The organism is Stenotrophomonas sp. YJH_SMC_27, from assembly GCF_059369815.1.
The window spans coordinates 1-112,000 of record NZ_JCAFTA010000002.1 but is presented as its reverse complement, the minus strand read 5'-3'; the positions used below and the strand labels follow the sequence as shown (position 1 = coordinate 112,000).

At 66.2% G+C, this 112,000-nt stretch carries 103 protein-coding genes and 3 pseudogenes (1 of these 106 cut by a window edge); 61 read left to right on the top strand and 45 right to left on the bottom strand.

Features of this window, described 5'->3' with window-relative positions:
* The 7 genes and pseudogenes from AC5P7R_RS04055 to AC5P7R_RS04025 form a co-directional block, all read right to left on the bottom strand.
* Positions 1-516: pseudogene (locus AC5P7R_RS04055) on the bottom strand (NAD(P)-dependent oxidoreductase); its annotated part reaches 375 nt to the left of the window's first position; the annotation flags it as partial.
* Between the two features lie 45 nt (positions 517-561).
* The gene (locus AC5P7R_RS04050; RefSeq protein ID WP_111101922.1) at positions 562-1,854 is read right to left on the bottom strand and encodes a transporter; all 1,293 of its coding nucleotides are present in this window, start codon (positions 1,852-1,854) and stop codon (positions 562-564) included.
* Between the two features lie 46 nt (positions 1,855-1,900).
* Complete coding sequence (locus AC5P7R_RS04045) at positions 1,901-2,650, bottom strand: hypothetical protein (protein WP_197574998.1); 750 nt, start codon at positions 2,648-2,650, stop codon at positions 1,901-1,903.
* A 12-nt stretch (positions 2,651-2,662) separates the two neighbouring features.
* Positions 2,663-3,367 (bottom strand): C39 family peptidase, encoded by a 705-nt coding sequence (locus AC5P7R_RS04040; RefSeq protein ID WP_134729190.1) that lies wholly within the window; start codon positions 3,365-3,367, stop codon positions 2,663-2,665.
* Between the two features lie 100 nt (positions 3,368-3,467).
* Complete coding sequence (locus AC5P7R_RS04035; RefSeq protein ID WP_057504019.1) at positions 3,468-4,784, bottom strand: FapB/FapC family functional amyloid domain-containing protein; 1,317 nt, start codon at positions 4,782-4,784, stop codon at positions 3,468-3,470.
* Positions 4,785-4,827: 43 nt separating this feature from the next.
* Entirely contained in the window at positions 4,828-5,445 is a 618-nt protein-coding gene (locus AC5P7R_RS04030) for a FapB/FapC family functional amyloid domain-containing protein (RefSeq protein WP_111098489.1), read from the bottom strand.
* Positions 5,442-5,972 carry a FapA family amyloid fibril periplasmic chaperone gene (locus tag AC5P7R_RS04025; RefSeq protein WP_134729192.1) on the bottom strand — a complete coding sequence of 177 codons (531 nt, stop codon included), beginning with the start codon at positions 5,970-5,972 and terminating at the stop codon, positions 5,442-5,444. The genes AC5P7R_RS04030 and AC5P7R_RS04025 overlap by 4 nt, the downstream gene beginning before the upstream one ends.
* 396 nt (positions 5,973-6,368) lie before the next feature.
* Between AC5P7R_RS04025 and AC5P7R_RS04020 the strand changes: the two genes are divergently transcribed.
* Positions 6,369-7,724, top strand: coding sequence for a sigma-54 dependent transcriptional regulator (locus AC5P7R_RS04020; RefSeq protein WP_021202356.1), 1,356 nt, complete (start codon positions 6,369-6,371; stop codon positions 7,722-7,724).
* On the opposite strand, the gene AC5P7R_RS04015 is transcribed toward AC5P7R_RS04020, so the two are convergent.
* The 4 genes from AC5P7R_RS04015 to AC5P7R_RS04000 form a co-directional block, all read right to left on the bottom strand.
* The gene (locus AC5P7R_RS04015) at positions 7,725-8,033 is read right to left on the bottom strand and encodes a DUF6958 family protein (RefSeq protein ID WP_134729194.1); all 309 of its coding nucleotides are present in this window, start codon (positions 8,031-8,033) and stop codon (positions 7,725-7,727) included.
* Entirely contained in the window at positions 8,026-8,562 is a 537-nt protein-coding gene (locus AC5P7R_RS04010) for a GFA family protein (protein ID WP_134734809.1), read from the bottom strand. Before AC5P7R_RS04010 ends, AC5P7R_RS04015 begins: the two co-directional genes overlap by 8 nt.
* A gap of 68 nt (positions 8,563-8,630) precedes the next feature.
* Positions 8,631-9,512, bottom strand: a complete 882-nt coding sequence (locus AC5P7R_RS04005; protein ID WP_134734810.1) for a TolB family protein — start codon at positions 9,510-9,512, stop codon at positions 8,631-8,633.
* Positions 9,509-10,549: a twin-arginine translocation signal domain-containing protein gene (locus AC5P7R_RS04000; RefSeq protein ID WP_134734811.1), complete on the bottom strand. Its 1,041-nt coding sequence runs from the start codon at positions 10,547-10,549 to the stop codon at positions 9,509-9,511. The genes AC5P7R_RS04005 and AC5P7R_RS04000 overlap by 4 nt, the downstream gene beginning before the upstream one ends.
* A 91-nt stretch (positions 10,550-10,640) precedes the next feature.
* On the opposite strand from AC5P7R_RS04000, the gene AC5P7R_RS03995 reads away from it, so the two are divergent.
* From AC5P7R_RS03995 to AC5P7R_RS03980, 4 genes are read left to right on the top strand one after another with little or no spacing between them, the layout of a single operon-like run.
* Positions 10,641-11,567, top strand: a complete 927-nt coding sequence (locus AC5P7R_RS03995; protein ID WP_134734812.1) for a LysR substrate-binding domain-containing protein — start codon at positions 10,641-10,643, stop codon at positions 11,565-11,567.
* The gene (locus AC5P7R_RS03990; protein ID WP_021202362.1) at positions 11,564-12,025 is read left to right on the top strand and encodes a helix-turn-helix domain-containing protein; all 462 of its coding nucleotides are present in this window, start codon (positions 11,564-11,566) and stop codon (positions 12,023-12,025) included. Before AC5P7R_RS03995 ends, AC5P7R_RS03990 begins: the two co-directional genes overlap by 4 nt.
* 10 nt (positions 12,026-12,035) lie before the next feature.
* The gene (locus tag AC5P7R_RS03985; RefSeq protein WP_005409768.1) at positions 12,036-12,461 is read left to right on the top strand and encodes a VOC family protein; all 426 of its coding nucleotides are present in this window, start codon (positions 12,036-12,038) and stop codon (positions 12,459-12,461) included.
* Positions 12,458-12,688 carry a hypothetical protein gene (locus tag AC5P7R_RS03980; RefSeq protein ID WP_021202364.1) on the top strand — a complete coding sequence of 77 codons (231 nt, stop codon included), beginning with the start codon at positions 12,458-12,460 and terminating at the stop codon, positions 12,686-12,688. The genes AC5P7R_RS03985 and AC5P7R_RS03980 overlap by 4 nt, the downstream gene beginning before the upstream one ends.
* Before the next feature lie 7 nt (positions 12,689-12,695).
* Here AC5P7R_RS03980 and AC5P7R_RS03975 read toward each other — a convergent pair whose 3' ends face one another.
* The gene (locus tag AC5P7R_RS03975; protein WP_227854189.1) at positions 12,696-13,391 is read right to left on the bottom strand and encodes an HAD family hydrolase; all 696 of its coding nucleotides are present in this window, start codon (positions 13,389-13,391) and stop codon (positions 12,696-12,698) included.
* A gap of 104 nt (positions 13,392-13,495) precedes the next feature.
* Complete coding sequence (locus tag AC5P7R_RS03970) at positions 13,496-14,236, bottom strand: DNA/RNA non-specific endonuclease (protein WP_134729207.1); 741 nt, start codon at positions 14,234-14,236, stop codon at positions 13,496-13,498.
* Positions 14,237-15,035: 799 nt separating this feature from the next.
* On the opposite strand from AC5P7R_RS03970, the gene AC5P7R_RS03965 reads away from it, so the two are divergent.
* Positions 15,036-16,610, top strand: a complete 1,575-nt coding sequence (locus AC5P7R_RS03965; RefSeq protein WP_495213769.1) for a S15 peptidase family protein — start codon at positions 15,036-15,038, stop codon at positions 16,608-16,610.
* 4 nt (positions 16,611-16,614) lie between these two features.
* Here AC5P7R_RS03965 and AC5P7R_RS03960 read toward each other — a convergent pair whose 3' ends face one another.
* The 7 genes from AC5P7R_RS03960 to AC5P7R_RS03930 form a co-directional block, all read right to left on the bottom strand.
* The gene (locus AC5P7R_RS03960) at positions 16,615-17,415 is read right to left on the bottom strand and encodes a DUF6708 domain-containing protein (protein ID WP_258391439.1); all 801 of its coding nucleotides are present in this window, start codon (positions 17,413-17,415) and stop codon (positions 16,615-16,617) included.
* 190 nt (positions 17,416-17,605) lie between these two features.
* The gene (locus AC5P7R_RS03955) at positions 17,606-18,625 is read right to left on the bottom strand and encodes a sugar kinase (RefSeq protein WP_021202370.1); all 1,020 of its coding nucleotides are present in this window, start codon (positions 18,623-18,625) and stop codon (positions 17,606-17,608) included.
* A 10-nt stretch (positions 18,626-18,635) separates the two neighbouring features.
* Positions 18,636-19,823 (bottom strand): GDSL-type esterase/lipase family protein, encoded by a 1,188-nt coding sequence (locus tag AC5P7R_RS03950; RefSeq protein ID WP_111098477.1) that lies wholly within the window; start codon positions 19,821-19,823, stop codon positions 18,636-18,638.
* 21 nt (positions 19,824-19,844) lie between these two features.
* Positions 19,845-20,597 (bottom strand): SDR family NAD(P)-dependent oxidoreductase, encoded by a 753-nt coding sequence (locus AC5P7R_RS03945; protein WP_134734815.1) that lies wholly within the window; start codon positions 20,595-20,597, stop codon positions 19,845-19,847.
* A gap of 46 nt (positions 20,598-20,643) precedes the next feature.
* The gene (locus AC5P7R_RS03940) at positions 20,644-21,948 is read right to left on the bottom strand and encodes an MFS transporter (protein WP_021202373.1); all 1,305 of its coding nucleotides are present in this window, start codon (positions 21,946-21,948) and stop codon (positions 20,644-20,646) included.
* Complete coding sequence (locus AC5P7R_RS03935; protein WP_227854187.1) at positions 21,945-24,173, bottom strand: oligoalginate lyase; 2,229 nt, start codon at positions 24,171-24,173, stop codon at positions 21,945-21,947. Before AC5P7R_RS03935 ends, AC5P7R_RS03940 begins: the two co-directional genes overlap by 4 nt.
* Positions 24,170-25,609: a polysaccharide lyase 6 family protein gene (locus AC5P7R_RS03930; protein WP_134729217.1), complete on the bottom strand. Its 1,440-nt coding sequence runs from the start codon at positions 25,607-25,609 to the stop codon at positions 24,170-24,172. Before AC5P7R_RS03930 ends, AC5P7R_RS03935 begins: the two co-directional genes overlap by 4 nt.
* 241 nt (positions 25,610-25,850) lie before the next feature.
* Here AC5P7R_RS03930 and AC5P7R_RS03925 point away from each other — a divergent pair, with 241 nt between their 5' ends.
* Positions 25,851-28,742 (top strand): TonB-dependent receptor, encoded by a 2,892-nt coding sequence (locus AC5P7R_RS03925; RefSeq protein WP_227852920.1) that lies wholly within the window; start codon positions 25,851-25,853, stop codon positions 28,740-28,742.
* A gap of 107 nt (positions 28,743-28,849) precedes the next feature.
* Positions 28,850-29,593 (top strand): FadR/GntR family transcriptional regulator, encoded by a 744-nt coding sequence (locus AC5P7R_RS03920; RefSeq protein ID WP_021202377.1) that lies wholly within the window; start codon positions 28,850-28,852, stop codon positions 29,591-29,593.
* Between the two features lie 740 nt (positions 29,594-30,333).
* Here AC5P7R_RS03920 and AC5P7R_RS03915 read toward each other — a convergent pair.
* Genes AC5P7R_RS03915 through msuE form a run of 3 tightly spaced genes read right to left on the bottom strand, consistent with a single transcriptional unit; the run spans position 30,334 to position 33,026 of the window.
* On the bottom strand, positions 30,334-31,362 hold the full coding sequence (locus AC5P7R_RS03915; protein ID WP_495213768.1) for a methionine synthase: 1,029 nt from the start codon (positions 31,360-31,362) through the stop codon (positions 30,334-30,336).
* Positions 31,363-31,404: 42 nt separating this feature from the next.
* On the bottom strand, positions 31,405-32,382 hold the full coding sequence (locus AC5P7R_RS03910; RefSeq protein ID WP_021202380.1) for a DUF1852 domain-containing protein: 978 nt from the start codon (positions 32,380-32,382) through the stop codon (positions 31,405-31,407).
* A 56-nt stretch (positions 32,383-32,438) separates the two neighbouring features.
* Positions 32,439-33,026, bottom strand: coding sequence for an FMN reductase (gene msuE, locus AC5P7R_RS03905; protein ID WP_021202381.1), 588 nt, complete (start codon positions 33,024-33,026; stop codon positions 32,439-32,441).
* A 75-nt stretch (positions 33,027-33,101) separates the two neighbouring features.
* On the opposite strand from msuE, the gene AC5P7R_RS03900 reads away from it, so the two are divergent.
* Both AC5P7R_RS03900 and AC5P7R_RS03895 read left to right on the top strand, forming a co-directional pair.
* The gene (locus AC5P7R_RS03900) at positions 33,102-34,016 is read left to right on the top strand and encodes a LysR family transcriptional regulator (RefSeq protein ID WP_021202382.1); all 915 of its coding nucleotides are present in this window, start codon (positions 33,102-33,104) and stop codon (positions 34,014-34,016) included.
* The gene (locus tag AC5P7R_RS03895) at positions 34,016-34,888 is read left to right on the top strand and encodes a methylenetetrahydrofolate reductase (protein ID WP_021202383.1); all 873 of its coding nucleotides are present in this window, start codon (positions 34,016-34,018) and stop codon (positions 34,886-34,888) included. Before AC5P7R_RS03900 ends, AC5P7R_RS03895 begins: the two co-directional genes overlap by 1 nt.
* Positions 34,889-34,894: 6 nt before the next feature.
* Here AC5P7R_RS03895 and AC5P7R_RS03890 read toward each other — a convergent pair whose 3' ends face one another.
* A complete protein-coding gene (locus AC5P7R_RS03890; protein WP_021202384.1) occupies positions 34,895-36,046 on the bottom strand; it encodes a serine hydrolase domain-containing protein in 1,152 nt (383 codons plus the stop codon).
* Between the two features lie 234 nt (positions 36,047-36,280).
* On the opposite strand from AC5P7R_RS03890, the gene AC5P7R_RS03885 reads away from it, so the two are divergent.
* Positions 36,281-36,808, top strand: coding sequence for a DUF6622 family protein (locus AC5P7R_RS03885; protein ID WP_021202385.1), 528 nt, complete (start codon positions 36,281-36,283; stop codon positions 36,806-36,808).
* 108 nt (positions 36,809-36,916) lie between these two features.
* Positions 36,917-37,297, top strand: a complete 381-nt coding sequence (locus AC5P7R_RS03880) for a hypothetical protein (RefSeq protein WP_019337724.1) — start codon at positions 36,917-36,919, stop codon at positions 37,295-37,297.
* A 61-nt stretch (positions 37,298-37,358) separates the two neighbouring features.
* Here AC5P7R_RS03880 and AC5P7R_RS03875 read toward each other — a convergent pair whose 3' ends face one another.
* The gene (locus tag AC5P7R_RS03875) at positions 37,359-38,261 is read right to left on the bottom strand and encodes a LysR family transcriptional regulator (protein ID WP_010485668.1); all 903 of its coding nucleotides are present in this window, start codon (positions 38,259-38,261) and stop codon (positions 37,359-37,361) included.
* Positions 38,262-38,370: 109 nt separating this feature from the next.
* On the opposite strand from AC5P7R_RS03875, the gene AC5P7R_RS03870 reads away from it, so the two are divergent.
* The 5 genes from AC5P7R_RS03870 (at position 38,371) to AC5P7R_RS03850 (ending at position 43,801) form a co-directional block, all read left to right on the top strand.
* Entirely contained in the window at positions 38,371-39,492 is a 1,122-nt protein-coding gene (locus tag AC5P7R_RS03870) for a 4-oxalomesaconate tautomerase (RefSeq protein ID WP_021202386.1), read from the top strand.
* Between the two features lie 75 nt (positions 39,493-39,567).
* Positions 39,568-40,626, top strand: coding sequence for an ABC transporter substrate-binding protein (locus AC5P7R_RS03865; protein WP_031269486.1), 1,059 nt, complete (start codon positions 39,568-39,570; stop codon positions 40,624-40,626).
* 13 nt (positions 40,627-40,639) lie between these two features.
* Positions 40,640-41,473 carry an ABC transporter ATP-binding protein gene (locus tag AC5P7R_RS03860; RefSeq protein ID WP_014647218.1) on the top strand — a complete coding sequence of 278 codons (834 nt, stop codon included), beginning with the start codon at positions 40,640-40,642 and terminating at the stop codon, positions 41,471-41,473.
* The gene (locus AC5P7R_RS03855) at positions 41,457-42,233 is read left to right on the top strand and encodes an ABC transporter permease (RefSeq protein WP_005409726.1); all 777 of its coding nucleotides are present in this window, start codon (positions 41,457-41,459) and stop codon (positions 42,231-42,233) included. The genes AC5P7R_RS03860 and AC5P7R_RS03855 overlap by 17 nt, the downstream gene beginning before the upstream one ends.
* A gap of 134 nt (positions 42,234-42,367) precedes the next feature.
* The gene (locus AC5P7R_RS03850) at positions 42,368-43,801 is read left to right on the top strand and encodes an OprO/OprP family phosphate-selective porin (protein ID WP_021202388.1); all 1,434 of its coding nucleotides are present in this window, start codon (positions 42,368-42,370) and stop codon (positions 43,799-43,801) included.
* A 25-nt stretch (positions 43,802-43,826) separates the two neighbouring features.
* Here AC5P7R_RS03850 and AC5P7R_RS03845 read toward each other — a convergent pair whose 3' ends face one another.
* The gene (locus AC5P7R_RS03845; RefSeq protein WP_021202389.1) at positions 43,827-45,074 is read right to left on the bottom strand and encodes an arsenic transporter; all 1,248 of its coding nucleotides are present in this window, start codon (positions 45,072-45,074) and stop codon (positions 43,827-43,829) included.
* Positions 45,075-45,371: 297 nt separating this feature from the next.
* Between AC5P7R_RS03845 and AC5P7R_RS03840 the strand changes: the two genes are divergently transcribed.
* Complete coding sequence (locus tag AC5P7R_RS03840) at positions 45,372-46,553, top strand: serine hydrolase domain-containing protein (RefSeq protein WP_021202390.1); 1,182 nt, start codon at positions 45,372-45,374, stop codon at positions 46,551-46,553.
* A 106-nt stretch (positions 46,554-46,659) separates the two neighbouring features.
* Positions 46,660-46,872 carry a hypothetical protein gene (locus tag AC5P7R_RS03835; RefSeq protein WP_021202391.1) on the top strand — a complete coding sequence of 71 codons (213 nt, stop codon included), beginning with the start codon at positions 46,660-46,662 and terminating at the stop codon, positions 46,870-46,872.
* A 99-nt stretch (positions 46,873-46,971) separates the two neighbouring features.
* Here the strand turns inward: AC5P7R_RS03835 and AC5P7R_RS03830 are convergent, their stop codons facing one another.
* Complete coding sequence (locus AC5P7R_RS03830) at positions 46,972-47,529, bottom strand: fasciclin domain-containing protein (RefSeq protein WP_021202392.1); 558 nt, start codon at positions 47,527-47,529, stop codon at positions 46,972-46,974.
* Between the two features lie 421 nt (positions 47,530-47,950).
* Between AC5P7R_RS03830 and AC5P7R_RS03825 the strand changes: the two genes are divergently transcribed.
* The 8 genes from AC5P7R_RS03825 to AC5P7R_RS03790 all read left to right on the top strand — a co-directional run bounded on the left by AC5P7R_RS03825 (position 47,951) and on the right by AC5P7R_RS03790 (position 61,583).
* On the top strand, positions 47,951-51,079 hold the full coding sequence (locus AC5P7R_RS03825; RefSeq protein WP_031269491.1) for a TonB-dependent receptor: 3,129 nt from the start codon (positions 47,951-47,953) through the stop codon (positions 51,077-51,079).
* 129 nt (positions 51,080-51,208) lie between these two features.
* Entirely contained in the window at positions 51,209-51,967 is a 759-nt protein-coding gene (locus tag AC5P7R_RS03820) for a SapC family protein (protein WP_227854266.1), read from the top strand.
* Between the two features lie 3 nt (positions 51,968-51,970).
* On the top strand, positions 51,971-52,993 hold the full coding sequence (locus AC5P7R_RS03815) for a cupin-like domain-containing protein (RefSeq protein ID WP_197575030.1): 1,023 nt from the start codon (positions 51,971-51,973) through the stop codon (positions 52,991-52,993).
* Positions 52,994-53,007: 14 nt separating this feature from the next.
* On the top strand, positions 53,008-54,537 hold the full coding sequence (locus AC5P7R_RS03810; RefSeq protein ID WP_478436568.1) for a tryptophan halogenase family protein: 1,530 nt from the start codon (positions 53,008-53,010) through the stop codon (positions 54,535-54,537).
* Positions 54,538-54,702: 165 nt separating this feature from the next.
* Complete coding sequence (gene xylB, locus AC5P7R_RS03805) at positions 54,703-56,196, top strand: xylulokinase (RefSeq protein WP_227854264.1); 1,494 nt, start codon at positions 54,703-54,705, stop codon at positions 56,194-56,196.
* 43 nt (positions 56,197-56,239) lie between these two features.
* Positions 56,240-57,574, top strand: coding sequence for a xylose isomerase (xylA, locus tag AC5P7R_RS03800; RefSeq protein WP_227854263.1), 1,335 nt, complete (start codon positions 56,240-56,242; stop codon positions 57,572-57,574).
* Positions 57,575-57,618: 44 nt separating this feature from the next.
* Complete coding sequence (locus AC5P7R_RS03795) at positions 57,619-59,028, top strand: sugar porter family MFS transporter (RefSeq protein WP_227852909.1); 1,410 nt, start codon at positions 57,619-57,621, stop codon at positions 59,026-59,028.
* Positions 59,025-61,583, top strand: a complete 2,559-nt coding sequence (locus AC5P7R_RS03790) for a glycoside hydrolase family 3 protein (protein WP_478435837.1) — start codon at positions 59,025-59,027, stop codon at positions 61,581-61,583. Before AC5P7R_RS03795 ends, AC5P7R_RS03790 begins: the two co-directional genes overlap by 4 nt.
* Positions 61,584-61,591: 8 nt before the next feature.
* Here the strand turns inward: AC5P7R_RS03790 and AC5P7R_RS03785 are convergent, their stop codons facing one another.
* Positions 61,592-62,650, bottom strand: a complete 1,059-nt coding sequence (locus AC5P7R_RS03785) for a LacI family DNA-binding transcriptional regulator (RefSeq protein ID WP_021202401.1) — start codon at positions 62,648-62,650, stop codon at positions 61,592-61,594.
* 92 nt (positions 62,651-62,742) lie between these two features.
* Between AC5P7R_RS03785 and AC5P7R_RS03780 the strand changes: the two genes are divergently transcribed.
* From AC5P7R_RS03780 to AC5P7R_RS03740, 9 genes are all read left to right on the top strand, one after another.
* Positions 62,743-64,917, top strand: a complete 2,175-nt coding sequence (locus AC5P7R_RS03780; protein ID WP_495213767.1) for an alpha-glucuronidase family glycosyl hydrolase — start codon at positions 62,743-62,745, stop codon at positions 64,915-64,917.
* Between the two features lie 32 nt (positions 64,918-64,949).
* On the top strand, positions 64,950-66,902 hold the full coding sequence (locus AC5P7R_RS03775; protein WP_459390239.1) for a sialate O-acetylesterase: 1,953 nt from the start codon (positions 64,950-64,952) through the stop codon (positions 66,900-66,902).
* Positions 66,903-66,955: 53 nt separating this feature from the next.
* Complete coding sequence (locus AC5P7R_RS03770) at positions 66,956-68,650, top strand: glycoside hydrolase family 43 protein (RefSeq protein WP_478436566.1); 1,695 nt, start codon at positions 66,956-66,958, stop codon at positions 68,648-68,650.
* Positions 68,647-71,340 carry a glycoside hydrolase family 3 protein gene (locus AC5P7R_RS03765; RefSeq protein ID WP_459390187.1) on the top strand — a complete coding sequence of 898 codons (2,694 nt, stop codon included), beginning with the start codon at positions 68,647-68,649 and terminating at the stop codon, positions 71,338-71,340. Before AC5P7R_RS03770 ends, AC5P7R_RS03765 begins: the two co-directional genes overlap by 4 nt.
* Positions 71,341-71,399: 59 nt before the next feature.
* Complete coding sequence (locus AC5P7R_RS03760; RefSeq protein WP_111101953.1) at positions 71,400-72,884, top strand: MFS transporter; 1,485 nt, start codon at positions 71,400-71,402, stop codon at positions 72,882-72,884.
* A gap of 16 nt (positions 72,885-72,900) precedes the next feature.
* Positions 72,901-73,938: a glycoside hydrolase family 43 protein gene (locus AC5P7R_RS03755; protein WP_188249896.1), complete on the top strand. Its 1,038-nt coding sequence runs from the start codon at positions 72,901-72,903 to the stop codon at positions 73,936-73,938.
* Positions 73,928-74,773 carry an aldose epimerase family protein gene (locus AC5P7R_RS03750; RefSeq protein ID WP_459390189.1) on the top strand — a complete coding sequence of 282 codons (846 nt, stop codon included), beginning with the start codon at positions 73,928-73,930 and terminating at the stop codon, positions 74,771-74,773. Before AC5P7R_RS03755 ends, AC5P7R_RS03750 begins: the two co-directional genes overlap by 11 nt.
* A gap of 210 nt (positions 74,774-74,983) precedes the next feature.
* The gene (locus tag AC5P7R_RS03745) at positions 74,984-75,433 is read left to right on the top strand and encodes a BLUF domain-containing protein (RefSeq protein ID WP_459390190.1); all 450 of its coding nucleotides are present in this window, start codon (positions 74,984-74,986) and stop codon (positions 75,431-75,433) included.
* A gap of 260 nt (positions 75,434-75,693) precedes the next feature.
* Complete coding sequence (locus tag AC5P7R_RS03740) at positions 75,694-75,927, top strand: metallothionein (protein WP_057504077.1); 234 nt, start codon at positions 75,694-75,696, stop codon at positions 75,925-75,927.
* A gap of 25 nt (positions 75,928-75,952) precedes the next feature.
* On the opposite strand, the gene AC5P7R_RS03735 is transcribed toward AC5P7R_RS03740, so the two are convergent.
* The 3 genes from AC5P7R_RS03735 to AC5P7R_RS03725 all read right to left on the bottom strand — a co-directional run bounded on the left by AC5P7R_RS03735 (position 75,953) and on the right by AC5P7R_RS03725 (position 77,433).
* Positions 75,953-76,504 carry a cysteine hydrolase family protein gene (locus AC5P7R_RS03735; protein ID WP_021202410.1) on the bottom strand — a complete coding sequence of 184 codons (552 nt, stop codon included), beginning with the start codon at positions 76,502-76,504 and terminating at the stop codon, positions 75,953-75,955.
* A gap of 3 nt (positions 76,505-76,507) precedes the next feature.
* On the bottom strand, positions 76,508-77,146 hold the full coding sequence (locus AC5P7R_RS03730) for a DUF6766 family protein (protein ID WP_478435835.1): 639 nt from the start codon (positions 77,144-77,146) through the stop codon (positions 76,508-76,510).
* 98 nt (positions 77,147-77,244) lie between these two features.
* Entirely contained in the window at positions 77,245-77,433 is a 189-nt protein-coding gene (locus tag AC5P7R_RS03725) for a hypothetical protein (RefSeq protein WP_019337695.1), read from the bottom strand.
* Between the two features lie 149 nt (positions 77,434-77,582).
* On the opposite strand from AC5P7R_RS03725, the gene AC5P7R_RS03720 reads away from it, so the two are divergent.
* The 3 genes from AC5P7R_RS03720 (at position 77,583) to AC5P7R_RS03710 (ending at position 79,937) form a co-directional block, all read left to right on the top strand.
* Positions 77,583-78,746 (top strand): zinc-dependent alcohol dehydrogenase, encoded by a 1,164-nt coding sequence (locus AC5P7R_RS03720; protein ID WP_188249900.1) that lies wholly within the window; start codon positions 77,583-77,585, stop codon positions 78,744-78,746.
* 10 nt (positions 78,747-78,756) lie between these two features.
* Complete coding sequence (locus AC5P7R_RS03715; RefSeq protein WP_478435834.1) at positions 78,757-79,254, top strand: hypothetical protein; 498 nt, start codon at positions 78,757-78,759, stop codon at positions 79,252-79,254.
* A 284-nt stretch (positions 79,255-79,538) separates the two neighbouring features.
* Positions 79,539-79,937, top strand: coding sequence for a BLUF domain-containing protein (locus AC5P7R_RS03710; RefSeq protein ID WP_329858951.1), 399 nt, complete (start codon positions 79,539-79,541; stop codon positions 79,935-79,937).
* Positions 79,938-79,950: 13 nt separating this feature from the next.
* Here the strand turns inward: AC5P7R_RS03710 and AC5P7R_RS03705 are convergent, their stop codons facing one another.
* Entirely contained in the window at positions 79,951-80,343 is a 393-nt protein-coding gene (locus tag AC5P7R_RS03705) for a response regulator (RefSeq protein WP_495213788.1), read from the bottom strand.
* A gap of 132 nt (positions 80,344-80,475) precedes the next feature.
* Here AC5P7R_RS03705 and AC5P7R_RS03700 point away from each other — a divergent pair, with 132 nt between their 5' ends.
* From AC5P7R_RS03700 to AC5P7R_RS03690, 3 genes are all read left to right on the top strand, one after another.
* Positions 80,476-80,892, top strand: a complete 417-nt coding sequence (locus AC5P7R_RS03700) for a hypothetical protein (RefSeq protein WP_478435832.1) — start codon at positions 80,476-80,478, stop codon at positions 80,890-80,892.
* 173 nt (positions 80,893-81,065) lie between these two features.
* A complete protein-coding gene (locus tag AC5P7R_RS03695; protein WP_188249902.1) occupies positions 81,066-81,587 on the top strand; it encodes a ferritin-like domain-containing protein in 522 nt (173 codons plus the stop codon).
* 39 nt (positions 81,588-81,626) lie between these two features.
* Positions 81,627-82,535, top strand: coding sequence for a manganese catalase family protein (locus AC5P7R_RS03690; RefSeq protein WP_019659716.1), 909 nt, complete (start codon positions 81,627-81,629; stop codon positions 82,533-82,535).
* Positions 82,536-82,656: 121 nt separating this feature from the next.
* On the opposite strand, the gene AC5P7R_RS03685 is transcribed toward AC5P7R_RS03690, so the two are convergent.
* Positions 82,657-82,980 carry a KGG domain-containing protein gene (locus AC5P7R_RS03685; RefSeq protein WP_058982980.1) on the bottom strand — a complete coding sequence of 108 codons (324 nt, stop codon included), beginning with the start codon at positions 82,978-82,980 and terminating at the stop codon, positions 82,657-82,659.
* A 303-nt stretch (positions 82,981-83,283) separates the two neighbouring features.
* On the opposite strand from AC5P7R_RS03685, the gene AC5P7R_RS03680 reads away from it, so the two are divergent.
* From AC5P7R_RS03680 to AC5P7R_RS03670, 3 genes are read left to right on the top strand one after another with little or no spacing between them, the layout of a single operon-like run.
* Positions 83,284-83,751 carry a BLUF domain-containing protein gene (locus AC5P7R_RS03680; protein WP_197575971.1) on the top strand — a complete coding sequence of 156 codons (468 nt, stop codon included), beginning with the start codon at positions 83,284-83,286 and terminating at the stop codon, positions 83,749-83,751.
* On the top strand, positions 83,748-84,500 hold the full coding sequence (locus AC5P7R_RS03675) for a DUF72 domain-containing protein (RefSeq protein ID WP_329858950.1): 753 nt from the start codon (positions 83,748-83,750) through the stop codon (positions 84,498-84,500). The genes AC5P7R_RS03680 and AC5P7R_RS03675 overlap by 4 nt, the downstream gene beginning before the upstream one ends.
* 7 nt (positions 84,501-84,507) lie before the next feature.
* Positions 84,508-85,242, top strand: a complete 735-nt coding sequence (locus AC5P7R_RS03670; RefSeq protein ID WP_495213766.1) for a DNA-formamidopyrimidine glycosylase family protein — start codon at positions 84,508-84,510, stop codon at positions 85,240-85,242.
* A gap of 39 nt (positions 85,243-85,281) precedes the next feature.
* On the opposite strand, the gene AC5P7R_RS03665 is transcribed toward AC5P7R_RS03670, so the two are convergent.
* Positions 85,282-85,779 carry a YciE/YciF ferroxidase family protein gene (locus AC5P7R_RS03665; RefSeq protein WP_021202421.1) on the bottom strand — a complete coding sequence of 166 codons (498 nt, stop codon included), beginning with the start codon at positions 85,777-85,779 and terminating at the stop codon, positions 85,282-85,284.
* Between the two features lie 248 nt (positions 85,780-86,027).
* Between AC5P7R_RS03665 and AC5P7R_RS03660 the strand changes: the two genes are divergently transcribed.
* A complete protein-coding gene (locus AC5P7R_RS03660; protein WP_019659710.1) occupies positions 86,028-86,204 on the top strand; it encodes a DUF3606 domain-containing protein in 177 nt (58 codons plus the stop codon).
* A 13-nt stretch (positions 86,205-86,217) separates the two neighbouring features.
* Complete coding sequence (gene ligD, locus AC5P7R_RS03655) at positions 86,218-88,767, top strand: DNA ligase D (RefSeq protein WP_227854251.1); 2,550 nt, start codon at positions 86,218-86,220, stop codon at positions 88,765-88,767.
* Here ligD and AC5P7R_RS03650 read toward each other — a convergent pair.
* Positions 88,756-89,004, bottom strand: a complete 249-nt coding sequence (locus tag AC5P7R_RS03650) for a hypothetical protein (RefSeq protein WP_227854250.1) — start codon at positions 89,002-89,004, stop codon at positions 88,756-88,758. The two genes, ligD and AC5P7R_RS03650, sit on opposite strands and share 12 nt — an antisense overlap.
* Positions 89,005-89,228: 224 nt before the next feature.
* On the opposite strand from AC5P7R_RS03650, the gene AC5P7R_RS03645 reads away from it, so the two are divergent.
* Positions 89,229-90,719: an FAD-dependent oxidoreductase gene (locus AC5P7R_RS03645; protein ID WP_227854270.1), complete on the top strand. Its 1,491-nt coding sequence runs from the start codon at positions 89,229-89,231 to the stop codon at positions 90,717-90,719.
* A gap of 30 nt (positions 90,720-90,749) precedes the next feature.
* Here the strand turns inward: AC5P7R_RS03645 and AC5P7R_RS03640 are convergent, their stop codons facing one another.
* From AC5P7R_RS03640 to AC5P7R_RS03630, 3 genes are all read right to left on the bottom strand, one after another.
* Positions 90,750-91,172, bottom strand: a complete 423-nt coding sequence (locus AC5P7R_RS03640) for a low affinity iron permease family protein (protein ID WP_021202425.1) — start codon at positions 91,170-91,172, stop codon at positions 90,750-90,752.
* Entirely contained in the window at positions 91,169-91,423 is a 255-nt protein-coding gene (locus tag AC5P7R_RS03635; RefSeq protein WP_111101965.1) for a hypothetical protein, read from the bottom strand. The genes AC5P7R_RS03640 and AC5P7R_RS03635 overlap by 4 nt, the downstream gene beginning before the upstream one ends.
* A 123-nt stretch (positions 91,424-91,546) precedes the next feature.
* Entirely contained in the window at positions 91,547-91,825 is a 279-nt protein-coding gene (locus tag AC5P7R_RS03630) for a hypothetical protein (protein ID WP_021202427.1), read from the bottom strand.
* Between the two features lie 177 nt (positions 91,826-92,002).
* Here AC5P7R_RS03630 and AC5P7R_RS03625 point away from each other — a divergent pair, with 177 nt between their 5' ends.
* Complete coding sequence (locus tag AC5P7R_RS03625) at positions 92,003-94,651, top strand: excinuclease ABC subunit UvrA (protein WP_227854249.1); 2,649 nt, start codon at positions 92,003-92,005, stop codon at positions 94,649-94,651.
* A 107-nt stretch (positions 94,652-94,758) separates the two neighbouring features.
* Here AC5P7R_RS03625 and AC5P7R_RS03620 read toward each other — a convergent pair whose 3' ends face one another.
* Positions 94,759-95,712, bottom strand: a complete 954-nt coding sequence (locus AC5P7R_RS03620; protein ID WP_207049101.1) for an alpha/beta fold hydrolase — start codon at positions 95,710-95,712, stop codon at positions 94,759-94,761.
* Between the two features lie 168 nt (positions 95,713-95,880).
* Here AC5P7R_RS03620 and AC5P7R_RS03615 point away from each other — a divergent pair, with 168 nt between their 5' ends.
* The 8 genes from AC5P7R_RS03615 to AC5P7R_RS03580 all read left to right on the top strand — a co-directional run bounded on the left by AC5P7R_RS03615 (position 95,881) and on the right by AC5P7R_RS03580 (position 103,541).
* On the top strand, positions 95,881-96,450 hold the full coding sequence (locus AC5P7R_RS03615; RefSeq protein ID WP_021202430.1) for a TetR/AcrR family transcriptional regulator: 570 nt from the start codon (positions 95,881-95,883) through the stop codon (positions 96,448-96,450).
* 62 nt (positions 96,451-96,512) lie between these two features.
* Positions 96,513-96,989 carry a nuclear transport factor 2 family protein gene (locus AC5P7R_RS03610; protein WP_021202431.1) on the top strand — a complete coding sequence of 159 codons (477 nt, stop codon included), beginning with the start codon at positions 96,513-96,515 and terminating at the stop codon, positions 96,987-96,989.
* An 81-nt stretch (positions 96,990-97,070) separates the two neighbouring features.
* Complete coding sequence (locus AC5P7R_RS03605) at positions 97,071-97,802, top strand: hypothetical protein (RefSeq protein WP_227854248.1); 732 nt, start codon at positions 97,071-97,073, stop codon at positions 97,800-97,802.
* A 268-nt stretch (positions 97,803-98,070) separates the two neighbouring features.
* Positions 98,071-98,718: an aldehyde dehydrogenase iron-sulfur subunit PaoA gene (gene paoA / locus AC5P7R_RS03600; protein ID WP_021202433.1), complete on the top strand. Its 648-nt coding sequence runs from the start codon at positions 98,071-98,073 to the stop codon at positions 98,716-98,718.
* Complete coding sequence (locus tag AC5P7R_RS03595) at positions 98,715-99,665, top strand: FAD binding domain-containing protein (protein ID WP_227854247.1); 951 nt, start codon at positions 98,715-98,717, stop codon at positions 99,663-99,665. The genes paoA and AC5P7R_RS03595 overlap by 4 nt, the downstream gene beginning before the upstream one ends.
* Positions 99,665-101,869, top strand: a complete 2,205-nt coding sequence (gene paoC, locus AC5P7R_RS03590) for an aldehyde oxidoreductase molybdenum-binding subunit PaoC (protein ID WP_227854246.1) — start codon at positions 99,665-99,667, stop codon at positions 101,867-101,869. The genes AC5P7R_RS03595 and paoC overlap by 1 nt, the downstream gene beginning before the upstream one ends.
* A gap of 8 nt (positions 101,870-101,877) precedes the next feature.
* A complete protein-coding gene (locus AC5P7R_RS03585) occupies positions 101,878-102,939 on the top strand; it encodes an XdhC family protein (RefSeq protein ID WP_227854245.1) in 1,062 nt (353 codons plus the stop codon).
* On the top strand, positions 102,915-103,541 hold the full coding sequence (locus AC5P7R_RS03580) for a nucleotidyltransferase family protein (protein WP_227854244.1): 627 nt from the start codon (positions 102,915-102,917) through the stop codon (positions 103,539-103,541). Before AC5P7R_RS03585 ends, AC5P7R_RS03580 begins: the two co-directional genes overlap by 25 nt.
* Positions 103,542-103,645: 104 nt before the next feature.
* On the opposite strand, the gene AC5P7R_RS03575 is transcribed toward AC5P7R_RS03580, so the two are convergent.
* The 3 genes and pseudogenes from AC5P7R_RS03575 to AC5P7R_RS03565 all read right to left on the bottom strand — a co-directional run.
* Positions 103,646-104,116: a hypothetical protein gene (locus AC5P7R_RS03575; RefSeq protein WP_227854243.1), complete on the bottom strand. Its 471-nt coding sequence runs from the start codon at positions 104,114-104,116 to the stop codon at positions 103,646-103,648.
* Positions 104,117-104,473: a hypothetical protein gene (locus tag AC5P7R_RS03570; RefSeq protein WP_227854242.1), complete on the bottom strand. Its 357-nt coding sequence runs from the start codon at positions 104,471-104,473 to the stop codon at positions 104,117-104,119.
* 457 nt (positions 104,474-104,930) lie between these two features.
* Positions 104,931-105,575, bottom strand: a pseudogene (locus tag AC5P7R_RS03565) (tetratricopeptide repeat protein); the annotation flags it as partial.
* Positions 105,576-105,664: 89 nt separating this feature from the next.
* Here AC5P7R_RS03565 and AC5P7R_RS03560 point away from each other — a divergent pair.
* Positions 105,665-106,399, top strand: coding sequence for a hypothetical protein (locus tag AC5P7R_RS03560; protein ID WP_111102673.1), 735 nt, complete (start codon positions 105,665-105,667; stop codon positions 106,397-106,399).
* A gap of 73 nt (positions 106,400-106,472) precedes the next feature.
* Positions 106,473-106,814 (top strand): hypothetical protein, encoded by a 342-nt coding sequence (locus AC5P7R_RS03555; RefSeq protein ID WP_146268422.1) that lies wholly within the window; start codon positions 106,473-106,475, stop codon positions 106,812-106,814.
* 114 nt (positions 106,815-106,928) lie between these two features.
* Here the strand turns inward: AC5P7R_RS03555 and AC5P7R_RS03550 are convergent, their stop codons facing one another.
* Both AC5P7R_RS03550 and AC5P7R_RS03545 read right to left on the bottom strand, forming a co-directional pair.
* The gene (locus AC5P7R_RS03550) at positions 106,929-108,164 is read right to left on the bottom strand and encodes an energy transducer TonB (RefSeq protein WP_227854269.1); all 1,236 of its coding nucleotides are present in this window, start codon (positions 108,162-108,164) and stop codon (positions 106,929-106,931) included.
* A gap of 291 nt (positions 108,165-108,455) precedes the next feature.
* Positions 108,456-108,803 carry a hypothetical protein gene (locus AC5P7R_RS03545; RefSeq protein ID WP_146268423.1) on the bottom strand — a complete coding sequence of 116 codons (348 nt, stop codon included), beginning with the start codon at positions 108,801-108,803 and terminating at the stop codon, positions 108,456-108,458.
* 156 nt (positions 108,804-108,959) lie between these two features.
* On the opposite strand from AC5P7R_RS03545, the pseudogene AC5P7R_RS03540 reads away from it, so the two are divergent.
* Together AC5P7R_RS03540 and AC5P7R_RS03535 are read left to right on the top strand one after the other, a co-directional pair.
* Positions 108,960-109,460: pseudogene (locus tag AC5P7R_RS03540) on the top strand (zonular occludens toxin domain-containing protein); the annotation flags it as partial.
* Between the two features lie 90 nt (positions 109,461-109,550).
* Positions 109,551-110,192 carry a hypothetical protein gene (locus AC5P7R_RS03535; protein ID WP_227854274.1) on the top strand — a complete coding sequence of 214 codons (642 nt, stop codon included), beginning with the start codon at positions 109,551-109,553 and terminating at the stop codon, positions 110,190-110,192.
* A gap of 1,188 nt (positions 110,193-111,380) precedes the next feature.
* On the opposite strand, the gene AC5P7R_RS03530 is transcribed toward AC5P7R_RS03535, so the two are convergent.
* The gene (locus AC5P7R_RS03530; protein ID WP_321186246.1) at positions 111,381-111,740 is read right to left on the bottom strand and encodes a DUF3653 domain-containing protein; all 360 of its coding nucleotides are present in this window, start codon (positions 111,738-111,740) and stop codon (positions 111,381-111,383) included.
* Between the last annotated feature and the right edge of the window lie 260 nt (positions 111,741-112,000).

Below are 112,000 nucleotides of genomic sequence, written 5' to 3'. Positions count from 1 at the left end.
TTTCATGCGCAGTGCGGACGGCACTGCACCACAGCACACCGTTTGCCTGCCCATCGGTGCAACCAGTGGGGCGGCTGCCGCGAGGTCGACATCGGCACCGGCCAGCAGGATCACCAGCTGCGCCGCTTCGGCCTGCACGCGTGAGCCAGACACCGGCGCTTCCACGTAGCGGCCGCCCGCGGCACGGATCTGTTCGGCCAGCGCCTGTGAGTACGCTGCCGAGCTGGTACCCATGTTGATCAGCAGGCGGCCCTCGACCCGCTCGCCAAACGCCGCGCCATGCCGATCGAGCACGCTGTCGATGGCATCGTCATTGGCCAGCATCAGGATGAGGGTGTCGCAGGCCGCGAATACCTCGTCCACCGCCTCGCAGACGTTGATGCCGGCGGTGCGCGCGGCCGCATGGTTGCGGTCGGAGCGCGACCAGCCGCATACCTCGTAACCTGCGCGAGCCAGATGGGCCGCCATGGGCGTTCCCATCACTCCAAGTCCCAGGAATCCGATGCGCATGATGGACGTCCGCTGGCCGCAGAGCGCCCATCATGCCATGGGCAGTGGCCGCTAGAGCATGTAAGGAATCTTGAACGCCAGCGTGAAGTCCGGTGCGTCCGGGGTCAGTCCGATGCCCAGCAACGTCACCAGCGTGGTGTGCTGGTTCAACGCATAGGTCACGCCCAGGTTCAGTGATGCCGCATTGGCGTCACTGCCGATCACCTTCATCCACTTGCCACCCTGGAAGCGGGTGGAGGCGCGGGCGCTGATGCGGTCGCTGAAGGACAGGCTCAGGCTGGTCCGCTCGTTGAATGCGAAGGCCACCCCAGCACCGAAGTACACCGAGCCGCCCAGCTTCACGTCGCCTGGGTTGACCGTATCCGGATTGCTGTCGATGTCGCTGAAGCCGCGAGGGATGGAGTGCACGTACCCGATGTTGGCGAACAGGATGGCCGGGTCAGCGGTCTTCACCATCGACAGGCCGAGGTTGGCCTGCCATACGCCGTTGCCGGTGGGTTGCTCGCGCGGCACGGCGAAGCGGATGTAGTCGTCGTCATCGCGTTCGATCACCTTCCAGTCCAGGCCGTAGGGCGCGCGCCCGGTGGGGGCGGTGACACCGGCCGTGAGCACGGTCTCAGGGCGCCAGCCGCGTTCGCCGAACAGCCGGTAGTTCGCGCTCAGGCCAATGTCGCCCAGGCCGTTGCCGTTGGTCTGCTCCTGCGCGATGGCGGCCGCTGCACCGCCGGCGCCGCCTTTCTGGTACACGGTGCGCCGCGCCAGGTAGGGCACATCCAGGTTGAGGGTCAGGTTCGGGCTGACGCCCCAGCGGGCCGCCACGTTATAGGTCAGCGAGTCGGACTCCACGTTCTCGATGGCGATATTGCCGAGGAAGATGGCGTCCAACGCGAGGAAGCCGTTGAGGGTGAGCTGCTTGCGGTCATAGCGGGCGTAGGTGAGGCTGTTCTCGATGGTGAAGCGACGCGAGAACAGGGCCGATTGCTGCTGCTTCACGTCGTCCACGCTGCGCCGCGACTCCTGCCTGGCCTGCTGGGCCTCGGCAGCGGTACTGGCGTAGCCCTCGCTGCTCGGTGGAACCGCGGCGGCCGCCGCCTGCGCCAATGGCGCGGCAGGTGGGGTCGAGGCTGGGCCAACCCGCCCGCCCAAGCGTGCCTGCATGGCCTGCACCTGCATGTCCAGTTCGCGCAGCCGCCGCACTTCCTGTGCGTAGTTGGCTTTCAGCTGTTCCAGCTGGTTGGCCAGGGCCTGCACGTCTGCGCCATCGTCAGGCGTCGGCGGCACGGCAAGGGCGGTGCCCGCCAGCGCCGCCAGCGCCAACGGGGTGATCCTCATCAGGGTGTGCATGTTCGTGTCCTGCGTTGTGGAGCGTTTCCCCCAATGCCAGGCCCTGCTACTGGCCCGGCCCCATGCCGCGGTTCAACGCAATCGCCTGGGCCACGTTCTGGCTCAACGGCAGGTTGCCGCCCACGGCGTTGCGCACCAGCTCCAGCCGCAGCTGGTTGCTGGCGATCTGGCCGTCACCGGTAAGGGCGATGCCCTGGCCGACGCTGCCATTGCGGATCCACTGCTGCACCAGCCCCTGGCCATCCACCTGCAGCAGCAGGTGTGCCTGGTTGCCTTCCAGCACGGCCGTCGCGCTGGCGCCGGCCGGCTGCGCGGTGACGTTGCCTGCGCCATCAGAGAGAACAGCCGGCACGCCACCCTCGCGGACGGTCAGCGTGGTGACGTTGCGCGCGACATTGCCATCGCCGGCCACCTGCACGCTCTGCACCAGGCCGCTGGCATTGGCCAGGCCGCTGCTGTCGATGCTGCGTCCGTGGGTATCGGGCAGCGGCGCATCGGCTGCCGTGACATTCACGCTGGGCTGGAAGCTGAGCTTCGGCGCGCCAGCACCACGGAAGTCCATGCCCAGGGTCAGGCTGCCCTGCAGGGTCGTGCCGTTGCTGGCCTGCCACTGCGACACCATGGTGACCCCGAACCAGGCAACGTTGTTGCCACCCACGGTGTAGCGCCCCCGCATCAGGCTCAGCTCCGGGTCGGGGATTTCCGTGAGTCCACGCCCCGTCCTGCCGTCGGCGGCCTGCAGGGGCAGGGCAGGGGCCATCAGCAGCAGAGCCATCCATACGTGTTGACGGAACATGGTCGTACCTCCTCAGAACAGGTCGGCGTGGCTGAAGCCGAAGTCGACCAGTTCGGCATCGGTGATCGGCCCTTGCCGCGCGTAGAGCGCGCGGGCGCTTGGCCGTTCGCTGGGTTGCAGAAGAACGGTGTTGCGATCGAAGTCGCTGCCGATCACCACGAAGACCGCGCGCGATGGCCAGGCGGCCAGGAACTCCGGCAGCGCCAGGCTGCGGTTGCCGAGGATCGGGTCAGCCACTTCCACGATGCCGTTGCGCACCTGCTTGAGCACCACGAAATGGCGGAAGCCGCGCACGTCCATCAGCACCAGTCCTGGCACGCGAAGGGTGCGCAGTCGTGTTTCATCGATGCGGTAGCCCCGGCCACGCATGCCCAGCGATTCCACGTAGCGCTTGATGTCGAGCAGGGAGAAGCCGCGTTCGGCCACCAGCGCTGGATCGGAAACCCCCATCATTCCTTCGATCACCGTCGCTTCGTCGGTCTGCAGGTGATAGGCATGGCGCAGGATGGTCGCCAATGCGGCTGCCCCGCAGCTGTAATCGGTGTGCTGGCGCACCACGTTGCGGTAGCGCCGCTCCTGCATGCTTTCGACCTTCTGCTGCAGCAGCGCGCCGTTGGGCAGCACGCCGGCGAAGTGGACCTCGCCGGCCCACGCCCATGCGGTGCCCAGCAGCCACAGGCAGGCCAGCAGGCGCATCGATGGAGGGCAACGGATCATCTACGTTCTCCGGCAGCAGGGGGGAGCCCCCGTTCCAAGGGGGAGGAGGAACAGGGGCTCCCGGGGACCCGGCCATTGGCGGACGGCCGGGGTGTTGCGCTTACTCGCCGCTGCCACCACCGCCGCCGGTGCTGGGCTGGGCGACTGCCAGGGCCAGGCTGTTGGCCTGCAGGTTGCCGGTGCCCGCAGCAACGTTCACGCCGATGTTGCCGGAGGCGCCCGAGAAGGCACTGCCGGACAAGGCCGAGGTGTTGGTCGCATTGACGTTCACCCACCGCGTGGTGCTGACCGTGCCGCTGAGGCTGGCATACAGGTCAGCCACGCCCAGTTCGACGAACTGGCTGGTGCCACTCTCACGCGTATCGAAGCCCAGGCCGCCCACCCCTGGCCGGTTGGGGTTCATCGTGGCGTTCTGGATCTGGTTGTCCAGATCGATATGGCCGGTGCTGTTGCCACCCGGGTGCGGCAGCTCGCCACTCCACGTATCCAGGTAGTAGTTGGCCATCTGGTAGGCGTTGCCGGTGCCGCGGTAGGTGCCCGCGCCATAGGCCAGTGTCAGGCCGCTGACGCCGCCACGCATGCCGACCTGCACGGTATCGGTGTAGGACTGCACGAAGCCGGCGTTGCTGACCGTGTTGCCGGTGGAGACCTGGTTGGAGCTGATGCTCGACTGGGCCACCGCCGTGGTCGCTACCGACGCCGCGAGCGCGTTCTTCTGCTCATTGTTGTTGCCCGAGGCGATGTTTACACCGATGTTGCCGGACGCGCCGCCAAAGGCGTTGCCGCTGAGACCTGCGGCGTTGGTGACACCGGAGTTCATGGTGGCGTTGCCGAAGCCGGCCTGGTTGACGAACACCTCGGCGTCGGCCATGCCGAAGCTGAAGGACGCATCGGCCGCAGATAGTGAGGCCGCGTTGTCCTGCGCATTGTTGTCGCCGGAGACGACATTGAAGCCCAGATTGCCCGAGGCACCGGCACCGACGCTGTCACCGATCGACGCGCTGTTGGTGACCAGGCTGTTGCTGGTGGCGTTGTTGCTGATCGACTGCCGGTTGTCGATCACGGCAATGGCCGCCGAGTCGAGGTCGATGTCGCCGGTGATGTTCGGGTCGCCGGAGAAATTGATGTCGGTGCTCAGGCGCAGGTCCTTCTCCAGGTTCACGTCGACGCCGTGGTTGTTCTTTTCCTTGCGTTCGTCGGCCTGGATGTTGCTGTGCTTCTGCACGTTGACGTTGACAGTGCGGTTGCGCACGTCGTTGTCGGTGTGGTTGTGCGTGTCGTTGCGGGTCTCGCTGACGGTGTGGTTGTGGTTGATGTTCGCGTTGGCGTTCTGGTTGTCCCAGCCATTGGCCGCAGCGGCGGTCGAGGCAGTGGCAATCGCCATGGCGAGCATGGTCTGTTTGACGGTCGCTTTCATGGTGCCCTCTCTCTCATCAGGTGGTGCATCGGTTGGGTGGTTGTCACGGGCGGTCCTGCACGACCAGGCCCAGTACGTTGGCCGTGTCGTTGCCGTTGCCCGCGATCTGATTGAGTTGCAGGACCCCGTCGAATCCCCGCAGTGCGGTGCTGGCTACACCGGCGCTGCGGGTGCCCGTCGCGACGCCGTAACCGGTGTCGTCCCGCCCCCCTGCCAACGCGGAACCCTCGGCGGCCAAGGCCGTATCGTCGGTTTCGCGTATGCCCTGTCGGGCCAGCGTCGCGCTGACGACGTTGAGCGTCGTGTTGGCGATGCCGCTGGCCTGGTTGATGGATGCGATGCCACTGGCACCGGCCAGTGCGTCACCGCCAATGAACGCGGTGGCCTGCAGCGGCCCGGACAGCACGCGGTTGCCCTGCTGCAGTTGCCGGGCATTGATCGCCACGTCGGCGCGATCACCCTTGGCGATACCCCGCAGGTTGGCCTGCACGTTGAGGTCGCCGGCGGCCTGGTTGACGGCGATGGCCCCATTCGCCCCGGCCAGTGCGTGGCCGTCGATGCGGGCCACGTCGAGATAGGCGAGCATGCCGCCGTAGTCATCGGCCCGGGTCGCCCAGGGCGCGGCAGCGAGCAGCAGAAGCACGCCGTGCAGGGCCTTCATTTTCCACCTGCCGGGGCCGTGCCCTGCAGGGGGAACTGGGCCAGTGCGCCGCGCACGGTATCGGCGATACCGCGGGTGCTGCTGCCGACCGCACCGAGCGGACCGCTCATGGCGCCCCCGAGGTTGCTGCCGACCATGCCATCACCACCGCGGCCAAGCGTGCCGCCCAAGGCCTGCTGGGTGACCCGTTCAACGGTGGTTCCACCCGGCGCCGCGATGGACGCGGCCTGGCCGGCGCCCATGCGGGCATAGTCCTCATCGCTCAACTCGTCCATGCCGGTCGTCGTGCCACCGGCGCCCAATGCGGTGGCGATCTCGCGCTGTGGCTTCGGGTCGGCAATCAGGGCCATGCCCGGTGGTGCCATGCGATAGGCCGGCCGCGCGGAGACGTCCCGCAACAGGACGATTTCGCCCGGCTGTGCCTTCACGCCCTGGCGGGCGCCGGACGCGGATGCGCCCGTGCCAACCAACAGCAGGGCGATTGCCAGTGCTGCGGCCAGGCCGCGAACCAGGGTGGTGCCGTCCATGCCGATCTCCCGCGATGGGTGCGGCGGAACCACGCATCAACCGTGCCAACCTGGAAGTGCCCACCCGCCAATGTCGGGACCGTGCAGCACCTGACCGTGCTGCTGCCACGGTGTTACAGGCACGTCGGGGAATCGTTGGGATTTCGAAGCCCCAGGCACCGCAGGGCAAGGGTGGCGGGCAACTGTTGCATGGGTGTTACAGGTGGCGCCGCCGTCTGCAACGGTGCCGGTTCAGCCACGAATTTCTTGACGCATTGCTCATTGCGCCGCCGTTTAGGGAAGCGCTAGGATCCGCCCAACAAAGGCCGCCCCGGTGGCCGTAGAGGTCCCGGCGGGGGGCGGCACGCCGGCGATTGCCTGACAGTCCGCCGACGGTGTCCGGATGCTGGGGGAAGCATGGCAGCGGTCCCGGAGGCTTCTACGTCACGTTGCGTGCTCTGGTTTGGCGAGCCGTTGGCGAACGAGCGCAGTGCGCTGGCGGCAGCAGGCTGGCATGTGCGCAGCATCCATCCCGATCCCGCCATGGCGATAGGCCTGCGTGGGCGCGATCGATTGCTCGCCGTACTCGATCTGCGCCATCTCGATGCGGCGTCGCTGCAGCTGCTGGAACCGTGGATCGAGCAGCACCAGCATCTGCCCTGGCTGGCGGTACTGCCACCGGGCGCCGGACCCACATCGCCGGCCTGGCTGCCGTTGCTGCAGCGATGTGGCGCGCGCTTCACGCTGCCGTTCGGCCTTCAGGACCTGGTCTGCGCAATGCGCCAGCAGTTCGATGCGGATGATCCGCCTGTCGATGCAACCTGCAGTGGGTATGGACCGCATGCACTGATTGGCGAAAGCGCTGCGCTGCATGCGGTGCGCACGGTGCTGCACAAGTTCGCGCCGGTGGAACTGCCGGTGCTGGTCACCGGCGAAACCGGTACAGGCAAGGAACTGGCTGCACATGCGCTGCATGCGCTGTCGGGGCGCGCCGGCAGGCCTTTCATTGCGGTTAACTGTGGTGCGATTCCGGCCAGCCTGGTGCAGTCGGAGCTGTTCGGCCACGAACGTGGCTCGTTCACCGGTGCCGACAAGCGGCAGATCGGTGTGTTCGAATCCGCCCATGGCGGTACGGTGTTTCTTGATGAGGTAGGCGATCTGCCGGCAGAAGCGCAGACCAGCCTGCTGCGCGTGCTGCAGGAGGGGACCTTCGAGCGCGTGGGCAGCAGCCAGCCGCTGCGCGCGGACGTGCGAGTACTTGCCGCGACCCACGTCGAACTGGAACACGCGGTGGCGCAGGGGCGGTTCCGCAGCGATCTCTACTACCGCCTGAACGTGCTGCGCCTGCTGATGCCACCGCTGCGCGAGCGCGGTGCCGACGTGCAGCTACTGGCCGAGCACTTCCTGCGCTGCTTCCGGTTGCGCCACAGCGTGCGTGCACGCGGCTTCGCACCGGCCGCACTGCAGGCGATGCGGCGCTTCGACTGGCCCGGCAACGTACGCGAACTACTGAACCGTGTGCAGCGTGCAGCGATCATGGCCGAAGGCGAGCTGATCAGTGAGCGTGACCTGGAGCTGGGCGCATCGGTAGCGGCCCTGCCCGCGGCGATGCTGCACGATGCGCGCGGCCAGGCCGAGCGCGATGTACTGCTGCAGACCCTGCGCCAGACCGGCTACAACGTCTCCGAGTGCGCGCGGCAGATGCAGATATCGCGGGTCACGGTGTATCGCCTCTGCCGCAAGCACCGGTTGGAACTGCCTGCACAGCGCTGATCAGCCGGCCGCCAGGTGCTTGAACAGGCGCAACGGTTTGCCCGCGACGCGCTCGATCACGCCCTTGGCTTCCAGGTCCAGCTGCACGGCCTTCAACCACCAGCCGGCGGTGGCACCTGCCGGGAACAGCGCGGCGGGCAGGTGTGGCAGCAGTGCCTGTTTCGCCTGCGCGACGGTCAGGCCGGGCGGTTGCGCGGGCAGCGCCCGCAGCAAGGCATGGCGCATGGCGAGGTACTTGGCGCGATCCACGCGCTGGATGTGCCCGGGCGTGGTGATGCTTTCGATCTCGATCCGTCTGGGCTCAGGCATGGGTATCTCCCGCGACCTCGATGCGTGGGCTGCGGAAGCCCATGGCGATCCACGCCTTCATCAACCGCGCATAGAAGCGCAGCGACCGGGTCTTCAGGTTCGGCACATCGTCAGGAAGCACAGACGCATCAGGAAGATCACTGACCATGGTCCGTATCTCCACGGCAGGTCTTGTCGATGCCGGCCACAACAGGCCATACAGGCTCAGCCAATGGCCGCCGCTGAACTCCAGGAAGAGCGGCGTATTGCAGCAGCCGGCCAGCACGCGGCGGCTGCCGCCCCTGCTGGACAATCGCAAGGCACGCAGCATGGCATGCCCGGCATCGATGCTGACGCGATCCTTGCGGTGCATTACGAAGAGCGTCTGGCCGTGCGGGCCCAGCACGTCCGGTGCTCGGGGCATCGACTGCAGCATGGCGCCGGCCTTGCGGCAGCTGTCGCAGCAGCATTCGACGGTGGCAATGGATTGGCCCGTGGCGGTCAGGCGTACCTGGCCGCAGGCGCAGGCAAGGGACTGGTGTGAGGCCATCTGCGTTTTCTCCTGGGGGAGTCATCCTCTCGACGAACCGGGGCGCGGAAAATCGACAACATCTGCCTTCAAGGGCGCATCATCCGATAGCGGATGCGGTACAGGTCCAACCCTGCACCGTCCGCGCGCCGCGCCGAATAGGTCAAGGTGTCGGGTTGCGAGCCATCCAGCATCGCGCCGTAGCTGTCGCCGGAGGCCTCGTTCAAGGGGGAGGGCAATGCAAGGCCCGCGTCATAGCGGCCTCCACGCTCGTAGGCGATGAACTGGCGTACCGGTGCACTGCCGAAGTCCAGGGCGCGGGCAAACACCAGCGTCCGGCCGTCGCCCAGGAAGGTGGCATCGAACTCCTGCGCTGCGGTATTGAGGTCTCCCGGCAGCGGCCGTGCCGGCTGCGCCATGTCACGGACCATCGCTGCGACGTAGAGGTCATGGCCACCCGCACCGCCTGCGCGATCGCTGGAGAACAGCAGCGTGGCTGCGTCCGGCGAGAGCATCGGCGCGAATTCATCGGCCGCGCTGTTCACTGCCGGGCCAAGATTGACCGGCTTCCCGAATCGACCGTCGCTCCCCATGCTGACCCGGTACAGATCGTCGCCGCCCAGGCCGCCTGCGCGATCCGAACAGAAATACACCACGCGGCCATCGGCGGAAAAAGCGGGATCGAAGTCGCGCCCCGGCGAGTTGAACGGCACCGGCATCGCCGGCCGCCAGCGCTGCCCATCGTTGCGGGAGACCCAGATGTCATACCCACCCGGCCCGCCGGGCCGGTTGCGGCTGAACCACAGTGCGGTTTTTCCGTCCGGGCTCAAGGTCAGTCGAATCTCGTCGTATTGCGTGGATGCAACGCCCGGGGCAAAGCGCTCGGCGGGGCCGACGATCCGCAGCTCCCGTGATGGAGACGCGGGATGCGACGCAGCAACCAGCAGCATCACGGCCAGCAGCGCCTTCATGCCTGTCGCTCGAAGTCGCTGACCCAGTTTGTTTCCCAGCTGCGCCCGCCATCGGTCGATGCCGCCTGTTCCCAGCGCGCCGAGCGCGGGGTAATGCGTGACCAGATCACCCGCGTCTGGATTGATTGACCGTCGTGCTGGTCTTCGCCGAAGAAGCGGCCGACACCGGCATGGAAACCACCACGCAGTGGCGCGCCGATCCGGGTTGGCTCCCGGCCATCCAGCCACCAGCTCAGCCAGTGCCGCTCCGCCGCATTCCAGGCGCGGATGCCCATGCCTCGCAGCGGCGCTCCAGGCATGTCCATCAGGTTGTCACCCACGTTGCCGAATCCTCCCAGGACCGGCCAGTTGTGCAGGGTGCCGTTGAACGCGTCCCATGCATCGCTGCCTGCCAGCCGAGCGCGCAGGCGACGATGGCGCACGTTCCAATGGCCAACCAGGAAATCAAAATCGCCCGGTGCATCCGGCAGCTTCGGAAGCGGAGAGGGGACCGCAGCAGTGCGGCGGAACCAGTTGCGCCAGTTCACTTCCCAGTGCGCACCGGCATCGTCGGAGAACGCCTGTTCCCACCACGGCTCCTCGCCGTGGATGTCATGCCAACGGAACCAGACCTCGACGGGGCGCCCGTCGATCCGGTCGGTGCCGCGGAAGCTGCCGGCATCGCCCTTGAAAGCGCCGCGCACAGGGGCTTCGATATGGGCAGGGTTGCGGCCATCGATCCACCAGATCGACCACGTGGAAGACACCGGATCGAATGCACGCACGCCCAGGCCCCTGTAGGGGCCCGAAGGCAGCGCCATGACGTTGTCATCGATGGTGCCGAGTCTGCCCAGGGTGAGCCAGACCGCGCTGGAACCGGTGAAGAACTCCCATCGGGTATCGCCGACCAGGCGCTCCTTCAGGCGTCGGTGCCGGACCTGCCAGTTGCCCTGCAACCATTTCCAGTCTTCGCTGTGGCTGGGCAGCGCCCACCCGGAGGGCAGCGCCGTAGATGCCGCCGCGGCGGCCAGGGTGGCCAGGAACTGCCGTCGATCCATGTGCGTGATCCCCTGTCGAAGGTGCCTCCATCGTTGCGCGTACCAGGGGGATTGACCACGCAGATATCGGGGCTCAGGCTAAGTCACACTTATGGTTACCCAACGCCAGCTGCCATCGCTTGCCGCCATCCGTGCCTTCGAGGCGGCGGCGCGGCTGGGCAGCTTCGCGCGTGCCGCCGAAGAGCTCGACACCAGTGCGGCATCGGTGAGCTACCACGTGCGGCGGCTGGAGGCCCAGACCGGTACCTGCCTGTTCCTGCGCCATGCACAGCACGTAGAACTGACAGCGACGGGTGCCAGCGTCGCCCAGGAGGCCACCCGGGCATTCGATGCACTGCGCGCCAGCTTCATGCACGCCGCAGACATGGATGCGGCGCGACTGCGCCTGTCCGTGCTGCCCACGCTGGGCACCAGTTGGCTGACGCCGCGACTGGGCACGTTCCGTGCCCGCCACCGGCAGCTCGTGCTGGAACTGGACCTGTCGGCAGCGCCGCAGGATCTGGCCGCCGGTCACTTCGATGCCGCCATCCGCAATGGCCAGGGCGAATGGCCGGGTCTTCAGGCAACTCCCTTGTTTCCCAGCGTGTTCACACCGTTGTGTGCGCCGGCGCTGCTGCACGAGGCGCGTGGGCTGGGCAGCAGCGCGCTGGAGATTCCCCTGCTCGGGCGGCCGGACTGGTGGGCCCTGTGGTTTGCCGCGCACGGGCACATTCCACCGCCGGCACCGGAGAGTTTCGTCGCGCCCTTTGCCGTCGAGCATCTGGATGTCGGCGCCGCGATCGCCGGGCAAGGCATCGCCATTGGTTCGCCGATCCTGTTCCAGGCCGAGCTGGACAGCGGGCGGCTGGTGCAGGCGCATCCGGGTGTCGCCAGCGACGGTCGCAGCTTCTGGTTCGTGGCACCCACGGCGCGAAATGGCAGTGCCAAGGTGATTGCATTGCGTGACTGGCTGGTCGAGCAGGCCGCTGAGGCGCGGCACGCGGCACGCCACTACCTGGCCCAGGCGGTGGTGCCATGAACCAGAGCCCCGAACTGCTGCGGCGCCTGCTGCGTGCCAAGGACCGGATGGACCGCGCCAGCCATGAGGAATGGCCGGTCGCGCGCCTGGCCGAGGTCAGTGCAGTGTCGCCGGCGCACTTCGCCCGCTCGTTCAAGCAGGCCTTCGGGCTGCCACCGCACCGCTATCTCCTCAGCCGGCGCATCGAACGGGCCGTGGCGATGTTGCGTGACACCGAGTTGCCGGTCACCGAAATCGCCGCGCAGACCGGGTGGAGCAGCCTGGGTACCTTCGGCCGCATCTTCCGTGACATCACCGGTGACAGCCCGGGCAATGTGCGTGAGCGTGAGCGTGCAACCCGGGCGGCGTCGGCCAGCGTGCCGGAATGCCATGCACGCGCCGCGCAGCGCCCGGACCTGAAGATCGCAGTTTTGGAGAAGCGCCGCCGCGAGGCGGTTGCTAACGTGGACCCCACCTGAGGGAGGTCCCATGACGAACACTGTGAACACGGTCGGCCTGTATGTGCGCGACCAGGATGAGGCGCTGGCGTTCTACGTCGGCAAGCTCGGCTTCGAAGTGCATACCGACGTACGCAATGGCAGCTACCGATGGCTGACGGTCCGCAGCCCGGGCCAGGACGGTTTCCAGCTGGGCCTGTTCGTGCCAGGCCCGCCCACCCACGACGCCGCTACCGCACTTGCGCTGCAGCAGCTGGTGGCCAAGGGCGCAATGCCGCCGCTGGTGCTGGCCGTGGATGACTGCCAGGCGCGCTACACGCAATGGCTGGCACAGGGCGTGGAATTCACCCAGGAGCCGATCGAGCGCTATGGCGCCGTCGACGCCGGATTCCGTGACCCGTCAGGCAATGGCTGGAAGATGATCGAAGCCCGTTCCGAAGCGAGGCGCCGGCAATGAGCCGCGGTGGCTGGGCACGGCCCGTGCATCGTTGGACCTCGATCGTGTTCACCCTGGCGGTGATCGCCAACTTCGCCGTTCGCGGGCTGGGGCAGGGCGAACCTGCAGCGTGGATCACCTATGCGCCGCTGCCGCCGCTGTTCCTGCAACTGTTCACCGGGTTGTACCTGTTTGCGCTGCACTACAGCGGCAGGTGCCGCAGCGCCGGGCAGGGCGCTGCGGGTTGACGCCGGGTCAGGCGGCAGCGTCGGCGGCGTAGGCCGCCAGCAGTGCGGGAAGATCTTCCATGCGCTGGAAGATCACCTGGGCACCGGCCGCGCGCAGAGCTTCGGGTGTGCTGTGGTGCGGGCCGCCCTCGGTGAAGCCGAACACGGTGGCACCTGCCGCCACGCCGGCGGTCGCGCCGGTCACGGTGTCTTCAATGACCGCGCAGCGCTTCGGATCCACACCCAGCGCGGCAGCGGCCGCCAGATAGACGTCCGGGTGCGGCTTGGTGTTCGGCATGTCCTGGCCGCTGTAGACGTGGTCGCCGAATGCATCGAGGATGCCGACCTTGCCCAGCTGCAGTTTCACCTTGATCAGGTCGGCACCGGACGCGCAGGCAATGCGGCCACCGGTCGCTGCGGCGATCGCACGCACGGCCTCGGGCGCCCCCCGGATCGGCTCCAGATCCCGTTCCAGCGCCCGGTTGCGCTGCTGGCGGAACTCCTCCAGCCATTCCTCGGTGAACGGCTTGCCGGTGCGCTCTGCGATCAGCCCTGCCAGATGGGCCACGGACTGCCCGAGGAAGACTTCACCCGCCTGCGCCGGGGTCAGCGGCCAGCCGCGTGCGGTCAGCATTTCCGAGAGAACGCGGGCGACCAGCGGCTCGGAATCGACGAGTACGCCGTCGCAGTCGAACAGCACGGCATCGAAGGGGAAACAGGACATCTACAGCTCCAGGGGGCAATGCGGTGGTGCAATTGCCCGCCATTTTCCCACAGCCATCCTTGCGTGGCACCCGGACCGGGTGCCACCCATTCCCGGCAGACCGGTCAGCCCAGATCACACCCCGCCGGCTGCGACCAGGTGCTGGCCGGCAGCATGTTCTTCAGCGAGGCCGGTGCGTTGATCGCAACGTAGCTCGCACCCAACAGCTCCTCCAGATCGGCGATGGTCACCAGGTAGCTGTCGAGGCTGCCCAGATTGGCTTCGTTGGGAATGATCCAGCTGATCGCCTTGGCCGTGCCAGTGTTCGGATCACGGGTGATGATCGTCTTCCAGAAGAACTCCGGCGTCGGGATGCCGTGGCTGGCCAGGAAGTAATCGTTGGCGGCGTCGCCGTAGACCACACCACCGTAGACGTCCACCGGTGCGATGTCGCGGTAGCACTCGGCCACGTTTTCGGCCTTCACCCAGATGCCCTGGTTGAAGCTGGAGACCTGCGGGACGATGTTGGTCATGTAGTTGGCGCGGCGGATGTAGGTCGCGTCGTAATCCATGTGGTTGGACGTGACCAGATGGCCACGGTCATAGCCGGATCTGATGCTGGCGTAGGACGCGGTGCTGGACTGGCCCAGGCAACCGGCCGGCAGGTCCGGGTCCTTGTAGAAGCTGGACGGCCGTGCGGCCGAACCGGTATCGGCGGTAAGCGTGTACTCGTAGCGGGTGGCGCTGTGGATGCTGCAGTCGTAGGTGAGCACGAAGCCGCCCTTGTTGAGGGTGACGACCTGGGCTTGGGCAGCGCTGGCGAAGGCACTGAGGACGAACGCGAAGAAGAAGCTTGCAAGGCGCATTGCGGTTCTCCAGCAGAAGTTCAGGGCGCAGCCGTCCGCCACGACCTGGCAGGGCGAGGTCACGGGGAGACGGTGCGGAGTCGGGTGCAGCGGATTGCGGTGGGACGTGACCGCGTTGTTGGGCTGTGGAGGCCCTGCGGTGTCGTAAGCGTCACAAGCTGTCGTCTTTCGGTCAACGACGAAAAGACGAAGCTGTGACCGCCCGCAAGCACTGGAGAGGTGTCAGATCACACGGCGCGTGGGTGACATGCGCGCGTGCTAGGGCGTCGTAGCGCAGGGGGTGTACGACTCGATATCCTGCGCAGCAGGACCGGAAACCGCAGGATCGAGCAAGGCGAATGATCAACAGTGAACTGCTTGCAGGGGGCGCTGCTGCTGCGCTGATCGGGGTTGCAATCGTGGCTGCGCTGCGTCGGCAGAGACGCCCGCCACATCGCAGTTTCAAGTGTGGGCGCTGCGGCAACGCCGCCCTCCATGACGAACGTACCCGTGGCGCTTGGCGCGCCGGGAAGCAGCGCTTCTACTGCAGGGCCTGTCATGCCGCTTGGCTGCGATCGCATCCACAGGCTTCCGCGCCGCACCGCGGGGCGTCCGGATGCCTGGGCGTCGTTGGCACACTTGCATTGATGCCACTTGCAGGCCTGGTGGCGTGGGTGATCCACCGCGCCTGAATGTGGTCCTGCATCGATCCAGCCGGGCGCCTGGTTCGAAAGCGCCATGCTGCGTCGCAAGGTGCCGCCCACCATTCGCACTGGTACGGTCCGATCCGTTGCACCACCACCGACGGGGAGAGACAACGATGCGCAAGGTTCTGCTGCTGTTGATCCTGCTGACCGGGCTGGCGCCCACGGTCCTGGCGGCCACGGTCAAGACCACCCATCGCACCATCCCCAGCTGGGATGGCACGCCCCTCGGGGCCTTCGTCATCGAACCCCAGGATGCCGGCAGTGGCCGCTATCCGCTGCTGGTGATGCCCAGCAGCTGGGCAGTGCCCAGCGTGGAGTACGTGGGCGTGGCACAGTCGCTGGCGCAGCGCGGCTATGTGGTCATCAGCTACAGCTCGCGCGGCTTCTGGGAGTCCGGCGGCAGCATCGACATCGCCGGGCCCGCAACGGTCGAAGACGTCAGTGCGCTGATCGACTGGGCGCTGGCCAACACCCGGGCCGATCCGGCCAGGATCGGTGTCTCGGGCATCTCCTACGGGGCCGGCACCAGCCTGCTGGCGGCGGCACGCGACCCCCGCATCAAGGCCGTTGCCGCGCTGAGCGGCTGGGCCGACCTGCAGGCGTCGCTCTACAGCCATGACACGCCCAGCGCACAGGGCATCGCCCTGCTGGAGGCAGCCGGCCTGGCCACTGGCCGCCCCGGGGCGGAGCTGGCCACCATCAACGGCAATGTGCTGGTCGGCAACTACCAGGGGGCGGTGGACTCGCTGCTGCCGGTAGCGGCACAGCGCAGCCCGGCCAGCAGCCTTGATGAGATCAATGCCAACCAACCCGCGGTATTCCTCGCCAACGCCTTCAACGACAGCCTGTTCCCGCCGGGCCAGCTGGTGGACTTCTTCAACCGTTTGAAGGGCCCCAAGCAGCTGCAGCTGCGCCATGGCGACCACGCCCTCAACGAGGCCTTCGGTGCGCTCGGCATTCCCAATGAAGTCTATGCCGCGGTGGGCGACTGGTTCGACCACTACCTCAAGGGCGTGGCCAATGGCATCGACCGCCAGCCGGCGGTGCAGCTGAAGTCGCAGAAGGGCAGCTGGAGCCGTTATCCGGACTGGCAGGCCACCTCTACCGGCGCCGTAAGCTACGGGCTGACCGCGCCGAGCGGGTTGTTACAACCCACCGGTGGACTGGTGGCGAACGGTGGCGGCACCGGCTGGAGCTACCGCATCGGCAGCGGCCTGCTGACGGCCGCCAACTCCGGCGTGGTGATGGCGTCCGGCGCGCTGCAGATGATCAACCTGCCACCGGGCGCGTATGTGCCGTTCGTCGGACGCAACGCCGCAGGAGTCTGGCAAGGGCCGATCTACTGGAGTGCGCGCCGTCTGGATGGCGCGCCGGAAGTGCGGATGACGGTCACGCCAAGCCGCGCCGACACCACGTTGTATGCCTATCTCTATGCCGAGGACGTGCTGGGCAATGGCCAGCTGATCAGTCACAAGCCCTATACGCTGCGGGGTGCCACGCCGGGGCAGGCGAAGACCATCGACCTGCGGCTGGAGGCCAGCAGCTGGGAGGTGCCGGCCGGCAGTCGCCTGACCCTGGTGGTGGACACGGTGGACCTGCGTTATGCGGGCATCAGCCAGTTGGGTGGCACGGTAACCTTCAGTTCACCGGCGAACGCGCCGTCGGTACTGAAGCTGCCTTTGCACTGATTGGTCATCGCAGGTCCGGTGGATTCATCGAAGCGTCGCGGACACAGGGATCACCGGCGTCCGGTGTCAGGCGCGCCTCGATGTCCGGTGGAAACCGCGGAATCCTGCTGGTCTGCATCACCACCCAGCGCATGATCGTGTGCAGGTAGTTGAGTGGCAGCATCGTGAGCCACATGAAACCCGGGAGGCGCGCGTCTTCGGCGAAGATGCGCTCCTTGCCGGACGCGAAGCTCTCGCGCTTGCCGTCCAGCGGCATGCAGCAGTGCACCGCGTCCACGACGGCTGCCGGTCCTTCTTCCATGTAGCGCCGCAGGAACTCCCAGTGGGCATGCGCGTTCTCGATGCGGGAGGTCGCGATGCAGAACGCGAACGTCTCCCGTACTGTCACGCCATCCGCGTCCAGGATCAGTCCGCGGACATCCCAGTTGTACCATCCGAAGGTTCCGGTTCCGCGGCCCAGCGTGAAATGGACCCGGTCCCAGGGCACGCTGAGGGTGGTGCCATCCAGCCGGAACACGTGTATCTGCCGGTGCTTGCGATCGAGCGCGATCGGATAGTAGGTCCAGCGGAACAGCTCGAGGCAAGCCACCCAGATGCTCGCTGCAGTGAAGGCGGCCAGCATCGCCATGCCGATGAATATCGCCTCCCACAGGCCGTTTTCGTTGGGTAGCCTGTTCACGACCAGCGACCAGAGCAGCATCAGCATGCCGCCCAGCCCAAAGGCAATGCCGATCGCGCCCAGCAGGGCTGCAAAGCCACGCGCGGCGAACCAGCGATCCACCGAAACCAGGCCGTTCGAATTCATCTTCACCACGCACAGCTGCGCCAACGGCACGACATCCAGCCGCTTCTTCTGCAGCAGGCGGTGCTCGCGTTCAAACGCATTCAGCGGGCGGTTGTTGGGAAACTTGCGCGTGTATCCGGTGTAATCCATGGGCGATCCCTGCGCGATTCCAGCGCCCGTTGGATTCTAGCGGGATTCTCCCGGGGGGAGATCAGCGACGGACGTCGAACGGGTGGCTCTCCATCAGTGCCCGGACTTCAGCTTCGCGGGCAGGGCTGAAGTCGCCGGGAATGGCGTGCTTCAACGCGCCTGCGGCCAGTCCGAAGCGCACGGTGCTTTCTGCGTCCAGCCCGGACAGCAATCCGTGCAGGATGCCGGCGGCAAAGGCATCGCCACCGCCGATGCGATCAACGGTGCCGGGCAGCGGCCTCGGAGGAGCCTGCGCGCGGGTTCCATCGCGCCCCAGTAGCAGCGCGCCGAGCACGTGATGGTCGGCGCTGATCACCTCGCGCTGGGTGCAGGCCAGCCACCGCAGGTGCGGGAACGCGGCAAAGGCAGCGGCCGCAGCGGCCTCGGTTCGGGCGACCGCATCGTCCTGCGCGAAGTGCAGCCCCAGCACCAGTTCGATGTCCCGATGATCGGCAAAGACAATGTCGGCCTCGGCGAAGACCTCGCGCAGGATCGCCGCTGCGTCGCCATCCCAGCGTCGCCACAGTGACGGACGATAATTGCCGTCGAAGGACACCTGCACACCGGCCGCGCGAGCCGCACGCACCGCACCCAGCACCGACTCGGCCACGTTGGCGCCCAGCGCCGGACTCACGCCCGAGACATGCAACAGGTGCGCGCCGGACAGCAGGGCGGGCCACGCATGGTCACTGGCATTGCTGTTTGCGAATGCAGAACCGGCGCGGTCATACACCACTTCACTGGCGCGCTGCACCGCACCGGTCGCCAGGAAGTACAGGCCCATGCGGTCACCCGCCACTTCACGCACGGCGGCCACGCCCACGCCATGCCGCCGCAGCTCGGCCACGGCATGCCGGCCCAGCGCGTTGCCGGGCACAGTGCTGGCCATCTGCACATCGTGGCCCAGGCTGGCCAGCGAGACCGCCACATTGGCCTCGGCACCTCCCACATGAACCTGCAGCTGCGGCGTCTGCAGCAGCAGTTCACGACCGGGCGCGCCCAGGCGCAGCAGCAACTCACCGAAACAAACGACGTGGCTCATCGGTTCTCTCTCACTCGGGGGTAGTGCAGCCCAGCATGCGCAGATCGATGGCATCGGCCATGCGCCGGTAGCCCTCGTCGTTGGGGTGCAGATGGTCGCGGGTGATCTCGTTGGGCAGCGATTCGGCTGCCTTCGGGTCACGCAGCGCGGCGTCGAAATCGATGATGCCATCGAAGCCGCTGTTGCCGCCGCGTGCCCACTGGTTGATCGTGGTGCGGGTGGCGGCGGACACGGGCTCGTAGCGCTCGGAACCGCCGAACGGGGTCAACGTACCCAGCCAAGCGCGGATGCCGTGCGCATGCAGCCGCGCCGCAACCTGTTGATAGCCCAGCAGCATGTCCGCCGCACTGCGTCCAGGCAGCGGCTGCGCGCCACCGCCGTGGCGGATGTCATTGATGCCTTCGAACAGGATCACCTGATCGGCGTCGGCCACGGCGATCACATCGCGATCCAATCGTGACAGGGCGCTGTGGCTGCGGCCATGGTCAAGCAGTTTGTTGCCGCTGATGCCCTGGTTGAGTACCACGAACCGGTTCGGGCAGGCCTGCTGCAGGCGCTGCGCCAATCGCTCCGGCCACTGGTTGAAGGTGCCGCGGCGTGCGGTGGCGCCTTCCGTGATGGAATCGCCCAGCGCCACGATTACCTGGGGACGATCTTCACGCTGCACCATCACTGCCGAGAACACGTTCTGCTGGTAGCTCAGCCGCACGCTGTCGGCGACGGCTGTCTGCCTGCCATCTGCGACCCGCAGCTCGGTGCGGCGCACGGCGGGGCGGGTGGGCTGCGGGAAATAGGCACTCACGCTGATCTCCTGCAGCGCCGCCACCGGCATCCGCACCGGGTCGCTCAGCAGCGCGGCTCCGACCGGCACCTCGATGACCGCGCGGCCATCCACCGTTACCGGCAGCGGTGCGGCCTTGCCGTTCTTCACTCCCACGCGCAGGTCCTCGACCCGCAAGGGCGCCGTGCCGAGCTCGTTGCTGATGCGCAGCCGCAGCGCATCGCCACGGCTGCCGATACGCATGTCCTGGCGCACGGTCTGTGCGGCGAACTGTACCGGCGCATCGGACGTTCCGTCCTTGCGGTCGGGCGCGGGCGCGGCCGTCCAGGCAGTGACCCACACGGGTGCGGCCCACGCAGCGGGCGCCGTCATGGCGGAGCAGAGCGTCAATGAAAACAGAAGTGTCCAGCGCTGCATGGGCAGGAGTCCGGTCAGGTGTCAGGAGAAGTAGGTGCCGCCGTTGACGTCCAGATTCGTGCCGGTGATGAACGCCGCCGCATCCGAGGCCAGGAACACCGCAGCGTCGGCGGCTTCGTCCGGCGCACCCTGGCGGCGCAACGGGGTGGCGCCGGCAACGGCCGTGCGTACTTCCGGCTTGGTGAATTCATCGTGGAAGCGGGTGGCGATCATGCCGCAGCACAGTGCGTTCACCCGGATACCCTTCGGCCCCAGCTCCTTGGCCATGGCGCGGGTGAAGGTCATCACCGCCGCCTTGGCGGTGGCGTAGATCGATGCGCCCGGGCCGCCACCATCACGGCCTGCCTGTGAGGCGAAGTTGACGATGGCCGCGCCTTCGCGCATGTGCGGCACCACCGCGTGCGTGGTCAGGTAGGTCGAGGTGAGGTTCAGGTCCATCACGGTGTGGAAGAACGCCGGGTCGATGTCGGCCAGCGGCCGGCGCTGCACCATGCCACCGGCCACGTTCACCAGCAGGTCGATGCGCTCGCCGAACGCGGCCTGTGCCGCAGCGACCAGGCCGGCGACGGCCGTGGCGTCGGTGACGTCGGCACGGTGCACGATGGCCTGGCCACCGGCCGCACGGATCTGTGCCAGCGTTTCCTGGGCACTGGCTTCATCATTGGCGTAGTTGATGCAGACGCGTGCACCGGCGGCAGCCAGCTTGATCGAAACGGCGCGACCGATATCGCGGCCACCGCCGGTGACAATGGCCACCTTGTCCTGGAACGACATGCGGAAAACTCCTTGGTTTGCGGGGGAATTGAAGAGAGATGCAGGCTCAGCCGGCGCGGCGGTCGAGCTTGTGGATCGGGCCGGTCCACCACCACAGCGCGGCCAGCGACAGCGGCACCAGGGCGGCGACGAGGATGAAGATCGGCGCATAGGAGTGGCGGGTCAGCACCGGCACCAGCCAGGTGGTGATCAAGGTGCCGGCCACGGCGGCCAGGCCACCCAGGCCTGCCAGCGTGCCCACCGAGCGGCCGTCGAACAGGTCGCCCGGCAGGGTCTGGATGTTGCCGATGGCCACCTGGAAGCCGAACAGCACCGCAGCGATTGCCAGCACCGCCAGTAGCGGCTGGTTGGCCAGCACGGCAGCCAGCAGGGCAGGGGCCATGATCACGCAGCCCAGCGTGATGGCCAGCTTGCGGGCGCGGTCCACGCTGTGCCCGGCGCGGATCATCCGCCCGGACAGCCAACCGCCGCTGAGGCTGCCCAGCATCGCGCCAACGAACGGCACCCAGGCGAACAGGCCGATCTGCTTGATGTCGAAGCCGAAGGTTTCGGCCAGGTAGATCGGCAGCCAGGACACGAACAACCACCAGATCGGGTCCAGGAGGAAGCGGCAGGCGAGCATGCCCCAGCTCTGCCGGTGGGCCAGCAGCTCACGAACGCTGGCCTTCGGTGCCACCTCTGCCTGCTGCCCGGCTTGGTCTTCCTGGATCAACCGGCGCTCGGCATCGCTCACCCACGGATGCTTGTCCGGCCCGGCGCGGTAGACAAACAGCCATGGCAGCAGCCACAGGAAGCCGATCGCACCGACCAGCACGAAGGTGCCGCGCCAGCCCAGCCACAGGTAGAGGCCGGCGATGGCCGGCGCGGAAACGATCGCGCCGATCGACGCGCCGGCGTTGAACACGCCTTGCGCCAATGCGCGCTCGCGCGCCGGGAACCACTCGGCATTGGCCTTGACCGCGCCCGGCCACGCCCCGGCTTCGCTGATGCCGAGCATCGCCCGCACCAGGCTGAAGGAGAGCATCGAATGGGTGATCGCGTGCAGGGCGATGGAGATCGACCACACGCTGATCGACAGGGCGAAACCCAGGCGCGTGCCGATCATGTCGAACAGGCGCCCGAACAGGAACTGGCCAGCGGCGTAGAACAGCATGAACACCGTCACCAGCAGGGCGTAGTCATCCTTGGTGGCGCCCACTTCCCTGGCGATTTCCGGCCACATTACCGCCAGTGCGTTGCGGTCGATGTAGTTGATCACCGTGGCCACGGCGATCAGGCCCACGATCAGCCAGCGCACGGCCGACCGTAGCGGCACCTTGCGCAGGTTGGCCACCACCGCAGGGCCGTTCATTTGCCGTCAACCTTGCTGCGGTCCATGCGTGCATGGCTGCCGCTCCAGCGGTAGGCATGGCCGTCCACGCTCACGCTGTGCTCGCCCTTGGCGCTGCTGTCGTCGGCCACGCCGAGGGCGATGCGTGCACCGCTGGCCAGGCGCAGCTCGATCACCTCGGCATCGTTGCCCCGGCTGCGCACGATGTCCTTGATGCGGCTGTCCGCGCCGTGCACGTATTCGGCGGTGCCGTTGTACTCGCCGTGCGGCTCCAGCACGCTGAAGAAGGTCACGTCCTTCTGTCCGTCCACGCGCTGCAGCAGGGCCGGTTCGCGGCGCAGGTTGAATTCCGGATCGTTCGCGCCGCTTTCCACCAGCAGCGCCTGTGCCGGCGCACTGCTGCCGAAGCGGTAGGTGTAGAAGCGCCCGTCCAGCAGCCATGTCAGCGACCGCGGCTCGCTGCCGGGTTTGCTGCGTGCATCCAGCCACAGGTGCTGGTAGCCGTTGTCCTTGCCCAGCACCGGGCGCTGGGCGGGGAAGTGTTCGGCTTCGAAGCCGGTGGTGACGATGTGGCCGTTGAAGTGCAGCGGCAGGTCGTAGCGCGCGGCCTTGCCGCCGTGCACCTGCAGCAGGTCCAGCGCGACCGGCAGGCCCAGGTCGGGATGGCGCAGCAGCGCCTGGGTGCGGGTGAACACCACGCCGGGGTAGGCGTCGCGCATCGTTGCCGAGGCAATCTGGGTATCGGCATCGGCCTGGAAGAAGCGCACCTGCGGCGCGTGTTCCTCGCCGCGTTTCCAGTCGCCCTTGAAGTGGCTCTGCTCGTCCACCACCAGGGTGTTGTGCGCCACGGTCTGCTTGGCCCAGCTGCGGTTCTCGGCCAGGTAGATGCCGCCGCGCTTGGCTTCCACGTTGAGGAAGCGGGCCGCGCCGTAGTCGGTCACCACTGGATTGCCGTTGTCGTAGAACAGCCAGTTGAGCTTGTCGAAGTGGCCATGGCCCATGCCCTGCATCGTGTCCTTCTGCACCAGCGCCTGGCCGCGTTCGCCGTTCATGCGCAGGATCGCCAGGCCGCCGCGATCGCCGTCGGGGCCATCGCGCAGCAGCATCGGCCGATAGTCGAAGGGCCTGGTCTTGTTCGCCGCCAGCGCCTGCGCCACCTGCAGGCCCTCGGGCGACAAGAGCAGGCGCTTCTGCTGCTGGGCCACGGACAGCAGGCGGTCGTCACCGGTACGCGCATAGGCGATGCCGATGCCGGCCACCAGCTCTTCGGTGTCGATGCCCTTGTCCAGGATGGCGTCGTTGATCGGGAAGAACAAGCCGTTGTAGCTGGACTGCACCAGCACATCCACGGCCTTCAACAGCACGCCGTCGCGGCGCGCGAAGATCTTCCGCTGCGGTTCGTTGCGTTCGATGGCATTGGCGAACAGCAGGAACGGCGCCAGTGCATAGCGCTGGTAGTAGGGGCCTTCCTCGTAGTAACCATCGGGCGAGAACAGCAGGTCGATCTGCCGAAGAAAGCCGAATTGATCGTCCTTCCGGCTGCCGCGCAGGGATTTCTCCACCAGCTCAGGGTCGCGCAGCACGTAGCCGGTCATGCCGGTGGCGGCCACCGCCCAGGTGGCGTGGTTGTGGATCTGGTCGTAGTTCTTCGGCTCGCTGACGAGGAACTCGGCCATTGGCCGGAACACCTTCGATTCGATGGTGTTGCGGTCGTTGGCGGACAGCGCGTCGCGGATCGCGTCGTAGCCCTGGATGGCGTTGACCAGCCATACCGAATCGTTGAGCACCTGCCAGAACACGCGCCCGGGGATCTGCCCACGGCCTTCCGGGTGCGGGCCCAGCGTCGGGTAGAGCTGGGCATACTGCAGCAGCATGTCGCGCGCATAGTCCACGTAGGCCCTGTCGCCGGTCAGCCGGTACAGCGTGCCTGCCGCCAGCAGCGCCTGGTAGTTGCGCTTGTGCTGTTCGTGGGTGCGGCCGCCGCCCTTGTCCTTCGGTACCGGCACGTCGATGCCGGCCTTCATCATCTTCTTCAGCGTTGCTTCGGTGCGTGCCTGCTCTTTGGCAAACCACGGGTAGCGGCGGCCTTCGCTGGCCATCTGCTGCCATTGTGCGGCGGTGACCAGCACCGGCGCGGCTTCGGCCTGTCGCACGGCAGCAGTGGGGGATGCGAACAGCGATGCGCTCGGCAGCAGGGCGAAGGGGGCGGCCAAAGCCAAGGAAACGAACAGCGGCTGCAACCTCATCGATCAACTCCAGTGCGGGTGCGTGAGAGGGTGGCTTCGCCCACCTTGGGATACCAGTCGACGCCGGTCGCCTCGCGTGCGGTCATCGTCAAGGCAGGATCGGCGCCCACGGCGGGCAGGGCAGGCGTGGCAACCCACAATCCGCTATCAGCCTGCTGCAGGCTGACACCACGGCTCTCTACGCCTCCCGGGAACACGGTGCTGGCTGCCGGCGACTGCACGTTGCCGCTGAAGTCGATGCCGGCCAGCGAACTGGCGGCAGTGGGCGGATTCCGGTTGTCGCGGTTGACGATCAGGTTGCCGGTGAAGCGGCTGTTGCTGGCGGCCACCACGATGCCCTTCGCCTCATCATGGCCGACACCGAAACTGATCTTCGCCACGTCCACGAAGGTGTTGCGGCTGATCGTGGCATTCACCACCGGCGCATAGCCGGACAGCGGCGGATTGGCCTGCGCATCCATCACCGCCAGTGCCGAACGGTTGCTGGACCCGGCCAGCCGCTCGAAGTAATTGTTGCTGACGGTCTGGTCGGCGTTGATGATGCGTACGCCGCCGGTGCCGGCCTTGTCATCGCCGAGGAAGACATTGTCGATCACCCGGTTGCCATTGCCGTGGCGCAGGGTGAGTGCTCCGGCGGAACGATAGAACACGTTGCCGCGGTAGGTGTTGCCGCCGGACTTGTTGCTGATGATCTCGGTCTCGCCGTCGCAGCCTTCGAACCAGTTGTTCTCCACCGTGCTGTTGGAATCGCTCAGTGAGCTATCGCTGGTGCCGACGCGGAGGGTTTCGCCGCCATTGACGCCCAGCGCCGGGCGCGGCCCGAACCAGTTGTGGTCGATGCGGTGCTGGTTGTCCAGGCCCTGGGTTGCATCGCGCACCACCACGACTGTGGGTCCCGCATTGGTCTTGCCGCGCAGCTGGCTGTGGTCCAACCGATTGTGGCTGCCATACAGCGACACCCAGTAGTCCTGGTCGCTGGCATCGGGGTTGGTGTAGTCGTCGATCACCAAGCCGGTGACGCGGCTGTTGCTGGCGACGGCCTTGCTCGACTCGCGGAATGCCACCACCGCATCACCCGGCGCATAGCCGCTGCGGAACACCAGGTTGGACACCTGCAGGTAGCTCCCCGCCAGGCGCAGGTCCGAGCGCCCGCTGAAGATGACCTTGCCGGCGGTCTGCGCGCGCAGCACGATCGGGGCATCCGCCGTGCCTTGGCCCTTCAGCAGCAGCCGGGCGTCGGTCCAGGTGCCGTCAGCCAGCACGATCTCATCGCCGGGCTGCAGCGCCGAGGCGGCGGTAGCGAACTCCGCGACATCGTGGACGAGCCAGCTGGCTGCACTTGCTGCTGGAGTGGTCAGGCACATTGCCAGACCAGTGGTCAGGCAAAATAGCCATGAACCATTGGATCGGTGACGCGCCAGCGAGTGAATGCGCATGAAATCCTTCCAGGGACGGCCGGGCCGTCGTTTCAGGGTGGGCCTGCATACCACTTTCAGGTCTGTTGTAAGCCAGCTTTCGCGCAAAGTCATGCTGCATGAGCACATTAAATTGCGATCAACTGGTATGGATCAAAGGCATTTGAACAATCGCATACCAATTGGTTGACATTTTCATGTCGCCGTGCCGAAGCTGCGTCCCACGCCTGGCATGCAGGCGATCCTTTGGGAGGAGGAAACCATGCGGCGACCCGCCGGAGCAGTGCACAGCATCTCGTTGTCCCCTACACCCCTGATCGTGGCGCTGCTTGCCGCATTGGCTGGCCTGCCCGCTGCCCACGCGCAATCCGGCAAGGACGCGGCAGGGCAGGATCCCACCACGCTGGACCAGGTGCAGGTCACCGGCATCCGCGAATCGATGCAGAGTTCGATCAACAAGAAGCGCGACGACACGGTCATCGCAGACGTGCTTTCCGCAGATGACATCGGCGACCTGCCGGCGCCGTCGCTGGCCGACGCGATCGAGACCCTGACCGGTGCCGCCTCGACCCGCGACAAGACCGGTGCGTCGGAGATCTCGATCCGTGGCCTGGGCGCCTTCCTAAGCAGCACCAACTTCAACGGCCGCGAAATCACCAATGGCAGCGGCGACCGCTCGGTGAACTTCAACATGTTCCCGGCCGAGCTGATCAACACGGTGGCCATCTACAAGACCCAGCGTGCCGACATCATCGAAGGCGGCGTGGCTGGCACCATCGGCCTGGAAACAGTGCGCCCACTGGAGTACGGCAAGCGTGCGGCGCAGCTGGACCTGCGCGGCAGCTGGGCCGAGTATGACAAGAAGTACCGCGACGACGACGGCATCGGCTATCGCGGTACCGCCAGCTACATCGACCAGTTCGAGTTCGGCAACGGGCAGAAGCTGGGCATCTCGCTGGGCTTCCAGCGCCTGGATGGCACCGACCCGGAAGAGAGCATCACCAGCGGTTCCACCTGGTATGCCTGCGATGGCACGCAGAACGTGAGCAATGCCAACTGCAATGAAGTGTCCGCGCAGGCCATCGCCAACGGCGCACCTTATTACCTGGTGCCCAGCAGCCGCATCTACCGGCTCAAGCAGGAGCGCAACGACCGGCAGAGCGAGTTCGCCGCATTGCAGTGGCGGCCCAATGACGTGGTTGAAGTGAACCTCGACTTCGAACACACCGAGCGCAACTGGTACGAGAACCGCAGCGACCTGAGCCTGTCCAACGCCCGCCGTGGCATCACCCGGCGCGAGGTGGACGAGGACGGCATCGTGCGCCACCTGCATGGCAGCACCTCGATTGATTCCACCTCAAACCGCTACTGGCGTGGCGAGGAATACACCGGGGGTGGCCTGAACCTGATCCTGCGACCGACCCCGGCCTGGGAACTGTCCACCGATCTTTCGTACTCGCACACCAATCGCCTCGACAGCGAGCGCATGACCCGCCTGCGCGCCAACCAGCGCGACGTCAACAATGCCATCGTGCCGGGCATCAGCAGTGGTGCCACCGGCTACGTGGACTATGACTGGGACTGGCGCGGCGAAGTGCCCAGTGTTGCGCTGGCGCCGAACTTCGACCCCAACAACTGGGACGCCTACACCGGCGCGGCGCGCGTCACGTCCAGCGCAACGGAGAACGACCACAGGATCAGGGCCGGCCGCTTCGATGCCAGCTTCATGCCCGAGTCCGGTTTCTTCACCCGCATCAAGGGCGGCGTGCGTGCCAGCCAGGCCGACTACCGCCTGCGCGACAACACCCTGGTAACCGACTACGACCAGCGCGTGGCGGCCGACAAGGCGAAGATCATCGCCGCCAACCAGGCCTGCCGTGCGCCGTTCCCGCAGGATGACTTCATGGATGCCGCCAGCGGCAACACGATCTCCTCGTGGGCGTACTTCGTTCCGGACTGCCTGTACCAGTCGTTCCGTGGCAGCCTCGACAGTGGGTTGGATCCGGGTTTCCAGGATCCGAACAATGTCGATATCACCGAGAAGACACGCGCGCTCTATCTGATGGGTGAGTTCAGCAGCAGCCTGTTCGGCTTGCCGGTGACCGGCAACCTGGGCCTGCGCTGGGTCAAGACCGACGTTCGCTCCGAAGGCGTGCGTACGGGGCTGCGTATCGAGGACAACGGTGACGGCACGATCCGCCTGCAACCCACCGGTGCGTACAGCACGCAGGTGTTCAAGGCGGGCAACGACAAGCTGCTGCCCAGCCTCAACGCGGCCTTCGAACTGCGCCCGGACGTACTGCTGCGGGTCGGTGCATACCGCGCTATGTCACGGCCGGACATCGCCGCGCTGGGCGCCGGGCGCACCATCAACGTCAGTAGTGATGCCACCTACGGCAATCTGGCCGACGCGCTGGATGACATCAGTGCCAGCGGCAACCCCGCTGCGCAGCCGCTGATGTCCTGGAACGGTGACCTCTCCCTGGAGTGGTACCCGAACCCGGACACGATGCTGGCCGGCGCGGTGTACTGGAAGCAGTTCAACGGCGGCACCGCCACCGCGCTGGTGCCTGAGACCTACACCATCGACGGCCGGAGCGTGACCGTGCCGGTGCGGCAGCAGGTAACCACCGACGAGGACAGTACGCTGACCGGCTTCGAGCTGACCGCCACCCATCGACTGTCTTACCTGCCCAAGCCGTTCGACGGGCTGGGCTTCAAGGTCAGCTACAACTATGCCGATGCCGACTACCAGACCCAGGATTCACGGCTGGGTGAGCAGTTGGCCGGTGATGGCACGATCATTCCGGCGATCGTGCCGCCGGCCGGTCTCAGCGGCTTCTCGCGGCACGTCCTGTCCGGCTCGATCTACTGGGACGTCGGGCGCTTCAACATCCAGGCCATCGGCAAGTTCCGCTCGCACTACTACCAGGACTTCACCGGCAACGCCGCGCAGCAGAACCGCTACTACGATGACAACACCAGCGTGGACCTGCGCCTGCGCTACCGGGTGAACAAGCAGTTGTCGCTGTCGCTGGAGTTGATGAACCTGACCAACGAGCCGCGCGTGGCCTACCAGCCGCTTTATGGGAACTTCCGCGAAGTAGTGACCTACGGGCGGCGTGCGTATTTCGGTGTACGATACAAGTTCTGAACAGGGCGGCGCGGCCAGTGGCCGCGCCGTCGCTCCAACCGGACCCTCGCCGGCCGCGGTGGCAGGGCAGGGACCCGGAAGGAATTGAATTGCCAAGGGTCAGCCGCATGTCCGCCAACCGCCTTTACCAGACCATCGCTGCCAAGCTCCGCAAGCTGATCGAGGACGGCGAATTCCCGCCGGGCTCGCGGCTGCCGGGCGAGCGCGAGCTGGCCGAACGGTTTGGCGTCAGCCGGGTCACCATCCGCGAAGCGGAGATTGCACTGGAGGCACAGGGCTGGATTGCGATCCGTATCGGTTCGGGCGTGCACGTGAAGCCGCGCCCGACGCAGGCGTCCGGCGGGCTGCCGGATGTCAGCGCCTTCGACCTCACCGCTGCCCGCGCGGTATTCGAGGCCGAGGCCGCCGCTCTGGCGGCAAGCAATCTGGATGATGCCGGCATTGCCGAGCTTCAGGCGTTGGCCGAAGCGCTGTGCCGTCGCGACCTGAGCGACGCGGAAGCCGGCGAGTACGACCGCCGCTTCCACCTGACCATCGCGCGCCTCTCCGGCAACCCGGTGGTGGAGTTCTTCGTGCAGCAGATCTGGCGCATGCGCAGCGAGTTGCCGCGGGTAACCGAAGTCTATGCGCGGGTCTGCCATGATGATGGCGCCAGCCGTGCCGACGAGCACATGGCCATCTTCGAAGCATTGCGCGCACGTGATCCGGTGGCCGCGCGCAATGCGATGCGCCATCACTTCCAGCGCCTGTTCGAGGCCATGCTGCAGGCGACCGAAAGCCAGGCGCTGGAGGAGATCCGCCGGCGCACGCAGCAGGATCGTGAACGGTTCCTGGCCACGACGCGGATCTGAACGACGGAGCGGACACCGGCCGAGCGTCTGCGTGCCGCGACCTGGCCAGCGCCGGGGGTAATGGCTGTTGCATCGTTGAGCATGCCGGCGGGTGATCGCCGGTGATGTGTCATGCCAATGATGCATGCCGGTGCCGAGAGGGCAGCGACCATACTGCACCGTTGCGTTTCCATTGAACGATTCACGGCCGCGGCTACGTGCCCATTCGAATCTCATCCCCTGCGACGGCAGCCCGTATCCTTCCTGCATGCATTCCTTCTCCGATCTTCGCGGTCTCCCGGCAGTCCCCGCGTCCTCCGGCTGGGTGCAACGCGGTGAGCGCTGGGATCTATGGTGGAGCGGCCGCATCGTGGCCAGCATCGTCCCGCACGCAGTGCTCGGCTTCCAGGTGTACCTGGATGCACGCAGGATGTCCCCGGCCAAGGTGGTGCACGCGGTGAATGCGCGGCAAGCCCGGCGCTATGCCGAGCGCTGGTGCGCGGCTCGGCTTTGCCCCCGGTTGCGGCTGCGCGACGCGGTCGCCTGTCTTGTGGGCGCCGCGCCTTCGGCAGGCGCGGCGCGGCCGCCGCCGCTCACACGGGAGCAGCGCCAGCAGGCGCGCCGCCTGGCCGAGGCCGGGACAGGGGAGGTGGCACGCATCAAGCAGGCGCTCGCACTGCGGCAGCCTGCCAGGCCCTTGGGGCGGTTAACGTGTCAGGCGTGGTCGGTACCCGGCAGGACGCCCACAGCCCTGGCAAGCGCTACGCCGAAAGCTCCTCACGCACGATCCTGGCCCCTTCGCTGAGCGCGCGCAGCTTGCCCCTGGCCACGGTGCGGGCCAGCGGCGCCATGCCGCAGTTGGTGCTGGGGTAAAGCTTGTCGGCATCCACGAACTGCAGCGCCCTGCGCAGGGTGTCGGCCACTTCTTCCGGTGTTTCCACCGCGCTCGAGGCCACGTCGATCGCGCCTACCATCACCTTCTTGCCACGGACCAGCTCGATCAGGTCGATCGGCACGTGCGAGTTATGGCATTCCAGCGAAATGATGTCGAGGCTGGAGGCCTGCAGTTTCGGGAACGATTCCTCGTACTGGCGCCATTCCGATCCCAGCGTCTGCTTCCAGTCGGTGTTGGCCTTGATCCCGTAACCGTAGCAGATGTGCACGGCTGTCTCGCACGTCAGCCCTTCGATCGCGCGCTCCAGGGCGGCCACGCCCCAGTCGTTCACTTCGTCGAAGAACACATTGAAGGCCGGCTCATCGAACTGGATGATGTCCACGCCGGCCGCTTCCAGCTCCTTCGCTTCCTCGTTGAGGATCTTCGCGAACTCCCAGGCCAGCTTTTCCCGGTTCCTGTAGTGGGCGTCGTACAGCGTGTCGATCATCGTCATCGGGCCGGGCAGCGCCCACTTGATCGGCTGCGCAGTCTGGCGGCGCAGGAACTTCGCATCCTCCACGAACACCGGCTTCGGACGGCTCACGGCGCCGACCATGGTGGGCACGCTGGCATCGTAGCGGTTACGGATGCGCACGGTTTCGCGCTTTTCGAAGTCAACGCCGCCGAGATGCTCGATGAAGGTAGTGACGAAGTGCTGCCGGGTCTGCTCACCGTCGCTGACGATGTCGATGCCCGCGTGTTGCTGTTCCTGCAGCGACAGGCGCAGCGCATCCTGCTTGCCTTCAGCCAGGCCTTCGTCCTGCAGCTTCCAGGGCGACCAGAGCTTTTCGGGTTCTGCCAGCCAGGACGGCTTTGGCAGGCTGCCGGCGGTGGAGGTGGGGAGCAGTTTCTTCATCGGTGTCGGGTTGTCCTGGAATGCGAAGGGGAAATCGATGGATCAGCGCGCAGCCCACTGCTCAAGCACGGCGCGGTACGGCTTGATGAAGTGCTCTTCGGTGAACCGGCCCTGCTTGACCGCCAGCTGGCTGCGCTCTTCGCGGTCGTAGACGATGCGGGTGGACGAGTAATCCTGGTGCTTCAGGCTGGGCTGGTAGACCTTGCCGGCCACGGAATTGGCGTTGTAGATCTCCGGGCGGTAGATCTTCTGGAACGCTTCCATCGTGCTGATGGTGCCGATCAGCTCCAGGTTCGAGTAGTCGCCCAGCAGGTCGCCCTGGAAGTAGAACGCCAGCGGCGCGACGCTGCCCGGCGGCATGAAGTAACGTACCTGCAGGCCCATCTTGTCGAAGTAGTGGTCGGTGGCGGAGAACTCGCCCTGCCGGTACTCCACGCCCAGGATGGGGTGATGATTCTCGGTGCGGTGGTAGGTCCTGCTGCTGGAGACGCTGATGCAGATCACCGGCCCCTTGCGGAAGCTGGCGCGGTAGGCGCCCGATCCCAGGAAGTGCTTGAACAGCTTGCCATGCAGGTCGCCAAAGCCTTCCGGAAGACCGAAGGTGGCCTTGCCCTCGTTGCTGGCCGGCAGCACCACGCTGAAATCATAGTCACGCACGTAGGACGAGAAATTGTTGCCGACGATGCCTTCGGTACGCGCGCCGGTCCGCGTGTCGACGATGGTCGGTTGCAGCACCTCGATCAACGGAAACGGATCGTTGCCGTCGGCGCCGTCGATGTGCATCTCCACCGAGATGATGTCCAGCTCGACGGCATAACGATCGGCGCTCGGGTTGTCCCAGTGCGCCAGGTCGTTGAAGCGGTTGTTGATCATGCTGAGGGTGTTGCGCAGGTTTTCCCGCCGGGAAGCGCCGCGCGCCAGATTGGCGAAATTGGTGGTGATGCGCGTGCCCTCGGCGGGCTGGTAGTCCTCGTTGAAGGGGATGCGCGTGATGCTGAAGGTGAAGGTGTCGTTCGTCATGGGCGGCGTTCCGTGATGCGGGGTGACATCCGGATGCGGGCGAGGGCATCCGGCATTCAGGGTGCTGCGGCAGCCTCGAGGGCGGCGACGGGATGGCGGGCCAGGGCCAGCAGTGGCATGGCTCGGTGGACCGCCAGTCGAGCGCGCTCGATCAGCGGTTCGTTGCGCACGCGGCCGTCGGCGAAATCGCGGTCGGTGGCATAGACGCCCAGCGGCAGGGTGCGGGCCTGGAAGAAGCTGAAGAGCGGCCGCAGCTGGTGATCGATCACCAGCGCATGGCGCTCGCTGCCGCCGGTCGCGGCCAGCAGGATGGGGGTGTCGACCAGCGCATCCTGGTGGATGAAGTCGAAGAAATGCTTGAACAGCCCGGTGTACGAGCCGCGATAGACCGGCGTGCTCACCACGAGGACATCGGCCTGCTCGACGGCAAGCAGCTGGCGCTCGACAGCCTCGGGCAATTGTGAGCGCCACAGGGCGCCGGCCAGCTGCGGGGCGAGCTCGCCGAGCTCGATCAGATGGTGTTCGCAATGGACGTCGTTGCCGATCACGCCCAGCAGATGCTCGGCCAGGAGGGTGGCCCGCGAGGGGCGCTGCAGTCCGCCGGACACGGCGACGATACGGAGAGGGCGGTGGGATGAAGGCATGACCCGATCCTAGTCATGCCTTTCCATGACGTAAAATGGTATTACTTCACCTATCCATGAGTGAGATTCATCGTCATGCTGGAGCGCATCCACCTCAGCATCGTGCAGCAGGTCGAGCAGCAGGGCTCGCTCACCGCCGCCGCCGGCGTGCTCAACCTGACCCAGTCGGCGCTCAGCCACAGCATGAAGAAGCTGGAGCAGCAGCTGGGTACCGAGGTCTGGCTGCGTGAGGGTCGCAGCCTGCGGCTGACCCAGGCCGGACAGTACCTGCTGGCAGTGGCCAACCGGGTGCTGCCGCAGCTGGACCTGGCCGAGGAGCGCCTGCGCCAGTTCGCGCAGGGCGAGCGTGGTGCGCTGCGCATCGGCATGGAGTGCCATCCCTGCTACCAGTGGCTGTTGAAGATCGTCTCACCGTACCTGGCGGCATGGCCGGACGTGGATGTGGACGTCAAGCAGAAGTTCCAGTTCGGCGGTATCGGCGCATTGTTCGGCTACGAGATCGACCTGCTGGTTACCCCCGACCCGCTGCTGAAGCCGGGCCTGAAGTTCATTCCCGTGTTCGACTACGAACAGGTGCTGGTGGTGGCCGGGAACCATGCCCTGGCCAAGGTGGACCACGTAAAGCCGCGCCAGCTCGGCCAGGAAGTGCTGATCAGTTATCCGGTGCCGTTCGAGCGCCTGGACATCTACAACCAGTTCCTGCTGCCGGCCGGCATCACGCCGCGGCGCCACAAGGCCATCGAAACCACCGACATCATGATGCAGATGGTGGCCAGCGGCCGCGGCGTGGCTGCCATGCCGCGCTGGCTGGTGGAGGAGTACGCCACGCGCATGGACGTGGTGCCCGTGCGCCTGGGCGCCAAGGGCATCCCCAAGCAGATCTACCTGGGCGCGCGCGAGGCCGATACCGGTATCGACTACCTGCAGGCCTTCATCGAACTGGCCCGCAACAGCTCGCCGCTTGCCGGCAATGCACGCGAGGCGCGCTGATGCCGGCCGGTACCTCAGCGCACGCGGAAGCCTTCATCAACGCCTTTTCACTGGAAGTCAGCGCGAAGGCCATGCCCGCGCTGCGCGCCGAGGCGGATCGGATCCCGCGCGGTACGGTCATCTCCATTCCCTGGCTGGCCAGCGAGGATGACGACGCCCGCCTGGCCGCCGTGCGCACCGTGCGCGCGCTCGGATTCGAGCCGATGCCGCATCTCTCCGCGCGGCGCATCGGGTCACGCACAGCGCTTGAACGCTTCCTGGAGCGCGCCACCAGCGAAGCCGGGGTGGAGCGCTGCCTGCTGATCGCCGGTGACCTCGCGACGCCTGCCGGGCCGTTTGCCGACAGTGCTTCGATCATCGAGACCGGGCGTCTTGAGCGTTTCGGCATCAAGGTCGTAGGTATCGGCGGGCATCCGGAAGGCCATCCGGCGATGAGCGGCGACGCTCGCTGGCAGGTACTCGAACGCAAGTGCCAGGCCATCGAAGCGCGCCGCATGGCGCCTGTGATCGTCACCCAGTTCGCCTTCGATGCCGATGCCGTGCTGGCCTGGCTGGATGCACTGCGCGCGCGCGGCATCAGCGTTCCGGTGCTGGTCGGCGTGCCGGGCCCGGCCAGCGTCTCTCGCCTGCTGCGCTACGCCGCGATGTGCGGCGTAGGCGCCAGTGCATCGATGCTCGCCAAGTACGGCATCTCGATCGGCCGCCTGCTCGGCACGGCAGGGCCGGAGGTGTTCGTCGATCGCCTGGTGAAGGGGCTGACCCGCGCCCATGGCCAGGTCAGCCCGCATTTCTTCCCGTTCGGCGGTGTTGCGCCGTCGCTGGAGTGGGTGGCGCAGTACCGGCGGCGCATTTCCATCAGCCAGCGCCGATGATCTGCGTCATGGCATGGATCGCGTTGTCCGGGTGCCGGGTTGATCCAGCGAAGGCGCCGGCCTGGAAAGCCTCCCATTGCAGCGACTCATGCCCAGGTCGAGGCGCTCTGCAATGCCCTGCGGGTTGATGTCTCCGGCGCGATTGATCAGTACGACGAGCGTTCTTCGATCGGTGGGACGGTGCCGGAGATACCCGGTAAAGCCTGCGGTCCCGCCGCCATGGCCGACTACCTTTCCGCCATCGGAAACTTCCCAGCCGGCCCCCCAGCCCGCCTTGCTGCCATTGGCGAGGAGTGTGTCGCACCACATCCGCTTCAGGGCCGCCTCGGGCAACAGTCGATGCTGGTCCAGCGCCACAGCAAAGCGCGCCATGTCGTCGATGCTGGCGAGCAGGCCGCCGGCGGCCCATGCCGAGCCCGGAGCAGTGGGCGGTGGTGCGCGCCAGTGGCCATCCTGGAACAGATGCCCCTGGGCAACCCGGCGCCGATCGCCTGCACGACGCGGTCCCGCATCGCGCATGCCCAGCGGCGACAGTATCTCCTCCTGCAGAACCCGCCAGTAGTCCATGCCGGTTGCATGCTCTATGGCCAGGCCGAGCAGGATGTAGTTCGTATTGGAATAGGCGTGCCGCGCACCGGGCGCAAACGCCAGCGGCCGCTCGGCCACCTCTGCGAGCAATTCACGGGGGGCTGGATTCGTCGGCATCAACCGCAGGAAATTTTCTTCATTCAGATAGTTGGGAATGCCTGAGGTATGGCTCAGCAGCTGCAGCAGCGAAGTGGATGCCCATGCGGAAGGCAACCCTTCCATGTACTGGCCGATGGGCGCGGTGACGTCGAGCAGATGCCGCTGCTGGAGCCGGAAAATCAGCAGGGCCGTGAACAGCTTGGTGATCGACCCCAGTTCGAACACGGTATGGCGATCAATCGGTGCAGGCCGGGTGTCATCGAGCCGCCCGGTCGTGCACAGCGCGGCAATGCGCCCGTGATCAACCAGAACGGCCGCCATGCCAGGCTGCCGTTCGGCCTGCAGCAATGCGGTCAGCGAACCGCATCCCGCCAACGTCGCCCGGCTCGCCAGCGCCGATGGTGCTGACAGGCCGAAGCCAGTGGCCAGCAGCGCCGCACACAGGCGACGTCGAACAGGGTCGTGGTACATGCACGTGGCTCGCAGCGGCGTCGTGGTGATGGTAGCGCGGACTGAGGGCCGGCCCGCGCAGGGTGCACCGGGTGAATCCACCCCGACAGCTGCCGGGGACGCGCAGCATGCCGGCGGGTCATCCGCGATGGCTGACAGCTGTCACTGGCTGCAACCCGGGCGGAAGCGAATAGTGAGCGCCAAGGCGAGGGCACCTCGCCACCACTCAGCCACCACTCATCAAGGGGACCGCTCATGAACATGCTCCAGCAACTCGCCTCGCAGACGCCGATCTGGGTCTGGCTGCTCCTGGCCTTCCTGGTCACCCGTGGCATCGCCGCCATGAAGCCTGCAGAAACCTCGCTGCACAAACTGGCGATCGTGCCCGCGCTGTTCGCCGTCTGGGGCGCGTGGTCGATCAGTCATCGCTTCGGCGCGTCGCTGGCCGCCTGGAGCGAGTGGCTTGCCGGCATAGCCACGGGCGCGGCACTTGCCTGGCTGCTGCTGAATCGATTGAAGCTGACGCTGGACCGCAGCACCGGCAAGCTCTGGCGCAGCGCGGACTTCAGCCTGCTGCCGCTGCTGCTGGTCACCTTCCTGGTGAAGTACGGCTTCGAAGTCGCGTTTGCGGTGTCGCCGTCGCTGTCCGCCAGTGCCGGCTTCAGTGCCGCCTACCTGCTGCTGACGGGCGGGTTCACTGGCATCTTCGTCGGCAAGTACTGCCGGTACCTGGCCTCGTTGCGGATGGATGCGGCAGGCAAGGGGCTGGAAACCGCAGGCTGATTGACCTGGTAGTGCCGGCCGCTGGCCGGCTTCCCCATGCAGCGTTGCGCGGGGCTGGCGCAGGCGTCACGATGCCCGCCACTGGCCAACACCGGAAACGCTGACGTCATGAAGACCACATCCTGGTTCTGGATCAACGTGGCCAGTCACTTCGGCATTGTCGCAGCCCTGGCTTGGCTGCCCGCACGGTGGACGGGGCAACTTGTGGAAGCCCTGGCCGGGACTCAGCCGGCTATCGGCGACACCCGCCATTTGGCCTTCATAGGCTCCATGTTCGGCTTCTGCGTGACCGCACTGATCCTGATGGGGGTGTTGACTGTCACCGGCGAACTGCTGGGTTTCTCCAGGCCCTATGCGCGACGGTCGGAGGCCCAGAACGAAGCGCAGGCCGTCCACCGGAAGGTACTGCTGACTGCGTTCGCCACGCTCTCATGGGTGGCCGTGGGATCGCTTGCAGGTATTGCGTCGATCTTCGCGGCCTCGTCATGAAGGGCGGCCCCGTCAGCGCCCCGTGTGCCGGAACGGATGGGTGCGTGAACTGCGGGGCTGCTCACGCCTCCCCACGCCACTGGCTCATCAGCATCTGCAGGAATCGCTCCGCCGTGGGCGAGAGCAGGGCGCCGCGGCGGCGGACGATGCCGATCGTGCGTGACACCACCGGGTTGCCGATCGCGCGCGTCACCAGGGTGGGGTGATCCCCATCTGGCGTAGCCATCTTCGGCAGCACCGACACCCCGATGCCCGCCTCGACCATGCCCAGTGACGTCGACAGGTGGGTCACTTCGTAGTGCCAGCTCAACTTGAGGTTCTCGCGCGCCAGCGCACCATCCAGCAGCGTCCGGTTGCCGCTGGTGCGATGCACGGTGATCAACTGGTGCTCGGCCAAGTCGGCCCATTCCACTTTGCGCTTGCGCGCCAGCGGATGATCGCGCCGGCAGGCGAGGACGAAGGGGTCCTCAGCCAGCACGTCGAAGTCGAGATTCGGATCGTTGGCGCCCATGAAGTTGATGCCGAACTCGACTTCGCCACGTTCCACTGCCTGCAGACCCTCCGTGGCCGGGATATCCAGGATGCGGAAGCGAACGTTCGGGTGCGCTTCGTGGAAACGCGCCATCACGCTGGGCAGGAAGTAGAACGCCGCCGTCGGCAGGCAGGCGATGGTCACTGTCGCGCCGCGGGTGTCTTCGCGGCCGCGCAGCGAGAACAGTGATCCATCGAATTCCTCCAGCATGCGGCGCACCAGTGGCAGCAGGTTCTCGCCGACAGCGGTGGTACTGACGCTGCGCGTGGTGCGCTCCAGCAGCGGCGAGCCCACCGCCTGCTCCAGTTTCTGGATCCGGCGGCTGAGTGCGGGCTGGGAGACGTGAAGGATTTCCGCGGCCCGATGAAAGCTGCGTGTCTCCGACACCAGCAGGAACGCACGCAGATCGAGGATTTCGCAATTGATGCTCATCAGGTATCAATCATCCAAAAAACAGCAATTCACAGATCAATTGGGGTCATGCCAGTATCGAATCACAGAGGGGTCATTCATCCCCTATACGCATCAATCTAGCACACGTATGTCCAACGATCTGCTCAGCATTCCCTGCGTGCTCATGCGCGGCGGCACCTCCAAGGGCCCGTTCTTCCTGGCCAGCGACCTGCCGGCGGACACCGCCGAACGCGATCGCCTGCTGCTGGAAGTGATGGGCTCGGGACATCCGCTGCAGATCGACGGCATCGGCGGTGGCAACGCGCTGACCAGCAAGGTGGCGATCATCGACCGCTCCAGCCACCCGGACGCCGATGTCGACTACCTGTTCGCCCAGGTACGGGTCGAGCAGCAAGTGGTGGATACCTCGCCCAACTGCGGCAACATGCTGGCGGCCGTAGGCCCGTATGCCATCGAGCGTGGGCTGGTGCAGGCGCAGGATCCGCAGACCGAAGTGCGCATCCACAACGTCAACACCGGCAAGTTGATCATCGCCACGGTGGAAACGCCGGGCGGCAATGTGGCCTACCGCGGTGATACGCGCATTGCCGGCGCGCCGGGCTCAGCCGCGCCGGTCAGGCTGTCCTTCCTTGATGCGGCAGGCGCCCGCACCGGCAAGCTGCTGCCCAGCGGGCATGCGCAGGAAACCATCAATGGCGTGCCGGCCAGCCTGGTGGACTGCGCCATGCCGATGATGCTGGTGCGTGCCGAAGACCTGGGCGTGCGCGGTGATGCCTCGCCCGCCGAACTGAACGCGGACGCGGCGTTCATGCGCCGACTGGAAGCGCTGCGCATCGAGGCGGGCGCCCGCATGGGCATCGCCGACGCCGGCAACAAGGTCATTCCCAAGCCGGTGCTGCTGTCGGCGGCGCAGCAGGGCGGCGATCTGCAGGTGCGCTATTTCATGCCGCACCAATGCCACACCGCACTGGCCATTACCGGCGCGGTCGGCCTGGCCACCGCCGCCGTCACGCCGGGCACGCTGGCCCACACTTTGGTCGGATGCCGGTCCGTTCCCGGCAGCATTACCCTCGAACATCCGAGTGGGGCGCTGGAGGTGGGCCTCAGTCGCAGCTCGGGCGATTCGCCGGTGATTGCCAGCGTGGTCCGCACCGCACGCCGCTTGTTCGAGGGGCGCGTGTACGCGACTTCGCCCGCGCCCGCCACGGCCAGTGCCACCCAAGCCCGCCAATGGACGTCAGCGGCATGATCTGAACCCGGACGGGCCTGCGTAGACGCGCATGCCCGCCATTACAACGTAGATGCTTCACTCCTGGGAGGGATGATGTACAAGCAGTTCTTGATGGCCGCGCTGTGCGTGGCCGGGCTGGCCGCGGCCGGATGCAGCAACAGCGGGCGCGTGGAAGGCGCGGCCGCCGGCAGCAGCGACAACGCACCGGTGCGCATCAGCGTCGGCTCCTACAACCTCAACAACCTGCCGTTCTTCATTGCCGACGCCAAGGGCTACTTCAAGGACGTCGGCCTGCAGGTGAAGACCGAGAACTTCGCCCAGGGCGGCTCCAAGGTGCTGCAGGCGCTGGTGGCCAATTCCACCGACGTAGCCGTCGGCTTCTACGACCACACCATCCAGATGCAGGCCAAGGGCAAGGACGTGGTGGGCTTCGTACTGCTCTCGCGCAACTCCGGCCTGGTGATGGCCGGCCGCGAGGATGCCACCTTCGATCCGGCGCGCCCGGAGACCATCAAGGGCCAGAAGGTCGGGATCACCGCACCGGGCTCCTCGTCCGACTTCTTCGTCCGTCACTTCCTCGCCCAGCACGACATTCCGGCCGACAGCATCTCATTGATCGGGGTCGGCTCGGGCGCCGCAGCAGTGGCCGCGCTGGAGCAGGGCAAGATCGACCTGCTGGTCAACTATGATCCCGCCGCCACCCTGATCACCGAGCGCAAGGTCGGCAGGATCCTCCTCGACGCGCGCAGCGACGACGGCGCCCGCCAGGTCTATGGCGGCCTGTACCCGACCTCGGTGATGTACGCCAACCAGAGCTTCCTGGACAAGCGCCCCGAAGCGGCCGAGAAGATCGCCCGCGCCGAGCAGATGGCCTTGAAGTTCATCGCCGACAACAGTGCTGAAGACATCGTCGCTGCGCTGCCGGACAGCTACGTCTCCGGTGACCGCGCCACCTATGCCCGCGCAGTGGAGAACGCGCGCGCGATCTTCACCCGGGACGGTCACTTCACGCCTGCCGATCTGGAAACACCGCTGAAGGTGCTGCGTGAGTTCAACACGGATGTCGCCAAGGCCGATATCGATCTGTCCCGGACCTACACCAATGCCTTCGTCGAGCGTGCCAACGCTGCGGCGCCGGCTGCCCAACCGTAAGCGGAGGTAACCCATGGCCCTCAATGCCACCGTGCGCCAGTTCAATGGCGCGCCGCAGCTGGAGCCTGCACAGACCATGGTCGCCATCAACAAGGTGACCATGTCCTTCGGCGAATTCACCGCCGTACGCGATGTCGACATCCAGGTGGGTGACGGCGAGTTCCTTGCCATCGTCGGGCCGACCGGCTGCGGCAAGAGCACCATCCTCAATTCCGTGGCGGGCCTGCTGAAGCCGTCGTCGGGCCAGGTCAGCATCGATGGCCGTGCCGTCAGCGGCGTGCAGGAGTCGGTCGGCTACCTGTTCCAGCAGGACGCGCTGCTGCCGTGGAAGACCGCGTACCAGAATGTTGAACTCGGCCTGCGCTTCCGTGGTGTGCCCGAGGCCGAACGCAAGGCCAAGGCCAACGCTTGGCTGGCCAAGGTCGGCCTGGCCGGCTTCGAGCATCGCTACCCGCACCAGCTGTCCGGTGGCCAGCGCAAGCGCGTGCAGATGGCCCAGGCGTTGATCGTCGAGCCGAAGGTGATCCTGATGGATGAACCCTTCTCGGCGCTGGACATCCACACCCGCCATCTGATGCAGAACGAGCTGCTGCGGTTGTGGCAGGAGGATCGCCGCTCGGTGATCCTGATCACCCACGACCTGGAAGAAGCCATCGCCCTGGGCGACCGCGTGGTGGTGCTGTCCTCCGGCCCGGCCAGCCGCGTGGTGCGCAGTTTCGATGTGGATCTGGAACGGCCGAGGAACGTGGCCGAGATCAAGCTGGATGACCGTTTCACCGACCTGTACCGCGACATCTGGGCCTGCCTGCGCGGCGAAGTGGAGAAGAGCTATGCACGCCAAGACTGACAAATTCATCCAGCTCGCGCTGGTGGTTGCCGTGTTCGGTGGCTGGGAAGGCGGCATCGCGCTGGGCGTGATCGATCCGTTCTTCTTCCCATCGCCAACCGCCATCGTGCAGCAGGCCTGGACCTGGCTGTCCGATACGTCGTTCTATCAGCATGTCTACATCACGCTGACCGAAACCGCGCTGGGCTACATCATCGGCACCGGCCTGGGTGTGGCCGGCGGCGTCTGGCTCGGCCTGAGCCGCCGCTCGGCACGCATCCTCGATCCCTTCATCAAGGGCTTCAACGCGATTCCGCGCGTGGTGCTGGCGCCGATTTTCGTGCTGTGGCTGGGCCTGGGGCTGTGGTCGAAGGTGGCGCTGGCGGTCACGCTGGTGTTCTTCACCACGTTCTTCAATGCCATGCAGGGCGTGCGCGAGGTGAATCCGGTGGTGCTGGCCAATGCCCGCATCCTGGGGGCGAGCCGCAGCGACCTGCTGCGCCATGTCTACTTCCCCGCAGCGGCGAGCTGGATCCTGTCTTCGCTGCGCACCTCGGTGGGCTTCGCGGTGGTCGGCGCGATCATCGGTGAGTACCTCGGGGCCTCGGCGGGCCTGGGTTACCTGATCGCGCAGGCCGAGGGCAACTTCAATGCCGTGGGTGTGTTCGCCGGCATCATCATCCTGGCCGCCTTCGTGCTGGTCATCGACGCGCTGCTGGACGTGGTCGAGAACAAGCTGATCACCTGGCGTCCCAACGCGCAGGCACAGGCCACCAGCTGACCGGGCCGGGCTGAGCCCGCCTGCCGCGCCGCCGGGCCGATCCGGCGGCGCGCGCTTCCTCCCCCGATCTTCCCCCGCACCACCGCAACAGGCCAGCGCCGGGCCAGGCGGCCGGCTGGCCGGAGAGAGAGCCCATGAATCATTCCACCGTGCTGCCGCTGGCAGTGCTGCCGGTCGCGCTTGGCCTGCTGTTGGCCAGTGGCCATGTTGGCGCCCAGGCTGTTTCGTCCCCTCCCGCACCACTGAGCCAGGCCGAACTCTCACGCCTGGTGCAGCAGCAGGCACTGCAGATCCAGCAACTGGAGGCGCGCCTGCGTGCCGTGGAGGGCGGGCAGGGCAGTGCGGGCGCACCGTCAACGCCGCCCCCGCCTGCGCTGGAAACGCGGGTGGCCGCACTGGAAACCAGCCAGTCCAGACTGCCGAAGGTCTCCTGGGCCAAGGGTGCGCCGGAGTTCAGCAGTGCCGATGGCGCCGTGGCGTTCCGTCCGCGCGGACGCCTGTTCGTCGACGCATCCAGCACCGACGGATCCTCAGTGAGTGACCGCAATATCTCCGGTACCGAGATCCGCTCGGTGCGGCTGGGCGCCGAAGGCCGCTACGGTATCCTCGGCTGGGCAGTGGAAGGTGACTTCGCCGACAACGCGGTGGCGTGGAAGTCGGTCTACGCCACCGTGGAACACCGCCTGTTCGGGCTGCCGGCCGACCTGACCGTGGGCAACCGCCTCAACGACCGGGGTATCGACGGCTCCAGCAGCACGTCCAACACGCCGTTCCAGGACCGCAACGTGGTCGGCACGCTGATGCTGCCGCAGCGCGGCCTGTTCGGTGTCGGGCTCACCGAGCGGGTGTATGGAAAGGGCTGGCATGCCAGCCTGTCGGTAGCCGGCAACGACCTCAACAACGCCGGCACCGACAACGACAGCCAGACCTGGGCCACCCGCGTCCACTGGAATCCGCTGGACACTGCCGACGCCACGGTGCATCTGGGCGCATGGGCCTTCCACGAGAAGATTCCCACCGGGGCCACCGGCGTGGTGCGCAGTTCGGCCATCGCGGGGCATTTCAACGATCTGGTCAGGATCACACCGGGCACGCTGGTGGGCGCCGAGCGCAGCACCGCCTACGGTGCGGAACTGGCCGGCTTCTTCGGCCCGGCGTGGGCAACCGGCGAGTGGGGTACGCGAAGCCTGCGCGGGGCCGATGCCGGCGGGCGCTATGATCGCGACCACGAGGCGTGGGCGATCTCCGCTGGCTGGTTCCTGGCGGGCGCGCTGCCGTCCTACTCGGGCAAGGCCGGCACGTGGGGCAAGGTAAAGGTGGCCGATCCGGTGACGCGCGGCGGCAGTGGTGCGTGGGAGCTGAAGGGCCGCTATGAGGACGTGGACTATGCCGAACTGCCCAGTGGTGGTACCGGCCACGCGTGGACACTGGGCGCGAACTGGTACCTCAACGATTTCAGCCGGGTGATGTTCGAAGCCGTGCGCTGGCAGACCCGCCACCGCAGCGGCAGTGCTGCGGGCAGGGATGAAGGCACCACCTTCAATACCCGTCTGCAGTTGGCCTTCTAGGGCCGGGCCGCCGCCTGCATTCTGGTCACAGCAGCAACAACGCAGCGATGAGTGCAGGCGGCATCACCAGCGCGCCGACGCGCAGGAAGTCGAGCGCGCTGACATGCTCGCCCTCGCGGCGCAGCGCCACCAGCCACAGCATCGTCGCCAGCGAACCGGTGACCGACAGGTTGGGTCCCAGATCCACGCCGACCAGCAATGCGGCACGGGTCTGCGCGGGCAGGTCGGCCATCTGGCCCAGCGAACCGGCGGCCAGGCCGACCGGCAGATTGTTGGCCACGTTGCTCAGCAGCGCGGCCGCGCCCCCGGCCAGCCAGCTGGCCTGGCGGGGAGATGCCTGCGCCACGGCCTGCAGTGCGCTGGCCGCGCTCTGGATGACACCGGTCTGCGCCACCGCTTCCACCAGCACGAACAGTCCCGCCACCAGCGGCAGCACGCCCCAGGACACGTGGCGCAGCAGTGGCAGCGGGCTGCGCCGCTGGCGGATCGCCACCACCGCCACACTCAGCGCGCCCGCGCAGAACGTGGTCAGGCCCAATGGCCCGTTCAAGGCGGACGTGACCAGCAACACGGTGCCGGTGAACAGCACGCCCAGTGCGCTCAGCCGGCCGCCGTCGGTCAACGGGCGATGCGCCGGCGCGGCCACCAGCGGCTGGGCGATCTCGCGCCGGTGCACCCAGCGCAGGACCAGGTAGGTGGCACCGATCGCCGCCGCCGACGGCAGCGCGAACTGCGCCAGCCACTGCAGCAGCGGCGGCATGTGCTGGCCGTACACCACCAGGTTGGCCGGATTGGAAATGGGCAGCACGAAGCTGGCCGCATTGGCGATGAATGCACAGACGAACAGGTAGGGCAGGGGATTGGCGCGCGCCGCCTTGCAGGCGGCGTAGACCGCCGGGGTCAACACCACGGCTGTCGCATCATTGGAAAGAAAGACTGTCACCAGCGTGCCGACCAGGAATACCAGGTCGAACAGGCGTCGCCCGGATCCGCCCGCATGCCGCACCGCGTACAACGCCAGCCAATCGAACAGGCCTTCGCGCCGCGCCAGTTCGGCCAGCACCATCATGCCGACCAGGAACAGGTAGACGTCGCGGCCTTCGGCCACCGCGCCCCATGCGGTGTGCAGCGACACTGCGCCCAGCAACGGCAACAGGGCGGCAGCGCCCAGCGCCCACACATATTCGGGGATGCGGAAAGGACGGAACAGCAGACCGAGGGTGGCAACGGCGACCGCTGCCCAGATCACGAGGGGGGCTTGGGGGGGGAGCATGGAGTGGGGCTTCAGCGGCACCTGCAGCGACCCCGGCGCAGGGGGGGGGCCTGGCGCGCGCGATCAGCGGATGGGCGGCCGCTGCAATCATCGCAGGTTCCGGGTCGCCGCATCATACCGTGCGGCGCGGCATGGCGACCGCTGCCGTCGACCGCGCTGCAGGTGGGCCGGGGCGGCGCCCAGCCCACGTTCAGCACTCAAGCGGGCCATGACTTCAGGCACTGCAGTGTGACTACACATGTAGTCAAGCTACGCACACACTCATTGGACGAGATTGCGATGCCAAGATCCTGCTGGTTGTCCTGCGCCCTGGCCCTGGTGTTCGGCATCGCCGGGCCCAGCCAAGCGGCGACACGTGCCGATGCCCTTGCCGCGATCGAGCGCAATGCACGCGCCGCGCATTCCGATGCGGTCCTGGTGATGCATGAGCGGGAGACGCTGCTTGAGCTGAAGCCCGCCGCCGGGCAGGAATCCGTTCACCTGATGTCGGCCACCAAGTCGGTCGTCGCGCTGGCCATTGCATTGCTGCTGGACGACGGAAAGCTGGCTTCGATCGATACGCCGGTCAGCCAGATCTATCCCGAATGGAAGCAGGGCAGGAAGCGCGCCATTACCGTGCGCATGCTGCTGGACCATACCTCGGGCCTGCAGAACGTGGCGAACGCGGGCGAAGAGCTGGAAGGGGCCCCGGACCTGGTCAGGCTGGCACTGGCCGCCGAGCTGAGCGATGCCCCGGGTGCCGTGTTCTCCTACAACAACAAGGCCACCAACCTGCTGCCCGGTATTGTCGAGCGCCTGGCAGGCGAGCCGCTGGATGCCTATGTGGACGCGCGCCTGTTCAAGCCCCTGGGCATTGCCCACTACACCTGGATGAAGGATGAGGCAGGCACCCCGCTGGGCATGGCCGGGCTGTCCCTGCGCGCGGCCGATCTTGCCGCCATCGGGCAACTGTTGCTGGACGGAGGCGTGGCGCCGGATGGCAAACGTCTCCTGAGTGAGCAGTCGGTCGCGTTGATGACGACCGAAAGCGCCCGTGCGCCAGATGTTGGGCTGCTGTGGTGGCGGATACCGGCCTGGGAACGCTACCAGCTCAAGCCCCGGCTACGGGATCTGCTGGTGAAAAGGGGCGTGGACGACGACGTACAGCGCGCACTGCAGGCCAGCGCAGGGCGAGTATTCGAAAGCCGCAGCACGCTGGTCGCCTTCCTCGCCGATCAACTGGGCGCGGACTGGTCCCAGCGCTACGGCAGCCAGATCTCCGCGCGCGGCCTGAAGCTCGCCGATCTCTACGACATCTCACGGGGGCCGGTCGTCGGCTTTGCCGCCAACGGCTACCTGGGCCAATACCTGATGATCGTTCCGGAACAGCGTGTCGTCGCAGTGCGCCTGATCCACCGGCGCCAGACCCACAACGCTCCTCAGGACGACTATCCCTCCTTCTTCGCCGATGTCCTGCAGTTGGCGCGGGCACTGCAATAGGCCCTGTCGCCATCATGTCCACGCGCGCTGAACATCTTCCTGGAGCGTTCTTCACTGGCATGCCGCCTAAAGTGGGATGACATCTTGGCCGCACACGTACTGAAGCATGTTTGATTATCAGGACTGGACCTTCCACGCCAATGGCCGAACGGTAGTGGCGCGGGTAGCGCTGGACGGTGAAGGTGGCGGCACCATCAACCGCTACCAGCTGGTGCCGGGACCGGCACAGTCGGGGTTGTGCATCAAGGTCGCCTCCCAGGACGAGGCCGCGCAGAAACTGGAGGCCGAAGTGATGAAGCTGCTGGGACCGGTGTGGTAGCCACTACGCCATGCCGGCCGCGCATCCGCATGTTGACGGCGGCATGACCGGCCCGGGCAACGGGCATCGCGCCGGATGCCCGTTGCATGAGGCCGCATACTAGGGCATCAGCACGGTGTCGACCACGTGGATGACGCCGTTGGACTGGCTGACATCTGCAGTGCTGATGCCTGCCTTGCCACCCTTTGCGTCGATGATCCAGAGCTTGCCATCGTGGAGCGCCACGGTGAGAGGCTCACCCTGCACGGTCTTGAGGGTGGCCTTGCCGCCGTGCTTGCGGGCATCGGCCAGAAGCTGCGCCGAACTGTAGCTGCCCGGGACGACGTGGTAGGTCAGGATCCGGGTCAGCTGTGCCTTGTTTTCCGGCTTCACCAGCGTATCGACAGTGCCTGCAGGCAATTTTTCGAAGGCCGCATTGGTGGGCGCGAAAACAGTGAAGGGCCCGGCGCCGTTGAGGGTGTCGACCAGGCCGGCTGCTTTGACCGCTGCAACGAGGGTGGTGTGATCCTTGGAATTGACGGCGTTCTCGACGATGGTCCTGGTGGGGTACATCTCTGCCCCGCCCACGATGACGGCGTTGGCGGCGAAAACTGAGGAGCCGGACGAAACGAGTAGGGCGAAGCCGACTGCGGCGGCGATGCGCTGAAGAGCGTTCACGGTGCGTTCCTTTCTGGATGACCCGCAAGTGCGGGCATCCTTCCTACGTCGGGTGCGCCTGACCGGATGCAGCAGCAGCCGGGTCATGAGCTGTGCCGCGCGCTGCTGGTTTGCTGCGCTGCATGGTGACAAGCGCGAACCGGGGTGATTACTCTCCGCTGCAACGCGATGGTAGCGCTACCAGTCGGACGGGGATCCAAGGTCCAGGGGCTGCCTTCTTTGCCGCGTGTTTGTCCTGGCAGGCTTGAAAAGCAAGTGTAAGTCGCGGCGTGCCCGAGCACCCGTGCTGTTCGGTTTGGAATGCGGGCCACGCCCGTGCGTGCCCCTGGGAGGGGGCGGTACATCCATTCGATCGTATGTCAGAGGGGACTTTCATGAGCACTTGCAGTTTCCGCGGCACCCTGGCCCCGAGGTCCGGTTCATGAGCCGCGCATTGGCGAAGTTCCGGTCCCGGGCCATGTTCACCTTCGTGGGTGGCGCCCTGGTCATCAATCCTGCCTTTGCGCAGGACGCAGCACCGGCGACCGGGCAGCAGCCGCAGAGCCAGTCGCAGCCCACCCAGCTCGATGCAGTGCAGGTCACGGGCATACGCAACAGCCTGAGCCAGGCCATGGACATCAAGCGCGACTCGGCGGGCGTGGTCGACGCGATCAGCGCCGAGGACATCGGCAAGTTCCCCGATACCAATCTTGCCGAATCGTTGCAGCGCATCACCGGCATCTCCATCGAGCGCCGTGACGGCGAGGGTGCGCAGGTGACCGCGCGTGGCTTCGGCCCCCAGTTCAACATGGTCACGCTCAACGGTCGGCAGATGCCGGGTGCCGATGCATTCGGTGCCTCTGGACAGGTCGCCATCGGCGGTGTCGACGGCGGCACCCGCGCCTTCAATTTCGCGCAGCTGGCCGCCGAGGCCATCAATGGCATCGAGGTCTACAAGACCAGCCAGGCACAGGTGCCCAGCGGTGGCATCGGTGCGACGATCAACATCCTGACCTCGCGCCCGCTTGATCACGCCGGCATCGTGGCCAACGCCGGGGCGAAGCTGGTCTCCGACCAGAGTCAGCCGTTCGACAATGACCTGACACCGGAGCTGTCGGGCATCTTCAGCTACAGCAATCCGGAAAAGACCTTTGGCGTCAGCCTCAGCGCGAGCCAGCAGAAGCGCAAGGGTGGCTCGGTGCAGGCCACGGAGAACTACTGGAACGTGCAGCCGTGGACAGGGTCGATGCCGGGCAATCCGACCGTGGTCAATGCCCCGGCCGTCGGCCAGCTTTACGCGCGGCCCAACGACCTGCGCTACGCGTTCTCCGAATTCGAACGCGAACGCGTCAACGGCCAGGCCGTGCTGCAGTTCGCACCGACGGACAGCCTGACCCTGACCGTGGATTACACCTACTCGACCAACGAAATCACCGAGAATCGCGGCGAGCAGGGCATGTGGCTGCAGAACAGCAACTACACCAACGTCGAGTTCGACACCAGTGGCGCCGTCGCGACGCCGGTATACATCCGTGAAATCGCCGGCACCAAGGATTTCGGCCTGGAACAGCAGCGCAGCATGCAGGAGTACAAGCTGGGCTCGCTGGGCTTCAACGCCGTCTGGAATGTCAGCGACCGCTTCAAGCTCAGCTTCGATGCGCACAACTCGAAGAACGAGAGCCGCCCGAATGATCCGCTGACCGGCGGTGGTTCGATCTTCATGAGCATCGCCGGCACCAACAACTGCACCCGTGGCCCGCATTGTGGCGGCTCCTGGGTGCAGGAATTGAACTTCAACAATGGCCTGCCGGTTGGCACCCAGGTCTGGTATCCCAGCACCGCCGATGCGGTCGCCGGGACCAATGGCGTGGTCAACCCGGGCTTCCAGGAAGGCGAGGTTGGCACGCAGGTGCTGCGCGTCAACGCGCAGACCCAGATCAGCGAGATCAAGCAGGCGCGCGTCGATGGCGAATGGAACTTCGACCACGGCCGCTTCCAGTTCGGCGTGGACACCAACAAGTCCACCACCCACCGCATCCAGGCCGCCGAGGCCTACTCCACCCTGGGTGACTGGGGCGTGGCCAACGTGGACCGGGATACCGCCGCGGGCCTGATGGACCTGCTGCAGCCGGTCAGCATCGTCGGCCTGTTCGACGACTACAGTGCCAACAGCTGGCCCGCCTGGCGCGGCAATGCCGGACAGCTCGCGCAATGGGCATCGGGCGAGTACGGCGTCGGCCTGGGTGTGAACCCGCAACGCGCGGCCGACAACTTCGTGGAAGAGAAGACCAAGGCGGCGTACTTCCAGGTGGAACTGGACGGGGAGCTGGGCGGCATGCGCACCAACACCCGCCTGGGCGTGCGCTATGAAACCACCGACGTGGTGTCGACCTCGGTCATTGCCGTTCCCGAATCCATCGAGTGGCAGGCCAACAACGATTTCCGCATCGTGCTGTCCGATGAGCAGCAGCCCTTCACGGAGAAGGCGCGGTACAGCTACATCCTGCCCAACCTTGATTTCAGCATCGACCTCACCGAGGAGCTGAAGGGCCGCGTTTCGTTCGGCAAGAGCATCGCCCGCGCGCCGTACGGCAATCTCTATGCGGGACCCGGGGCCCAGCAGCCGTTCGGCTCGGTGCTGATCGATCCCTCCTCGCGCGCCAGCGGCAATTCCCAGAACCCGAGCCTGAAGCCGCTGGAATCGGACAACCTCGACCTGGGGCTGGAGTGGTACTTCGCCGATGCCAGCTATGTGTCATTGACCTACTGGAACAAGTCGGTCAGCAACTTCATCGGCAACACCGTCGTGCAGGAAAGCCTGTACGGCCTCACCGACCCGACCTCCGGGCCGGATGCGCGGGCGGCGTTGGACTTCCTGACCAGCGGCGCCTGCGTCGCCCAGGTCGGGCCGGCCAATGCCGCTGCCTGCTCGGCCAACGACACCTCGCTGTTCACCGCACTGGCGTTGCTGCGCAACAATCCCGCCGGGCTGGGTGCCTACAACGGCACCGATGCGCAGGTGCTGGCCACCGAAGCGGCCTACGATCTGTATGGGCAGGCCAACGATCCGCTGTACCAGTTCAACGTCAATCGCCCGATTAACCAGAACAAGTCCAAGCTGCACGGCTGGGAGCTGGGCGGGCAGTACTTCTTCGGTGACACCGGGTTCGGCGTACTGGCCAACTACACGGTGGTGAAAGGTGATGTCGGCTACAACAACGGCGGCGATCCGGGTATCGACCAGTTCTCGCTCACCGGCCTGAGCGACACCGCCAACGCCATGCTGATGTACGAGAAGTACGGGTGGTCGGTGCGACTGGCATGGAACTGGCGCGATCAGTACCTGATCCTGGCCAACCAGGGCTCCAGCCGCAATCCGTACTATGTGGAGCCGTACGAGCAGTGGGATCTCAGCGTCAACTACGCGCTCGATGACCACTGGTCCTTCAGCCTGGAGGCGATCAACCTGACCGGTGAGGATGTGCGGTGGCGCTCGCGCACGTCGCAGATGATCGTCAAGCTGGCAGACCAGAGCCCGCGCTACATGCTGGGCGTCCGCTACAAGTTCTGAACCTGGTTGCCGATGCGTCCGGCACGGCACCGCTGCCCGCCAGCGGTGCCGTGCCGGGACGGTGTCGCCGCACCTGTCGCGCCTGCGCTACCCTGCCGGCCAGCAACCCGCATTGGACTGGATACCCTGATGGCCCGCTACGAAATGCTCAACAACATCGCGCATCGGGACCTGAAGGTCGCCACCGGATTCGGGCCGCAGTTCGGCGATGCGGTGGGCATGGTGCCGGCCTATCCCAGCGAGTTCGCTGAACTGCAGCGTGAGTATCCGATCTTCCTGCGCAGGGAAACCGGGTCAGAAGCGTGGCAGTCCGTGGCCCTGCTGGGTTTCGAACAACACGAGAACCTGTTCCTGCAGGACGGGCGCTGGAATGCCTCCTACCTGCCTGGTGCGGCCGCCAAAGGGCCGTTCCTGATCGGGTTCCAGGAGCACTACGTGGATGGCCTGCTCACCCAGGATGCGGTGATGCACGTGGACCTGGACCATCCGCGCGTCACCGCCGGCGCCGGTGAGCCGGTGTTCCTGCCGCAGGGCGGCAACACGCCCTACCTGGACCACATCGCCGGCGTGCTGCGCGGCATCCACGAGGGCAGCGCGTACGCGGCCGCAATGTTCGCGATGCTCGACGACTGCGGCCTCATCCAGCCGGTCACGCTCGACGTGCAGATCGCGCCGCACCACCGGGTGAGCGTGAGCGGATTGCACGGCATTGACCGCGAGCGCCTGGCGGCGCTGGACAGTTCGCGCCTGGCTGCGTTGAACCGCGCCGGTTACCTGGAAGGTGCGTACCTGATGCTTGCCTCGCTGCATAACATGCGCCGCCTGATCGCCGAGAAGCAGCGCCGCCTCCGCGTCCAGGACGGCACCGCGCGGGCGGTCAGGAACTGACCGGTGCACGCCCGCCTGCCGATGCGGATCCTGGAAGGCATCGATCCTGCCGCCTTGCCATTGGCTGACCTGGTGGAGGCCGGTGAGCCGGTTGTACTGCGCGGCATCGCCAGCGGTTGGCCGCTGGTCCAGGCCGGACTGGGCGGGGTGCAGGACGCAATGGCGTACCTGTGCAGCGTCGATGCGGGTGCGCCCATCCAGTACTCGTTCGGCGGCCCCGAGATCGCAGGCCGCCCGTTCTACAGCGCGGACTTCACCCGGCTGAACTTCGAAGTGCGGCGTGGCGGTCTGGCCCAGGTGCTGGAAGAGATCGCCATGACGCTGCATGCACCGCAACCGCCCACTTACTACGTGGCCTCGCTGCCGATTGCGCGGGCACTGCTGCCGGCATTCGCGCAGGCCAACGACGCCGGTCTGGCGAAGCAGGGCATCGACGCCACCGCCAGCATCTGGATCGGCAACCGGGTGACGGCCTCGTGCCATTTCGACACACCCGACAACCTCGCCTGCTGCGCGGTGGGGCGGCGCGAGTTCACCCTGTTCCCGCCCGCCCAGATCGACAACCTCTATCCGGGCCCGCTCGATCCCACGCCGGGCGGACAGGTGGTCAGCGTGGTGGACTTCGAACAGCCAGACTTCGATCGGCATCCACGTTTCCGCGAGGCGCTGGCGAACGCGCGCAGTGCGGTGCTTGGGCCCGGCGATGCGATCTTCATTCCCAGCATGTGGTGGCACCATGTACGCAGCCTGGAACCGTTCAACGTGCTGGTGAACTACTGGTGGCGAAGCTCGCCGGCCTGGCTGGGGTCGCCGCTGGCGGCGCTGCAGCACGCGATGTGGTCCGTGCGCGACCTGCCAGCGCGTGAGAAGCGGGCCTGGGAAGGGCTCTTCCGTTACTACGTATTCGGCCCCGGCGAGCGCGCGGGGCAGCACCTGCCTGACGCCGCGCGCGGGGATCTGGCACCGTTCGACGAGCAGCGCGCCCGCCGCATGCGCGCGATGCTGCTGGGCAGGCTCAACCGTTGAGAGAGGGCACCGCGTTGGATACCGAGAGCACGCCTGCAGGGCGCATCCGCAATGTGGTCATTGCCGGTGGCGGTACAGCGGGATGGCTGGCCGGCTGCGCGCTGGCGCATCAGTTCCGTGACCAGCTGCAGATCACGCTGGTCGAGTCCGAGCAGATCGGCACGGTCGGCGTCGGTGAGTCCACCGTGCCGCCGATCCGCACCTTTCATCGCTTCCTGCAGATTGACGAGCAGGAGTTCCTGCGCGCGGTGGCCGGCACCTTCAAGCTGTCGATCTCGTTCGAGAACTGGCGGCTGCCGGGGGATCGCTTCTTCCATCCGTTCGGCACCATCGGCCATGGCACCTGGGCGGCTCCCTTCCATCACTTCTGGCTGGACAGCCTGCGCCGCGGCATGCCCTCGGACCTGGGCGACTTCTGCCTGGAGAGCATCGCGTCGCGCGGCGACCGCTTCTCGCTGCACACCCAGCCGCAGGCCAGCTATGCGTATCACTTCGATGCCAGCCTGTATGCGCGGTTCCTGCGCGGCAGGGCCGAGGCCAACGGCCTGCGCCGGATCGAAGGCAGGATCGCCCAGGTCAGGCAGCACGCGCACGACGGCTCGGTTCAGGCGCTGGTACTGGACGACGGCCAGGTGATCGAGGGCGATCTGTTCATCGACTGCACGGGGTTCCGTGGCCTGCTGATCGAGCAGGCGCTGGGCACCGGCTACGAGGACTGGCACGAATGGCTTCCGTGCGACCGGGCCGTGGCGGTGCAGACCGAAGCGGTGGCGCCGCCGGTGCCCTATACCCGGGCGATCGCCCACGAGGCGGGGTGGCGCTGGCACATCGCGCTGCAGCACCGCGTTGGCTGTGGGCTGGTGTATGACAGCCGCCATCTGTCTGATGACGAGGCCGCCGCGAAACTGCTGCGCGATGCAGGGGCTCCACCTTTGCGCGACCCATGGAACGTGCCGTTCCGCAGCGGGCGCCGGCTGAAGGCCTGGAACAGCAACGTGGTGTCGCTCGGGCTGGCCAGCGGTTTCATCGAACCGCTGGAGTCGACCAGCATCCATCTGACGATCAGCGCGGTGGTGCGCCTGATCCAGTTGTTCCCGTTCGACGGCATCAGTGCGTCGCTGGTGCAGTTGTACAACGATGTCAGCCGCCAGGAAATGGAGCATGTGCGCGACTTCATCATCCTGCACTATCACGCAACGCAGCGCACCGAACCGATGTGGAAGGCGTGTCGCGAGATGAGCGTGCCCGGATCGCTGCAGCAGCGGTTGCAGGCGTGGCGCGAGCGTGCGCACGCCTGGCAGGACCCCGGCGAGCTGTTCCGCATCGAGTCCTGGACCAGCGTGCTGCTCGGGCAGGGCATTCCGCCAGGCCCGCCGCATCCGCTGGCGCGGGCGGTGAGTGACGCCGATCTGCGCACCCTGTTGAAGGGCATCCAACAGCCCGTGCATCACGCCGCGGCGCGGATGCCGACCCAGGCAGAGTTCATCGCGCAGTACTGCAGGTCCGGCGCAGACGTGTGGCGTCCGACGGCGACGATCGCATAGCAGGGTTTTGCGTTGCAGCACGCTTTTTCCGCTGCAGCTGGTTACAGTGCGGGAACACCGCAGGCGATGACGCATGCGGTGGCAACGAGGGGGCCGGACAGCACGCCCCCTTTTTGAGTCCACGAAATGTTAGCGCTACCTTTTTTTTGATCGGAGGCGGTTTCGATGGGTCTGGTTGCAGGGATCGATGCAGGGACGCAGAGCCTGAAGGTGCTGGTCTACGACCCGCAGGCGCAAGCGGTGGCCGCCGTCACCAGCGCGCCGCTCACGCTGGACAGCGGTGCCGACGGCAGCCGTGAACAGGCGCCTGCCGACTGGGTGTCGGCCCTGCGCGACTGCTTTGCCAGGATCGACCCCTCGCTGCGCGCTCGCATCGTCGCACTGGCGGTATCGGGGCAGCAGCATGGGTTCGTGCCGGTTGATGATGCTGGCGAGGTACTGGCGCCGGCCAAGCTGTGGTGCGACACCAGCACCTCGGCCGAATGCATCCAGATCATGGACGCCGTGGGCGGATTCCAACGGACCATCGCGCTGGCGGGCAACCCGATCCTGGCCGGCTACACAGCGTCCAAGCTGCCCTGGACCCGGATCCACCGTGCCGACGCCTACGCGCGGCTGGCGACCATCCTGCTGCCACACGACTACCTGAATTTCGTGTTGACCGGGCAGCGGTTCTGCGAGCTTGGCGATGCGTCCGGAACCGGCTGGCTGGACGTGCGCACACGCACCTGGTCGCAGGAACTGCTGCGCGCCACCGATCCTGATCGTGATCTTGCCGCCTGCCTGCCGCCGATCGCCGCACCCGACGCCCTGTTTGATATCGCGCCGAAGGCCGCGGCCGCGCTCGGGCTTGCAGCGGCGGTGAAGGTGGCCGTTGGCGGCGGCGACAACATGATGGCCGCGATCGGCACTGGCTGCGTCACCGAAGGCCGCCTGGCGATGAGCCTGGGAACGTCTGGAACGCTGTTTGCCTATTCCAGCGCGCCGGTGATCGACGCGAACGGCGCCTGGGCCGCGTTCTGCTCGTCCACGGGAGGATGGCTGCCGCTGATCTGCACCATGAACTGCACCGTGGCGACCGAACAGGTGGCCCGTGCCTTCGGCTTCAGCACCCGCGACGGCGATGCGCACCTGCGCGCGACGCCACCGGGAGCAGGCGGGCTGGTGATGCTGCCCTTCCTCAATGGCGAGCGTACGCCGGACCTGCCGCTCGGCAAGGGTGTGCTGGCAGGCCTGGACACCGCCAACTTCACTCCGGCGCACCTCTACCGCGCCGCCATGGAGGGCGCGACCTACAGCCTGAGGTACGGCTACGACGCCTTCGTCCGCGCGGGCATGCAGTTTGATCGCATCGTGCTCACCGGCGGTGGCAGCAACAGCGCTGCCTGGCGTCAACTGGTGGCCGATGTGTTCGGCCTGCCCGTGGAGGTCCCGGTGCAGGCCGAAGGCGCGGCGTTTGGAGCGGCGCTACAGGCGCTGTGGTCGCTCGCCAGGGCGCAGGGCAACGCCGCTTCGATCAGCGACATCACCGCACGGCACGTCACCGTCGATCCCACGCTCTCCGCGCGCCCGGATCCGGACCGCAGCGATGCCTATGCACGGGCCTACGCACGCTTCCTCAGTCATCTTGATGCCATCACGCCGCTGCAGCGCGGCTGATGGCTCCTCCACGCCACCCCGTACAACGACAGGAGCACGCACCATGAGCACGCAGCCCTTCATCGGCGCCAAGGAATACTTCCCCGGCATCGGCCGCATTCCGTTCGAGGGCAAGGGCTCGGACAATCCGCTTGCCTTCAAGGTCTACGATGCAAACCGGGTCATCGGTGGCAAGACCATGCAGGAGCATCTGCGCTTTGCCGTGTGCTACTGGCATACCTTCTGCAATGCCGGGCACGATCCGTTCGGCCCGGGTACCCGGCAGTTCCCGTGGGAGGCGGGCTCGCCGCTGGCCACGGCCGAAGCAAAGGTGGACGCGGCGTTCGAGTTCTTCACCAAGCTGGGCGTGCCGTACTGGTGCTTCCACGATATCGACCTGGCGCCGGATGCCGATGATATCGGCCAGTACCTGAAGAACCTCACGCACATGGTGGGCCTGGCCAAGGCGCGCCAGGAGGCCACCGGCGTCAAGCTGCTGTGGGGCACGGCCAACCTGTTCTCGCACCCGCGCTACATGAACGGTGCATCGACCAATCCCGATTTCGCCGTGGTGGCCCGCGCCGCGGTGCAGGTCAAGGCCGCCCTGGAGGCCACGGTCGAACTCGGTGGCGAGCACTACGTGTTCTGGGGCGGGCGCGAGGGCTATGCGTCGCTGGCCAATACGCAGATGAAGCGCGAGATCGAGCACTTCGCACGCTTCCTGACCATGGCCCGCGACTATGGCCGCAGCATCGGCCTGAAGGGCAACTTCCTGATCGAGCCCAAGCCGATGGAGCCGATGAAGCACCAGTACGACTTCGACAGTGCCACGGTGGTGGGTTTCCTGAAGGAGCATGGGCTGGACAAGGACTTCAAGCTCAACATCGAGGCCAACCACGCCACATTGTCCGGCCATACCTTCGAGCACGACCTGCAGGTCGCGTCCGATCATGGCCTGCTCGGCAGCATCGATGCCAACCGCGGCAACGCGCAGAACGGCTGGGACACCGACCAGTTCCCCAGCGATCTGTACGACACCGTGGGCGCGATGCTGGTCGTGCTGCGCCAGGGCGGGCTGGAGGGCGGGTTGAACTTCGATGCGAAGGTGCGCCGTGAGTCGACCGACCTGGAGGATCTGTTCATTGCCCACATTGGTGGCATGGACGCGTTCGCACGCGGCCTGGAGGTTGCCCATGCACTGCTGACCGAGTCTCCTTGGGAGCAATGGCGCAAGGAGCGCTACGCAAGTTTCGACAGTGGCGCCGGCCAGGAGTTCGAGCGCGGCACGCTCAGCCTGCCGGACCTGGCGGCACTGGCCTCCCGGCTCGGCGAACCGCGCCAGGCCAGCGGCAAGCAGGAGCGTTACGAAAACCTGCTCAACCAATACCTGCTGCGCTGAGCGCGGCAGGCGAAGGGCGCAACGGTGCACTCAAGGGGATGGGGATGAACCAGGCAGCGGGCAGTGGTGAGAACACGCGGCTGATCGTACTGATCAGTGTGGTGGCGACGATTGGCGGTTTTCTGTTCGGCTTCGACAGCGGCGTGATCAACGGTACCCAGGATGGCCTGCACCAGGCGTTCCGGTCCGGTGAGTGGATGCAGGGGTTCGAGATCGCGTCGATGCTGCTGGGCTGTGCGGTGGGCGCGTTCAGTGCAGGCCGGCTGGCCGACCGCTTGGGCCGTCGCAACGTGCTGATCCTGTCGGCAGTGATGTTCCTGCTGTCGGCACTCGGTGCCGGGGCAGCGGTGTCGTCGGGCTGGTTCATCGCCGCACGGGTGGTGGGTGGATTCGCGGTCGGCGCGGCCAGCGTGATCTCGCCGGCCTACATTGCCGAGGTCGCTCCGGCCCGCTATCGCGGCCGCCTGGCTACCGTGCAGCAGATCGCGATCATCACCGGCCTCACCGCTGCCTTCCTGTCCAACTACCTGCTGGCGGCCGCAGCGGGCGCGTCGACCGAACCGCTGTGGGGCGGGCAGGCCGCCTGGCGCTGGATGTTCTGGATGCAGGCCGCGCCGTCGCTGCTGTTCCTGCTGCTGTTGCTGACCATTCCTGAGAGCCCGCGCTACCTGGTGGTGAAGCGGCGCAAGGACGATGCACTACGGGTGCTGACCCGGCTGCTGGGCAGCGGCAAGGCCCGCGCCACGCTCGAGGAGATCGATGCCTCGCTGTCCAACGACCACCATCGCCCGCGACTGTCCGACCTGAAAAGCAGGGGGACCGGGCGGATCCGCCCGATTGTCTGGGTCGGCGTCGGGCTGGCCTGCTTCCAGCAGCTGGTCGGCATCAACGTGGTGTTCTATTACGGCGCCGTGCTGTGGCAGGCGGTCGGCTTTTCCGAAAACGACGCGCTGCTGATCAACGTGCTGTCCGGCGCGCTGAGCATCGGTGCCTGCGTTGTCACGGTACTGCTGATTGACCGGATCGGCCGCAAGCCGCTGCTGTGGTTCGGCTCGGCAGGGATGTCGCTGTCGCTTGCACTGGTGGTGGTGGCCTTTGCCAGCGGTTCGCTGGCGGACGGGCACCTGCAGCTGCCCGGTCGCATGGGCACGCTGGCGCTGGTGGCGGCCAATGCCTACGTCGTGTTCTTCAATCTGTCCTGGGGGCCGGTGATGTGGGTGATGCTGGGCGAGATGTTCCCGAACCAGATCCGCGGTTCGGCACTTGCGGTCGCTGGCGCAGCGCAATGGACCTCCAACTTCGTGGTCACGGTGACGTTCCCGATGCTGCTGGCCGCGGCAGGGCTGGCAGCCACCTACGGCATCTACCTGGTGGCTGCCGTGATCTCGGTGATCTTCGTCGTCCGGCATGTGCACGAGACCAAGGGCAAGGAACTGGAGCAGATGGAAGGATGAGCACCATGACATCGCAGGCCTTCGTAATCCGCAGCGGCGCGCTGGTCGCCGCACTGATGCTGGGATTGCTCGGCTGCCGCGGCCAGGACCGGGCTGCCGCCGCCGCAGCCACCGACAAGGATCCCTGGCCGGAGGTCATCTGGCCCCTGGCTGCGGACCCGGCGCTGGAGAAGCGCATCACCGACCTGATGGCCGGCATGACGGTGGAGGACAAGGTCGGCCAGCTGGTGCAGGGCGACATCGCCAGCGTCACTCCAGATGATGTGCGCCGCTACCGGCTCGGCTCGATCCTGGCCGGGGGCAACTCCGATCCCGGTGGCCGCTATGACGCGTCGCCGGCCGAATGGCTGGCGCTGGCCGACGCTTTCTACGACGCCTCCATGGATACCTCCAAAGGCGGCAAGGCCATCCCTCTGCTGTTCGGCATTGATGCCGTGCACGGGCAGAGCAACATCATTGGTGCCACGTTGTTCCCGCACAACATCGGGCTGGGCGCCACGCGCAATCCGGAGCTGCTGCGGCAGATCGGTGGCATCACCGCGCTGGAGACCCGCGTCACCGGCATGGAGTGGACGTTCGCGCCGACCGTTGCGGTACCCCAGGATGATCGCTGGGGACGCACCTACGAAGGCTACTCCGAATCGCCGGAGGTGGTGGCCAGCTATGCCGCCGCCATGGTGGAGGGGCTGCAGGGCAGGGTGGGAACACCGGAGTTCCTCGATGGTCGCCATGTGATCGCCTCGGTGAAGCACTTCCTGGGCGATGGGGGCACCACTGACGGCAAGGACCAGGGCGACACCCGTATCAGCGAGTCAGATCTGGTGCGCATCCACGCGGCCGGATACCCGCCGGCAATCGCCGCCGGCGCGCAGACCGCGATGGCGTCGTTCAACAGCGTCAACGGTGAAAAGATGCATGGGCACCGGCATTACCTCACCGATGTGCTCAAGGGTCGCATGAACTTCGGTGGCTTCGTGGTGGGTGACTGGAATGGTCATGGACAGGTCAAGGGCTGCACCACCACAGACTGCCCGGCCACCATCATCGCGGGCCTGGACATGGCGATGGCCTCGGACAGCTGGAAGGGCTTCTACGAGACGACGCTGGCTGCGGTCAAGGACGGCCGGATCACGACGCAGCGGCTGGACGATGCAGTGCGCCGGATCCTGCGGGTCAAGTTCCGCCTTGGGCTGTTCGAGGCCGGCAGTCCATCCACGCGGGCCGTCGGCGGGCAGTTCGCACTGATCGGCGCGCCAGCACATCGCGCGGTTGCCCGGCAGGCCGTGCGCGAATCGCTGGTCCTGCTGAAGAACCAGAACGGCCTCCTGCCGCTGTCGCCGAAGCAGCGGATCCTCGTGGCCGGCGACGGAGCCGACGATGTCGGCAAGCAGGCCGGCGGCTGGACGCTCAACTGGCAGGGCACCGGCACCACCCGCAAGGACTTCCCCAATGCGGACACGATCTACGAGGGCATCGCGCGCCAGGCCAGCGCGGCCGGTGGTGAAGCCGTGCTTGCCGTTGACGGTCGCTATGCAGTGAAGCCCGATGTGGCGGTGGTGGTGTTTGGCGAAGACCCCTATGCCGAGTTCCAGGGAGACCGGCCGACGCTGGCGTACAAGCCCGGCAACGAAACGGACCTGGCGCTGCTCAAGCGGCTCAAGGCCGAAGGCATACCGATTGTTGCGGTTTTTCTGAGCGGGCGGCCGCTCTGGGTGAACCGGGAAATCAATGCCGCCGATGCCTTCGTGGCTGCATGGCTGCCGGGCTCGGAAGGCGCCGGCATTGCCGATGTACTGCTGCGCGGAAGCAATGGCCGCGTGCAGCACGATTTCAAGGGCAAGCTCAGTTTCAGCTGGCCGCGCACCGCCACCCAGTACGCCAACAACGTTGGCCAGAAGGACTACGATCCGTTGTTTGCGTTCGGCTTTGGCCTGACCTACGCCGACAACGGCGACCTGGCCGCGCTGCCGGAGGCATCGGGCGTGACCGGCAACGAGGGCGCGACCGGCGTGTTCTTCGCCCGCGGTGATGCAGGCCCCGGCATGGCGCTGCGCCTTGAGCAGGCCGCAGGCCAGGGCCTGACCGTGACCCGCGTGCCGGATGCATTGCCCGATGATCGGCTGAAGATCACCGGCGTGGATCATCTGGCGCAGGAGGATGGGCGACGCCTGGCCTGGTCGGGCAAGGGCGAGGCCGTCGCTGCACTGCAGTCGCACACGGCGCTGGACCTGCAGCGCGAATCCAACGGCGACCTGATGCTGCTGACCACGCTGCGGGTCGACGCTGCGCCGCAGGGGGAGGCGTGGCTGTCGGTCGGTTGCGGCGCGGGCTGCTCGGCACGCATGGCCATCGGGCCGTCGCTGGCGGCGCTTCCACAAGGCCAGTGGAAGCGTGTTGGCGTGCCGCTGAAGTGCCTGGCCAAGGCGGGCGCCAAGCTGGACGCGATCGACCGGCCGTGGTCGGTGGTGACGGGCGATGCGATGACGATCTCCGTGTCACGCGTCGCGCTGGGTGCGCTGAACGAAGCCGAGGTCACCCTCGGATGCGGAGCATGATGCCTGCGCTACCGCCGCCGGGGCGGCGCGGCGACCGAACCGCGTGCGATCAGCCGATGCGGCATCACATGATCGCGCAGCACCGTTGTGTCCGCCGCCGGACGGCGGATGGTGCGCAGCAGGATGTCGACGGCCGCGTTGGCCATCGAGGCGATGGGCTGGTGGATCGTGGTCAGTTCCGGCCACACGGTGGTGGCGGCCGAGGTGTCATCGAAACCCACGACCGACAGGTCGCGCGGCACTTCCAGCCCGCGCCGATGGGCGACGGAGATCGCGGCGGCGCCCATGTCGTCGTTGCTGGCGAAAATCGCGGTCGGTGGCCGGCGCTGGGACAACAGCTTTTCGGCGGCAGCCAGGCCGGACCGGTAGGTGTAGTCACCGTGCTGGACCAGGCCGGGGTCCACCGCCAGCCCGGCCTCGCGCAGGGCGGTGACGAAGCCGTCGTAGCGGAGCGCACTTGCGCTGAGGTCATCGCGCCCTCGGATGAAGCCGATGCGGGTGTGTCCCTGCCGGAGCAGGTGCTCGGTCATTTCCCTGCCCGCACTGAAATCGTCGATGCGGACGCAGGACAGGGCTTCGCTCAGGCGACCCGATGCGATGGCCACCACTGGAATGCCAGCCTTGACCAGTTCGCTTACGGCGGCCTGCGATTCGCAGAGCGGCGGCGGCAGGATCACCCCGTCGACGCGTCCGGCGAGCGCGCGCGCCGCCCTGCGTTCGGATTCGGCATCCAGGTTGTCCCAATAGTCGATGACCAGCTGGATGGCGGAACTGGAGGCGACGCGCAGCAGGCCCACCAGCAGTTCGCGCAGGTAGGCGCCGCTGGGGTTGGTGTAGATCAGCGCAATGCGCGTGTGCTGTGCGGCGGCCAGCGAACTGGCGGCAAGATTGGGCGTATAGCCCAGCTCACGCACGGCGCGCAGCACGCGCTCGCGGGTGACGTCGCGCACCTTGCCCTGGTTGATCACCCGCGACACGGTCATCGGCGAAACGCCGGCAAGGGCCGCAACCTCGTCGATCGTCACGCCTGCGGTTCTGCGGCGAACCGATTTCTTCGGCTTGTCCAATGCACGATCCCTTTGTTCTTGGTGGCGCTGCCGCGGGGGTGCGAAGGACGATGATGCGCTGCCCCGGGCCCGGACGTAGTCTACAAAGGCGCATGTTAACGCCCTTGTTGCGTGCTGTCGGCACGCGCCTGTGGGCCGTGGTCGTGCTGCTGGCCTGTGCTGGCGTGGCGCGGGCGGAGGATGGCTACGGGCTGTGGATGCGCTACCAGCCGGTTGCCGCAACGGTCGCTGCCGATTACCGGCGGCAATTGGCCGAAGTGGTGGCCCCGGATTGCACGCCGATGCAGCGCGCTACCCGCGACGAGCTTGCGCGCAGCCTCCCTGGATTGCTGGGAACGGCGCTGCCAATGCGAACGGCAATCAGTACTGACCATGCCCTGGTGCTGGGTACGCCGCAGTCCTCGGCGCTGGTCGCCGCGTTCGGCAACGAGGTTGCCACGCTGGGCGACGAGGGCTTCCTGATCCGGGGGGTCCGGATCGAGGGGCGCGATGTACTGCTGGTGGCGGCACGCCGGGATGTCGGCGTGCTGTATGGCACGTTCCACCTGCTGCGCCTGTTGCAGCGTGGCATGCCGCTGCAGGGGCTGGACGTGCGGGCGTCGCCGCGGGTCGCACTGCGTGTGCTCGACCATTGGGACAACCTGGATCGTTACGTCGAGCGTGGCTATGCAGGCAGCTCCCTCTGGGACTGGCAGACGTTGCCGCAGTGGCGTGACCCGCGCTACACCGACTACGCCCGTGCCAACGCCTCGCTCGGCATCAACGGCACCGTCCTCAACAACGTCAATGCCAGTGCGATGAGCCTGTCGCCGGCCTATCTGGCCAAGGCCGCAGCGCTGGCCGACCTGTTCCGCCCCTATGGCATCCGGGTCTACCTGAGCGCACGCTTCAGTGCGCCCATCGAGCTCGGCGGCCTGGCGACGGCTGACCCGTTGGATCCCGGCGTGCGGCGCTGGTGGCGCGACAAGGTCGATGAGATCCATGCGCGCATTCCGGATTTCGGCGGCTTCCTGGTCAAGGCGAACTCGGAGGGGCAACCCGGCCCGCAGGATTACGGTCGTTCCCATGCCGACGGCGCCAATCTGCTGGCCGACGCGCTGGCGCCCTACAACGGTGTGGTGATGTGGCGGGCCTTCGTGTACTCGCACGAGGTTCCCGAAGATCGCGCCAACCAGGCGTACAGCGAGTTTGTCGGGCTGGACGGCGCCTTCCGACCCAACGTGATCGTGCAGGTGAAGAACGGCCCCATCGACTTCCAGCCGCGCGAGCCGTTCCATCCGCTGTTCGGCGCGATGCCACGCACGCCGCTGATGATGGAACTGCAGATCACCAAGGAATACCTGGGTTTTGCGACGCACCTGGTCTACCTGGGAACGCTCTACGAGGAAGTGCTGCAGGCCGACACCCATGCCCGTGGCGAGGGCTCCACGGTTGCCCGCGTGGTCGATGGCTCGCTGGAGGGTCATGCGCTGACCGGTATCGCCGGCGTGGCCAACATCGGCGTGGACCGCACCTGGAGTGGCTCGCACTTCGATCAGGCCAACTGGTACGCCTTCGGCCGACTGGCCTGGAACCCGCAGGAATCTGCGCGCGCGATTGCCGAAGACTGGGCAGCGCTGACCTTCTCGCCCGACCCGCAGGTGACCGGCCCGATCGTGCGGATGATGATGGACTCGCGCGAGGCGGCAGTGGATTACATGACGCCGCTGGGCCTGCACCACCTGATGGCACGCGGCCATCACTACGGCCCCGGCCCCTGGGTGGACGGAGGCCCGCGTGCGGACTGGACGTCGGTGTACTACCACCGCGCAGACAGCCAGGGCATCGGTTTTGACCGCAGCGCCGGCGGAAGCAACGCCGTGGGCCAGTACGCGCCGCAGGTCGCCGAGGTCTATGGCGACCCCGAGCGGGTGCCCGAGTCGCTGCTGCTGTGGTTCCATCATGTGCCGTGGGATCACCGCATGCGCTCGGGCAGGAGGCTCTGGGATGAGCTGGTCGGGCGCTATTCGCGGGGTGTGCGCCAGGTGCGGTCGATGCAGGACACCTGGGCCGGCCTGAGCGACCGGATCGATCCGCAGCGGCATCGGCACGTTGCTGCGTTCCTGCAGATCCAGCACGACGAAGCGCAATGGTGGCGTGACGCCAGCGTGGCGTACTTCCAGTCGCTCAGCGGACGGCCATTGCCCGCCGGCGAACGGCCACCGCCGCAGCCATTGTCGTACTACCAGGCGTTGCAGTTTCCGTTCGCACCGGGGGATGGCCGATGAGCAGGTTCGGAGCGGTCGGGTGTGTGCTGTCGATGATGGCTGCGGCAGTAGTGGCGATGCCGGCCGCGGCGCGGGAGACGACGGGACTGCTGCATCCGCTGTTCAGGGATCACGCCGTCCTGCAGCGTGACCGGCCCATTGCGGTCTGGGGGCACGCAAGCCCTGGGCAGCCGGTTTCCGTGACGTTTGCGGGGCAGGCGGTGAGCAGCCGGGCGGACGCCGCAGGCCGCTGGCAGGCGATGCTGTACCCGGTCGCCGCTGGCGGTCCCTACACGCTGGAGGTAAACGACGGAACGCGCCGGCAGACGGCGCGCGATGTGCTGATGGGCGACGTGTGGCTGTGCTCGGGCCAGTCGAACATGGAGCTGCCGGTGTGGCGCTCGCTCAACGCTGCCAGCGAGATCGCCTCGGCCACGATGCCACGGATCCGGCTGTTCACCGTGCCGCAGGAGGGGGCCGCGCAGGCACAGGAGAGCTTCAAGGGCGACCCTGCATGGACAACGGCAACCCCCGACAGGGTGCGCGATTTCTCCGCCACCTGCTTCTACTTTGCGCGCGAACTGCAGCGCACGGTCGACGTGCCGATGGGGCTGATCGAGGCGGCGTGGGGTGGCTCGCGGATCGAGGCCTGGACCAGCGTTGGTGCACTGCGCGGGCAGGGCGGCCTGGATGAGGCCCTCGACATCCTCGCGCGGTCTGCGCGTGATCCGCTGGAGGCACGCGCAGCCTGGGGCCGCTACTGGCAGCACTGGTGGGCCACACGCGAGGGCACGCTGCCCGGCGACGCCCCATGGCGGACGGATGCCGATGACCGCGGATGGTCGCGCGCACCGGCCACACTGGGCGCATGGGAGCGGTGGAACGAGCCCGCACTTGCCGACTACAACGGCATGGTCTGGTATCGCACGCAGGTGATGCTGAGCGCTGAACAGGCCGCACGCGGCGCGACCCTGGAGCTGGCATCGGCCGACGAGGTGGACGTGACCTGGGTGAACGGGGTCGCCGTCGGCAGCCAGTACGGCGCCGGCGAGAGGCGCTACCCGTTGCCACATGGCCTGCTGAAAGCAGGATCCAACAGCATTGCGGTCAACGTGCTGGACACCTACGGCGAAGGCGGCCTGGCCGGTCCTTCAACGGCACACGGCCTGCAGTTCGATACCGGCGAGCGGGTGCCACTGCAGGGACCGTGGATGTATCGGGTTGCGCCGGGCCAGCAGGCGCCGCCATTTGCCCCTTGGCAGGCGGCCACCGGGCTGTCGACGCTGTACAACGGAATGATCGCACCGCTCGGCGGTTTCGGGCTGCGCGGCATGCTGTGGTACCAGGGCGAATCGAACACCGGTGATGGCGCGGCATACGCGGCGCGGTTGCGTGCGCTGCGCGAGGACTGGCGGCGGCAGTTCGGTGCGCGCACGCCACTGCTGCTGGTACAACTGGCCGGCTACGGCCAGCCGCCGGCTGCGCCCGCCGACAGCGGCTGGGCGCAGGTGCGTGAGGCGCAGCGGCGCGTCGCGGCCGAGGATGCGCAGAGCGGTCTTGCCATTGCCATCGACATCGGCGACGCCTACGACATCCATCCGCCGAACAAGCAGGAGCTCGGGCGCCGCCTGGCGCGCGTGGCGCGCCATGTGGTGTACGGCGAGCAGGATCTGGCACCGTCAGGTCCGCGGGCGGTCACGGCCGTGCGGACGCCCGCGGGCGTGGCCATCGCGTTCGAGGATGTCGAAGGTGCGCTCACCGCAACCGGCGCACTGCGTCCGATCGGCTTTGAACTGTGCGAGGCCAGGGGCCATACGCGCCACTGCGAGTACGCCGATGCCGGACTGGATGCGCGCCGGATCCTGCTGCGCGGCCCGCTGTCCACGCGCGCAACGCATGTGCGCTACTGCTGGGCCGATGGCCCGGTGTGCACGCTGCGCGACCGCAGCGGGGCGCCGGCCGGCCCGTTCGAACTTCCCATTGCCGAAGCCGAGGCCCGACGATGATGACGTTGTCCAAGCAGTCCCCTCTGGCCCGCGACAGGGCCGGCCTGAGGTCGATGGCGCGCCACCTGCTGGGGGCGTTGTTCCTGCTGTCGGCCGCAACCACCCGGGCCAGCGCGCCGCCGGATGCTCCGCCGGTGTACTTCGACTGGTTCGAGTACCGCGGCAATGACCAGGCGTTTGAAGTGCCGCTGCCGGCCGGGCACTACCGCAATCCCGTCCTGGCCGGCTTCCATGCCGATCCCAGCATCGTGCGCGCGAACGGCCGGTTCTATCTGGTCAATTCCAGCTTCACCTACTTCCCGGGCATTCCGGTGTTCGAAAGTGCCGACCTGGTGCACTGGAAGCAGATCGGCAATGTGATTGACCGCCCCACGCAGCTGGATTTCGACGGCCTGAGCGTCTCGCGCGGCATCTTCGCGCCGACCATCGAGTACCACGACGGTACGTTCTACGTCGTCACCACCGCCACCGACAGTGGTGGCAACTTCATCGCCACCGCGCGCGATCCGGCCGGTCCGTGGTCCGATCCGCACTGGCTGCCCGGCATCGATGGCATCGACCCGTCACTGTTCTTCGACGATGACGGCAAGGTGTACCTGATCAACAACGATGCACCGCCCGGCCCGCCGCGCTACGACGGGCACCGCGCCATCTGGATGCAGCAGATCGATCTGGCGGCATTCAGGCCGGTCGGGCCGCGCCGGGTGCTGGTTGATGGAGGCGTGGAGCCGGCAAAGAATCCCATCTGGATCGAGGGACCGCACATCTACAAGCGGGAGGGCTGGTATTACCTGTCCGACGCTGAAGGAGGTACCGGGCCGCAGCATTCGCAGGTGGTGCTGCGCAGCCGCACGGTGTGGGGGCCCTACGTTCCCTATGCGGGCAATCCGATCCTGACCCAGCGCGAACTGCCGGACGACCGTCCACTTCCGATCACCAATGCCGGCCATGCCGACCTGGTCGAAGGCCCGGATGGCTCGTGGTGGGCGGTGTTCCTGGCCAGCCGCAACTACCAGAAGCAGCACTACAACACCGGGCGCGAGACCTACCTGTTGCCGGTACGCTGGCAGGATGGCTGGCCGCAGATCCTGCCGGTTGACCAGGCCATTCCCTATGTGGCCAAGGCCCCCGCGTGGATGCAGGGCGAGGCATCCCAGGCCCCTTCGACCGGCAATTTCGTAGCGCGCGACAATTTCGATGGCCCGACGCTTGATCCACAGTGGCTGCGCGTGCGGGTGCCCAGGCATGCCTGGGCCGACCTGGCCACGCGCCCCGGCATGCTGGCCGTGCACCCGCTTGCCGAGGATCTGGACACGCTGCGCAATCCGGCATTTCTCGGCCGGCGCCAGCAGCATCTGCGCTTCGAGGCGAGCACCGCGATGACCCCGCCAGCTTCCGGAGTCGCCGCCGGTCTGGCGGCGTTCCAGAGCGAGGCGTACTGGTACTTCCTTGGCGTTCGTGACCTTGGCGGGGGGCGCCTCTCGCTCTTCCTCGAAGCGCGCGACGGTGGCCGCAGCACGCGGACGCTGGCCAGCCGTGAAGTACCTGTGCCTGCAGCACTGCGCCTGAAGGTTGCCGGCAACGAGGGCGACTATGCGTTCTCGTTCGACACTGGCGATGGGCAGGGCTGGCAACTGCTCGCAGGCGGGGTGGACGGCACCGTTCTGAGTACGGACCGGGCAGGCGGCTTCGTGGGCGCACTGCTGGGTCCTTTCGCGCGCGACGAGCGCACCGGGAGAAGCAAATGAGGCTGTCGATTTCGTCCAAGGCCCGCCGCCGTACCTTGCGCGGTGGAGCCGCCCTGTTCGTACTGACCTGCGTGGCGGCCGCCGCGTCCGCGGCCGCGCCGCGGCCCTGGCTGGACGTTTCGGCCAGCTTCGAGCAACGGGCCGCCGCACTCGTCGCGCAGATGACGCTGGAAGAGAAGGCCGCGCAGATGCAGAACGCCGCGCCGGCGATCGAACGGCTGGGGGTACCCGCCTACGACTGGTGGAACGAGGGACTGCACGGCGTCGCACGGGCAGGGCAGGCCACGGTGTTTCCGCAGGCAATCGGCCTGGCCGCGACCTTCGATGTACCGTTGATGGGGCAGGTGGCCACGACCATCAGCGACGAGGCCCGCGCAAAGCACCACCAGTTCTTCCGCGAAGGCGCGCATGGCCGTTACCAGGGCCTGACCTTCTGGTCGCCGAACGTCAACATCTTCCGCGACCCGCGCTGGGGGCGCGGACAGGAAACCTATGGCGAGGACCCGTACCTCACCGCGCGCATGGGCGTGGCCTTCGTACGTGGCCTGCAGGGCGACGACCCCGTCTACCGCAAGCTGGACGCCACCGCCAAGCATCTGGCCGTGCACAGCGGACCGGAGGCCGACCGCCATCACTTCGATGCACGGCCCAGCCGGCGCGACCTGTATGACACCTACCTTCCGGCGTTCGAGGCGCTGGTGAAGGAGGGCGAAGTGGATGCGGTCATGGGCGCCTACAACCGCGTGTACGGCGAGTCCGCCAGTGCCAGCCGTTTCCTGCTGCGCGATGTGCTTCGACGCGACTGGGGCTTCAAGGGCTACGTGGTCTCGGACTGCTGGGCCATCGTCGATATCTGGAAGCACCACCGTATCGTCACCACGCGCGAAGCCGCTGCGGCGCTGGCGGTGAGGAACGGCACCGAGCTGGAATGCGGCCAGGAGTACGCCACATTGCCCTCGGCCGTGCGCCAGGGGTTGATCAGCGAGGCGGAGATCGACGATGCAGTGACCCGCCTGTTCACCGCACGGATGCGCCTGGGCATGTTCGACCCACCGGAGCGGGTGCGCTGGGCGCGCATTCCCGCCTCGGTGAACCAGGCGCCGGCCCATGATGCGCTCGCGCTCAAGGCCGCGCAGGCATCGCTGGTGCTGCTGAAGAACGACGGCATCCTGCCACTGTCGCGCAACACCAAGCGCATTGCCGTGGTTGGCCCCACCGCCGACGACACCATGGCGCTGCTCGGCAACTACTTCGGCACACCGGCCGCGCCGGTGACGATCCTGCAGGGCATACGCGAGGCGGCCAAGGGCGTTGAAGTGCGTTATGCGCGCGGCGTCGACCTCGTGGAAGGCCGTGACGATCCCGGCGCCACACCGCTGATCGAGCCGACCTACCTGCGGCCCTCGGCGGACTCGCCCGAGCGTGGCCTGCGCGGTGAGTACTTCCGCACGCCCGACCTGTCCGGCACTCCGGCCCTGGTGCGTACCGACGCGCAGATCGGCTTCCGCTGGGACCGCGGCTCGCCGACCGACAACCTGCTGGCACGCGGCGAAGCGGCACCGGGGCAGGGGATTCCCAACGACCGCTTCAGCATCCGCTGGAGCGGCCAGCTGCTGCCCCCTGTGTCCGGTCGCTACCGGCTGGAGGTGGCCGGCGATGATGGCTACCGCCTGTATCTGGACGGCAAGCGCGTGATCGATCACTGGGTGAACACGGATCGCCTGCATGCCGAGGGTGTCGAACTCGACCTGCAGGCCGGGCGTGCCTATGACCTGAAACTGGAGTACTACGACGACCAGCGCGATGCCGGCGTGCGCCTGGGCTGGCGCATGCCCGGCGCCAAGGCACCGTTCGATGAAGCGCTCGATGCCGCACGCGATGCCGATGTGGTGGTGTTCGTTGGTGGACTCACCGGCGATGTCGAAGGCGAAGAGATGACGGTCAACTACCCGGGCTTTGCCGGTGGCGACCGTACCGACCTGCGACTGCCCGCGCCGCAGCGCACCCTGCTGGAGGCCCTGCACGGCACCGGCAAGCCGGTGGTGATGGTGCTTACCGGTGGCTCGGCCATCGCCGTGGACTGGGCGCAGGCGCATCTGCCGGCGATCCTGATGAGCTGGTACCCCGGGCAACGCGGCGGCACCGCAGTCGGTCAGGCGCTGTTTGGCGACGTCAATCCCGCCGGCCGTTTGCCGGTCACGTTCTACAAGGCCGGCGAAGCGATGCCGGCATTCGACGACTACGCCATGGAGGGCCGCACCTATCGCTACTTCCGCGGCACGCCCCTGTATCCGTTCGGTCACGGTCTGTCGTATACCCGATTCGACTATGGAACGCTTCGCCTCGATGCAGACAGCCTCCGCGCCGATGGCCGCCTGGGCGTGGCGCTGGATGTGACCAACGCGGGCACCCGCAGCGGTGACGAAGTGGTGCAGCTGTACGTGCGGCGCGAGCACGCTGGCAGCGGCGACGCCGTGCAGGAACTGCGTGGCTTCCAGCGCGTCCAGCTGGCCCCGGGCGAACGCCGCACGGTGACGTTCACCCTGGAGGCGGCGCAGGCCCTGCGCCACTATGACGAAGCGCGCGCGGCGTACGCGGTGCAGCCCGGTGCCTATGAGGTCAGGGTGGGGGCGTCCAGTGCCGATATACGTGCGCAGGGCAGGTTCACCGTGGTGCCCGCGCTTGACTGATCATCCCCGCCGGCATCGATTCCGCTTCGACCAGATTCCTTTTCAAGGACGTCCGCTGCATGGCAAGCACTGAACACGCGCTATCGGTACGCGAGAAGCTCGGCTACAGCCTGGGCGATCTCGCCGCCAACCTGATCTTCCAGACCCTGATCACCTACCTGGCGTTCTTCTACACCGACGTCTACCGCCTGCCGGCTGCCACCGCGGCCACGATCATCTTCGTGGTGGGCCTGCTGGGTGCGTTCGTGTTCACGCCGTTGATCGGCATCGCGGCGGACCGCACATCCACACGCTGGGGCCGCTTCCGCCCATGGATCCTGTGGACAGCCATTCCGTTCGGCGTGCTGTCGCTGCTGGCGTTCAGCACCCCGGACCTGGGCGAGCGCGGAAAAGTGATCTATGCACTGGCCACCTACGCGCTGCTGGTCTGCGTCTACGCCGCGAACAACCTGCCGTACTCGGCGCTGAGCGGCGTGCTGACCGGCAGCATGGCCCAGCGCAACAGCCTCTCGGCCTACCGCTTCGTGGCTGTGATGGTCGCGCAGTTCATCATCCAGGTGCTGCTGATGCCGCTGGTGCTGATCCTGGGCGATGGCGACCGGGTGCGCGGCTTCGAGCAGGTCATGACCGCATTCGCCATCATCGGCACGGTGTTCTTCCTGATCACGTTCGCCACCACTCGCGAACGCATCGTGCCGACGCGCGAGCAGACCGGGGGCGTACTGCAGGACCTGTCGGACCTGCTGCACAACCGCCCGTGGCAGGTGATGCTGGCCCTGACCGTGCTGGTATTCATCAACCTGGCGCTGAAGGGCGGCACCTACATCTATTACTTCCAGTACTACATGAGTGAAGCCGCGCTGGCCGGCTTCCTGGACGGCTCAGGCTTCAACGGCCTGATCAGCGCCTTGAATGCTGCCCTGGCCAGCGCCGGCTTCGCGGCGTTCACCTGGCCGAAGGACGCGGCCACCTCGGCGTTCAGCCTGTTCAACGCGTGCGGCATCCTGTGCATGATCCTGGGCATCGGCGCATCACGACGGCTGGCGGATCGCTTCGGCAAGCGCGACGTCTTCGGTGGCGCCCTGTTTGTCTCGACCCTGTTCCTGCTTGCCTTCTACCTGTTTCCACCCACGGGCGTGGCGGTGGCCTTCGCTGCCTTCATGCTGCATGGCTTCTGCTATGGCATCACCATCCCGTTGCTGTGGGCGATGATCGCCGACGTCGCGGACTACTCGGAGTGGAAGAACCATCGGCGGGCGACCGCGATCATCTTCTCGGCGATGCTGTGCGGGCTGAAGATCGGCCTCAGCGTCGGAGGCGCGCTGGTCGCGGCCATCCTTGCGCACTACGGCTACCAGGCAGGACTGGCGCAGCAGCCTGAGGCCGTGGTGCAGGGCATCCGCTTGACCGTAAGCGTCTACTGCTCCCTTCCTTTCCTGCTCGCCGTCGCGCTGCTGTTCTTCTACAGGATCGACAAGCGCACCGAGACCCGCATCGAGCAGGACCTCCACCTGCGTCGCCGTTCCGCCGACGCTTCCGCGTAAGGCCAAGATGACAACCATGATCGACCTCCATGCCGGCGAAGACGGCCAGGCCAGCGAAGCCCGTCTTGCGCAGCTCACCGCACACGCCATTTCGCAACCGCTGGTGACCCACATCTACACCGCCGACCCTTCGGCGCACGTGTTCGAGGGGCGCCTGTACATCTATCCGTCGCACGACATCGACGGTGGCCAGCCGTTCGACGACGAAGGTGGTCACTTCGGCATGCAGGATTATCATGTGCTGAAGATGGATACGCCCGACAGCACGGCCGTGGATTGCGGCATGGCGCTGCACGTGCGCGACGTGCCCTGGGCGCGGAAACAGATGTGGGCCCCCGATGCCGCCTGCCGCGATGGCCGCTACTACCTGTACTTCCCGGCCAAGGACGCCGAGGGCCGGTTCCGCATCGGCGCGGCGATCGGCACGCGGCCGGAGGGCCCGTTCGTGCCCCAGCCGGAGCCGATCAAGGGCGCGTACTCGATCGACCCTGCCGTGTTCGAAGACGAGGATGGCAGCCACTACCTGTACTTCGGCGGCATCTGGGGCGGGCAACTGCAGAAGTATCGTGACAACCAGTACGACGTGGCACACGAGGAACCCGAGGGCAGCGCACCGGCCCTGGGGCCGCGCGTGGGCCGCCTGGATGCCAGCATGACCGAGCTGGCCGAGCCCACCCGCGAAGTGCAGATCCTGGATGAGCATGGCCAGCCGCTGCGTGCGGACGACCACGCGCGCCGCTTCTTCGAAGGCCCGTGGCTGCACAGGTACCAGGGGCGCTACTACCTGTCGTACTCCACTGGCAACACCCATCAGCTGTGCTACGCCATCGGCGACAGCCCGTATGGCCCGTTCACCTACGCTGGCGTGATCCTCACCCCCGTGGTCGGTTGGACCACCCACCACTCCATCTGCCAGTTCGAAGGGCAGTGGTACCTGTTCTATCACGATGCACTGATGTCCGGCGGCATCACCCACCTGCGCTCGGCCAAGTGCACACCGCTGCACATGGAGCCGGACGGAAGCATCCGCACGATCAATCCGTATGGGGCCTGAGCGCATGCTGCCGGTGGATGATGCGCTGGCCCCGCTGCCGGCCGGTGAACTGCACTGGCTGAGATGCGGCGAACTGGAGGTTGCGCTCGCCGCAGGGGCGGGCGGGCGCGTGGCGCACCTGCGTTACCAGGGCGTGGAGTGGCTGGTGGATGCGCAGGTGGGCGGGGCGGCTGCGATCGCCTGGGGCTGCTACCCGATGGTGCCCTGGGCCGGGCGCATCCGCCATGGAACGTTCCGCTTTGATGGCAGGCCGCATCGGCTGCCGCTCAACTTCGACGGGCATGCCATTCATGGGTTGGGCTTCTCGCGACCGTGGCAGATCGACCGGCTGGATGCGGCGGCAGCCAGGTTGGCGCTGGCGTTGCCGCACGACGGCTACTGGCCCTTCGGTGGCATCGCCATGCTGGACCTGCAGCTGGAGGCTCACGCCCTGCAGATGCGCCTTTCGGTCCAGGCCGGCGAGCAGGCGATGCCGGCGGTGCTGGGCTGGCATCCCTGGTTCCGGAAGCCTGACGGGCTGCTGTTCACGCCTCGTGCGATGTACCCGCGGGACGGGGAAGGTATTGCCACGCTGCCCTGTGTGGCTCCCACTACCGGTCCCTGGGATGACTGCTTCATCGCCGACAGCGACATCACGCTGATACGCGGAGGCCAGCGCCTGCGGCTGCGCTCGGACCACGACCATTGGGTGGTCTACGACGGCACGCCGCACGCCACCTGTGTGGAGCCCCAGAGCGGTCCGCCGGACGGCTTCACGCTGGCGCCGCACCGGCTGGAGCCCGGCCAGCGCCTCGCGTTGACGTTCGACCTGGCGTGGGCAGCGGACAGGGCGTGAGCCTGGCACTGGCATGCGTCTCCCCGAACCTGCGGTGCCGGCACAGCAGGACGACCGGCTGCGGATCCTGAACACGCCGAGGAAAGGTGCACCGCTGGTCGGATAGTGGCGATCGGATCACGGAATACACACGATGGGAACTTCCCAGGTCCTCGGATGGGCTACGGTGAGGCCATCGGAATCTGGGGGGATTCGTCACAGGAGCAACCGATGCCTATCAGGGCAGTGGTATACGTCAGCGAAGCCAGCCCCACTGTTGTGGGCGACAACGGGCGCAAGGAGGGCAACAGGCTGGACCAGCTGGTCGACGACGCCGCACGTTTCAACCGGGACGCCGGCGTTACCGGCGTGCTTCTCTTCGATGGCGGGCGGTTTCTCCAGTACATGGAGGGACCGGAGGACGGGTTACGGGTGGCGTACGCGCGTGTGCTGGGCGCAACCAGCCACGCAGGGCTGGTGGAGCTGCAGCGGGGCAGGGTGGGCAACCGGCGCCTGCCGTTCTGGCCGATGCGCTGGCTTCCGGTAGATCCCGGGCCGTTGAAGTCGCTGGCCCACGCGGACTGGATCGGCTTCGTGCAGCGTGGCGATACGTCGGCCGGTGGGCAATCGGCAATGGATCTGCTGGTGGGACTGGTGGAGCCGTACGCCCTTGCCGCATAACGCAAGGGGATTGCCAACGTACGCTACGGGCGAGCAGTCATCTCCTGCAGTTCCAGTCAACCCGCACTGCCCGCGCTCACTGCATCGTGCAGATCATGCTGGCGTGCCGGTTCATTGGACGGGTCCGGACGGACGTTGCAGGGCAGGTGCCATGCCCCTCTCCGCGTGAAGACCCTGCACGGTCGTGACACGGTGCTTTCACTGCCGCCGACACCCGTGATGGCCACACTGCAGGCTCCTTCCAGAGCAGGAGGTGCCCGATGGCTACCTGTGATGTCTGCGGCAACGACTACGACAAGAGCTTCACCGTGCAGCAGGGCGGGCGTAGCGGCACGTTCGATTCGTTTGAATGCGCGATCCATGCGTTCGCCCCGCGCTGCACCCACTGCGATTGCGCCATCATCGGACACGGTGTCGAGGGAAACGGCCAGATCTTCTGCTGCGCACATTGCGCCGGTCATGCCGGTGTAAAGGGTGTCGCAGACCGGGCTTGAGCCGAATGCTGCTCCATCCCGCTGGTCATGCCGGCACCAGAGAAGCAATTCGTGCCACCCGGGCTGCTCCCGAGTCGGCGAGCAGCGCCATTGCCCGCTGCTTCTGTGACGGCATCCCCGCCACGGCCTCCCTTGCCAGGACGACGTCGAACTCCCTGGCGTTGGCGTCCAACGCGGTTGCCAGCACACACGAATCGGCTGTCATCCCGCTGAGCCAAAGTCGGCGCACGCCCAACTTGGCAAGCAGGACCGGCAGCGGGGTGGCGAGGAACGCCGAGTGCTTGGGCTTGAGTACAAAGTAGTGATCGGGCAGGGGTGAGAGCAGGTCGGCTATCCGCCCGGCTGCGCCCCCGTCCCGCCTGCACTGCGCAACCTGTTGTCGGAAGTCACGCTTCCAGTCGGAGAAATTGTCATTGGCATAGATGACCGGCCACCTGCGGTCATCGAAGTGGTCTCTCAAACGCCGGATCTGTCTGGCCGCCCGCTCCGCAACGGGCGCAAGATCCTGCGCGCCGGGGAAGTCGAAACGGCTGAACATGTCGATGATCAGCAAGGCCGTCGATGGATCCTGTCCCATGGCTCAATCACCTGTCTGTGCGTGCGGGGCCTCGACCGGCTTGGACTGCGGTGAATCCTTCTGGCGCAGGAAGATCGTCAGTACAACCAGGGACAGCACGGCGAGAAATTCGCTCTGCCAGTTCTGCATCGATTCAAACCAGAATGTGCTGCTGGCCAGGTGCTGCAGGAAGCCGGGTGCGGGCAGGCCCCGCAACAGCTGCTCGGCCTGCTCGGCTCGCCAGCTTCCCAACGCATGCAGCGTGAAGCTCAACAGGAACAACAGCCCGACGGCGATTGCAAGCGAATGACCGTACAGCACCTTCCAGACGCCGCCACGCCTCACCGGCCAGGGCATAGGTCCTGGCTCGACGCGGCTCTGCTCCTGTGCAGGATCCAACGGCCGCGATTCAGCTGAGCCACGCTGGCGAAGGGTGACGGTCAGGAGAACATACATGCCCATCTGCAGGAATTCGCTCTCCCAGTTCTCGAATGTGGCGCTGACGAAGTGGCCGGTCGCCAGGTAGTGCCATAGATCGATCGGCGCGCGCCCGTGCTGCGTCAACTCCTGGTTGTGGACATGGTGCCCCGCAACTGCCTGCCCAAAGATGAACACGACGGTGAGTGCAAGCAGCACCAGCGAGAGACCGTTGCGTTTCCACATGCAACACCTCGATCAGCCGTTCCAGAGACCGTGCCGAAGCATGCGCGGGCAAGAGGGCAGGGCTCGTGATCACTGCGCATCGAGGGTGTGAGGCGGGCTCAACGCTTGCCTGTCGGGTCAGGATCCGGCCGCTCGTAGTCTTCAGGTACCGCCTTGGGGCCGTCCCCATCGTCGGGCATGTCGTGGTCCTTCCACCTGGCCTGGTCGTTGCGACGTTTGTCCGGCGTGTGGGCCTTCGACTGATCGTCCACGTCCGTGGTTGGATTGAAAGGCAACTTGTCGTTCATGAGCAGCTCCTGCGGCGAGAACCTGAAGCCTGCACCGCGCCGGGTTAACGCCACGACGCCACAGAATGAACGCTGCGCACACCCGGATGTCACCGCAGCAGGGGGACTGCCCTGCGATGCTGGTGTTCCGATCTTTCTGGAGAACCGCGATGCAGGCATTGACCTATCACGGCCGCAGGGATGTGCGCGTCGAGACCGTGCCTGACCCGGTGCTGGCGGCTGAGGATGATCTGATCCTGAGGGTGACCGCCACCGCCATCTGTGGTTCGGACCTGCACCTGTACCGGGGCAAGATTCCTGACCTGCACGATGGCGATGTACTGGGCCACGAATTCATGGGCGTGGTGGAAGAGGTCGGCAGCGGCGTGACCCAGGTGAAACCCGGGGATCGCGTGGTGATCCCGTTTGTGATTGCCTGTGGCGAGTGCTTCCACTGCCGGCTGGCCGAGTATGCCGCCTGCGAGACCACCAATCCGGGCAAGGGCGCCGCACTGAACCAGAAGGGCATACTGCCTCCGGCCGCATTGTTCGGCTACAGCCATCTGTATGGCGGCGTGGCCGGCGGGCAGGCCGAATTCGTACGCGTGCCGAAGGCGAATGTAGGCCCGCTGCGCATCCCGGAAGGGGTGGCCGACGAGCAGGTTCTGTTCCTTTCGGACATCCTGCCCACCGGCTACCAGGCCGCGCTGAACGCTGGGGTCAAGCCCGGCTCGACGGTGGCCATCTTCGGTGCCGGGCCGGTGGGGCTGATGAGCGCAGCCTGCTGCCGGCTGCTGGGGGCCGAGACCATCTTCATGGTGGACCATCTTCGCTACCGCCTTGACTACGCGCGTCGCGCCTACGGGGTGACCCCCATCGACTTCAGGGAGATCGAGGACCCGGCCGATTACATCCTGACCCAGACCAGCGGGCGGGGCGCAGACGCCTGCATCGAGGCCGTAGGCTTCGAGGCCGAAGGGAGTGCGCTGGAGTCAGCGCTGACCGCCGTGAAACTGGAAGGCAGCAGCGGGGTGGCGATCCGGCAGTGCATCGCCGCGGCCCGCCGCGGCGGCGTTGTCAGCATCCCCGGTGTCTATGCCGGCTTCATCCACGGTTTCCTGCTGGGTGACGCGTTCGACAAGGGCTTGACGTTCAAGATGGGGCAGACCCACGTGCAGGGACTGATGCCGGAGCTGCTCGACGCCATCATGGAAGGAAGGCTGGACCCGGGTGACATCATCTCGCACCGGATGCGCCTGGCCGATGCAGCGCAGGGCTATGCGATGTTTGATGCCAAGGATGACGACTGCCGCAAGATCGTTCTGACACCGTGAGCGTGGCGCCATGAGTGTGATTGTCGTGGGCTGTGTGTACGCACTGTGGTTGGTGGCCGGTTCGCTGGACTTCCATTTTCACCGCCGGACCGACCTTCCACACACCTCCGCGATGCGCGAAAGCCTGTTGCATGGGGTGCAGCTGCTTCTGATCGGCAGCGGCGTGCTGGCGTGGCTCGTGCTGGAAAGCACGTGGTCGCTCATCGCGCTGCTGGCGGTCCTGGTCATCACGCACGCAATCGCCGGCTACTTCGACACCGTCAGTGCGGATGGGCGGCGACGCATCAGCCCGGCTGAACAGCACGTGCACAGTGTGCTCGACGCCGCTCCTTGGGTCCTGCTGGGCGGGGTGACGTGGCAGGCTGAACCTCGATGGGCAGTCAGTGTGGCTCCGGCAGCACCGCCGCTCTGGTGGTTCGTATTGCTGCCGGCGCTTGGCCTGGTGGTGTTGCCATGGCTATGGGAGCTGCGCCAGTGCGTGAGGGCGAGAGCGAGGCGCCCGCGCTGACCGGGTGAGGATCACCGCACAGGGTATTCATGGGCAGGCCACGCTTCCAGCCGAGTGATGTGGCCGCCGGCGCCTGCGCCCATTACCATCTACAGCCGTGAACGCTGTTGGCGCTGAACCGCTCGGCCGGGAGCGCAGAAGCTCCCGCCTGCCGACGCGTTATCGCAGCGTGCAGCTCGGGGAGGGCACTGGTAGCCCGGCGATTGAACACCTCATCCCTGCCTACATCAGCGCGGCGATCATTGAAGTGCAGGAAATTTTTTCCTGCGCAAGAAGGAACGAATGTGCCCCTCCGTGCAGTCGCCTACGCAAGTGAGGCGACATCGGGGCTTTCCATGGACCATGTGGATGACCTCGCCAGGGCCACCGCCCGCTTCAACCTTGAAGCCGGCGTTACGGGTGTGCTTCTTTATGACGAACTCCGCTCCCTGCAGTACATCGAGGGGCCGGAAGACAGCATCAACGTGGTGTACAGCCGCATTCTCAGTGCCCGCAGCCATCGCGAGCTGATCGAACTGGGCCGCGGCAGGGTTTCCGGCAGGTTCTTTCCCTATTGGTCGATGCGATTGCTGTGGGTTGAGGCCTCCGAGATCCGCAGCGTCGCGCACGGCAACTGGGATGGCCTCTCCCGTGGTGGCGCGCTGCGCCAGCTGGGCTTGGTGGTAGCCCCGCACCTGGGGTGACGGTTGCATGGATTCAATGCGGGGGCGGCTGCGCGCAGGTATCGCCCAGCACGCGCCGAACCGTGTCCTGCAATTGACTCACATGGAACGGTTTGGCAACGAAGGCTGCGCGCCGGTGGCGCTGCGGCACCAGCTGGTCGTACACCGCAGAGACGAACAGGTAGGGGATGCCGAGTTCTGCCAGGCGATCAGCGACGGGAAAGACCACACCGTCGCGAAGTTCGACATCGAGCACGGCGCCGTCGAATCGCTGGGTGTCCAGCAGCCCGAGAGCGTCGAACACGCTGTAGGCATGCGTCACCTGACCACCGACGTCCTCAAGTGCGTGCTCCATGAGTGCGGCCAGGTCGAGTTGGTCTTCCACCAGCAGCAGGTTGCATCTGCGCTGGCTCATTGCGGATTGCATGCGTACATGCCTGTGTTGTCCTGGGAACACGAGTTTCTGCTGTGCTGCATCAAGATCCTGCGTGCGCATTGTCAGTCCGGCGCGAAGCCTTGCGCGCGTGACCAACCTCGTGGAGGAGGCGTGGAGGGCCTTATGGATTTCGTTGACGGCTTCTTGGCATGCGCTGTGGATACTGCCGCCGACCCCTGTATCGGAGTTTCTGTCATGCCTCTATCCGGAAACGAAGCGGCCTCTCCAGGCGTGCTGCGTATCGATTGCATGCCGCTCGATTGTGGCGGCGCCGCCATTGTCGTGGAACTGGACCGTACGCCTGAACGGACATGGATGAAGTCGCTGAAGCGGGCATTGCAGGCCGACGATGCCCTTGAAGGCGCACAGGCCAAATTTGATGGCCGTTTTGTCTATGTCGTGGGCGTGGACGGGGGTGGGCACCGTGCTCAACACCGCGTGATGCAGGCCGTAATGGCGGCGGACGGCGGGGGCGCTTCGAACGCCCGCCCCCGGGGCCCCAGGGCGGGCGCGGTCGCATCGAGCGCCCTGGCGACCTGAGCGCCCTGGCGACCTGAGGGCGCCCCGGGTCCAGTCCCGGGTGCGGATGTTATCGCTGCATCAGCGCTGCGTGCAATGCCAACCTGCGGCGGCTCACATCGGCCGACAACGCGGTGATTGCGCTCGCTCCACGATGGTCTCCGGAGGCATGTCGCCCCGCACCGGAGATCGAGATGGCAGACCAGAACACCGCCCGAAGCGAGCGCCTGCTGAAGTGGCTGCAGGACGCCTACGCCATGGAACAGGAAGCGGAGACCATGATGAAGGCCATGGCTTCGCGGATCGAGAACTATCCCCAGCTTGCCGCACGCATCAGCCAGCACGTCCAGGAGACGCAGGGGCAGTCTGCCTCACTGCGGCAGTGCATTGAGGCGCTGGGAGGAAGCGTGCCCACCGCGAAGGGATTGTTCGCGAGCATGACCGCCGCCATCCACGCCGCCGGCAACACGCTGATGGAGGACGAGGTGGTCAAGAGCGTGGGCCTTTCATTCGGCTTCGAGAACACCGAGATCGCCACGTACAGGGCGCTGGTGATCGCTGCCGAGCGCGCCGGCGCGCCCGACGTTGCGGCGGTGTGCGGCCAGATCCTGCAGGAAGAGGTTGCCATGGCGCGCTGGCTGGAGGACCACCAGGACGGGCTGGTCGGAGCGTTCCTCAACCGTGACGAAACGCCCGGCGCCCAAGCCAAGCGTTGACCCCTAAGCCAGCCCACACCAGCCACCGGGAAAGCCCTCATGTTCTTTCATCACAAGAAACTGATGTATACCGTGCGCGTCCGCGAATCCAACCCACAGCTCGCCAGCCTCATGCTTGAACAGTTCGGCGGCCCACAGGGCGAGTTGGCCGCCGCGATGCGCTACTTCACCCAGGGACTTGGCGAATGCGATCCCGGGCGCAAGGACCTGTTGATGGACATCGCCACCGAGGAGATCAGTCATCTGGAGATCATCGGCACCATCATCGCCATGCTCAACCGCGGGCCCAAGGCGATCCAGTCCGAAGGGCTTGCCGAGGCTGAGGACATGCGGCTGCTGGGCCAGAACAGCACCAGCCACACCGAACAGATCCTGTACGGCGGCGGCCCCGCGCTGGTCAATTCCAGCGGGGTGCCGTGGACAGCCGCCTACATCGACTCGATCGGCGACCCCACCGCCGACCTGCGCTCGAACATCGCGGCCGAAGCGCGCGCCAAGCTGGTGTATGAGCGCCTGATCAACGTTACCGACGACCCGGGCATCAAGGATGCGCTGCGCTTCCTGATGACCCGCGAGATCGCGCACATGAAGTCGTTCGAGAAAGCGCTGCACAGCATCCAGCCCAACTTCCCACCGGGCAAGCTGCCGGGGGATCCGGCGTTCACCGATCTGTACATGGACATGTCGCAGGGTGACGGCGCCGACGATCTGCAGGGCAGCTGGAACAGCGGCGAGCTCTGGGAGCGGGTAAGCGACCGCGACGCACAGGCCGCTGTGGATGGTGGCGACGGCGGCGGCACGGTGGACCTGGACCCGCGCGAACAAGCGGCGGTGCAGGCCATGACCCTGCGCACGCTCTCCGACCCGGAAGCGCGGCCGGCCACCGGGGCCGAGCTGGGGGCAGGCCCGGGTGCAGGTGCACTGGACCTGCCGCCACGCGAGCCGTGAAAGAAGCCGGGGCGCCCGTTCGCGGCGCTCCGGTTGCAACGCCCCTGAGCCGCGTGGGGCGTACAAAAGTGGGCGGACATCACGTCCGCCCACGAAGGGATGCAACGGGTTTCAGCGCCGATCAGCGCTGCTGGCCACCGCGGTTGTTGCCGCCGCCGCGTTCCTGCTGTTGCTGCCCGCCGCCCTGGTTGCCGCCCTGGTTGCCACCACCGCGACTGTTCTGGCCGCCTTCGCGGCCGATGTCAGCCATGTGCTGGCGGTCCTGGCTCACTGCTTCGCCGCCCTTGCGGCCGGCTTCGCGTGCTTCTTCCGAGCTGAATTCATGGGCGTTGCCTGACTCGTGCGCGGCACGTCCACCCTTGGCGGCGATCTCGCGCTGCTTGTCCTCGTCCATCGAAGCGAAACCGCGGTTGCTGGTGCCCTGGTTCTGGTTCTGGTTGGCCATGGAAAGTCTCCTTGGGTTCAGCCGCCTCATTGGCGGCAGCGACCATCTTCCAGATCCGGCGCTAGACGGCGGTGGCACGACCGCCAACGTCGCGTCATCCGGAAGGCTCTGATTCCTCATCCGGCCTCCACGAACATCCCTGCACGCGTGCGCACAGTGGCAGACACACGTTCCGCGGCCCAACCGTGCGTCAACGCGATGCGGAAGGTACACGCCACAGTTCGACGCAGCCTCCACACCGGTCTCACCGCGCGTACGATCGGTGTGGCTAAGGTAGAGCGGTCTGCAACAACCGGTGGTGCCATGCCCTTCAGAGCGATTGCCTATGTAAGTGAAGCCTCCCGCAACCTGACGGAACAGCGGCTGCAGCAACTCGTGGCGGAGGCGGTGCAGTTCAACGAGTCCGCCGATGTCACCGGCACATTGCTGTTCGATGGCTCGCGCTTCCTGCAGTACCTGGAAGGCCCGGAGGCAGGGGTCAAGGCGGTGTACACGCGCATTCTGGCTGCAAGCAGCCACAGCGGAATTGTCGAACTGAACCGGGGCAGGGTGGGTCGCCGACAGTTTCCGCGCTGGCGGATGCGCAGCGTGCGGGTGGATGAGCTCGCGCTGGGAAAGATCGCCATTTCCGACTGGACCGGATTCGTGCGCAGCGCGTCGGCGCTGCAGTCGGGCACCAGTGCCCTGGATCAACTACTGTCGGTTTCGCAATCGCAGACGGAAGCAAGCGCGGGTGGCATCATCGAACCAGACGGGCAGCTGGCACGATGAAGGCCACAGCCGCCCCGGTTGCGTCCGGCCCACCACGCGTCGGTTGTGCGGGATGGTCGCTGCCGCGGGCGGATCAGGAAGCGTTCGGCGCGGGCGACAGCCTACTGCAGCGCTATGCCACACGCCTGTCGATGGTGGAGATCAACTCTTCCTTCTATCGACCGCACCAGCCCAGGACTTACGCGCGATGGGCGGCGAGCGTTCCGGAGGGCTTCCGGTTTGCGGTGAAACTCCCGCGCGAGATCAGCCATGAGCGTCGGCTGCGCGATGCAATACAGCCGCTCGAACAGTTCCTTGAGGGCGTGCTGGAGCTGGGTGGAAAGCTCGGTCCATTGCTGCTGCAGCTGCCGCCCAGCCTGGTGTACGACACGGCCACGGCCGAAGCCTTCCTGCGGGGCCTGCGCGCGCGCACGCAGGCCGATGTAGCGTGCGAGCCGCGGCATCCGACTTGGTTCACGGCGGACGTGGATGCGCTGCTGAGCGCGCATGGTGTTGCACGGGTAGCCGCAGATCCGGCACGTGTGCCGGCGGCAGCGGTTCCCGGCGGTGATCGTGCGTGGAGCTACTGGCGCTGGCACGGCCAGCCGCAGATCTATCGCAGTGCGTACAGCGAACAGGCCCTGGCGGAACTGGCGCAACGGCTGCGGCGCGAAGCTGATGCGCAACGGCCGGCCTGGTTCGTACTGGACAATACAGCACTGGGCCATGCCACCGGCAACGCACTGCGCCTGCAGGCGCTGCTGCAGTAGAACGCCCATGCCTGAAGGTCCTTCCATCGTACTGCTGCGCGAAGCCACTAGCCATTTCAAAGGGCACGTGGTCCGCACCGTCTCCGGAAACAGCCGCATCGACCTGTCGCCGCTGCAGGGCCGAAGGGTCAAGGCGGTCCGCAGTTGGGGCAAGCACTTCCTGCTGGAATTCAGCCGCCACACACTGCGCATCCATCTGATGATGTTCGGCAGCTGGCGCATCGACGAACGGAAGCCAACCACGGCGCGTGTATCCCTGCTGTTCGACAATGGCGAGCTGAACTTCTATGCGTGTTCCGTGCGGCTGATCGACGAGCCGTTGGACGACGTCTACGACTGGCGCGCGGACGTGATGAACGATGCCTGGGATCCGAAGCTGGCCCGGCGCAAGCTGAAGGCAATGCCGGACGTCATGGTCTGCGATGCGCTTCTGGACCAGACGGTCTTTGCCGGCGTGGGCAACATCATCAAGAACGAGGTGCTGTTCCGTATAGGCGTGCACCCCGCCACCCGCTTGGGCGACCTGCCGCCACGCAGGCTTACCGCGCTGATCGGCCAGGCGCGCGCCTACAGCTTCGACTTCCTGGAATGGAAGCGGCGCTTCGAGCTGAAGAAGCATTGGCAGGTGCACACGAAGAAGGTCTGTCCCCTGTGCGGTGGCCCAATCAGCAAGCTCTACATGGGGACCACGCGGCGGCGCACGTTCTTCTGCCCCAATGATCAGGTGCTCTACGGGCACTGAGGCCGCCGTCCGTGGCAGCCGGGTTCCAAGGCGCGCCGATCAGGCGGCCTGCGCGGCCTTGGCGTTGCCGCCGTCCTTGGCCAGCAGGGTCAGCTTTTCGTCGGTGGCCTTCTCTTCCTCAAGCGTCTCCAGCAGCAGCGGCAGGGCGTCCTTGTAGCCCAGCTGCTTGGCCAGCGCGGCAATGGTCCCGTAGGACGCAATCTCGTAATGCTCGACCTTCTGCGCGCCGCCGATCAGCGCAGCATCCCGCACAGGGCCCTTGTCGATGCTGTCGATCACTTCCTTGCCTTCCTCCACCAGGCCCTCCATCGCCGCGCACTTGATGCGCTTCAGGCGAATGCCCAGGATCTCGACAACCTGGTCGATGCGTTCGATCTGGCCCTGGGTCTCTTCCAGGTGCGTCTCAAACGCCGTGGCCAGGTCCGGATTCTCGGCCGCACGGGCCAGGCGTGGGAGGGCCTTGGTCAGCTGCTTCTCGGCGCTGTAGATATCCGAGAGTTCGTGGATGAACAGGTCTTCCGCCGTCTTGATAGCCATACTGGGCTCCGCAGTGAGTGGAGCGATCAGCGTAGGGTCTTCCCGGTTGCGATCAGGCAGGTGCCAGGTGAAGGCGGCATGTGAAGGTCCACGCGAACCGTGCGCGTGCCCTTCACGATGCGGGATCCGCCACTGCGGGTTGGCGCCGGTGCCGCCAGGCCTTCGCCATGGCTTCACAATGGCATCGCCTCGTGCCCATGCACCGGCCGGTACGGTCACTTCACGCCCGACCACGCGCGGAGACTCCCATGAGCGATGACAAGCAGAAAACCGGCCGCCCGGACCGGGATCGCATCAACGTCAACGAAGATTACGAGCTGCAGTACTGGACCACCACGCTGGGCGTGTCCGCCAAGGAACTTCGTGCTGCTGTGGCGGCGGTCGGACCCACCGTCGTTGCTGTCCGCAAGCATCTGGGAAAATAGCGCGGAGCTGCCCATGTCCCTGGTCGAGTACCGCCGCAAGCGCAGTTTTGACAAGACCAAGGAGCCCGAGCCGGGCAAGGCGCTACCGAAAGGGCAACGCGCCATTTTCGTGGTGCAGCTGCACCATGCCAGCCGGAGGCACTATGACTTCCGCCTTCAGGTAGGGGACGCGCTGAAGAGTTGGGCCGTGCCCAAGGGGCCCAGTTACGACCCGAAGGTCAAGCGCATGGCGGTGGAGGTGGAAGATCATCCTGTCGACTATGCGGCCTTCGAAGGCGAAATCCCCAAAGGCCAGTACGGCGGTGGCCATGTGGCCCAGTTCGACCATGGCGTGTGGGCGACGCAGGGCGACCCGGAAGCCCAGCTCGCCAAGGGCCATCTGCGCTTCGAACTGTTCGGCGCCAAACTGAAGGGCGGATGGCATCTGGTCCGCTCCGGGAAGCCGGCGCGCCAACCGCAGTGGCTGCTGTTCAAGGATGACGACGAATTCGCCGGCGACATCGAGGCAGACGATCTGCTGGCGGATGTCGCTGAAGCGCCAGCGGAGGATCTGAAGCGGGCCGGGGCCGGCAAGAGCGCGAAGAAGCGGCTCACCGCGGTACCCGTCAAGCGCACCCGACGAACGAACTGGGCGAAGAAGGCGCTGGCGCTCAGCAAGGCAAGAAAGGCCGCAGCGCCGTCCGGTCCATTCGAACCGCAGTTGGCCAAGCTGGGAGACGCGCCGCCCCAGGGCGAGCAGTGGGTCCACGAGATCAAGTGGGACGGGTACCGCATCCTTGCCACGGTCGCCAAGGGCAAGGTGCAGCTGTGGTCCCGGAATGCACTGGAATGGACCGGCAAGATCCCCGAGATACGTGACGCGGTGGCGGCGCTGGGCCTGACTTCAGCCGCACTGGACGGTGAGCTCATCGCCGGCGCCGGCACCAAGGAGGACTTCAACCTGCTGCAGGCCACGCTCTCCGGCGAGCGCCAGGGCGTGCTGACGTATGCCCTGTTTGATCTGCTGCATCTTGATGGCGTGGACGTCGCCGATGCGCCGCTCCTGGAGCGCAAGGCCTTGCTGCAGTCCTTGCTGGAAGGACAGGGCAGCCCGTTGGCGTTCAGTTCCCATGTGCAGGGCGATGGCGGCGAGGCCTATCGCCTGGCCGGTGAGCAGCATTTCGAAGGCATCATTTCCAAGCGCGCCGACGGCAGCTACCACAGCGGCCGCAGTGATGACTGGCGCAAGACCAAACAGCTGGCCAGTGACGAGTTTGCGGTGGTGGGCTACACCGCACCCAAAGGCAGCCGTGCCGGCTTCGGCGCGCTGCTGCTGGCCCGTCCAGATGCGGAGCACGGCTGGCTTTACGCCGGCCGGGTGGGGTCCGGGTTCTCGGACGAGCTGATCGGCGACATCAGCAAGCGCATCAAGGGCGGTGGCGGCCGCAAGCCAACCGCGTACGTGCCCACCCAGGACACCGACCTGCGCGCTGCGACCTGGTTCGAGCCGCGATTCGTGGTGGAGGTCTTCTACCGCGGGATCGGCGGGCAGAAGCTGTTGCGCCAGGCGTCGCTGAAGGCGGTGCGCGCGGACAAGGATATCGGCGACCTCGCCGATTCCGATCGCGCTGGAACGGCCCTGGCGGCGGCGCGCACACCGGCACCTCCGCGGCCTGCGCGCAAGACCAGGCTGGCACCGGTGGCGGATCGCGCGCCGCCATCGCTGTCCTCGCCGGGCAAGATCCTGTTCCCCGGCGACGGTTACACCAAGCAGGACGTGTGGGATTACTACACGGCAGTGATGGAGCACCTGCTTCCCGAGGTGATTGACCGCCCGCTCTCGATCATCCGATGCCCCAGTGGCGCCACAAAGCCCTGCTTCTTCCAGAAACACCATACGGCCGGGCTGGAGCTGGTCGACGCAGTAAAGCTCAAGGAAGAAAGCGGGGTGAACGCGCATTACCTGGTGGTGCGTGACCCGGCCAGCCTGCTGGAACTGGTGCAGTTCAACGCATTGGAATTCCACCCGTGGGGCAGCCATGCCGAAACGCCCGACCAGGCCGACCGGGTGGTGTTCGATCTGGATCCAGGACCCAGCGTTCCCTTTGCCGAGGTCAGGAAAGCGGCCACCGACATCCGCAAACTGCTGGCGCAGCTGGAGCTGGAGTCATTCCTGCGTGTATCCGGCGGAAAGGGCCTGCACGTGGTCGTGCCGCTCAACCCGGGATGCGATTGGGACCTGACCAAGCGCTTTGCGAAGGGTTTCGCCGAAGCGCTGGCGCAATCCGAGCCGCAGCGGTTTCTGGCAACAGCCACCAAAAGCCTGCGCAACAAGCGGATCTTCGTTGACTATCTGCGAAACGGGCGCGGAGCAACGGCCGTCGCGTCGTACTCGTTGCGGGCCAGGCCGGGGGCGCCGGTGGCGCTGCCGATTGCATGGAGTGATCTGTCAAAACTCAAGCGCGCCGACGGGTTCACGATCAAGGATGTGCCGGCAAAGCTCAAACGACGCCGCAAGGACCCGTGGGCCGGCATCGGGCAAGTGAAACAGAATCTCGCGCGATGGGCGCAGTCAGACCCGTAGCAAACGGCCAGGGCCTCCATGGCCCGCCGGCCACGGAATCTCTCCGCTGAACAGATGGAGGTGCCCGGTGCGCATCACGCAGTACAGCCGGGCCTCCGGGTCCGCACTGGCAGCAATGTAGTCCAGCGCTTCGGCGAGCATGCGCATGAACTGCTGCTCGGGGTAGAACGCCGCCCATTCCGGCAGCGTTTCCTCCAGTTGCGCGATGATCAGGTCGAGCCCCAGGTGCGTGCTCACTGCGGGTTCCTCCTTCCGGGCAAGCTGGCAACCGCATCGCAAGGAGGGTGTTGTGGGCCGCACAGCGGACGCAGGCGTGCCGTCTACGCGATGTTCAGCCACCCCCTGCTCGGCATCGCTACGGCTACGTGTGTGAGGATTTTCTGCACGGTCGCACCACGGCTGTTTCACCCCCGGCGGCGTATCAGGGAAGGCTTCCAGCTGACTCTGCAAGGGTGCATTTCATGACCGACCCGTTACTGCGCGCCAGCCTATGGTCCCGTGATAGCGATTCGAACAGCTTCCGTCCACTTGCCGGAACCACGCAGGCGGACGTGCTGGTGGTGGGCGCCGGCATGACCGGCCTGCTGACAGCGGCCCGCCTGGCCGATAGCGGCCTGGATGTGCTGGTGGTTGATGCGGGGCCCATCGGCGGGCGCAATACGGTGATGTCCACCGGCAATCTTTACGCGCCCGTCTCCCGGCTGGCCGATCTGATCTCCCGTTGGGGCGGCGACACGGCCAGCCGTGTCGTGCAGTGGCGGCAGCAGGCGCTGCGGTCCATCGAAACCCTGGTTCACCGCTACGATCTGCGCTGTGGCTTCGAACGCGTGGCCATGCAGTACGGCATGCAGGAACGCACCCGCGAGGTCACTGCGCGATTCGAGCGTGAGCTGCAGGCCTATCAGCGCGTCGGCCTTCAGTGCGAACACCACCAGTCCGGGTTGCCGTTCGCCTTGGGCCACGCCTTCCGCGTTGCAGATCAGGCGCAATTGGATCCGGCGGCGTTCTGCATTGAGCTGGCGCGACATCTGGCGGGCCGGGTGCGCATCCACGACTGGACCCGGATCAACAGCATCGAGGCATCCGCCGGCGTTGCGACGGCCGACGGCGCCCGCATCCACGCCAGGCACTTCGTGCTGGCCACCCATTCGCCAGCAGGTTTCAACCTGGTGCAGGCCGAGATGGAGGTCTACCGCGAATACGGCGTGGCGGTACCGGTTGCCACGCCGCCCGCGGCAGGCATTCATTGGATTGCCGATCGGCACCGATCGCTGCGCGGGGTGCGCGGTACTGATGGCCGTGACTGGCTGGTGCTGGTCGGCGAGACCCACCGCACCGGCGAAACGCCGCCGATGGATCCAGCCCAGCATCTGGTCGCCGACGCGCATCGCAATTTCACCGTGCAGGGAGAGCCGCTGTGCTGGTCCGCGCAGCAGTTCCGTGCAGCCGACCAGCTGCCCTACATCGGCAGCAGCGCGCACGATAATGTGTGGGTGGCTACCGGCTATGGGCCGGACGGCTTGACCTGGGCGGGCGTGGCCGCGCGTGCGATTACCGAGGGAATCATCGGCACGGCCAGCGAGATCGAGCAGCTGCTCAGCCCCATGCGTTTCACCCCGGTGCGCTCGGCCTCTGGTTGGGCCCGCACCAACGCCACGGTGGCGCGGCACATGGTGGGAGATCGGCTTGCCACGGCGCCCTCGCGCTCGCCCAGTGAGCTGGCCCGTGGTTGCGGCGCACTGCTGGACGTGGATGGAAAGCGCACTGCGGTCTACCGCGACGAGGGCGGGCGCCTGCACACCATGTCGGCGCTCTGCCCGCACCTGAAGTGCGTTGTTCAATGGAACGGCCATGAGCGCACATGGGACTGCCCTTGCCACGGCAGCCGCTTTTCGGCCACCGGAGCGCTGCTGGAAGGCCCTGCCAGGCAGGGCCTCACACCAGAACCGTGATGGGCGCAGGTAGCCGCCGGAGCCGCGACCTCAGGCTTCGGCGGCCGCGTCCGCATCGCTGGGCATGCAGCGCTCCTTCTTGGACTTGATGTCTGCAGCGGTCCTGGCCAGTGCCTCGTAACGCTGGCGTATCTCTTCAAGATGGGCCGGCTCCATCGACTCCAGGTTCAACAACTCCTGGTTGGCGTCCTTGCTCACGCGGATCAGTTCGTCCAGCTTGATGTGCAGCGCAGCGGTATCGGCGTTCTGCGTATGCTGGATCAGGAACACCATCAGGAAGGTCACGATGGTCGTTCCCGTATTCACCACCAGCTGCCACGTGTCATTGAAGTGGAAGGCCGGCCCGCTGGCAGCCCAGGCGATGATCACCCCCAGCGCTGCGACGAATGCCCCCAGGCTGCCGGACAATCGCGCCGTCGCGGCCGCGACACGGGCGAAACCGCGCCGGATCACTGGTCACCTCCCGCGGCCTCCTCATCCATGTGTCGGTCTGGCAGTTTGACCCGCTCCTCGAGGCGCTTGTCCTGCTCTTCCGGCGTTGGCGCAGCGACGAAGGGGGAGATCGGGTCACTGGCGGGGAAGGTTTCCTGCAGCGCCTCGTCATGATTGCGGCGGTTGTGCAGCCTCGCCTGCAGCGGACTGACAGGATCGGGGCGCTGTGCCTCCTGGTCCGGATGGGGAAGGTCTTTCTGGTCGCGTTGCATGGTGCATCTCCAGGCTGATCACCACCCCTCAGGTGGCGGGCCCAGCATAGGAGTGCGCTGTGAGCGGCCCCATCAAGAGTGGGGCAACGTGATGTCAAACCTTCAGGCAACACGCGTTAACAATCAGCAGGGTGGAGGAGCCCGGCGTCGGCCGCGGCGGCGCCACGCCATCACCTGGCCCACCACCGCCGTCAACAGCAGCATCGCATTGGTCACCACGAAGACCACGCTCCCCAGCATCGCGCTGTACACCGTGAACAGCGCAGAAGCGGTCATCTGGCCCGCGAACAGCCACCTGGATACGGCTTCCGGGTGGGACGACTGCCACTGCTTCACCATCTGCCGGATCAGGGTTGCCATCAGCACCGCCGTGGCGGCCCAGCCAAGTACGTCGGGATGCATGAGGGCCTCCGATGTGTGGGCGCCCCACGCTAGCCCCTGGCTGGGCAACGCCGTACGAAGGGGAGGTGAAGACAACATCCCGCCTCCGGCGCCCTCGCGCCATTCACTCCACAGCGGCGACAATGGCCGCTCGGGCGCACCATGCGCGATCCGCCCACCGAATGCAGGAATGCTGAGATGTCCAACACCCCCTTTGGCGAATCGTCATGTGCTGCCGCAGCCAGCGGCTGCATCGAGGTCCGCGGTGCGCGCGAGCACAACCTGAAGAATGTCGATGTCTCCATTCCACGCAATGCACTGGTGGTGTTCTCCGGCGTGTCGGGGTCCGGCAAGTCCTCGCTGGCCTTCGGCACGGTCTTCGCCGAGGCGCAGCGGCGCTACTTCGAATCCGTCGCGCCCTACGCGCGACGCCTGATCGATCAGGCCGGCGCGCCCGACGTGGATGCCATTGACGGGCTGCCACCGGCGGTCGCCCTGCAGCAGCAACGCGGTGCCAGCAATGCGCGCTCATCGGTGGGCAGCGTGACGACGTTGTCCAGCCTGGTGCGCATGATGTATTCGCGGGCAGGGGCCTACCCGGCCCACCAGCCCATGCTGTACGCCGAAGACTTCTCGCCCAACACCCCACAGGGTGCCTGCAGCACCTGCCACGGCCTGGGGCACGTCTACGAGGTGACCGAAGCGCTGATGGTGCCGGACCCATCGCTGAGCATCCGCGAGCGCGCCATCGCCTCCTGGCCACCGGCATGGCATGGCCAGAACCTGCGCGACATTCTGGTCACGCTGGGCTACGACATCGATGTGCCGTGGAAGAAGCTGCCGAAGAAGGACCGCGACTGGATCCTGTTCACTGAGGAAACCCCGACCGTGCCGGTCTATGCCGGCTTCACGCCCGCCGAGACCCGCGCCGCGCTCAAGCGCAAGCTGGAGCCCAGCTACATGGGCACGTACACCGGCGCACGCCGCTACGTGCTGCACACCTTTGCCAACACCCAGAGCGCGCTGATGCGCAAGCGTGTTTCCCGCTACATGGAGGGCCGGCTGTGCCCCGCCTGCAACGGAAAGCGCCTGAAGCCGGAAGCACTGTCGGTCACCTTCGCCGGCGTGGACATCGGCGAGTTCCTGCGGCTGCCGATGGACCAGCTGGCGGCGTTGCTCGAGCCCATCGCGCAGGGCGACTTCAGTGCACACAGCCACGGCGCGCGTACCAGCAGGCGTGCAACGCCCCGCGATCGCGCCAAGCGGGCAGCAAGTGGCCGCGCGACCCACGAAGGCGCCCCCGACGTGCGCCTGACCTCAGCCTTGTCTGAGGAAAAGCGCCTGGCGGCACAACGCCTGGCGGGTGGGGTCATGGCGCGGGTGGGGCAACTGCGCGCGCTCGGCCTGGGCTATCTCTCGCTGGATCGCGCCACGCCCACGCTGTCGGCCGGCGAGCTGCAGCGCCTGCGGTTGGCCACCCAGCTCAGCTCGTTGCTGTTCGGCGTGCTGTACGTACTCGACGAACCCTCGGCCGGCCTGCATCCGGCCGACAGCCAGGCGCTGTACGACGCGCTGGAACGGCTGCGCGACGGCGGTAACTCGGTGTTCGTTGTTGAACATGATCTGGAGCTGATGCGCCGCGCGCAGTGGCTGGTGGATGTGGGCCCGCAGGCAGGAGAGCACGGCGGACGCGTTCTCTACAGTGGCCAGCCGGATGGCCTGCGCAACGTTCAGGATTCGCGCACGGCGCAGTACCTGTTCGACCAGGTGCCTGCGCCAGCCAGCCGGCAGCGCAGTGCCAACTGCTGGCTGGCGCTGAAAGGCATCCATCGCCACAACCTGCACGGTGTGGACGCGCAGGTACCGCTGGGGCTGCTGACCGCAGTGACCGGCATTTCCGGATCGGGCAAGTCCAGCCTGATGGCGCAGGCGCTGCCTGAGCTGATGCTGCTGCACCTGGGGCACGAGACGGTAGACGACAGCGCCGACAGCTCGCCCACGGATGGACCCACCGTGATCGAAGCCACTCGGGGCCAGCTTGCCGGCGATGTGGATGCCATCCAGCGCGTGGTGCAGGTAGACCAGAAGCCCATCGGCCGCACGCCACGCTCCAACCTGGCTACCTACACGGGCCTCTTCGACCACGTGCGCAAGCTGTTCGCCGCGACACCCGACGCGCGCCGTCGCCGATTCGATGCGGGCCGCTTTTCGTTCAACGTAGCCAAGGGGCGATGCGAGACCTGCGAAGGCGAGGGTTTCGTCAGCGTCGAACTGCTGTTCATGCCGAGCGTCTATGCGCCGTGCCCCACCTGCCACGGCGCCCGCTACAACGAAGCCACGCTGAGGGTGCAGTGGAACGACCGCAACATTGCCGAGGTCCTGCAGATGACGGTGGACCAGGCCCATGCGTTCTTCGCCGGAGAAGAGGCCATCGCCCGCCCGCTGCAGCTGCTGCAGGAGATCGGCCTGGGCTACCTGCGGCTGGGCCAGCCAGCCACCGAACTTTCAGGCGGCGAGGCGCAACGCATCAAGTTGGCCACAGAGCTGCAGCGCAGCCAGCGCGGGCGCACGCTGTACGTGCTGGACGAACCCACCACCGGGCTGCATGCAGCAGACGCGGACAGGCTGCTGGTGCAGCTTCAGCGGCTGGTGGACGCAGGCAACACGGTAGTGATGATCGAGCACGACATGCGTTCTGTCGCACAGGCCGACTGGGTGATCGACGTCGGCCCGGGCGCAGGCGGCGCGGGCGGCACCATCGTGGCGGCTGGGACGCCGCATCAGGTGGCCCACGCCAAGGGCAGCAGGACGGCACCGTTCCTTGCGCGCGAGCTGGCTCCACTGTAGAGCCGAGCCATGCTCGGCTATCGATCTCCAGCGCCGGAAGTCCAGCATGCAGGCCGCGCCTTTCAACAGAAAGCGGGCTCCGGCGCATCGCCGGAACCCCTGGCGGCTCACTTTTCCTGCAGGAACGTCAGTAGGTCCTGGTTGACCTTGTCCTTGTGGGTGTCGGTCAGGCCGTGCGGCGCACCCGGGTAGACAATCAGCTTTGCGCCCTTGATCAGCTTCGCCGATTGGCGGCCTGAGATATCGATCGGCACGATCTGGTCGTCGTCACCGTGGATGACCAGGGTGGGCACATCGAATTTCTTCAGGTCTGCGCGGAAATCGGTGGCCGAGAACGCAGCGATCGAGTCGTAGGTGTTCTTGTGGCCGCCCTGCATGCCCTGTGCCCACCACGCATCGATCAGCCCCTGCGACACCTTCGCGCCCGGGCGGTTGAAGCCATAGAACGGGCCCGACGGAATGTCCTTGTACAGCTGCGCGCGGTTATCCATCTGTGCCTTGCGGATGCCATCGAACACTTCGATCGGCAGGCCGTTCGGATTGTCGGCGGTCTTCAGCATGAACGGCGGTACAGAGCTGATCAGCACGGCCTTCTTCACCCGCCCGGTGCCATGCCGGCCGATGTAGCGCGCCACTTCGCCGCCACCGGTGGAGAAGCCCACCAGGGTCACATCGTGCAGGTCCAGCGTATTGATCACCGTGGCCAGGTCATCGGCGTAGTGATCCATGTCGTTGCCATCCCACGGCTGGCTGGAACGGCCGTGGCCGCGACGGTCATGGGCAATGACGCGGTAGCCGTGGTTGGCCAGGAAGATCATCTGCGATTCCCAGCTGTCCGAGTTCAACGGCCAGCCGTGGCTGAAGGTCACGACCGGACCGTTCTTCGGGCCCCAGTCCTTGTAGTACAGCTGCACGCCATCGGCGGTGGTGATGTAGCTGGCGGTGCGCGCGATGCTGGTGACTGCCGCCGGCGTGGCCGGTTCGGCGGCCTGCGCGGACAGGCCGGCTTGGACCGAGAGGGCGAGGGCGGCAACGGCCAGGGTACGGGCGAAGGTGTTCATGCGGGAACTCTCATGGGTGGGTGGTGAGACGTACTTTGCGCCCGCGATCAGGCGCCCGGGTGATGAACTGTCCTGATTTCTTGATAGATCGTCTTGCACGGATGTGCGCGTACGAATCGATCGCGATCGCCTGTTGACAGGGTAGAACGCGCGTTCTACTTTGCAGCCATGAGCAAGCTCACCACCGACACCCAACAGAAGATCCTGGCCACGGCCGAGGCGCTGATCTACCAGAACGGGATCCACGCCACCGGCATGGACCTGCTGGTGAAGACCTCGGGCGTGGCGCGGAAGAGCATCTACCGCCACTTCGAGAACAAGGACGACGTGGCCGCCGCCGCGTTGAAGGCGCGCGACGTGCGCTGGTTGGCCTGGTTCCGGAACGAATGCGATAAAGCGGACACCCCGGAAGCGCGCATCCTCGGAATGTTCACCGTGCTCAAGAGCTGGTTCCAGTCCGAGGGCTATCGCGGGTGTGCGTTCATCAATACCGCGGGGGAGGTAGGCGACCCGGCTGATCCGATCCGGCAGATCGCGCGTGATCACAAGCAGAAGCTGCTCGATTACACGCTGGAACTTACCGAACAACTGGATGTGGAGCAGCCGGCGGATCTGGCCCGTCAGCTGCTGATCCTGATGGAAGGCGCCATCACCCTGTCACGCGTGATGGGTGATTTCGACGCCGCAGACACCGCGAAGGATGTCGCGAAGCTGTTATTGGAACAGGCCAAGCGTTAGCGCCTGGGTACCCCAGATCCGTTGAAGCAACCCGTATATCCATTTCGATTGGAGGTTTCCCCGTGTCCGCTGAACAACCCCGTCCGCCGCTTCCTCCGTTCACCCTTGAATCGGCCACGCAGAAAGTGCGTCTTGCCGAGGATGGCTGGAACTCCCGCGATGCCGACAAGGTCTCGCTTGCCTATTCGCTCGACACCCAGTGGCGTAACCGTGCCGAATTCACCAACGGTCGGGAGGAAGCCCGGCAGTTCCTGGCACGCAAATGGAACAAGGAGCTCGAGTACCGCCTGATCAAGGAGCTCTGGGCCTTTACCGAAAACCGCATTGCGGTCCGCTACGCGTACGAATGGCACGACGACTCCGGCAACTGGTTCCGTTCCTATGGCAACGAAAACTGGGAATTCGGAGAGGATGGCCTGATGCAGCGCCGCTTCTCGTGTATCAACGACATGCCGATCAAGGAGAGCGACCGCAAGTTCCATTGGCCGCTGGGGCGTCGCCCGGATGATCACCCGGGGTTGTCGGAGCTGGGTATGTGATTCCCGCTGAGGCGCCATCCGAAGCACGCTCAGGTACGATGGGGAGGCCGGCGTCTGCGCCGGCCGGGGGAAGGGGGCGCAATGGACATGCAGGCAGGGGGCGGATTCGATCCGCCGGCAAAGACCGATTCGCAGGAACTGACATTCCACTGGCTCTACCAGCGGGTGCAGGGACTGGTTGAGCACAGCATCTACCCCAAGGCGGGCAGGGTGGAGACGTGGGCGTTTCGCATCGGCGTGGGTGCGGCGATCATCGGCATTCTCATGGGGCAGCTTCCGGATCGATGGCTGCCTCTTGGCGCAGTGCTCCAGGTGGTTGTTGCCTGCCTGGCAATCGAAATCGGAGGGTTCATTGTCGGTGGTGTCCTGGCCGCCCGCAGGGGCATTCGCCAGTTCAGCCAGCCGCGGCTCTCGCACGCCCGGGAGATGGATGAAGACTTCGCTCACTGGCAAGCGGTGGTGACCGAGCTTCGCGGATTCCCGCGCGTCCAGCGCGAGCGGCGACTCAAGTTCGTCAGCACCTTGCGCACAAACATGGTTGAGCGCATGGGCATGATGTATGGCGGCCTGCAGCGGCTGGGACCATTTCCATTGCTGATTGCCCTCTATCTGCAGTTCCGCGGCTGGAAATGGGGCGACTGGGCGGGCGCTTTCGATGTTGGTCCACTGGGTGCACTACTGATCTTCGCCATGGTGCTGCTGTACCTGCTGGGCTGGATGCTGATCGGCCTTCGCACCAGGCTTGATACCTACGTTGCCTTGTTGGAGGGCTCCATCCACGAACCCGAGCCCTCCCAGCCAACGCCTTTGTAGCGTCGGGCCATCATGTTCCTCATGCTGAGGGACAAACAGGACTGTGAGTCATCCAGTCAGGCATACGCATGGCTCAAGAGTGCCGCGCTGCGGCTGGATGCAGCCGATTTCTTCGGGCGTGCTGCATCGTGTTCGTACATTTCGCCGACTTCACAGGCCTGTACCCCGCAGAGGGGCATAGTAGCCCTTCGGTAGTGTGAGCGCGTCCATCCAGCCACGGGGTTTCCCCGAACGCCAGGAGGTCACTGTGCCAAGTTGTGATGAAGGAATGAAGTTGACGCGTCGCCAGGTGATCGCCGGCGGCGTCACGACCGTGGCGATATCCGCCGCACCGGGGGCGTCATCGCTCGCCGCCGAACTGGCGGCGCCCCCGCCGCCCAGGCCGCCGGTCATCAGCAAGGTGGCCTTGACCGTCAACGGCAAGCGGCGGGAACTTGAACTGGACACCCGGACCACGCTGCTCGATGCCCTGCGCGAACATCTGAAGCTGACCGGGACCAAGAAGGGCTGCGACCACGGTCAATGCGGTGCCTGTACCGTACTGGTCAACGGTGAGCGCATCAATGCCTGCCTCAGCCTGGCGGTGCAGCACCAGGGCGATGCCATCACCACCATTGAAGGCCTCGGAACCCCCGATGACCTGCATCCGATGCAGGCCGCCTTCATCAAGCATGATGGCTACCAGTGCGGGTATTGCACGCCGGGGCAGATCTGCTCGGCGGTGGCGGTACTGGACGAGATCAAGCGGGGTGTCCCCAGCCATGTGCAGGCGGATGTCAGCGCACGGCCCCGTGCCACCAACATGGAAATGCGCGAACGCATGAGCGGCAACCTCTGCCGCTGCGGGGCCTATTCCAACATTGCCGAGGCGATGGCAGAGGTCGCTGGCGTGACCTCTGCAGGGAGGCGCTCATGAGGGCCTTCAGTTACGAACGCGCCAAATCCCCGGCCGAGGCCGCCAGGGCCGTCGCCGGTACCGAGGGCGCGAAATTCCTGGCTGGAGGGACCAATCTGCTCGACCTGATGAAGCTGGAGGTCGAGACGCCAACGCACCTGGTCGACGTGCAGGACATCGGCCTGGACAGGATCGAACCCACCGACGAGGGCGGCCTGCGCATCGGCACGCTGGTCACCAATACCGCACTGGCGTCGCATGAGCGCGTGCGCCGCGACTACGCGGTGCTGACCCGCGCGATCGTGGCAGGCGCCTCCGGGCAGCTGCGCAACAAAGCCACCACCGGCGGCAACCTGCTGCAGCGCACGCGCTGCCCGTATTTCTACGACCCCAATCTGCCTTGCAACAAGCGCCTGCCCGGATCCGGCTGCGGCGCACTCGAGGGGTTCTCCCGGCAGATGGGCGTGATCGGCACCTCGGACAGCTGCATCGCGACCTATCCGGGCGACATGGCGGTGGCCCTGCGGGTGCTGGACGCCTCGATCCAGACCGTCAGGGGGGACGGCAGTACGCGCAGCATCCCGATTGCCGATTTCCATCGTTCGCCCGGCGACAGGCCGCAGCAGGACAACGTGCTGCAGCGCGGTGAGCTGATCACCCACGTCACGCTGCCAGAACCCCTGGGCGGTCGGCACGTGTACCACAAGGTGCGGGACCGCGCGTCCTATGCGTTCGCACTGGTGTCGGTCGCCGCGGTCGTACAGCGTGACGGCTCGGCGCGGTTCGCCTTCGGTGGGGTCGCGCCGAAGCCGTGGCGCGTCGAGGCAGCCGAACCCCTGCTGCGCGACGGCGTGAAGGCCGCGACCCGGCAGGTGTTCGCCGGTGCCCGTCCGACGCCGGAGAACGCGTTCAAGATCGCGCTCGCCGAGCGCACCCTCGCAGCCGTGCTGGCGGAAGGAGAGCGCTGATGCCCCTTGAATTCAACGCCCCCGCCGGCGACAACCTGTTCGACAAGGCCAAGGTCGTCGGCAAGTCGACGCCGCGCATCGACGGTCCACGCAAGACCACCGGCACCGCTCCCTATGCCTACGAGCGCCATGACGTGGCGCCGAACCAGGCCTACGGCTACATCGTCGGCGCGGGCATCGGCAAGGGGCGCATCATTTCGATGGATGCCTCCCGCGCACGTGCCGCGCCCGGCGTACTGGCGGTCATCACCGCACCGGAAACCAAGCCCGTCGGCACATCGAACTGGAACAATGCACCGTTGTTCGGCGGAGCAGAGGTGGCCCACTACCATCAGGCCATCGCCTGCGTGGTGGCAGAGACCTTCGAGCAGGCCCGCGCCGCCGCGGCGCTGATCCGCACCCGCTACGAGCGCAGCAAGGGCCGCTTCGATTTCCCGGCCCTGGCACCGTCCGCGCCGCTGGCAAAGGGGCGTGACGGCAAGCCCGACCGGCAGGCGCTGGGCGATTTCGACACTGCCTACGCGAGCGCCGCGGTCAAGCTCGACGAGACTTACCACACCTCCGACGAAAGTCATTCGATGATGGAGCCGCACGCCACCATCGCCGCCTGGGAGGGTGACACGCTCACGTTGTGGACGGCGAACCAGATGATCGACTGGGCCAGGCAGGGCATGGCGGCGATCCTCGGCATCGATCCTGCCAAGGTGCGTGTGGACTCGCCCTATATCGGCGGCGGCTTCGGCGGCAAGCTGTTCATCCGTGCCGACGCGGTGCTGGCCGCGTTGGCGGCCAAGCAGGTCGGGCGACCGGTGAAGATTGCGCTGCAACGCCCGTTGATGCCCAACAACACCACGCACCGGCACGCCACCCTCCAGCGCGTGCGGATCGGCTGCGGAAAGGATGGCCGGATCTCCGCCATCGCCCATGAGAACTGGTCGGGCAACATCAACGGCGAGGATGGCGAAAACGGCACCCTGCAGACGCCCAAGCTCTATGCAGGCGCCAACCGCCTGGTCGCCAACTACATCGCCACGCTCGACATGCCCGAAGGCAATGCGATGCGCGCACCGGGCGAAGCACCGGGCCACATGGCGCTGGAAGTGGCGATGGACGAAATGGCCGAGAAGCTGGGCCTCGACCCGATCGCGTTCCGCATCCTCAACGAGCCCGAGGTCGTGCCCGGCGATCCGTCCAAGAAGTTCTCCGACCGCAACCTGGTGCGCTGCCTGCGCGAAGGCGCGGAGCGCTTCAACTGGAACAAGCGCAACCCCAGGCCGGCGCAGGTCAGGGAAGGGGACTGGCTGGTCGGCATGGGCGTGTCTGCGGGCTATCGCGGCGCACCGACGATGAAGTCGGCGGCGCGGGTGCGGCTTGACGGCCAGGGCGGGGTGATTGTCGAGACCGACATGACCGACATCGGCACCGGCTCCTACACGATCATCGCGCAGACGGCAGCCGAGACCATGGGCGTGCCACTGGACCAGGTCCAGGTGACCCTCGGAGACTCCCGTCATCCCGCCTCCGCCGGTTCCGGCGGCCAGTGGGGCGCGGCAAGCTCCACCGCAGGCGTGTACGCGGCGTGCGTCAGCCTGCGCCGCAAGGTGGGTGAGAAACTGGGCTTCGACGGCGACACCGCAGACTTCGCCAATGGCCGCATCCAGGCGGGTGGGCGGACCATCAAGCTGGCGGAGGCGGGGACACTGTCGGCGGAGGACGGCATTGCCTTCGGCGACTTCAAGCAAGGCTACGACGTCGGCACCTACGCAGGGCATTTCTGCGAGGTTGCCGTGCATGCCTACACGGGAGAGACGCGCATCCGCCGCATGCTTGCCGTATGCGATGGCGGCCGGATCCTCAATCCTCTCTCCGCACGCAGCCAGGTCATCGGCGGGATGGTGATGGGTGCGGGCGCGACCCTTATGGAGGAGCTGGTGGTCGACAAACGGCTGGGCTTGTTCATCAACCACGACCTGGCCGGCTACGAGGTTCCCGTGCATGCCGACATTCCGTACCAGGAAGTGGTCTTCCTCGACACGCTGGATCCGGTGATCTCGCCAATGAAGGCCAAGGGCGTGGGTGAACTGGGCATCTGCGGGGTCGGCGCCGCGATCGCCAATGCGGTCTACAACGCAACCGGCGTGCGCGTCCGCAACTATCCCATTACCCTGGACAAGCTGCTGCCCGGCTTGCCCGACGTAGGCTGACGGTGCGCATGGACCGACCCGCAGCCTCGACCAGCCTGGAGGCCTCCGCCGCAGGCGGAGGGGAGCCCTGCGGTCTTGCAGGGCAGCTGTCGGCAGCGCCGGGCTTCCTCGCCGAAGGCAGCCCGCGCGGCGTACTCGAGACGGCCTTGACGCGCGTGCGCACGGGGGAGCACGCCGTGCTCGCGCTGGTGCTGGAAACCGATGGCTCCACTTACGCCGGTGCCGGCGACATGGTGCTGTTCTGCAACGGCAGCCAGGTCGGCTGGCTCAGCGGCGGATGCCTGGAGCCCGAGCTCGCGCGACGCGCGGAGCAGGTGAGCGCGGCAGGGCGGGTCGACTGGATCGAGATCGACACCCGCAGTGACGACGACCTGCTGAGCGGGTCCGCGCTCGGGTGCCGCGGCCGGCTGCGGATTGCGCTCCTGCCATTGCGTGCCATGGCCGGCATCGACGACGTCATCGAGGCTTGGCTCCGCGAGGGCGTGTCACTCCAGCGCGACCTTCGTACGTCGGGGCAGATCGTTTTCCGCGCCGGCCATCGCGAGCAGGCATGGCAGCTGCGTCCGATGGACGGGGCGCAGTCCTTTGGCGAGGGCGCATGGCATTTGCCGTTGCTCCGGCTTCCGCGGGCCCTGGTGTTGGGGGGCGGTCCCGAAACGCCCTTCCTGGTTCCGTTGCTGCGGGGCCTGGGGTGGCGGGTCAGCGTGGCCGAACGGCGAGCGCGCTGGGCCTCAGCCGGGCAGTGCGCAGATGCGCATCTTCAGACCAGCCCGGCCGAGGCCCTTCATGGCGACCCGTGCGACGCGGTACTGGTGATGCATCACGATTTCGAACTGGACCGGGAGGCGCTGGTGGCTCTGGCTGATACCAAAGTTATGTTCGTTGGACTGCTGGGTCCGCGGCGAAGGCGCGAGGACCTGTTCAAGTTGCTGACACCGGATCAGCGCCACCGCCTTTCCCCGAGACTTCGATCACCGGTCGGCCTGGACATCGGCGGCCGAGGGCCAGAGGCGATTTCGCTCAGCATCGCCGCGCAGCTGCAGCAATGGCGAAGCGCGCACGGCAGGTGACTGACGCGCATGCGGTCGTCGTGCTGGCTGCCGGCGGGAGCACCCGGCTTGGCCAGCCCAAGCAGCTTCTGACCCGGCAGGGCGAAACCCTGGTACATCGCGTGGTGCGGTTGGCGCGCGAGCTCGCGCCAGCGCAGGTACTGGTCGTGGTGGGCGCGAACGCACAGGCCGTGACATCCAGCATTGCCGGGCTGGAGGCCACTGCAGTAACCAACCAGCACTGGGAACGCGGCCTGGCGAGCAGTCTGCAGGTTGCCGACGCACACCTGCTGCCCACGGTGACCGCGGTGATGGTCGTGGCATGCGACCAGCCCGCAATCGAGCGCTCCCATCTGCAGGCGCTGCTTTCGGGTGCCCGCGCCTCGGCGTCAGGGTGCGCTGGCACCTGTCATGGAGACGCGCTTGGCATTCCTGCAGTAGTGCCGCGCGCATGGTTCAATCAAGTGGGTGCAAGCGGTGACCGCGGCTTCGGAGCGCGCTTGAGGCAGCTTCCCAGCGATACCGTGCATGCCCTTCAAGCGCCGGAACTGGGCCTGGATATCGATACGCCAGAAGATCTTGTGCGTGCGCGCGATGCGGGCTGGATCGATGCAGGGAGGTGACCCGCATGATCACTGGGCCAATGCCTGTCGCGCAGGTGACGAGCGGTAGGGCTGGAGCCCGGACCCTCGCTGCCCGCAGCCCTGTAGAGTGAAGCCATGCTCGACTACGGCACGCCACATCGCGCCCCATCAGGCGCTTCACCAGCAAGAATCTGCAGCAGCCGATCCAACAGAACAGGTTCCGGCACGCCAGCCAGTACCTGCTCCAGGTAATCCAACGGCTCCACCTGCCATTGGAGGAGCGCCCGCAACCGCACAACGGCGGGCGCCCGCTGCCTCGCGTCCAGCGAGGTCCACAACAGCAGATGTTGCGGGCGCCTCTCCAGCAAGAGCACCGGAACGCCGTTGCAGCGAATCTGGAAAGCGACATCCCGTTGCCGTTCAACGAACTGGAAGCCCTGTCGTGGCCGAGCCTCCACGAACTGCACGGCTTGGCGGCGCAGTTGTGAGAATCGATCATCGTTGATGATTTGGAACGCGACAGGCGAGGGCACCGGCGGCGCCGGCCACAGCGCCTGTGCCGCAACCACCACCACAAGACAGAGCGCGTTGGCTGCCCAGCGGCACCACCCCACTCAGCCCTCCGGATGCAGTCGGGTACTGGCGTGTGCGGTAAGGCCGATTCCGGCCATGATCAGCCCCTCCATCACGCGCGGGCCGACGTATTGCTCCAGCTCGCCGTTCTCGCGGGCGCGCTCCGCGGCCAGCAGAATCTCCAGGACCACGCGAAGGCCGGCCAGCGAGCAATCGGTATCCGCCAAGGCAATGCGCCGGCCCGGCATCTGATGGCGCTCAGGCCAGGGCTGGCCATCGGAGGCGGCGCCGGAGCCGATGCTGTGCAGCAGGGCGATGAGGGTGTTCGGGTCCAGCGCAGGGCCATTCGCAGGCAGGTCGTGGATGGGGTGCGGGGCAGGGGAGGGGGGCTGGGTCATGGCTGGGCTCCTTGCGTGCATGCAGAAGCCGCCACCGATAAAGGTGGCGGACGGTGCGAGGTTCGAAACCCGGTCTACGCTAAACCGGCAGGCGCAAGGCCTCCACGCACCGCCCGCCATAGCCGGCCGACGGATTGCCAGCCGGCACCACCTGATGGGTGATGCCGGCTGGCAAGCGTTTACTTCAGCGTAGAACCGGGGTTTCGAATCCCGGCCACCTGTTCAAGGTGGCACGGCAAGGAATACGCCCGGTTGTGCGCGATGCCAATGCAGTAGGGCTGATGACGTCACTACTTTCAACATTTTCAGAATCGTTGCATATCGCGCAATGAGGCTGGAGCCTTGCGCTGCAATGCTATCGGCGATGTCGGTGGTGCAAGTCTGCCGACTGTCGGCATCCGCCCGGCGAGGCTGTGAGCGAGGCGGATGCGACATGTTTGCCAAGGGCCGTCGGGCGTCAGTAGCCCTTCAACGCGGCCTTAGTCCGCTCCAGCCATGTGGCATTGTGGCTCCGCGCGTGGCGCGACCAATGCTGGGCATCGTCGATGATGCTGGCGAACAGGCTGCGGGCTTGCTCGCGATCGTCGGGTTGCGGCTGCGCCATCAGCCATTCGGCGTAGAGGCAGCGTGCGGCCGCATCGTTTCCGCATTCCACGGCCCGCTCGAACGCGGCACGGGTGCCGGGCGCTTGGGTAGCCGCCAGTGCCTGCGCGTAAAGCAGCGTCTGTTCCGGCTTGCGACGCACGTCCGGGTGGCGGGCGAACAGGCCGTCCAGCGTCTCCACCGCAAGCGTAGCGTGCCCGGACTCGAGGCGGGCACGGGCAAGGCCGGTCAGGATGTAGGGATCGTCGCCCAGCGGCGAGCTGGCTGCCTGTTCAAGCAGGGTCTTGGCTTCCTCGGCCTGGCCGGCATACAGCAGCGTCATGCCCAGGCGAACCCGGTTCTGCACGGTGGGCGTGCGGGCCAGTTCGGTGCGGGCGTTGCGCAGGTCCTGGCCCGGGTCCATGAGCTGCTTGGCGGAACGGACAACCTGCCGGGCGCCGCGCGAATGGCGGACTTCCGGGAAGTAGATCGCCAGGAAGTAGACGACGCTAGAAAGTACTCAATGTTCCTGTGTTCGGGCCGATAAGTAGCCATGGACTTGGGCGGTTGCGCCTGCGTCGCCTCTTTGAACGCAAAGGACTGTGTTGCATGAAGACAGTATTGGAGCTCGTTGCCGATCGCGCCGCGTCGGACATTGCTCGCATCTTCCCAGAGAACTGGAGCTCGCCCAAGGCCGGCCGGAACATCAGAGATCTGGTGGCCTACGCACTGGCGGGGATGAACTATCGGGACGCTGTTCGGCAGGTGCGCGCTGAGGGCGAGCCTCGCTATCCCAACCCGCTGCCATTCATGGACGCGGTTCCAGATCACGATGGGGAGTTCAGCCTGGACGTCGCCATCAGGGACGCCTTCGACTGGCTCCAATTCGAACTCGTCGCTTGCGGAGGTGTGTTAACCAGCGTGTCCAAGGCGAGGCACGGGCCAACTGCCATGCTTGTTCGTACGCGCTTGGACGCGGTCCGCAGTCAGACGATCGAGGATCCAAACAAGAGGGCGTTCACGGCAATCGTTCTCGCGACCGATCACGGACAACTGCTCAGTGAACTGGAGCTTCTTGCCGACCTCAAAGGTTCATGGGAGCTTTCGAACTATGAGTATGCGCTTGCTGGCAAGGGCGATGCCATTGGTGTTCACGTCACGGTCGATCCTCAGGATCGATTCCGCATCAGGAAGCGCCGCAGGTGGGCTGCCCCCTCTGTTGATGTGTCCAGGAAGCGATCCGCCCTGAGCGATTCAATGGCCGCCGTCTACAACCCTTCCTATGAAAGTCGCGTGTGGGTTCCCGTGCTACGCGATGAGCAGGACTGGTGGCTGGAGCAGTAGCCACCCCAGCAGTAGCGGCCTTGCCGCATGACCCGCACCGCGGATGGAATTAACGTTTTTCAAGGAGTGCAAGATGGCTGAAGAAAAGAAGGCAGTGACGCTGAGCAGTGTGGATCAGAAGAAGGTAAATCGACTTGCGCGGGAAGGGATGAAGCTGGTCGACATCCGTCGGGAACACTTCCCGGAGGTCAAGTACTCCGCGCTCCGCGCCGTGGTTCTCGATACGGGTTCCCAGTCAGCGATTGGTCGCTTCAAGGCGATCAACAAGGAGCTGGCTCTCATGGCACAGGCCACTACGGGGGCGCAGCGCAAAGAACTTGCTGCTTCACTGAGTGCGCGTATCAAAAGCCTTCATGAGGACTACATCAGGAGCGCAAAGAAGCTGGACCAGGTGCGCGACGTCCTCCAGAAGTAGCCCGGCGCAGGAAGCCCGCCAAGGGTTGAAGGCAGCTGCCTGGCGCTGATCAGCCGGGCAGTTGTTCTACTCATGAAAGCCAGGCCGGACTTCCCAGCGCAGCGTTGAGAGCGATCAGTTCAGGGCGAACGTCACCGGAACCACGATACGCCCTCTTGCAGGCATTCCATCGATGGTTGCCGGGTTGAAGGTCCATCGCCGCGCGGCCTCCTTGGCGGCGCGATCCAGGTCGCTGTTACCGGAGGATGTCTCCACCGACACATCGGTGGGATAACCCTGCGCATCGACATCGACCCTCACCCGGACAACGCCCTCGATGCCAGCGCGGAAAGCTGTCGGAGGGTAGCGCGGGGCAGGGGAGGAACGAATGGTGATGTCGGTGGAACCGGGTGATTGCTCGGGTGCCGCATTGTCAGCCGGGGGAGTCACATCATGATCCTGCGCGGGCTTGTCCTGTTCTGCAGGCAGGCCTTCAGCTACCGGCTGGGAGGGCCGGGGATCCGCCGCTTGCGGAGCTGCCCTGGTTGTCGCGCATCCCTCCATGATGCGATTAGCGATCCAACCCTGGATGTCACGGCAGGCATTGAAATTTCCACCCTGACACTCCCGACGGGTCTGGGCCTCGCCTCGATCGATGATCGCGCACTTGTCCTCTACAGGCGCGACTGCGGTCTGAGCCGGAGCAGCCATTCCCTGCGCCGTTGTATCTCCCTTCACCACCATGCGGGCGTTGACGGTCAACACGGAGCCGTTGCTGGACTGCGAGACGATCGACATGTAGGGCGTGTTGGCGGGAATCTCACCCCGCCGATCTCCCTCTGGAAGGATGAATTGCTTCACTGGAACCGGGGAGACGCAGACCACGTAGAACCGCTTTGCCAGGTCATGCGCTGGTGCAGTGGTGGCGATTCCCTTGCATTGCGTGCCGTTGGTCAATCGCTCCTCGCTGACCGGACCGCTTGCACTGCATTGGCCAGCAGTCGTGCAAAGCGTCATCTCGCCGCCGCCGATACGGAATTCGTAGCTGTTACCCGTCAGCGCTTTCCCTGTGGTGTCGTCCACCAGAAGCAAGGATTTCGGCTTGTCAAAGAATGCAGGCCCAATCGATGCGATGTAGCCCCTTGAGTCCAGCGCATAGTCCTCGTTCTCGGCACCTTGGCCCGTAGGAAGGTGCCGGCAGGCAAACCACGCAACGCCAGCGAGGACAGCGCAAACCAGCAGCAGCGCTGGCCAAGGGCTCCGCCGGGCATTCCGCTCGGCCTTGCTTTGCCTGAACTGCAGCGGCGCAGTATCGCCAACAGAAGCTGTCGCGGCCTGTTGGGGCCCAGGCGTGCCGCCATTGACGGGCATGCCAGAGGCGGGCTCCCGCGCGGCCGATATCGGGTTTCCGCAGTGTGGACATGAGGAAGCGCGGTCACTGACCTGCCTCCCGCATTCCGAGCAATTGATCAGCGCCAAGTTATCCCCCTGTGCCTTCGTGGCTATGTGATGTCCTGAATGGCACGCTGGCCATCGCTCGCTATTATAGGCATCGAGGCCGCTGTCATCACGTTCGATAAAGACCAGAGGGCATCGGGTCACTGCTGGCGAAATCTAATAGGCGCGGGAACTGGCCACTCTCGTGTACCTGCTCCATACCGCCTACATGACGTCGTTGCGGCGCTCGCGGCAACCGTTAGAATCTCGCCAACCTATTGAATTCTGCCACGCAAGATGATCGATGACATTGAGCTTGCCATGGCGCTCGACCCTGAACTGGGAAGGCTGCACGAGAGCGGCAAGAACCTGAGTGGAGAGGCCCAGGCACTCAGCTTTTCCCATCTTCGCGGCTTCGCCCATAGATTCTGTACGCTCGTAGATGAGCGCAATGCTCAGAGTAATGAGCCCCTTGCATAGAAGATTCGAAACCTCGGCACTCGCGGCATAGCGAACCGGCCTGTATTGAGTGCTCTGGGTGTACTGCATTCCAACGGCAACATAGCGGCTCATCCCGAACACTACGGCTACACTTCACACGACTTCGGTGGCATGTCCAAGCTGTCACTCGACGCCGCTTTGCGGCTTCTGAAGGAGCTGTACTGGCGAGCGCACTAAGTCGAAGTTGACTGCATCGTAGCCCCCGTGAAGTCCAGCACTCTATGGCAGATGTGTGGGAAAGCCACGCTGGACGGTGATTCGGAGGCAATGTTCCAGGCCGGATCGTACTTCATGGAGTGCTCGAGCCCCGCTGGCCGGACGCTGGTGGAGGCCAAGGACGTTGCAACCACCTTCGTCTGCTCCAAGCATCCGGAGACCGGTCAGTGGTGCATCCCCGATGAGTTCAAAGATGCGCTGGTGGTGATCGATGAGGTGCATGAGTTCTACGTCGCACAGCGCAATCAGCTGCCGGAAGAAGTGGAGAACTTCTTCGCCCTGATCGGATAGAACGGCGGTGACGCGTTGATCATGACGCAGTGGATCAACCGCGTGCATTAGGCGGTCAGGGCACGTATCGAGCGCAAGAACGTCTTCCAGAAACTCACGGCCGTAGGTCTGAAATCGCGCTACCGGGTCACGTATTTCCACACCGCCAGCCCGGGCAAATTCGAGGTCGTTGGCAGCAAGACGCTCAAGTACGATCCGGCCATCTATCCGCTGTACCACGGCTATGCGGTCGGCACCGAGAATGCAGAGGTATATGAGGAAGGCGGGACGAACATCTGGAAGCAGCTTGCGCCCAAGATCGCCATTGCCGCCGTGGGGCTGATCTTCGGCATATGGGCATTCGGCGGCTACTTCATCAGGATGATGCACAGCGACGAGCCGGAAGCTGCTGTAGAGGCCCCGACAGGCACTAGGGCAACGCAGGGGCAGGGCGCCCACAAGCCGATCAGCACCGGCGCCGTGCCGGCCGCGGCCGTTGCGGTGCCTGCCGCCGATCCACTGGCCGGGATGACCGTCGAGCAGCGCTATGTGGCCGCCATGACGCAGGCGAACCGGATTCGGTTGGCCTTTACCGCCCAGTTCGGAGACCGTTCGGTGGGCATGGTCGAATGGGTCGACGGCTCAGGGAACACGGTCGATCAGTTGACCTTTGATGCACTGATCGCGATGGGCTACCGACTCCGGGTTGCCGTCTACGGAGTTCGCCTCACGGCGGGTTCGTTTGAGACGGTTGCAACGGCGTGGCCGAGGGAAGCACCCCGGCGCGAGGAAGAGCCAACGTTGTACCGCCTGGACAGTGACCGTGCTGCCGCTGTATCTGCGAGCGTAGCGAGTGGAAGCGGCGGCGGCGCGGGCGCGGTCATGGCGGCAAGTAGCGGGGGCACCATCGTGCGCGTAGGTGAGCGCCCCATGGGCACGTTCCCAGAATCGAAACCCTACCCACCAAGCTTCTAATTAATGTGACGCGTCACGCCCAACTTGGCCTAACGCCCTGCGCACGGTAAGCTTCGGCCTGCACAGGGGAAAGCAATGAAGACATGGATTTCAGCAGGCCTTCTTCTGCTTGCGTGCAGTGCGCACGCTCAGCAGGTCAATAAATGCGTCACCAAGACCGGCACCGAGTATCGATCCGGCCCCTGCGATGACGGCGTTGCGACCAAGACATGGTCCGCGCAGGTAGCCCCGAGATCTCCCGAGGTGGTCGCCAATGAGCGTCGCCTCGATCAGATCCGCCAAGAATCAGCAGCCAGGACACAGCGAGCTCACGCGACACCGGCTTCTCGCGGTACCGCGATCCAGTTTTCCCAATACAAGGATCCCGATCGCTGCGCCTGGGCAAAAGCCCAACGGGCGGCGGCGTTTGAGGCGGCAGGCCATAGGCGGACTTTCGCGCTGAGCCGCCAAATGGATGACTTAGTCTATGGATCTTGCAAGTAGGCCCACCTTCGTGATCGCGAAGCGTAAATCAGCCCTAAAGGCCCATTTTTAAGAGTGCAATCACAATGGCTGACTGGATTGATGGAATAGCATTGATCGGAACTCTCGGGTCACTATGGATCGCACGGAGCGCACTGAAGCTATCGAGAGACGCGAACCAGCTACAGCAACGAATGGCGCTTGCACAGGTTCGGCCATGGGTAGTTACAAAGGGACCTTGCAGTCTAACCGCCCCTCTGTGCATCGGGCGTCCGGTTTCCTTTGCGCAGTGGATCACTCTTAACGGCAATGCTCCAGCAGTTCGGCTACGAGTCGATTCGTACTGGGAGCTGGTTGCAGCCGAGAATGCCAAACAGCATTTCGGTATTGAGCGGGTCTGCATTCAACGGCGCATCGGTGAGGGCAGCTTAGGCGTGTTAGCGCCCGGGCAAAGTCAGTGCTTGGTGAACGGGAAGAACAAGTGCCTATCGGCCTCGGATTTCGGAAAGATCTTCGCCGGAACTCACGTACTCCGCATTGTCATCATTGTCGAGTACGAGCACACATCAAGCCCAGGCATCGTCTTTCGAACCACTACGGCAGCAATTTGTGATAAGTCCGTATTTAAGCCTTTTGACCGAAGCGTGGATCTGTTGCCAGCACCGGATGGATTCCACTTGGAGTAGCTCCAAAGGGGTGTAGGGGCGACGCCCCTACGGAAGCGCCTCACACGCGCTGGCGAGGCCTCGGCCCACGGCTCATGTAGACCACATTGGAAGCCTCGGCGTCGGAGCCGGGATCACGCACGCCAAACCGTCGCTCCCGCCGAATTCTGATAGCTTCGGCAAGGTAGATGACGCTAGATTTCGCCGAGCCCGAAGCTTTCCGGTTTGCCGAAGCCCGGGGAGCGGCCTCGGCCATCATCAGCCGCCATTCCCGGGCAATGTTGCAGGTCAACGACCACCAGGTGATATCGCATGGATCCAGCTGGTGACCTTCAGGTGTGAACATATGGCCGCCTTGGAAGCCGAATCCGGCCCACTGGCCGGTTAGGTCAGTTCGGTCATGCGGATCGATCTCGATCATGCTGCAAGCTCATCCTTGTCGGGGGAGCCAACAGGGAGGCAAGACCCAAGCCAGAGCCGGAGCCATTGCCACGCAGAACCGACAAAGCCCATCACCGACCGATACCGCATTTCGCATAATGTATATTATGTTCAGATCATCTTGGCGTGGCTGGCACGGCTCTTGCCGGCGCCACGGCTCCTACTCTGGCATGGAGCCTGATCGTGCGTGATCGGAAACTGACCGGCCCATGGGCCGGTTTTTCGTTTAAGGCTGGCCGG

What these genes read in the sequence shown, in the direction of transcription:
- AC5P7R_RS04050 (WP_111101922.1), bottom strand. Translation starts at nt 1,854, where the DNA reads ATGCACACCCTGATGAGGATCACCCCGTTGGCGCTGGCGGCGCTGGCG.
- AC5P7R_RS04045 (WP_197574998.1), bottom strand. Translation starts at nt 2,650, where the DNA reads ATGTTCCGTCAACACGTATGGATGGCTCTGCTGCTGATGGCCCCTGCC.
- AC5P7R_RS04040 (WP_134729190.1), bottom strand. Translation starts at nt 3,367, where the DNA reads ATGATCCGTTGCCCTCCATCGATGCGCCTGCTGGCCTGCCTGTGGCTG.
- AC5P7R_RS04035 (WP_057504019.1), bottom strand. Translation starts at nt 4,784, where the DNA reads ATGAAAGCGACCGTCAAACAGACCATGCTCGCCATGGCGATTGCCACT.
- AC5P7R_RS04030 (WP_111098489.1), bottom strand. Translation starts at nt 5,445, where the DNA reads ATGAAGGCCCTGCACGGCGTGCTTCTGCTGCTCGCTGCCGCGCCCTGG.
- AC5P7R_RS04025 (WP_134729192.1), bottom strand. Translation starts at nt 5,972, where the DNA reads ATGGACGGCACCACCCTGGTTCGCGGCCTGGCCGCAGCACTGGCAATC.
- AC5P7R_RS04020 (WP_021202356.1), top strand. Translation starts at nt 6,369, where the DNA reads ATGGCAGCGGTCCCGGAGGCTTCTACGTCACGTTGCGTGCTCTGGTTT.
- AC5P7R_RS04015 (WP_134729194.1), bottom strand. Translation starts at nt 8,033, where the DNA reads ATGCCTGAGCCCAGACGGATCGAGATCGAAAGCATCACCACGCCCGGG.
- AC5P7R_RS04010 (WP_134734809.1), bottom strand. Translation starts at nt 8,562, where the DNA reads ATGGCCTCACACCAGTCCCTTGCCTGCGCCTGCGGCCAGGTACGCCTG.
- AC5P7R_RS04005 (WP_134734810.1), bottom strand. Translation starts at nt 9,512, where the DNA reads ATGAAGGCGCTGCTGGCCGTGATGCTGCTGGTTGCTGCGTCGCATCCC.
- AC5P7R_RS04000 (WP_134734811.1), bottom strand. Translation starts at nt 10,549, where the DNA reads ATGGATCGACGGCAGTTCCTGGCCACCCTGGCCGCCGCGGCGGCATCT.
- AC5P7R_RS03995 (WP_134734812.1), top strand. Translation starts at nt 10,641, where the DNA reads ATGGTTACCCAACGCCAGCTGCCATCGCTTGCCGCCATCCGTGCCTTC.
- AC5P7R_RS03990 (WP_021202362.1), top strand. Translation starts at nt 11,564, where the DNA reads ATGAACCAGAGCCCCGAACTGCTGCGGCGCCTGCTGCGTGCCAAGGAC.
- AC5P7R_RS03985 (WP_005409768.1), top strand. Translation starts at nt 12,036, where the DNA reads ATGACGAACACTGTGAACACGGTCGGCCTGTATGTGCGCGACCAGGAT.
- AC5P7R_RS03980 (WP_021202364.1), top strand. Translation starts at nt 12,458, where the DNA reads ATGAGCCGCGGTGGCTGGGCACGGCCCGTGCATCGTTGGACCTCGATC.
- AC5P7R_RS03975 (WP_227854189.1), bottom strand. Translation starts at nt 13,391, where the DNA reads ATGTCCTGTTTCCCCTTCGATGCCGTGCTGTTCGACTGCGACGGCGTA.
- AC5P7R_RS03970 (WP_134729207.1), bottom strand. Translation starts at nt 14,236, where the DNA reads ATGCGCCTTGCAAGCTTCTTCTTCGCGTTCGTCCTCAGTGCCTTCGCC.
- AC5P7R_RS03965 (WP_495213769.1), top strand. Translation starts at nt 15,036, where the DNA reads ATGCGCAAGGTTCTGCTGCTGTTGATCCTGCTGACCGGGCTGGCGCCC.
- AC5P7R_RS03960 (WP_258391439.1), bottom strand. Translation starts at nt 17,415, where the DNA reads ATGAATTCGAACGGCCTGGTTTCGGTGGATCGCTGGTTCGCCGCGCGT.
- AC5P7R_RS03955 (WP_021202370.1), bottom strand. Translation starts at nt 18,625, where the DNA reads ATGAGCCACGTCGTTTGTTTCGGTGAGTTGCTGCTGCGCCTGGGCGCG.
- AC5P7R_RS03950 (WP_111098477.1), bottom strand. Translation starts at nt 19,823, where the DNA reads ATGCAGCGCTGGACACTTCTGTTTTCATTGACGCTCTGCTCCGCCATG.
- AC5P7R_RS03945 (WP_134734815.1), bottom strand. Translation starts at nt 20,597, where the DNA reads ATGTCGTTCCAGGACAAGGTGGCCATTGTCACCGGCGGTGGCCGCGAT.
- AC5P7R_RS03940 (WP_021202373.1), bottom strand. Translation starts at nt 21,948, where the DNA reads ATGAACGGCCCTGCGGTGGTGGCCAACCTGCGCAAGGTGCCGCTACGG.
- AC5P7R_RS03935 (WP_227854187.1), bottom strand. Translation starts at nt 24,173, where the DNA reads ATGAGGTTGCAGCCGCTGTTCGTTTCCTTGGCTTTGGCCGCCCCCTTC.
- AC5P7R_RS03930 (WP_134729217.1), bottom strand. Translation starts at nt 25,609, where the DNA reads ATGCGCATTCACTCGCTGGCGCGTCACCGATCCAATGGTTCATGGCTA.
- AC5P7R_RS03925 (WP_227852920.1), top strand. Translation starts at nt 25,851, where the DNA reads ATGCGGCGACCCGCCGGAGCAGTGCACAGCATCTCGTTGTCCCCTACA.
- AC5P7R_RS03920 (WP_021202377.1), top strand. Translation starts at nt 28,850, where the DNA reads ATGTCCGCCAACCGCCTTTACCAGACCATCGCTGCCAAGCTCCGCAAG.
- AC5P7R_RS03915 (WP_495213768.1), bottom strand. Translation starts at nt 31,362, where the DNA reads ATGAAGAAACTGCTCCCCACCTCCACCGCCGGCAGCCTGCCAAAGCCG.
- AC5P7R_RS03910 (WP_021202380.1), bottom strand. Translation starts at nt 32,382, where the DNA reads ATGACGAACGACACCTTCACCTTCAGCATCACGCGCATCCCCTTCAAC.
- msuE (WP_021202381.1), bottom strand. Translation starts at nt 33,026, where the DNA reads ATGCCTTCATCCCACCGCCCTCTCCGTATCGTCGCCGTGTCCGGCGGA.
- AC5P7R_RS03900 (WP_021202382.1), top strand. Translation starts at nt 33,102, where the DNA reads ATGCTGGAGCGCATCCACCTCAGCATCGTGCAGCAGGTCGAGCAGCAG.
- AC5P7R_RS03895 (WP_021202383.1), top strand. Translation starts at nt 34,016, where the DNA reads ATGCCGGCCGGTACCTCAGCGCACGCGGAAGCCTTCATCAACGCCTTT.
- AC5P7R_RS03890 (WP_021202384.1), bottom strand. Translation starts at nt 36,046, where the DNA reads ATGTACCACGACCCTGTTCGACGTCGCCTGTGTGCGGCGCTGCTGGCC.
- AC5P7R_RS03885 (WP_021202385.1), top strand. Translation starts at nt 36,281, where the DNA reads ATGAACATGCTCCAGCAACTCGCCTCGCAGACGCCGATCTGGGTCTGG.
- AC5P7R_RS03880 (WP_019337724.1), top strand. Translation starts at nt 36,917, where the DNA reads ATGAAGACCACATCCTGGTTCTGGATCAACGTGGCCAGTCACTTCGGC.
- AC5P7R_RS03875 (WP_010485668.1), bottom strand. Translation starts at nt 38,261, where the DNA reads ATGAGCATCAATTGCGAAATCCTCGATCTGCGTGCGTTCCTGCTGGTG.
- AC5P7R_RS03870 (WP_021202386.1), top strand. Translation starts at nt 38,371, where the DNA reads ATGTCCAACGATCTGCTCAGCATTCCCTGCGTGCTCATGCGCGGCGGC.
- AC5P7R_RS03865 (WP_031269486.1), top strand. Translation starts at nt 39,568, where the DNA reads ATGTACAAGCAGTTCTTGATGGCCGCGCTGTGCGTGGCCGGGCTGGCC.
- AC5P7R_RS03860 (WP_014647218.1), top strand. Translation starts at nt 40,640, where the DNA reads ATGGCCCTCAATGCCACCGTGCGCCAGTTCAATGGCGCGCCGCAGCTG.
- AC5P7R_RS03855 (WP_005409726.1), top strand. Translation starts at nt 41,457, where the DNA reads ATGCACGCCAAGACTGACAAATTCATCCAGCTCGCGCTGGTGGTTGCC.
- AC5P7R_RS03850 (WP_021202388.1), top strand. Translation starts at nt 42,368, where the DNA reads ATGAATCATTCCACCGTGCTGCCGCTGGCAGTGCTGCCGGTCGCGCTT.
- AC5P7R_RS03845 (WP_021202389.1), bottom strand. Translation starts at nt 45,074, where the DNA reads ATGCTCCCCCCCCAAGCCCCCCTCGTGATCTGGGCAGCGGTCGCCGTT.
- AC5P7R_RS03835 (WP_021202391.1), top strand. Translation starts at nt 46,660, where the DNA reads ATGTTTGATTATCAGGACTGGACCTTCCACGCCAATGGCCGAACGGTA.
- AC5P7R_RS03825 (WP_031269491.1), top strand. Translation starts at nt 47,951, where the DNA reads ATGAGCCGCGCATTGGCGAAGTTCCGGTCCCGGGCCATGTTCACCTTC.
- AC5P7R_RS03820 (WP_227854266.1), top strand. Translation starts at nt 51,209, where the DNA reads ATGGCCCGCTACGAAATGCTCAACAACATCGCGCATCGGGACCTGAAG.
- xylB (WP_227854264.1), top strand. Translation starts at nt 54,703, where the DNA reads ATGGGTCTGGTTGCAGGGATCGATGCAGGGACGCAGAGCCTGAAGGTG.
- xylA (WP_227854263.1), top strand. Translation starts at nt 56,240, where the DNA reads ATGAGCACGCAGCCCTTCATCGGCGCCAAGGAATACTTCCCCGGCATC.
- AC5P7R_RS03795 (WP_227852909.1), top strand. Translation starts at nt 57,619, where the DNA reads ATGAACCAGGCAGCGGGCAGTGGTGAGAACACGCGGCTGATCGTACTG.
- AC5P7R_RS03790 (WP_478435837.1), top strand. Translation starts at nt 59,025, where the DNA reads ATGAGCACCATGACATCGCAGGCCTTCGTAATCCGCAGCGGCGCGCTG.
- AC5P7R_RS03780 (WP_495213767.1), top strand. Translation starts at nt 62,743, where the DNA reads ATGTTAACGCCCTTGTTGCGTGCTGTCGGCACGCGCCTGTGGGCCGTG.
- AC5P7R_RS03775 (WP_459390239.1), top strand. Translation starts at nt 64,950, where the DNA reads ATGATGGCTGCGGCAGTAGTGGCGATGCCGGCCGCGGCGCGGGAGACG.
- AC5P7R_RS03770 (WP_478436566.1), top strand. Translation starts at nt 66,956, where the DNA reads ATGGCGCGCCACCTGCTGGGGGCGTTGTTCCTGCTGTCGGCCGCAACC.
- AC5P7R_RS03765 (WP_459390187.1), top strand. Translation starts at nt 68,647, where the DNA reads ATGAGGCTGTCGATTTCGTCCAAGGCCCGCCGCCGTACCTTGCGCGGT.
- AC5P7R_RS03760 (WP_111101953.1), top strand. Translation starts at nt 71,400, where the DNA reads ATGGCAAGCACTGAACACGCGCTATCGGTACGCGAGAAGCTCGGCTAC.
- AC5P7R_RS03755 (WP_188249896.1), top strand. Translation starts at nt 72,901, where the DNA reads ATGATCGACCTCCATGCCGGCGAAGACGGCCAGGCCAGCGAAGCCCGT.
- AC5P7R_RS03750 (WP_459390189.1), top strand. Translation starts at nt 73,928, where the DNA reads ATGGGGCCTGAGCGCATGCTGCCGGTGGATGATGCGCTGGCCCCGCTG.
- AC5P7R_RS03745 (WP_459390190.1), top strand. Translation starts at nt 74,984, where the DNA reads ATGCCTATCAGGGCAGTGGTATACGTCAGCGAAGCCAGCCCCACTGTT.
- AC5P7R_RS03740 (WP_057504077.1), top strand. Translation starts at nt 75,694, where the DNA reads ATGGCTACCTGTGATGTCTGCGGCAACGACTACGACAAGAGCTTCACC.
- AC5P7R_RS03735 (WP_021202410.1), bottom strand. Translation starts at nt 76,504, where the DNA reads ATGGGACAGGATCCATCGACGGCCTTGCTGATCATCGACATGTTCAGC.
- AC5P7R_RS03730 (WP_478435835.1), bottom strand. Translation starts at nt 77,146, where the DNA reads ATGTGGAAACGCAACGGTCTCTCGCTGGTGCTGCTTGCACTCACCGTC.
- AC5P7R_RS03725 (WP_019337695.1), bottom strand. Translation starts at nt 77,433, where the DNA reads ATGAACGACAAGTTGCCTTTCAATCCAACCACGGACGTGGACGATCAG.
- AC5P7R_RS03720 (WP_188249900.1), top strand. Translation starts at nt 77,583, where the DNA reads ATGCAGGCATTGACCTATCACGGCCGCAGGGATGTGCGCGTCGAGACC.
- AC5P7R_RS03715 (WP_478435834.1), top strand. Translation starts at nt 78,757, where the DNA reads ATGAGTGTGATTGTCGTGGGCTGTGTGTACGCACTGTGGTTGGTGGCC.
- AC5P7R_RS03705 (WP_495213788.1), bottom strand. Translation starts at nt 80,343, where the DNA reads ATGCAATCCGCAATGAGCCAGCGCAGATGCAACCTGCTGCTGGTGGAA.
- AC5P7R_RS03700 (WP_478435832.1), top strand. Translation starts at nt 80,476, where the DNA reads ATGGATTTCGTTGACGGCTTCTTGGCATGCGCTGTGGATACTGCCGCC.
- AC5P7R_RS03695 (WP_188249902.1), top strand. Translation starts at nt 81,066, where the DNA reads ATGGCAGACCAGAACACCGCCCGAAGCGAGCGCCTGCTGAAGTGGCTG.
- AC5P7R_RS03690 (WP_019659716.1), top strand. Translation starts at nt 81,627, where the DNA reads ATGTTCTTTCATCACAAGAAACTGATGTATACCGTGCGCGTCCGCGAA.
- AC5P7R_RS03685 (WP_058982980.1), bottom strand. Translation starts at nt 82,980, where the DNA reads ATGGCCAACCAGAACCAGAACCAGGGCACCAGCAACCGCGGTTTCGCT.
- AC5P7R_RS03680 (WP_197575971.1), top strand. Translation starts at nt 83,284, where the DNA reads ATGCCCTTCAGAGCGATTGCCTATGTAAGTGAAGCCTCCCGCAACCTG.
- AC5P7R_RS03675 (WP_329858950.1), top strand. Translation starts at nt 83,748, where the DNA reads ATGAAGGCCACAGCCGCCCCGGTTGCGTCCGGCCCACCACGCGTCGGT.
- AC5P7R_RS03670 (WP_495213766.1), top strand. Translation starts at nt 84,508, where the DNA reads ATGCCTGAAGGTCCTTCCATCGTACTGCTGCGCGAAGCCACTAGCCAT.
- AC5P7R_RS03665 (WP_021202421.1), bottom strand. Translation starts at nt 85,779, where the DNA reads ATGGCTATCAAGACGGCGGAAGACCTGTTCATCCACGAACTCTCGGAT.
- AC5P7R_RS03660 (WP_019659710.1), top strand. Translation starts at nt 86,028, where the DNA reads ATGAGCGATGACAAGCAGAAAACCGGCCGCCCGGACCGGGATCGCATC.
- ligD (WP_227854251.1), top strand. Translation starts at nt 86,218, where the DNA reads ATGTCCCTGGTCGAGTACCGCCGCAAGCGCAGTTTTGACAAGACCAAG.
- AC5P7R_RS03645 (WP_227854270.1), top strand. Translation starts at nt 89,229, where the DNA reads ATGACCGACCCGTTACTGCGCGCCAGCCTATGGTCCCGTGATAGCGAT.
- AC5P7R_RS03635 (WP_111101965.1), bottom strand. Translation starts at nt 91,423, where the DNA reads ATGCAACGCGACCAGAAAGACCTTCCCCATCCGGACCAGGAGGCACAG.
- AC5P7R_RS03630 (WP_021202427.1), bottom strand. Translation starts at nt 91,825, where the DNA reads ATGCATCCCGACGTACTTGGCTGGGCCGCCACGGCGGTGCTGATGGCA.
- AC5P7R_RS03625 (WP_227854249.1), top strand. Translation starts at nt 92,003, where the DNA reads ATGTCCAACACCCCCTTTGGCGAATCGTCATGTGCTGCCGCAGCCAGC.
- AC5P7R_RS03620 (WP_207049101.1), bottom strand. Translation starts at nt 95,712, where the DNA reads ATGAACACCTTCGCCCGTACCCTGGCCGTTGCCGCCCTCGCCCTCTCG.
- AC5P7R_RS03615 (WP_021202430.1), top strand. Translation starts at nt 95,881, where the DNA reads ATGAGCAAGCTCACCACCGACACCCAACAGAAGATCCTGGCCACGGCC.
- AC5P7R_RS03605 (WP_227854248.1), top strand. Translation starts at nt 97,071, where the DNA reads ATGGACATGCAGGCAGGGGGCGGATTCGATCCGCCGGCAAAGACCGAT.
- paoA (WP_021202433.1), top strand. Translation starts at nt 98,071, where the DNA reads ATGAAGTTGACGCGTCGCCAGGTGATCGCCGGCGGCGTCACGACCGTG.
- AC5P7R_RS03595 (WP_227854247.1), top strand. Translation starts at nt 98,715, where the DNA reads ATGAGGGCCTTCAGTTACGAACGCGCCAAATCCCCGGCCGAGGCCGCC.
- paoC (WP_227854246.1), top strand. Translation starts at nt 99,665, where the DNA reads ATGCCCCTTGAATTCAACGCCCCCGCCGGCGACAACCTGTTCGACAAG.
- AC5P7R_RS03585 (WP_227854245.1), top strand. Translation starts at nt 101,878, where the DNA reads ATGGACCGACCCGCAGCCTCGACCAGCCTGGAGGCCTCCGCCGCAGGC.
- AC5P7R_RS03580 (WP_227854244.1), top strand. Translation starts at nt 102,915, where the DNA reads ATGGCGAAGCGCGCACGGCAGGTGACTGACGCGCATGCGGTCGTCGTG.
- AC5P7R_RS03570 (WP_227854242.1), bottom strand. Translation starts at nt 104,473, where the DNA reads ATGACCCAGCCCCCCTCCCCTGCCCCGCACCCCATCCACGACCTGCCT.
- AC5P7R_RS03560 (WP_111102673.1), top strand. Translation starts at nt 105,665, where the DNA reads ATGAAGACAGTATTGGAGCTCGTTGCCGATCGCGCCGCGTCGGACATT.
- AC5P7R_RS03555 (WP_146268422.1), top strand. Translation starts at nt 106,473, where the DNA reads ATGGCTGAAGAAAAGAAGGCAGTGACGCTGAGCAGTGTGGATCAGAAG.
- AC5P7R_RS03550 (WP_227854269.1), bottom strand. Translation starts at nt 108,164, where the DNA reads ATGCCCGTCAATGGCGGCACGCCTGGGCCCCAACAGGCCGCGACAGCT.
- AC5P7R_RS03545 (WP_146268423.1), bottom strand. Translation starts at nt 108,803, where the DNA reads ATGAGCCGCTATGTTGCCGTTGGAATGCAGTACACCCAGAGCACTCAA.
- AC5P7R_RS03530 (WP_321186246.1), bottom strand. Translation starts at nt 111,740, where the DNA reads ATGATCGAGATCGATCCGCATGACCGAACTGACCTAACCGGCCAGTGG.